This is a genomic window from Streptomyces sp. NPDC046881, from assembly GCF_040645015.1.
In the GTDB taxonomy this organism is placed as follows: Bacteria; Actinomycetota; Actinomycetes; order Streptomycetales; family Streptomycetaceae; genus Streptomyces.
On sequence record NZ_JBEYXJ010000006.1, the window covers coordinates 1 to 113,796 of the forward strand.

Annotated in this window: 96 protein-coding genes, 3 tRNA genes and 4 pseudogenes (1 of these 103 only partly in view); 45 read left to right on the plus strand and 58 right to left on the minus strand. The window is 72.4% G+C overall.

The window, feature by feature from the left end:
- Positions 1-133: 133 nt before the first annotated feature.
- Entirely contained in the window at positions 134-1,096 is a 963-nt protein-coding gene (locus ABZ923_RS05015) for a nucleoside hydrolase (RefSeq protein ID WP_361466940.1), read from the minus strand.
- Positions 1,097-1,395: 299 nt separating this feature from the next.
- On the opposite strand from ABZ923_RS05015, the gene ABZ923_RS05020 reads away from it, so the two are divergent.
- Positions 1,396-2,196 (plus strand): hypothetical protein, encoded by an 801-nt coding sequence (locus ABZ923_RS05020; RefSeq protein ID WP_361466943.1) that lies wholly within the window; start codon positions 1,396-1,398, stop codon positions 2,194-2,196.
- Between the two features lie 3 nt (positions 2,197-2,199).
- On the opposite strand, the gene ABZ923_RS05025 is transcribed toward ABZ923_RS05020, so the two are convergent.
- The 3 genes from ABZ923_RS05025 to ABZ923_RS05035 form a co-directional block, all read right to left on the minus strand.
- A complete protein-coding gene (locus ABZ923_RS05025) occupies positions 2,200-3,543 on the minus strand; it encodes a helix-turn-helix transcriptional regulator (protein ID WP_361466946.1) in 1,344 nt (447 codons plus the stop codon).
- Positions 3,544-3,780: 237 nt separating this feature from the next.
- Positions 3,781-4,041, minus strand: coding sequence for a DUF397 domain-containing protein (locus ABZ923_RS05030; protein WP_361466949.1), 261 nt, complete (start codon positions 4,039-4,041; stop codon positions 3,781-3,783).
- Positions 4,001-4,849 (minus strand): helix-turn-helix transcriptional regulator, encoded by an 849-nt coding sequence (locus ABZ923_RS05035; RefSeq protein WP_361466952.1) that lies wholly within the window; start codon positions 4,847-4,849, stop codon positions 4,001-4,003. The genes ABZ923_RS05030 and ABZ923_RS05035 overlap by 41 nt, the downstream gene beginning before the upstream one ends.
- 223 nt (positions 4,850-5,072) lie before the next feature.
- On the opposite strand from ABZ923_RS05035, the gene ABZ923_RS05040 reads away from it, so the two are divergent.
- A complete protein-coding gene (locus tag ABZ923_RS05040; RefSeq protein ID WP_361466955.1) occupies positions 5,073-7,046 on the plus strand; it encodes an Ig-like domain repeat protein in 1,974 nt (657 codons plus the stop codon).
- 3 nt (positions 7,047-7,049) lie between these two features.
- On the opposite strand, the pseudogene ABZ923_RS05045 reads toward ABZ923_RS05040, so the two are convergent.
- The 3 genes and pseudogenes from ABZ923_RS05045 to ABZ923_RS05055 form a co-directional block, all read right to left on the minus strand.
- Positions 7,050-7,469, minus strand: a pseudogene (locus tag ABZ923_RS05045) (hypothetical protein); the annotation flags it as partial.
- A gap of 945 nt (positions 7,470-8,414) precedes the next feature.
- A pseudogene (locus tag ABZ923_RS05050) lies at positions 8,415-9,020 on the minus strand (hypothetical protein); the annotation flags it as partial.
- Positions 9,021-9,582: 562 nt separating this feature from the next.
- Positions 9,583-10,746 (minus strand): PP2C family protein-serine/threonine phosphatase, encoded by a 1,164-nt coding sequence (locus ABZ923_RS05055; RefSeq protein ID WP_361467197.1) that lies wholly within the window; start codon positions 10,744-10,746, stop codon positions 9,583-9,585.
- Positions 10,747-10,932: 186 nt separating this feature from the next.
- Between ABZ923_RS05055 and ABZ923_RS05060 the strand changes: the two genes are divergently transcribed.
- Both ABZ923_RS05060 and ABZ923_RS05065 read left to right on the plus strand, forming a co-directional pair.
- Positions 10,933-11,454, plus strand: coding sequence for a hypothetical protein (locus tag ABZ923_RS05060; protein WP_361466958.1), 522 nt, complete (start codon positions 10,933-10,935; stop codon positions 11,452-11,454).
- Between the two features lie 223 nt (positions 11,455-11,677).
- Positions 11,678-12,601: a hypothetical protein gene (locus ABZ923_RS05065; protein ID WP_361466961.1), complete on the plus strand. Its 924-nt coding sequence runs from the start codon at positions 11,678-11,680 to the stop codon at positions 12,599-12,601.
- On the opposite strand, the gene ABZ923_RS05070 is transcribed toward ABZ923_RS05065, so the two are convergent.
- Positions 12,501-13,847 carry a PLP-dependent aminotransferase family protein gene (locus ABZ923_RS05070; protein ID WP_361466964.1) on the minus strand — a complete coding sequence of 449 codons (1,347 nt, stop codon included), beginning with the start codon at positions 13,845-13,847 and terminating at the stop codon, positions 12,501-12,503. The genes ABZ923_RS05065 and ABZ923_RS05070 overlap by 101 nt on opposite strands.
- A gap of 87 nt (positions 13,848-13,934) precedes the next feature.
- On the opposite strand from ABZ923_RS05070, the gene ABZ923_RS05075 reads away from it, so the two are divergent.
- The 5 genes from ABZ923_RS05075 (at position 13,935) to metG (ending at position 21,381) form a co-directional block, all read left to right on the plus strand.
- Positions 13,935-14,717, plus strand: coding sequence for an alpha/beta fold hydrolase (locus ABZ923_RS05075; protein WP_361466966.1), 783 nt, complete (start codon positions 13,935-13,937; stop codon positions 14,715-14,717).
- 16 nt (positions 14,718-14,733) lie between these two features.
- Entirely contained in the window at positions 14,734-15,690 is a 957-nt protein-coding gene (locus tag ABZ923_RS05080; RefSeq protein ID WP_361466969.1) for an endonuclease/exonuclease/phosphatase family protein, read from the plus strand.
- 33 nt (positions 15,691-15,723) lie between these two features.
- Entirely contained in the window at positions 15,724-17,667 is a 1,944-nt protein-coding gene (locus ABZ923_RS05085; RefSeq protein ID WP_361466972.1) for an FUSC family protein, read from the plus strand.
- A gap of 89 nt (positions 17,668-17,756) precedes the next feature.
- Positions 17,757-19,559, plus strand: a complete 1,803-nt coding sequence (locus tag ABZ923_RS05090; RefSeq protein ID WP_361466975.1) for a VWA domain-containing protein — start codon at positions 17,757-17,759, stop codon at positions 19,557-19,559.
- Positions 19,560-19,665: 106 nt separating this feature from the next.
- On the plus strand, positions 19,666-21,381 hold the full coding sequence (gene metG / locus ABZ923_RS05095) for a methionine--tRNA ligase (protein WP_361466978.1): 1,716 nt from the start codon (positions 19,666-19,668) through the stop codon (positions 21,379-21,381).
- 102 nt (positions 21,382-21,483) lie between these two features.
- Here metG and ABZ923_RS05100 read toward each other — a convergent pair whose 3' ends face one another.
- Positions 21,484-22,827, minus strand: coding sequence for a polysaccharide lyase family 1 protein (locus ABZ923_RS05100; protein WP_361466981.1), 1,344 nt, complete (start codon positions 22,825-22,827; stop codon positions 21,484-21,486).
- A 147-nt stretch (positions 22,828-22,974) separates the two neighbouring features.
- On the opposite strand from ABZ923_RS05100, the gene ABZ923_RS05105 reads away from it, so the two are divergent.
- Positions 22,975-23,667: a hypothetical protein gene (locus ABZ923_RS05105; RefSeq protein WP_361466984.1), complete on the plus strand. Its 693-nt coding sequence runs from the start codon at positions 22,975-22,977 to the stop codon at positions 23,665-23,667.
- A gap of 6 nt (positions 23,668-23,673) precedes the next feature.
- Here the strand turns inward: ABZ923_RS05105 and ABZ923_RS05110 are convergent, their stop codons facing one another.
- Together ABZ923_RS05110 and aspS are read right to left on the minus strand one after the other, a co-directional pair.
- Positions 23,674-24,567 carry an intradiol ring-cleavage dioxygenase gene (locus tag ABZ923_RS05110; protein WP_361466987.1) on the minus strand — a complete coding sequence of 298 codons (894 nt, stop codon included), beginning with the start codon at positions 24,565-24,567 and terminating at the stop codon, positions 23,674-23,676.
- Between the two features lie 119 nt (positions 24,568-24,686).
- On the minus strand, positions 24,687-26,450 hold the full coding sequence (gene aspS, locus ABZ923_RS05115) for an aspartate--tRNA ligase (protein ID WP_361466990.1): 1,764 nt from the start codon (positions 26,448-26,450) through the stop codon (positions 24,687-24,689).
- Between the two features lie 175 nt (positions 26,451-26,625).
- Between aspS and ABZ923_RS05120 the strand changes: the two genes are divergently transcribed.
- Complete coding sequence (locus ABZ923_RS05120) at positions 26,626-28,776, plus strand: SpoIIE family protein phosphatase (protein WP_361466993.1); 2,151 nt, start codon at positions 26,626-26,628, stop codon at positions 28,774-28,776.
- Here ABZ923_RS05120 and ABZ923_RS05125 read toward each other — a convergent pair.
- On the minus strand, positions 28,728-29,792 hold the full coding sequence (locus tag ABZ923_RS05125; RefSeq protein WP_361466996.1) for an AI-2E family transporter: 1,065 nt from the start codon (positions 29,790-29,792) through the stop codon (positions 28,728-28,730). The two genes, ABZ923_RS05120 and ABZ923_RS05125, sit on opposite strands and share 49 nt — an antisense overlap.
- Before the next feature lie 136 nt (positions 29,793-29,928).
- Here ABZ923_RS05125 and ABZ923_RS05130 point away from each other — a divergent pair, with 136 nt between their 5' ends.
- Entirely contained in the window at positions 29,929-30,354 is a 426-nt protein-coding gene (locus ABZ923_RS05130) for an SRPBCC family protein (RefSeq protein WP_361466999.1), read from the plus strand.
- A 56-nt stretch (positions 30,355-30,410) separates the two neighbouring features.
- Here ABZ923_RS05130 and ABZ923_RS05135 read toward each other — a convergent pair whose 3' ends face one another.
- The 3 genes from ABZ923_RS05135 to ABZ923_RS05145 all read right to left on the minus strand — a co-directional run bounded on the left by ABZ923_RS05135 (position 30,411) and on the right by ABZ923_RS05145 (position 32,436).
- Positions 30,411-31,382, minus strand: coding sequence for a pirin family protein (locus ABZ923_RS05135; protein ID WP_361467002.1), 972 nt, complete (start codon positions 31,380-31,382; stop codon positions 30,411-30,413).
- A 111-nt stretch (positions 31,383-31,493) separates the two neighbouring features.
- Positions 31,494-31,967, minus strand: a complete 474-nt coding sequence (locus tag ABZ923_RS05140; protein WP_030344218.1) for an SseB family protein — start codon at positions 31,965-31,967, stop codon at positions 31,494-31,496.
- 40 nt (positions 31,968-32,007) lie between these two features.
- A complete protein-coding gene (locus tag ABZ923_RS05145; RefSeq protein ID WP_361467006.1) occupies positions 32,008-32,436 on the minus strand; it encodes a calmodulin-binding protein in 429 nt (142 codons plus the stop codon).
- Between the two features lie 263 nt (positions 32,437-32,699).
- Here ABZ923_RS05145 and ABZ923_RS05150 point away from each other — a divergent pair, with 263 nt between their 5' ends.
- The 3 genes from ABZ923_RS05150 (at position 32,700) to ABZ923_RS05160 (ending at position 36,240) form a co-directional block, all read left to right on the plus strand.
- The gene (locus tag ABZ923_RS05150; RefSeq protein WP_361467009.1) at positions 32,700-34,526 is read left to right on the plus strand and encodes an acyl-CoA dehydrogenase; all 1,827 of its coding nucleotides are present in this window, start codon (positions 32,700-32,702) and stop codon (positions 34,524-34,526) included.
- A 94-nt stretch (positions 34,527-34,620) separates the two neighbouring features.
- The gene (locus ABZ923_RS05155; RefSeq protein WP_361467012.1) at positions 34,621-35,928 is read left to right on the plus strand and encodes a M18 family aminopeptidase; all 1,308 of its coding nucleotides are present in this window, start codon (positions 34,621-34,623) and stop codon (positions 35,926-35,928) included.
- Positions 35,929-35,994: 66 nt separating this feature from the next.
- Complete coding sequence (locus ABZ923_RS05160; protein WP_208033310.1) at positions 35,995-36,240, plus strand: DUF6458 family protein; 246 nt, start codon at positions 35,995-35,997, stop codon at positions 36,238-36,240.
- Here the strand turns inward: ABZ923_RS05160 and ABZ923_RS05165 are convergent.
- Complete coding sequence (locus ABZ923_RS05165; RefSeq protein ID WP_361467016.1) at positions 36,228-38,099, minus strand: NHL domain-containing thioredoxin family protein; 1,872 nt, start codon at positions 38,097-38,099, stop codon at positions 36,228-36,230. The genes ABZ923_RS05160 and ABZ923_RS05165 overlap by 13 nt on opposite strands.
- A gap of 101 nt (positions 38,100-38,200) precedes the next feature.
- Positions 38,201-38,587, minus strand: coding sequence for a cupin domain-containing protein (locus ABZ923_RS05170; protein ID WP_361467019.1), 387 nt, complete (start codon positions 38,585-38,587; stop codon positions 38,201-38,203).
- A 51-nt stretch (positions 38,588-38,638) separates the two neighbouring features.
- Between ABZ923_RS05170 and ABZ923_RS05175 the strand changes: the two genes are divergently transcribed.
- On the plus strand, positions 38,639-39,637 hold the full coding sequence (locus ABZ923_RS05175) for a helix-turn-helix domain-containing protein (protein ID WP_361467022.1): 999 nt from the start codon (positions 38,639-38,641) through the stop codon (positions 39,635-39,637).
- A 94-nt stretch (positions 39,638-39,731) separates the two neighbouring features.
- Positions 39,732-40,226 carry an LURP-one-related family protein gene (locus ABZ923_RS05180; protein ID WP_361467025.1) on the plus strand — a complete coding sequence of 165 codons (495 nt, stop codon included), beginning with the start codon at positions 39,732-39,734 and terminating at the stop codon, positions 40,224-40,226.
- Positions 40,227-40,233: 7 nt separating this feature from the next.
- On the opposite strand, the gene ABZ923_RS05185 is transcribed toward ABZ923_RS05180, so the two are convergent.
- The gene (locus ABZ923_RS05185; RefSeq protein ID WP_361467027.1) at positions 40,234-41,034 is read right to left on the minus strand and encodes a carbon-nitrogen family hydrolase; all 801 of its coding nucleotides are present in this window, start codon (positions 41,032-41,034) and stop codon (positions 40,234-40,236) included.
- 183 nt (positions 41,035-41,217) lie between these two features.
- Here ABZ923_RS05185 and ABZ923_RS05190 point away from each other — a divergent pair, with 183 nt between their 5' ends.
- Positions 41,218-42,042, plus strand: a complete 825-nt coding sequence (locus ABZ923_RS05190) for a maleylpyruvate isomerase family mycothiol-dependent enzyme (RefSeq protein WP_361467030.1) — start codon at positions 41,218-41,220, stop codon at positions 42,040-42,042.
- Positions 42,043-42,066: 24 nt separating this feature from the next.
- Here the strand turns inward: ABZ923_RS05190 and ABZ923_RS05195 are convergent, their stop codons facing one another.
- On the minus strand, positions 42,067-43,374 hold the full coding sequence (locus ABZ923_RS05195) for an MFS transporter (protein WP_361467033.1): 1,308 nt from the start codon (positions 43,372-43,374) through the stop codon (positions 42,067-42,069).
- Positions 43,371-44,045 (minus strand): GntR family transcriptional regulator, encoded by a 675-nt coding sequence (locus ABZ923_RS05200; protein WP_361467036.1) that lies wholly within the window; start codon positions 44,043-44,045, stop codon positions 43,371-43,373. Before ABZ923_RS05200 ends, ABZ923_RS05195 begins: the two co-directional genes overlap by 4 nt.
- Before the next feature lie 190 nt (positions 44,046-44,235).
- Here ABZ923_RS05200 and ABZ923_RS05205 point away from each other — a divergent pair, with 190 nt between their 5' ends.
- Complete coding sequence (locus tag ABZ923_RS05205) at positions 44,236-45,138, plus strand: D-alanyl-D-alanine carboxypeptidase (RefSeq protein ID WP_361467038.1); 903 nt, start codon at positions 44,236-44,238, stop codon at positions 45,136-45,138.
- A gap of 192 nt (positions 45,139-45,330) precedes the next feature.
- Positions 45,331-46,308, plus strand: a complete 978-nt coding sequence (locus ABZ923_RS05210) for a Bro-N domain-containing protein (RefSeq protein ID WP_361467040.1) — start codon at positions 45,331-45,333, stop codon at positions 46,306-46,308.
- Between the two features lie 76 nt (positions 46,309-46,384).
- On the opposite strand, the gene ABZ923_RS05215 is transcribed toward ABZ923_RS05210, so the two are convergent.
- The 3 genes from ABZ923_RS05215 to pdhA (ABZ923_RS05225) are packed head-to-tail and all read right to left on the minus strand — an operon-like array spanning position 46,385 to position 50,016.
- Positions 46,385-47,788 carry a dihydrolipoamide acetyltransferase family protein gene (locus ABZ923_RS05215; protein WP_361467043.1) on the minus strand — a complete coding sequence of 468 codons (1,404 nt, stop codon included), beginning with the start codon at positions 47,786-47,788 and terminating at the stop codon, positions 46,385-46,387.
- Between the two features lie 10 nt (positions 47,789-47,798).
- On the minus strand, positions 47,799-48,776 hold the full coding sequence (locus ABZ923_RS05220; RefSeq protein ID WP_361467045.1) for an alpha-ketoacid dehydrogenase subunit beta: 978 nt from the start codon (positions 48,774-48,776) through the stop codon (positions 47,799-47,801).
- Between the two features lies 1 nt (position 48,777).
- Positions 48,778-50,016, minus strand: a complete 1,239-nt coding sequence (pdhA, locus tag ABZ923_RS05225; protein WP_361467047.1) for a pyruvate dehydrogenase (acetyl-transferring) E1 component subunit alpha — start codon at positions 50,014-50,016, stop codon at positions 48,778-48,780.
- A gap of 490 nt (positions 50,017-50,506) precedes the next feature.
- Between pdhA (ABZ923_RS05225) and ABZ923_RS05230 the strand changes: the two genes are divergently transcribed.
- Positions 50,507-51,553 (plus strand): phosphotransferase, encoded by a 1,047-nt coding sequence (locus tag ABZ923_RS05230; RefSeq protein WP_361467049.1) that lies wholly within the window; start codon positions 50,507-50,509, stop codon positions 51,551-51,553.
- Between the two features lie 51 nt (positions 51,554-51,604).
- Here the strand turns inward: ABZ923_RS05230 and ABZ923_RS05235 are convergent, their stop codons facing one another.
- Positions 51,605-53,236 (minus strand): protein kinase, encoded by a 1,632-nt coding sequence (locus tag ABZ923_RS05235; RefSeq protein ID WP_361467052.1) that lies wholly within the window; start codon positions 53,234-53,236, stop codon positions 51,605-51,607.
- A gap of 340 nt (positions 53,237-53,576) precedes the next feature.
- On the opposite strand from ABZ923_RS05235, the gene ABZ923_RS05240 reads away from it, so the two are divergent.
- A complete protein-coding gene (locus ABZ923_RS05240) occupies positions 53,577-55,226 on the plus strand; it encodes a protein kinase (protein WP_361467055.1) in 1,650 nt (549 codons plus the stop codon).
- 145 nt (positions 55,227-55,371) lie between these two features.
- Here ABZ923_RS05240 and ABZ923_RS05245 read toward each other — a convergent pair whose 3' ends face one another.
- Positions 55,372-55,917, minus strand: coding sequence for a bacterial proteasome activator family protein (locus tag ABZ923_RS05245; RefSeq protein ID WP_030344256.1), 546 nt, complete (start codon positions 55,915-55,917; stop codon positions 55,372-55,374).
- Between the two features lie 175 nt (positions 55,918-56,092).
- Here ABZ923_RS05245 and ABZ923_RS05250 point away from each other — a divergent pair, with 175 nt between their 5' ends.
- The gene (locus tag ABZ923_RS05250) at positions 56,093-56,833 is read left to right on the plus strand and encodes a hypothetical protein (RefSeq protein WP_361467058.1); all 741 of its coding nucleotides are present in this window, start codon (positions 56,093-56,095) and stop codon (positions 56,831-56,833) included.
- Positions 56,834-56,843: 10 nt separating this feature from the next.
- On the opposite strand, the gene ABZ923_RS05255 is transcribed toward ABZ923_RS05250, so the two are convergent.
- From ABZ923_RS05255 to pdhA (ABZ923_RS05285), 7 genes and pseudogenes are all read right to left on the minus strand, one after another.
- Entirely contained in the window at positions 56,844-57,824 is a 981-nt protein-coding gene (locus ABZ923_RS05255; protein WP_361467061.1) for an NAD(P)H-quinone oxidoreductase, read from the minus strand.
- Between the two features lie 28 nt (positions 57,825-57,852).
- Entirely contained in the window at positions 57,853-58,950 is a 1,098-nt protein-coding gene (locus ABZ923_RS05260) for a potassium channel family protein (RefSeq protein WP_361467063.1), read from the minus strand.
- Positions 58,947-60,608: pseudogene (locus ABZ923_RS05265) on the minus strand (molybdopterin-binding protein); the annotation flags it as partial. The pseudogene ABZ923_RS05265 and the gene ABZ923_RS05260, both read right to left, overlap by 4 nt.
- Positions 60,609-60,775: 167 nt before the next feature.
- A pseudogene (locus tag ABZ923_RS05270) lies at positions 60,776-61,234 on the minus strand (molybdenum cofactor guanylyltransferase); the annotation flags it as partial.
- Positions 61,235-61,335: 101 nt separating this feature from the next.
- Complete coding sequence (locus tag ABZ923_RS05275; RefSeq protein ID WP_361467065.1) at positions 61,336-62,682, minus strand: dihydrolipoamide acetyltransferase family protein; 1,347 nt, start codon at positions 62,680-62,682, stop codon at positions 61,336-61,338.
- Complete coding sequence (locus ABZ923_RS05280; protein ID WP_361467066.1) at positions 62,682-63,686, minus strand: alpha-ketoacid dehydrogenase subunit beta; 1,005 nt, start codon at positions 63,684-63,686, stop codon at positions 62,682-62,684. Before ABZ923_RS05280 ends, ABZ923_RS05275 begins: the two co-directional genes overlap by 1 nt.
- The gene (gene pdhA / locus ABZ923_RS05285; protein ID WP_361467069.1) at positions 63,683-64,837 is read right to left on the minus strand and encodes a pyruvate dehydrogenase (acetyl-transferring) E1 component subunit alpha; all 1,155 of its coding nucleotides are present in this window, start codon (positions 64,835-64,837) and stop codon (positions 63,683-63,685) included. Before pdhA (ABZ923_RS05285) ends, ABZ923_RS05280 begins: the two co-directional genes overlap by 4 nt.
- Positions 64,838-65,027: 190 nt before the next feature.
- Here pdhA (ABZ923_RS05285) and ABZ923_RS05290 point away from each other — a divergent pair, with 190 nt between their 5' ends.
- Positions 65,028-65,510 carry an Lrp/AsnC family transcriptional regulator gene (locus ABZ923_RS05290; protein ID WP_361467199.1) on the plus strand — a complete coding sequence of 161 codons (483 nt, stop codon included), beginning with the start codon at positions 65,028-65,030 and terminating at the stop codon, positions 65,508-65,510.
- Between the two features lie 17 nt (positions 65,511-65,527).
- Here ABZ923_RS05290 and ABZ923_RS05295 read toward each other — a convergent pair whose 3' ends face one another.
- The gene (locus ABZ923_RS05295) at positions 65,528-66,115 is read right to left on the minus strand and encodes a TetR/AcrR family transcriptional regulator (protein ID WP_361467071.1); all 588 of its coding nucleotides are present in this window, start codon (positions 66,113-66,115) and stop codon (positions 65,528-65,530) included.
- On the minus strand, positions 66,112-67,626 hold the full coding sequence (locus tag ABZ923_RS05300) for a 3-hydroxyacyl-CoA dehydrogenase (protein ID WP_361467074.1): 1,515 nt from the start codon (positions 67,624-67,626) through the stop codon (positions 66,112-66,114). The genes ABZ923_RS05295 and ABZ923_RS05300 overlap by 4 nt, the downstream gene beginning before the upstream one ends.
- Positions 67,627-67,785: 159 nt before the next feature.
- Here ABZ923_RS05300 and paaN point away from each other — a divergent pair, with 159 nt between their 5' ends.
- Positions 67,786-69,477, plus strand: coding sequence for a phenylacetic acid degradation protein PaaN (gene paaN, locus ABZ923_RS05305; protein WP_361467077.1), 1,692 nt, complete (start codon positions 67,786-67,788; stop codon positions 69,475-69,477).
- A gap of 78 nt (positions 69,478-69,555) precedes the next feature.
- Here paaN and ABZ923_RS05310 read toward each other — a convergent pair whose 3' ends face one another.
- Genes ABZ923_RS05310 through ABZ923_RS05320 form a run of 3 tightly spaced genes read right to left on the minus strand, consistent with a single transcriptional unit; the run spans position 69,556 to position 72,271 of the window.
- Entirely contained in the window at positions 69,556-70,308 is a 753-nt protein-coding gene (locus ABZ923_RS05310; protein ID WP_361467080.1) for a TrmH family RNA methyltransferase, read from the minus strand.
- A complete protein-coding gene (locus ABZ923_RS05315; RefSeq protein WP_361467083.1) occupies positions 70,305-71,516 on the minus strand; it encodes an HTTM domain-containing protein in 1,212 nt (403 codons plus the stop codon). The genes ABZ923_RS05310 and ABZ923_RS05315 overlap by 4 nt, the downstream gene beginning before the upstream one ends.
- Complete coding sequence (locus tag ABZ923_RS05320) at positions 71,513-72,271, minus strand: DUF5819 family protein (protein WP_361467202.1); 759 nt, start codon at positions 72,269-72,271, stop codon at positions 71,513-71,515. Before ABZ923_RS05320 ends, ABZ923_RS05315 begins: the two co-directional genes overlap by 4 nt.
- Before the next feature lie 447 nt (positions 72,272-72,718).
- Here ABZ923_RS05320 and paaA point away from each other — a divergent pair, with 447 nt between their 5' ends.
- From paaA to ABZ923_RS05350, 6 genes are all read left to right on the plus strand, one after another.
- On the plus strand, positions 72,719-73,714 hold the full coding sequence (gene paaA, locus ABZ923_RS05325; protein ID WP_361467085.1) for a 1,2-phenylacetyl-CoA epoxidase subunit PaaA: 996 nt from the start codon (positions 72,719-72,721) through the stop codon (positions 73,712-73,714).
- Entirely contained in the window at positions 73,711-73,998 is a 288-nt protein-coding gene (gene paaB / locus ABZ923_RS05330; RefSeq protein ID WP_030640248.1) for a 1,2-phenylacetyl-CoA epoxidase subunit PaaB, read from the plus strand. Before paaA ends, paaB begins: the two co-directional genes overlap by 4 nt.
- Positions 73,995-74,726, plus strand: coding sequence for a 1,2-phenylacetyl-CoA epoxidase subunit PaaC (paaC, locus tag ABZ923_RS05335; protein ID WP_361467088.1), 732 nt, complete (start codon positions 73,995-73,997; stop codon positions 74,724-74,726). The genes paaB and paaC overlap by 4 nt, the downstream gene beginning before the upstream one ends.
- Positions 74,720-75,256, plus strand: coding sequence for a 1,2-phenylacetyl-CoA epoxidase subunit PaaD (paaD, locus tag ABZ923_RS05340; protein WP_361467091.1), 537 nt, complete (start codon positions 74,720-74,722; stop codon positions 75,254-75,256). The genes paaC and paaD overlap by 7 nt, the downstream gene beginning before the upstream one ends.
- Complete coding sequence (locus tag ABZ923_RS05345; RefSeq protein WP_361467094.1) at positions 75,256-76,320, plus strand: 2Fe-2S iron-sulfur cluster-binding protein; 1,065 nt, start codon at positions 75,256-75,258, stop codon at positions 76,318-76,320. The genes paaD and ABZ923_RS05345 overlap by 1 nt, the downstream gene beginning before the upstream one ends.
- 168 nt (positions 76,321-76,488) lie before the next feature.
- The gene (locus tag ABZ923_RS05350) at positions 76,489-77,631 is read left to right on the plus strand and encodes an acyl-CoA dehydrogenase family protein (protein WP_361467096.1); all 1,143 of its coding nucleotides are present in this window, start codon (positions 76,489-76,491) and stop codon (positions 77,629-77,631) included.
- Between the two features lie 38 nt (positions 77,632-77,669).
- Here ABZ923_RS05350 and ABZ923_RS05355 read toward each other — a convergent pair whose 3' ends face one another.
- The 4 genes from ABZ923_RS05355 to ABZ923_RS05370 form a co-directional block, all read right to left on the minus strand.
- Positions 77,670-77,999, minus strand: a complete 330-nt coding sequence (locus ABZ923_RS05355; RefSeq protein WP_361467205.1) for a rhodanese-like domain-containing protein — start codon at positions 77,997-77,999, stop codon at positions 77,670-77,672.
- A gap of 49 nt (positions 78,000-78,048) precedes the next feature.
- Positions 78,049-78,861 carry a hypothetical protein gene (locus tag ABZ923_RS05360; protein ID WP_361467099.1) on the minus strand — a complete coding sequence of 271 codons (813 nt, stop codon included), beginning with the start codon at positions 78,859-78,861 and terminating at the stop codon, positions 78,049-78,051.
- Between the two features lie 85 nt (positions 78,862-78,946).
- Positions 78,947-80,377, minus strand: coding sequence for a DUF2252 domain-containing protein (locus ABZ923_RS05365; RefSeq protein ID WP_361467102.1), 1,431 nt, complete (start codon positions 80,375-80,377; stop codon positions 78,947-78,949).
- 351 nt (positions 80,378-80,728) lie between these two features.
- A tRNA-Leu gene (locus ABZ923_RS05370) sits at positions 80,729-80,812 on the minus strand.
- A gap of 416 nt (positions 80,813-81,228) precedes the next feature.
- Here ABZ923_RS05370 and ABZ923_RS05375 point away from each other — a divergent pair.
- The 6 genes from ABZ923_RS05375 (at position 81,229) to pknB (ending at position 89,474) form a co-directional block, all read left to right on the plus strand.
- A complete protein-coding gene (locus ABZ923_RS05375; RefSeq protein ID WP_361467105.1) occupies positions 81,229-82,083 on the plus strand; it encodes a DUF3662 and FHA domain-containing protein in 855 nt (284 codons plus the stop codon).
- Between the two features lie 10 nt (positions 82,084-82,093).
- A complete protein-coding gene (locus ABZ923_RS05380; protein ID WP_361467108.1) occupies positions 82,094-82,621 on the plus strand; it encodes an FHA domain-containing protein in 528 nt (175 codons plus the stop codon).
- 140 nt (positions 82,622-82,761) lie between these two features.
- Complete coding sequence (locus ABZ923_RS05385; protein WP_361467207.1) at positions 82,762-84,330, plus strand: Stp1/IreP family PP2C-type Ser/Thr phosphatase; 1,569 nt, start codon at positions 82,762-82,764, stop codon at positions 84,328-84,330.
- Between the two features lie 27 nt (positions 84,331-84,357).
- Entirely contained in the window at positions 84,358-85,800 is a 1,443-nt protein-coding gene (locus ABZ923_RS05390; protein WP_361467111.1) for an FtsW/RodA/SpoVE family cell cycle protein, read from the plus strand.
- Positions 85,797-87,284: a penicillin-binding protein 2 gene (locus ABZ923_RS05395; protein WP_361467114.1), complete on the plus strand. Its 1,488-nt coding sequence runs from the start codon at positions 85,797-85,799 to the stop codon at positions 87,282-87,284. Before ABZ923_RS05390 ends, ABZ923_RS05395 begins: the two co-directional genes overlap by 4 nt.
- Positions 87,285-87,479: 195 nt before the next feature.
- Positions 87,480-89,474, plus strand: a complete 1,995-nt coding sequence (gene pknB, locus ABZ923_RS05400) for a Stk1 family PASTA domain-containing Ser/Thr kinase (RefSeq protein ID WP_361467116.1) — start codon at positions 87,480-87,482, stop codon at positions 89,472-89,474.
- A 60-nt stretch (positions 89,475-89,534) separates the two neighbouring features.
- On the opposite strand, the gene ABZ923_RS05405 is transcribed toward pknB, so the two are convergent.
- From ABZ923_RS05405 to ABZ923_RS05430, 6 genes are all read right to left on the minus strand, one after another.
- On the minus strand, positions 89,535-90,293 hold the full coding sequence (locus tag ABZ923_RS05405; RefSeq protein WP_361467119.1) for a class E sortase: 759 nt from the start codon (positions 90,291-90,293) through the stop codon (positions 89,535-89,537).
- A gap of 28 nt (positions 90,294-90,321) precedes the next feature.
- Positions 90,322-91,398 carry a class E sortase gene (locus ABZ923_RS05410; RefSeq protein WP_361467121.1) on the minus strand — a complete coding sequence of 359 codons (1,077 nt, stop codon included), beginning with the start codon at positions 91,396-91,398 and terminating at the stop codon, positions 90,322-90,324.
- Positions 91,395-92,033 (minus strand): aminodeoxychorismate/anthranilate synthase component II, encoded by a 639-nt coding sequence (locus ABZ923_RS05415; protein WP_059250063.1) that lies wholly within the window; start codon positions 92,031-92,033, stop codon positions 91,395-91,397. Before ABZ923_RS05415 ends, ABZ923_RS05410 begins: the two co-directional genes overlap by 4 nt.
- On the minus strand, positions 92,030-92,191 hold the full coding sequence (locus ABZ923_RS05420) for a hypothetical protein (protein WP_030344318.1): 162 nt from the start codon (positions 92,189-92,191) through the stop codon (positions 92,030-92,032). The genes ABZ923_RS05415 and ABZ923_RS05420 overlap by 4 nt, the downstream gene beginning before the upstream one ends.
- A gap of 63 nt (positions 92,192-92,254) precedes the next feature.
- A complete protein-coding gene (locus tag ABZ923_RS05425) occupies positions 92,255-92,947 on the minus strand; it encodes a class E sortase (protein ID WP_361467124.1) in 693 nt (230 codons plus the stop codon).
- Between the two features lie 21 nt (positions 92,948-92,968).
- A complete protein-coding gene (locus tag ABZ923_RS05430; protein ID WP_361467127.1) occupies positions 92,969-93,757 on the minus strand; it encodes a DUF881 domain-containing protein in 789 nt (262 codons plus the stop codon).
- Positions 93,758-93,909: 152 nt separating this feature from the next.
- On the opposite strand from ABZ923_RS05430, the gene crgA reads away from it, so the two are divergent.
- The gene (crgA, locus tag ABZ923_RS05435) at positions 93,910-94,164 is read left to right on the plus strand and encodes a cell division protein CrgA (RefSeq protein ID WP_053711550.1); all 255 of its coding nucleotides are present in this window, start codon (positions 93,910-93,912) and stop codon (positions 94,162-94,164) included.
- 289 nt (positions 94,165-94,453) lie between these two features.
- Here crgA and ABZ923_RS05440 read toward each other — a convergent pair whose 3' ends face one another.
- Entirely contained in the window at positions 94,454-95,341 is an 888-nt protein-coding gene (locus tag ABZ923_RS05440; RefSeq protein ID WP_361467130.1) for a rhomboid family intramembrane serine protease, read from the minus strand.
- Between the two features lie 102 nt (positions 95,342-95,443).
- Positions 95,444-95,974 carry a peptidylprolyl isomerase gene (locus ABZ923_RS05445; protein WP_361467132.1) on the minus strand — a complete coding sequence of 177 codons (531 nt, stop codon included), beginning with the start codon at positions 95,972-95,974 and terminating at the stop codon, positions 95,444-95,446.
- A 269-nt stretch (positions 95,975-96,243) separates the two neighbouring features.
- Here ABZ923_RS05445 and ABZ923_RS05450 point away from each other — a divergent pair, with 269 nt between their 5' ends.
- A complete protein-coding gene (locus ABZ923_RS05450; RefSeq protein WP_361467134.1) occupies positions 96,244-96,945 on the plus strand; it encodes a DUF5324 family protein in 702 nt (233 codons plus the stop codon).
- Positions 96,946-97,054: 109 nt separating this feature from the next.
- Here the strand turns inward: ABZ923_RS05450 and ABZ923_RS05455 are convergent.
- Positions 97,055-97,127: transfer RNA gene (locus ABZ923_RS05455), tRNA-Ala, on the minus strand.
- 182 nt (positions 97,128-97,309) lie between these two features.
- On the opposite strand from ABZ923_RS05455, the gene ABZ923_RS05460 reads away from it, so the two are divergent.
- Both ABZ923_RS05460 and ABZ923_RS05465 read left to right on the plus strand, forming a co-directional pair.
- The gene (locus tag ABZ923_RS05460) at positions 97,310-97,858 is read left to right on the plus strand and encodes a DNA-binding protein (RefSeq protein ID WP_030982183.1); all 549 of its coding nucleotides are present in this window, start codon (positions 97,310-97,312) and stop codon (positions 97,856-97,858) included.
- 142 nt (positions 97,859-98,000) lie between these two features.
- Positions 98,001-99,602, plus strand: a complete 1,602-nt coding sequence (locus tag ABZ923_RS05465) for a serine/threonine-protein kinase (protein WP_361467137.1) — start codon at positions 98,001-98,003, stop codon at positions 99,600-99,602.
- Here ABZ923_RS05465 and ABZ923_RS05470 read toward each other — a convergent pair.
- On the minus strand, positions 99,566-100,918 hold the full coding sequence (locus ABZ923_RS05470; protein WP_361467139.1) for a hypothetical protein: 1,353 nt from the start codon (positions 100,916-100,918) through the stop codon (positions 99,566-99,568). The genes ABZ923_RS05465 and ABZ923_RS05470 overlap by 37 nt on opposite strands.
- A 229-nt stretch (positions 100,919-101,147) precedes the next feature.
- Positions 101,148-101,276 (minus strand): DLW-39 family protein, encoded by a 129-nt coding sequence (locus tag ABZ923_RS05475; protein WP_003999697.1) that lies wholly within the window; start codon positions 101,274-101,276, stop codon positions 101,148-101,150.
- A 349-nt stretch (positions 101,277-101,625) separates the two neighbouring features.
- On the opposite strand from ABZ923_RS05475, the gene ABZ923_RS05480 reads away from it, so the two are divergent.
- Positions 101,626-101,967 carry a DUF6344 domain-containing protein gene (locus ABZ923_RS05480; RefSeq protein ID WP_361467142.1) on the plus strand — a complete coding sequence of 114 codons (342 nt, stop codon included), beginning with the start codon at positions 101,626-101,628 and terminating at the stop codon, positions 101,965-101,967.
- A gap of 173 nt (positions 101,968-102,140) precedes the next feature.
- Positions 102,141-102,917: a glycosyltransferase family 2 protein gene (locus tag ABZ923_RS05485; protein WP_361467144.1), complete on the plus strand. Its 777-nt coding sequence runs from the start codon at positions 102,141-102,143 to the stop codon at positions 102,915-102,917.
- On the opposite strand, the gene ABZ923_RS05490 is transcribed toward ABZ923_RS05485, so the two are convergent.
- The gene (locus tag ABZ923_RS05490; protein WP_361467146.1) at positions 102,907-103,125 is read right to left on the minus strand and encodes a ferredoxin; all 219 of its coding nucleotides are present in this window, start codon (positions 103,123-103,125) and stop codon (positions 102,907-102,909) included. The genes ABZ923_RS05485 and ABZ923_RS05490 overlap by 11 nt on opposite strands.
- 79 nt (positions 103,126-103,204) lie before the next feature.
- Complete coding sequence (locus ABZ923_RS05495) at positions 103,205-103,678, minus strand: hypothetical protein (RefSeq protein ID WP_361467147.1); 474 nt, start codon at positions 103,676-103,678, stop codon at positions 103,205-103,207.
- A gap of 487 nt (positions 103,679-104,165) precedes the next feature.
- On the opposite strand from ABZ923_RS05495, the gene ABZ923_RS05500 reads away from it, so the two are divergent.
- Positions 104,166-108,203: an AAA family ATPase gene (locus tag ABZ923_RS05500; protein ID WP_361467150.1), complete on the plus strand. Its 4,038-nt coding sequence runs from the start codon at positions 104,166-104,168 to the stop codon at positions 108,201-108,203.
- A gap of 111 nt (positions 108,204-108,314) precedes the next feature.
- Complete coding sequence (locus tag ABZ923_RS05505) at positions 108,315-108,464, plus strand: excalibur calcium-binding domain-containing protein (protein ID WP_361467152.1); 150 nt, start codon at positions 108,315-108,317, stop codon at positions 108,462-108,464.
- A gap of 57 nt (positions 108,465-108,521) precedes the next feature.
- Here the strand turns inward: ABZ923_RS05505 and ABZ923_RS05510 are convergent.
- The 4 genes from ABZ923_RS05510 to gyrB all read right to left on the minus strand — a co-directional run.
- Positions 108,522-108,595 (minus strand) — tRNA-Ile (locus tag ABZ923_RS05510).
- Positions 108,596-108,706: 111 nt separating this feature from the next.
- Positions 108,707-109,441: a DUF3566 domain-containing protein gene (locus tag ABZ923_RS05515; protein ID WP_361467154.1), complete on the minus strand. Its 735-nt coding sequence runs from the start codon at positions 109,439-109,441 to the stop codon at positions 108,707-108,709.
- Between the two features lie 18 nt (positions 109,442-109,459).
- Entirely contained in the window at positions 109,460-112,054 is a 2,595-nt protein-coding gene (gyrA, locus tag ABZ923_RS05520) for a DNA gyrase subunit A (protein ID WP_361467156.1), read from the minus strand.
- A gap of 42 nt (positions 112,055-112,096) precedes the next feature.
- Positions 112,097-113,796, minus strand: partial view of a DNA topoisomerase (ATP-hydrolyzing) subunit B gene (gyrB, locus tag ABZ923_RS05525; RefSeq protein WP_361467158.1) — the 3' portion only. 370 nt of this gene lie beyond the right edge of the window; only the last 1,700 of its 2,070 coding nucleotides appear in the window; its start codon lies off the right edge, out of view; the stop codon is at positions 112,097-112,099.

Consider the following 113,796-nt stretch of genomic DNA (forward strand, 5'->3'; position numbering starts at 1 on the left):
TCGTCCAGCCGCTTCCGCCCCTGCAACGACTCGGGCAGCAGCGGCCGGACGAACTCCCACTCGGCATCGGACAGTTCATGGCGACGTATCACGACACCATGATCCACCAACGCTGATCATTTGAAGACACCGCCTAGCGGGCGACCGTCTCCAGGTACAGCTTCACGTACCGGGCCGCGTCCACCTCCAGGGCCACGTCGATCAGGGCCCGTTCGCGGCCGCCCTCGTGGATCTCGGACTCGCCGAGGCGGGGCCGGCGGTCGACGACGGTCTGGCCGCGGGTCGGGCCGGGGGCGAGGGAGACCTCGACCGGGAGCAGGCGGGTGGTGATGCCCGCCGGGTCGGCGACCGCGCACACCGCGCCGGCGTCGCCGAGCCCGCCCGCCTCCTCGGCCTCCGGGGGCTCGCCCTGGTGGGCCGGCCGGTGGGCGAGCAGCTCGCCGGCCAGGCGGGTGCCGGGCTCGGCGCTGGTGCGCAGCCGGTGCACCTCGGCGCTGTCCACGACGACCTGCCGGAACACGTCCAGGCCGTACATGGTGATCGGCACCCCGGCGGTGAGCAGGATCGCCGCGGCCTCCGGGTCGTGCCAGACGTTGAACTCCGCGACCGCGGTGGCGTTGCCGGTGGCCACCGCGCCGCCCATGAACACGATCCGCTCGATGTTCCGGGTCACCTCCGGGTGGGTGCGCAGCAGCAGGGCGATGTTCGTCAGCGGCGCGGTCGGGACGAGGGTGACCGGGCGCGGGGAGGCGAGGATCTCGCGGTGCAGCAGGGTGACGGCGTCGACGGCCACCGCCGTCCGGGCGGGCGCGGGCAGCCCCAGGTCGCCCATGCCGTCGGCGCCGTGCACGGGGGCGGAGCGGGCGGGCTCCAGCAGCGGGCGCTCGGCGCCGCGCGCCACCGGGATGTCGGGGGCGCCCGCCTGTTCCAGCACGGTGAGGGTGTTGCGGACCACCCCGTCCACGTCGGTGTTCCCGGCCACGCAGGTCACCGCCCGCAGGTCGAGTCCCGGGTGGCGCACGGCGAACAGCAGGGCCAGGGCGTCGTCGACCCCGGTGTCGCAGTCGATGATCACGGGGATGGGCTGACCGGTCACGGCGGACTCCTTCCGTTGTGCCGACGATAGATCAGGCCGGGCCGCCGTGACCGGGTCGCGGGCGGCGGTCGTCCGGTGGTGGTGGGGGCCGCCTCCCGGGTGCGGGTCCGTGCCGGCCGGTCGCGCGGCTCCCCGCGGCCCTCGGGCGGGCGGACTGCGGCTCGGCCGGGAGGCGCGGGCGTTCCCCGGGAAGGCCCGGCGCCCTCACCCGTACGGCGCGGAGCGCTGGTGGGCCGCCCGGGCCGGTGGTGCCGTGAGATCAGGCACCCCGCCGGCCGCACGCAGCCCAGGAGGCACCGATGTCCCCCGCGATACGCGCGATCTACGACCGCATGCCCCGTGGCGTCGCCCTCTCCCTGCTCGCCGCCGGTCTGCTCACCGCCGGCGGCTGCGCGGCGCTCACCCTGAAGTACCCCGAGAGCGCCCCGTACCCGCTGCCCACGGTGGACCGGCCGAGCCGGTCGGCGAAGGCGTCCCCACGGGCCGACGGGTCCACGCTCAGCGACGAGCAGGCGCAGGCCGCGCTGATCAACCAGACCGATCTGGGCGCCCCCTGGACGGCCACGAGCGGCGCGGCCACCTGGCGGGACGGGCTGCTGAAGACGCACACCGCGGTCGCGGAGTGCCAGGGGCTGCTGGACGCGCTGTACAGCGACGAACTCCTCGGCGCCCCGGCCCGGATCGCCGTCGGCCTGGACGACGCCGACACCGACGCCCAGCTCCGCTACCAGATCGCCGCCCGCCGCCCGGCCGACGTCGACGCCGTGCTCGCCTGGCTGCGGACGCTGCCGGCGCGGTGCGCGCGGTTCACGGCCACCACGGAACTGGGGCTGGTGGAGGACGTCCGGGTCGTGGACGCCCCGCTGCCGGAGGTCGGGGACGCCCGCCAGGGCCTGCGCGTCACCCTCGCCACGACGACACCGGACGACCAGGAGTACCTGCTCACCATGGACGTGGCCGCCGTCCGGGTCGGCGAGGACGCCTTCGCCCTCACCAACGCGGGGCTCGGCGACGTGCCGAACGAAGCGACGCAGACCGCCGTGCAGATCGGCGCGCTGCGCCTGGCGGACATCCGCAGGCAGGGGCGGGCGCAGGTCTGAGGGTCACAGCGGGGGCTGGGCCGGGGCCGGGCCCAGGGTGGTGGTGCCGGGTGCGGTGCGGTGGCCCAGGCCGGTGCGGTAGGCGTCCAGGGCGGCCTCGATGCGGCCGGTGCGGCGCAGCAGGTCGCCCAGCAGCCGGCACAGGTCGGCGAGGTCGCCGGCGGCACCCGCGCGTTCCAGCAGGCTCAGGGCGCGGACGTAGTGCTCCTCCGCGGCCTCGGTGTCCCGGGCGTCCTCGGCGATGATGCCGAGCAGGCGGTGCGCGGCGGCGGCGTGCACGGCGCCGCGTTCGGAGGAGAAGTCGCCGAGGACGCCCTGGAGGAGTACGGCGGCCTCCTCGGAGCTGCCCCGGCGGTGCAGCACGTCGGCGAGTTCGACGGCGGCCTGGCTGCGGTACAGGGCGGCCCTGGTCTCCGACAGCATGGTGTACGCCTGCCGCAACTCGGCCTCGGCACGGTCGAGTTCGCCGTCCTGGGCGTAGACGTAGCCGCGCATCCAGTGGCAGTTGGCCAGTTCCGTGCGCAGGCACAGCTGCCGGTACAGCTCGGCCGCCTTGGCCAGGGAGGCGTCGGCCTCGGCGACCCGGCCCTCGGCGAGCAGGGTCCGGGCGACCGAGCGGTGCATCCGGGCGATCAGCGCGGGGTCGCCGGCCCGCGGGGCGAGCGCGAGGGCGAACTCGGCGGCCTGGGCGGCGCGGGCGTGGGCGCCCATGTCCATGTAGGGGCCGATGACGCTGGCGTAGAGCAGCAGCAGCGCGTCGGGGTCGTGCAGTCCGCCGCGGTTCAGCTCGTCGAGGGTGGACTCCAGGAGGTAGACCGCGTAGCGCAGCTCGCCGGCCAGGTAGTGGGCGACGGCCCGGCCGCGGACGGCGGGGACACGCGCCGGCAGGGTCTCGCCGGCCAGCCGCTCCTCGGCCTGCTCGAAGTACTCGCGCGCCTCGGTCAGGTCCCCGGTCTGCAGGGCGCACTCGCCGAGTCCGAGCAGTGCGGCGGCCTGTTCGCGGTCGAGTCCGTGGGCCTCCGCCTCGGCGCGCAGCACGGCGTACCGGGCGGCGGCCTCCTCGGCCCGCCCGTCGGCGAGGACGCGCTGGGCCTCGGTGAGCCGCAGCCGCAGACCGGTGGCGAGGTGGGCGGGCCGGCCGACGGCCAGCTCCTCGAAGGCGACGCCGAGCCGGTCCGCGATGTGCCGTAACGCCTCGTCGGAGGCGCGGGCCCGGCCGGCCTCCAGGGTGGAGATGTAGGCGGGCGTGTACGCCGGTTCCGCCAACTGGCGTTGTGTCAGTCCCCGTTGGGCGCGCAACCGCTGCACCCGCCGCCCGATGACCTCCGGCTCGTCCCGTTCCGCCATGCCTCGCGTGCCCCCCAACTCGCCCGACCACCCTTGCCGTTGACCCGGGCAGCCCCTAGGTTAAACGGCGGATTAAGCATGCTTAACAGGCCGCTGTTGTGTTGCGAGGTCACCGTGCCCGGACGTCCATCCGCACCCTACGCACGCCCCACCGCACGGAGGGCCGTAACCGCCGCGGTGATCGCCGCGGCGGCCCTCCTCCTGGCAGCGAACGCCGGCCCGGCGAGGGCGGAAGGCCTACAGAGCCCGCACGAAGGCGGCCCAGGCCCGAGGGTCCACAGCGAGGTGTCCCGAGTCGGGCTTCTTTGAGTCACGGACGGCGACGAGGGTGGGGAGATCGGCGACTTCTACGCACTCGCCGCCGGTGTTTCCGCTGTGGCTGGACTTGCGCCACGCCGCGTGGCCGACGACAGCGCACTCGACGCAATCGCCGCCGTTGGTGCCGCTGTACGAGGACTTACGCCACTGAGCGAGGGCCAGATCCACGTTGCTCTGCATAGCGTTCCTCCATCACGCGCGCGATCAGGTCGGCCGAGGCCTCTGGCGAGAGGGCGGTGGCCTGCAAGCGAGCGTAACCGACCGAACGCTCCCTGATTACTCGCGGATTGGCGGTCATGTGCCCCTGGTCGTAGCTCTCGCAGTAGAAGAGGTCCGGGTGGTCCTCGAAACGCAGCACGTTGAACGACCCCATCATTCCGGTGTGTGCGCCCACGGAATGTGGCAGTACCTGGATGTGCACCCACGGGTTGCCCCGGAAGCTCAACAGGTGACCGAGTTGATCACGCATCACGTCCCGGTCGCCGACCATCTGATGCAGCACTGACTCGTCCATGACGACCCACAGCACCGGCGGCTCATCCCGTCGCATGATGCGCTGCCGTTCCATGCGGGCGGCGACCATCTCCTCGACCTCGTCCGGACGGTCCACGCACAGCAGGGCCGCCGCATACGCCTTCGTTTGCAGCAGCCCGTACACGACCTGGCACTGATACGTGGAGATGTACGTAGCCTTCGACTCCATGTCGGCATACGGCTGGAACCACGTCGGCAACTGGCTCCGCAGGACCAGCCCGACCAACCTGGAGAAGAAGCCGTCCGTCATCAGCGCCGCGTCCACCCGCTCGGCGAACTCCCGCGTCGGCACCTTCAGCGTGGTCTCGATCTGGCCGATCAGCGAGCCCGTGCAGAAGACGATCGCGCCGAGTTCCTTCTGCGTGAGCCCCGCTTCCTCCCGTTTCCTCCGCAACTCGGAGCCGAAGTAGTCCAACGGAGACGCGCTGGGGTCGAGCGGACGGATGTTGACCATGAAGAGAGACACCCCCTGCGATCGATCTGTTGCAGAGCGTAACGACCCGCTCTCACGGTTGTCCCGGAATTCACGAAACCCGGTGGCACCGCTGTCAGGGGCATGACCTACTCTTTGCACACTCGCCGCACGAGGCACACACGGCTCATGCACAGGGGGCTCACGTTCGCCGTGCCCTGCGGCTCCCCATGTCTTTCCTTCGTTCCGGGGGGTTCGAATCAGCGTGCGCAAGCGCTCTCTCACGGCCGCCACCACCCTGGCGGTCCTCTTCAGCTCCGCGGCCCTCGCCGCGGCCCCGGCATTCGCCGACTCCGCCCAGCCCCTGCCGGTGCGGCAGACCGGTGACATCGTCGTGGACTCCGTCCACCGGCAGGTCTTCGTCAGCGACCCGCTGAACGGCAAGATCGTCGTCACCGACTACGCCGGCAAGGTCGTCAAGCAGCTCGACACCCGCCTGTCCGGCGTCCAGGGCCTGGAGCTCTCGGCCGACTCCGGCACGCTCTACGCGGCCGTGCAGGACCTCGACGCGATCGCCGTCATCGACACCGCCACCGACACCGAGACCACCCGGTACGAGGTCGGCGACAAGCCGCTCAGCGTGGCCGTCGCGGGCGGCAGGCTGTGGTTCGGCTACGGCGGCGCCACCGCGGGCAACATCGGCTCGGTCGACCTGACCGCCGAGGACCACACGGTCACGCTCGGCCAGGACGCCGGCTGGTACTCCGCGCCGGTGCTGGACGCCGCGCCCGGCTCGACGACGCTCGTCGCGGGCGCGGTCGGGCAGAGCCCGGTGGAACTCGCCTCGTACGACGTCTCGTCGGGCACCGCCACGAAGGTGGCGAGCACCCGCGAGGCGGGCAGCAACCTCGGCGACCTCCAGGTGACCCCCGACGGCAAGGACGTCGTGGTGGCCAGCGGTGCGCCGTACTACCAGCAGGTGTTCCGGACCTCCGACCTCAACGAGGACGGCAAGTACGTCACGGACGCGTACCCCAACTCGGTGGCGATCGCCCCCGACGGCACGATCGCGGCCGGCATCGACGGCTCCTACGACCCGGACGTCTACATCTTCAAGCCCGGCGCCGGCGAGCCGGTCCGCACGTACGACTTCCCGAACACCGGCACCTCCTCGGGCTCCGACCTGCTGGCCCGTGGCGGGCTGGCCTGGGCCGCCGACGGCTCCCGGCTGTTCGCGGTGACCAGCAACAGCCAGGGTGTGTTCTCGCTGCGCGTGCTCAACGCGCCCACCAGGGCGGTCAGCACCGTCACCGTGGACGCGCCGGCCACCGCCACCCGCGCCAAGAAGCTCACCGTGAAGGGCAAGGTCGCCTCCAAGGTGGCCGTCCCGGCCGGCACCAAGCTGACCGTGACCCGTACCGACCTGGAGTCGCCGAAGGGCAAGCCGCTGGCCGCGGCGGTCACCAAGGCCGACGGCACGTTCTCCTTCACCGACACCCCGCCGGCCGGCGGCAAGGTGAAGTACACGGTGGCCTACGCGGGCGACGCCGACCACGCGGCGGCCTCCGGCTCGGACTCCGTCGAGGTGTCCCGCGCCAAGGCGACGCTGACGATCAACAACAACGGCAAGGTGTACTCGTACGGCAAGGACGTCAAGTTCACCGCGCACCTCGGCAGGACGTACAGCAACCGCACGGTGGAGATCTGGGCCGACCCGTTCGGTGCCGACAAGCCGAACAAGCGGGTGAAGACCGGGAAGGTCAACTCCGACGGGAACCTGTCGGTCACCCTGGACCTGAAGCGGGACACCAAGGTCACCGCGAAGTTCGCGGGCGACTCGCGCTACAAGCCGGCGTCGGCGGCCAGCACGGTCGGGGCGAAGGTCAGCATCTCCACGTCGCTGTCCAACCACTACAAGGCGAAGTCGGCGTGGGGACACACGTACTACTTCTTCCACAAGAACAAGAACCCGCTGGTCACGACCAAGATGCCGTGGTACCCGGACCGGGCGCAGAAGTTCGAGTTCGAGGTGTACTACCAGGGCCGCTGGTACCCGGGCGACCCGTCGTACTTCAAGCTGGGCTCCGACGGGGTCTCGCGGGTCAGCATCACCGGCAACCACAGCCAGGACGTCGGCTGGCGGTTCCGGATCCGCTCGTCGTACATCAACGCCTCCTCGGGTGACACCGTGAACTCCACGACGCACGGCGCCTGGAAGTACTTCACCTTCACCCAGTAGCCGCTAGGGGGTGGCCTGGAGCTGGCGCAGCTGCCGCTGGACGTTCTCCAGCGCGCCGCGCCGGCGGCCCGGCACCCTCAGTCGCAACTCCGCGAGCGCGGGCCCGAGTTCACGGGCCCGCGCCGTGTCCTTGATCCGGGTCCACTGGTGGTGCGCCCGGTCCACGGCCGCCTCGACGGCGGGCGCGTCCCCCGCCTGCCCGGCGGCCAGCCGCGTCTGCGCCACACCCAGCCAGGACCGGCAACTGCGCACCGCGTCCCCCGCGAGCATCGCCAGATCGGCCCGCACCTCGCTCCAGTGCAGCGCCTGCTCCGACGCCGCCCCGTACACCCGCACGGCCTCCGCCTCCCACCGCGCCGCAATCCCCTCGGCATCCGCGTGCCGCCCTTCCTGCACGGCAGCACTGATACCGGCATGGGGATCATCGGGGCCGACGTCACCGGGCCGGGGGGCGGGGGCGGCATCGCCGGGCCGGGGGGCGGGGGCGGCATCGCCGGGCCGGGAGGCGGGGGCGGCATCGCCGGGCCGGGGGACCGAGGGGGCTTCGCCCGGGCGGGGGCCGGAGGTTTCTCCGGCAGGAAGGACCGGGGTGGCTTCGCCGATCCCGCCGGAGGCGAGTTCCGCTTCACCGGTTCCGCCGGTTCCGCCGGAGGCGGGTTGCGGGACGGGGCCGCCCGGACGGACCCCTGAGCCAGCGGCCCCGGACCCGCCCGACACGGGCAGCGGGCTGCCGCCTCCTGCCTCCGCTCTACCGGCCGGGCAGCCCGGAACGGACCCGCCCGGCACCCGCGCCGGAGCGTCCACGGGCTCGGAGACCGCCCCGCCCGACAGTGCCTCCCGCACACCGACGCCTGCCGGCGCACCAGGCAGAGGCGCGCTCTCACCGGACCCGGCGGAAGGCCCGCCGTATGCGGGAACCGACCCGCCCGACAGCTCCTGCACACCCACAGCTGCCGGCGCACCCGGCACAAGCCCACTGTCACCAGCCCCGGCGGAGAGCCCGCCGTATGCGGAGACGGACCCGCCCGACGGCTCCCGCAAACCGACACCTGCCGGCGCACCAGGCACAGGCGCGCTCTCACCGGACCCGGCGGAAGGCCCGCCGTATGCGGGAACCGACCCGCCCGACAGCTCCTGCACACCCACAGCTGCCGGCGCACCCGGCACATGACCGCTGTCACCAGCCCCGGCGGTGGGCCCGCCGTACGAGAGCCCCGGCGCGAGTCCTTCGGTGACGGGCGGCCGCACCGGGCCCCCGGCCACGGGCCCCGGCGCGGTTCCCGGTGGGAAGCCGGTCGCCGCGGCCCCCCGCACGAAGCCGCCGATCGGGCCCCCCGGCACGTAACCCCCCGCGTCGGCCAGCAGCAGGCTGCCCCGCGCCTCCTCCGCGACGCGGGCCACCGCCTGCTCGTGCAGGACGCCCAGCGGGGGGCGGTGGCCGCTGCGCAGGAGCGTGGCGACCGTCTTCATGTACGCCGGCTCGGCCAGGCCCCGCCGTCCGCCGGCCGGGGCGACACGGCCGTAGACGGCGGTGTTCCGGCCGGAGTCGAGGCCGCGCTCGGTGATGTGGCGCCAGGCCTCCGCGTCGGCGTGCAGGTCGACGACGAGCGCGGTGTCCGTCGCGGAGCGCAGGCGCAGCTCCTCGCGGATCCAGTGCCAGGGCAGCGCGGTGTAGCGGAGGGTGGCCGGTGTGGTGCGGGCCAGGGCCAGGTGGGGCTGGTGCTGGCGCCGGTCCAGGTGCAGCTGGCCGGTGACGTACACGGTGAGCGGCCCGGGGGAGGCCGCGGCGGCCCGCAGCCGGGTGAGGACGGCCTGCGGTTCCAGCGGGTCGGCGAGTTCGATGACGTTCGCGGTGTCGGTGCCGGACAGCACGGAGGGAGCGACGGCGGCCAGTACCGGCAGGACTCCGGCCGCGTCCACCAGGCGCCCCCGGCCCAGCGGCGAGGCCGCGAGCAGCAGCACGGTTCCGGGCATCGTGCCTCCCCCATGTCACCCTGCGGACCCCGTGAACCTCCGGACCCGAGGCCCCCGTGGATCCGCTCTCCAGCCAGCACCGTAACCGCTGCTGCTGCAAACCGGCGCCTCAGTACCGCAAACGCCCCGGTACGCCCACTTCACCCACCACCCCTCACAACTCCCCCCACCCGCCCCGCCCCTGACACCGCCGCACCCCGTGCGCCGGCGCACAACACACCCCGACATCACCCGAACCGCGCCCCCAGCCAAGCCTCGCGGCCCACGCACGCCCCATGCCCCTCTCACCTCAGCCCGCCCCCAGCACCCGACCCGCCCCAGCCCGCCTCACCGCCTACAGCGCCCCCCGGCACCCGGCCATCCCCTCCGCCTGCGGCGCACACCGCACGCCGGCCGCCTCCACCCGGCTCACCCCCGCCCCCCGCCGATCCCCCGCACCCCAGCCCGCCCGACCGCCGCCGCCGACACGCGCCCCGTGCCCGGCGCACAACGGACCGGCCGCTCCCTCTCCCCCTCATCCCGGCCGCCCCGCCCGGCGCACGCCGCACGCCCGCGCTCCTTCTCACCCCGTCCCGCCCCCAGCACCCAGCTCGCCCCCGTCCCCCGCCGGACCCTCCGCCGCCCTCCGTACCGCGAAGATCGTCGTGTCGTCCTCCAGGTGGCCGCCGCTGTGCCGGAGCACCCCGTCGCGGACCCGGCGGACCAGGCGGCGCGGATCCGTGCGGGCGGGGTCGGCGCGGACGGCGCGGGCGACCTCGTCGGCGAGGGGGAAGAACGCGCCGGGGCGGTCGCGGGCCTCGGTCACCCCGTCGGTGACGAGGAGCAGCGTCTCGTCGGCGGCCACCGGCACCCGGTGCACGGGCGGCAGGCCGCCCCCGAGGTCGGCGAGGCCGAGCGGCAGCCCGTCGCCGCAGGGCAGCTCGCGCACCCCGTGCGGGCCGACGGCGAGCGGCGGCTCGTGGCCGAAGTTCACCACGTCGATCACGCCGGGGTCGTCCCGGGGGAAGGCGATGAGAACGGCCGTGGCGAAGCGGTCGCCGTCGGTCCCGCCGAGCGCCGCACGGTGCGAGCGGTGCCGCAGCATCCGGGTCTCCAGCCGCTCGGCGACGGTCGTGAGGTCCTCCTCGTGGTAGCCGGCCTCCCGGAAGGTGCCGAGCAGCGCGGCGGCGGCCTCCACCGCGCCCAGCCCCTTGCCCTGCACGTCACCGACGAGCACCCGCGTGCCGTGCGGGCCGGGCTGGATGTCGTAGAAGTCGCCGCCGACCCGGGCGTCGACGTCGGCGGCCAGGTACACCCCGGCGTGGTCCAAGCCCGCCCACCCGGACGGCAGCGGGCGCAGCACGGTGCGCCGGGTGGTCTCGGCGATGTCCTGGATGTGCACCAGCTGCCGTTCCTGCCGCACGCGCACGACGGCGGCCAGCGTGGCGAGGGCGCCGCCGAGGGCGACCAGCAGGAAGTCGCCGAACCCGGCCTGGTACTCGGCGGGCCAGGCACTGTCCACGACGACGTACGTGACCAGCGCGGCCACGCTGTAGGCGGCCGTCGTCCACACCCCGCACATCGCGGCGGCGGAGCCCGGGACCAGGACGATCCAGGTGATGATCCGGAAGTGCTCGCCGGTGTTGAGGTCCAGCAGGACGACGGCGACGAGCAGCAGCAGGGGCGGCAGCCACCCGATGCTCCGCCCCCGGATCTCCAGCAGCGGCCTGCGCCGCCCGTACTCCATCTCGGTCACGGCGGGCAGCCCTCCCAGTCCTTCACTTCCTTCAGCGAAGCATGGGGGAGAACCGCACGCATCCGGGCACTCGTCACCCTCCTGGCCGAGTTGCCAGGCCGTGTCCCCCGGTGTGACCTGGAGACGTGCCCCGCACGCGGGGGCGGATTTCGGGGGCGAGGAGTAAGGAGTGCTCTCATGGCTCAAGCGGCACCCGTGCCCGGCGGAACGTCCCGGCCCGGCCGCACGCCCGAGATGGAGCGCCGGTCGTCCGACGTGGTCGCGCGCCCGCCCGACGTCTTCGACGCGCGGACCCACGCCCTCGGCCGGGTGGCCGTCCCGGTCGTCCTGGGTCTGGTCTACGGCTACTGGGTCGCGGCCAACAACCGTGACGGCGGTCCCGTCACCGGCTGGAACGTGCTGCTCGGCTTCGTCACCGCGCTGGTGTTCGCGGTGGTGTGCGCTGCCCTGCTGACGCTGGGCCCGCGGCTGCCGCGGGAGGTGCACGCGCTGTCGTGGTCGGCGTTCGTGGGCTGCGCGTACGGCTTCCTCTACAGCCAGACCGGCAGCCTGTTCTCCACCCAGGGTTCCGGCCAGGGCCCCCACGACGACGTGGTGCGCTCGGTGCTGATGGGCCTGCTGTGGGCGGCGATCACGTTCATCGTGTTCTTCTACCGCTACTACGTCCGCGAGGACGCCTCCGGCCGCCGGGTCCGCTGAGCCGGCCCGAGGGTGTACGCGTGGGCCCCGGCTGCCCGGCCGGGGCCCACGCGTTCCCCTGTTCTTCCCCTGTCCCTTCGGCCTGCACCACGAGTGGTGCACATCGGCCACTTCTTCCTCCCCAGCACCAGGAAACACCCGTTCGGGTGATCCCTCCACCGGAGAGCCCCCGAACGCAGTCCCCCCGCTCGCGCACCGGCCCCGGCGGCCCTTGCCTGGAAGCGTGCCCCCACGCCTCAGGAGCGCCCTGTCGGCCGTACTGATCACCCTGTCCTGCCTCCTCGTGCCCTTCGGCACGCTGGCGGCCTGGGCGGCGTACGGGCTCGCCGACACGGGCCGGTACGTCACCACGATGGCGCCGCTCGCCACCGACCCGGCCGTGCGGGAGGCCGTCGTGGACACCCTCGGTGACGGCATCCTGCGGGTGGTGGACGAGCGCCTGGACGTCCGTCCGGTCCGCGGCTCGGTGCGCCCGTTCGTGCACGACGCGGTCCGCTCCTTCACCCACACCCGGGCCTTCCGGATGGCCTGGGACACCGGCAACCAGGTCACCCACGACGCCGTGCTGCACGCCCTGCGCACGGACGACGAACGCGCCGTCACCGTCGACCTGGCGCCCGTCACCGCCCAGGTCAAACGCCAGCTCACCCGGGACCACGTGCCGCTCGCCGCACGGATCCCGGTGGAGCACACCGCGGTCGCCGTGCTCCCGGCGGACCGGCTGGCCACGCTCCGGAAGGGGTACCACGTGCTCGAAGTCGCCGGTTTCTGGCTGCCGGTCGCGGCCGTCGCCTTCGCCGCCGGCGGGATCGCGCTCGCCGTGCGCCGCCGCCGGGCGGTCGTCGCCACCGCCCTGGGCACGGCCCTGGGCGGCGCCCTGCTCGTCCTCGCCCTCCACGTCGGCCGCGGCCTGACCCTGGCCGACCTGCCGGCCGGCGTCTCCCACCCGGCCGCGGGCGCCGTCTACGACGCCCTGACCGGCACCCTGCGCTCGGCCGCCTGGCTGCTGCTGGGCCTGGGCCTGGCGGTGGCCGTCACCGCCTGGCTCACCCGGTATCTGCGGCTGCCCCGTCCCGCGCGACGCCGGCGAGGGTCTCCAGCGCCCGCGCCAGCTGCGGCTCCGGGGCCGACCCGAGCCCGAGCCTGACCGCGTCCGGGGTGCGGCTGGGGTCGACGCAGAAGGCCGTACCCGGGGTGACCGCGATGCCGTGCGCGCGGGCGGCGGCCGTGAAGGTGTCCGCCCGCCACGGCGCGGGCAGCTCCCACCAGGCGAAGTAGGCGGCCGGGTCGGACCGTACGGCGAACCCGGCGAGCTTCCCGGCGACCAGCCGTTGGCGCCGCCGCGCGTCCTGCCGCTTGGCGGCCACCAGCCGGTCCACGGTGCCGTCGCCGAGCCACCGCACGGCCGCCTCCAGCGCGAACGCGCCCGCGCTCCACCCGCCGGACCGCACCGCCCGCGCCACCGCCTCGACGCGGTCCCGCGGGACGACGGTGAAGCCGACGGTGAGACCGGGCGCGACCCGCTTGGAGAGGCTGTCGACGAGGTGCACCAGGCCGGGCGCGAGCGCGGCGAGCGGAGGTGTGCCGCCGGGGTCCAGGAAGGCCCAGATCCGGTCCTCGACCACCGGTATCCCCAGCCTGTGGACACAGTCGGCGAGCTGCCGCAGCCGCCCGGTGCTCGTCGTCAGCGAGGTCGGGTTGTGCAGGGCCGGCTGGAGGTAGAGCGCGGACAGCGGCGCGCCCCGGTGGGCGTCGGCCACCGCCTGCGGCACGGGCCCCTCCGCGTCCGTGGCGAGCGGCACCAGGACCAGGCCGAGACGCGCCGCGATCTCCTTGACCAGCGGATACGTCAGCGGTTCCACCCCGACCCGGCCGCCGGGCCGGACCAGGGCGGCGAGGGTGGCGGCGATCGCCTGCCGGGCGTTGCCGGTGAACAGGATGCGTTCCGGGGCGGCCGGCAGCCCGCTGCGGGCGAGCAGGGCGGAGACCGCCGCCCGGGCCGCGGGGGTGCCCGCGGCGGCGGCCGGCCGCAGCGCCTCGCCGAGCGCGTCCGGCCGCAGCAGCGGGGCCAGCGCGGGGGCCATCAGCTCCGACTGGCCGGGCACGGCGGGGTAGTTCAGCTCCAGATTGACGAGCGGGGCGCCGGCCGCCTCGGTCAGGGCGATCCCCGGCTGCCCGTCCGGCGGGGTGGCCCGCACGAACGTGCCCCGCCCGACCTCGCCCACCACCAGGCCCCGGCGCACGAGTTCGGCGTACACCCGGCCGGCGGTCGAGGGCGCGATGCCGTGCCGGCGCGCGAACGCCCGCTGCGGTGGCAGCCGTTGGCCGGGCCGGAGCCGTCCGCCGGTGATGTCGGCCGCGATCCGGTCGGCGATGCGCCGGTAGTCGTCCACAAGTCCCCCTGTTCTCCGGTGCGTTGGATTGCACCGAGGGCAAAGATTTTATTGCACCGAGCCATGGGGCGCCCTAGGGTCGTTGTCATGCCCCCCTTCCTCGCATTCGAGGACAAAGACCCCGGACTCTCCTCCCGGGTTCCCCTCGTCCTCGTCCACGGACACCCCTTCGACCGCACGATGTGGCAGCCCCAGCTGGCGGAGCTCGCCGCCGGCCGCCGGGTGATCGCCCCCGACCTGCGCGGCTACGGCGCCTCCCCGGTCACCCCCGGCACGGTCCCGCTCTCCCGCCACGCCCGCGACCTCGCGGACCTCCTGGACCACCTGGGCGTGGACACCTTCGCCCTGGCCGGCCTGTCCATGGGCGGCCAGATCGCCATGGAGTGCTACGACCGCTTCGGCGACCGGATCCGCGGCCTGGTCCTCGCCGACACCTTCCCCACCGCCGAGACCCCCGAGGGCCGGCTGGGCCGCGCCGCCATGGCCGAGAGGCTGCTCGCCGAGGGCATGCGCGGCTACGCCGACGAGGTGCTGGAGAAGATGGTCGCCCCCTACGCCGACCCCGAGGTCAAGGCGCACGTGCACCGCATGATGACCGCCACCTCCCCCGAGGGCGCCGCCGCCGCCCTGCGCGGCCGGGCCGAACGCCCCGACTACCGCGACCTGTTGACCCGGGTGACCGTGCCCGCCCTCGTCGTGGTCGGCGCCGACGACACCTACACCCCCGTCTCCGACGCCGAGGCGATGCACGCGGCCCTCCCCGACTCCGCCCTGCACGTCGTCGAGGGCGCCGCCCACCTGCCCAACCTGGAGCGCCCCGAGGAGTTCAACCGGGCCCTGGCGGCCTTCCTGGCGCGGCTGGACGGCTGACCGTAGGCTCGCTCCCGTGACCCAGCACCCCGGACGCAGGCGCGCCGCCTGGTGTGCCGGGCTGCTGCTCACCGCGGTGAGCGTGGTCGTCGGCTGCCGGATCGCCGACACCGACGGCGTCACCCCCGTACCCCAGCTGCTCGCCTTCCTGCCCTGGCTGCTCGCCCCGGCCGCCGCCGCCCTGCTGTGTGCCCTGCTGGCCCGCTGGTGGCCGGGCCTGGTGTGGGCCGTCGCCGTCCTCGGCCTGCTCGCCTGGTACCTGGAGCCGTACGGCAAGTCCGGCGAGCCCGACGGCCCGCCGCTCGCCCGGCTCCGGGTGCTGACCGCGAACGTCGACTTCGGCCGCGGCACCCCCGCCCTGGTCCCGGTCCTGCGGGACCGGCACCCCGACGTGGTCTTCGTACAGGAATGCGCGTCCGGCTGCCGGGCCGCCCTGGAACGCGACCTCGCGTCGTCGTACCCGCACCGCCGGGCCGTCGGGGGAGACGGCTCCAAGGGCTCCCTCGTCCTGAGCCGCTTCCCGCTGACCCCGGCCGCGGGCGTCCCCGGCACGATGGGCATGCCCGGCGCCGTGGCCGACGTACGCGGCCACCCCGTACGCCTCCAGCTCGCCCACCCCGTGCCCCCGCTGCCGGACCGGGCCGGCCTGTGGCGCCGCGAACTCGGCCGGCTGCGCGCCTTCGCCGCCGCCGACCCCCGCACCCCCACCATCCTCGCCGGCGACTTCAACGCCTCCCAGGACCACGCGGCTTTCCGGCACATCCTCGACGCCGGCCTGGCCGACGCGGCCCGCCTGACCGGCCACGACCGCACCCCGAGCTGGCCCGCCCGCACCGCCTCCGTCGTCGGCGTCCAGATCGACCACGTGCTGGTCTCCCCGGACTTCACCGCGGCCGGCACCCGCTTCCTTCGCGTGTCCGGCACCGACCACCGCGCCCTCGTCGTGGACCTCGTCCTGCACCGGCGGACCTGAACCCGGATGGATCAAAGCGGCCATAATGGGCGCATGTCCAGAGAGTTCCCGATCGGCCTCACCCCTCCCGACTGGCTGGTCCGGACCCTCACACCCCAGCAGGCACCCGTCAACCGGGCCGCCGTGGCCCGCGCCGCCGTCGGCATGGCCCTCCCCCTGGCCCTCGGCCTCGCCGCCGGCCGCCCCGCCTACGGCGCCCTCGCCTCCATGGGCGCCCTGTCCGGCGTCATCGGCGACACCGCCGACGCCTACCGCATGCGCATCCTCAACATCGCCGTCCCCCAGCTCTTCGGCGCGGTCGGCGTCACCCTGGGCACGCTGGCGTACGGCCACGGCTGGTACGCGGTCGCCGCGGTCACCGGGGTCGCGCTGGTCTCCGGCATGATCTCGACGATCGGCGCGGTGGCCTCCGTCTCCGGACTGCTGCTCCTGCTGAACTGCGTGGTCGGCGCGGGCCTCCCGCTGCCCTCCCCCTGGTGGCTGGCCCCCGCCCTGATGACCGGCGGCGGCCTCCTGGTCCTCCTCCTGGCCCTGCTGGCCTGGCCACTGCGCGCGGGCGTCCCCGAACGGGCGGCGGTCGCCGCCACCTACCGCACGGTCGCCACCCTCCTCGCCACCGCCGGCACGGACCGCACCGAGGAGTACGAGGAGGCCCGCCGCGCCGTCACCCAGTCCCTGAACGAGGCCTACGACCTGATCCTCGCCCGGCGCGCCCGCCACCACGGCCGCAGCCCGGAACTCACCCGGCTGCTCGCCCAGTTGAACGCCATCACCCCGGTGATCGAGGCGGCCCCCGCGGCCCACCTGGCCGCCCGCCCGCTGCCCCCGCAGATCCCGCAGGCGCTCCGCCACCTGGCGAGGGCCGTCGCCGCGGACGACACCCCCGTACCGCCCCTGCGCCTGCCCCTCCCCACCACCGAGACCGCCCGGGCGGTGGACCACGCCCTGCGGCACACCGCCGAGGTCGTCACCGCGCCCGACGTCGACCCCCGCGGCATCGACGACCGCCTGGGCCGGCCGGCCGCCCTCGGCATCCGCACCGCCCGCGCCGCCCGCAACGTCGTGCTGTCCGCCAACTCCTGGCGCTACGGCGTACGCCTCGCGGTCTGCATCGGCATCGCCCAGGCCCTGGTCTCCCTGATCCCCGTCCCGCGCTCCTACTGGGTCGCCCTGACCATCACCTTCGTCCTCAAGCCCGACTTCGGCTCGGTCTTCTCCCGCGCCCTGCTGCGCGCGCTCGGCACGGTGGCCGGCCTGGTGCTCGCGGCGGTGGTCCTGGCCGAGGTCCCGCTGGGCTGGTGGGACGTGCCGGTCCTCTTCCTGCTGGCCCCCCTCGTCCCGGCCCTCACCCCGCGGGGCTACGGCTACCAGACGGCCGCCATCACCCCGGTGATCCTCCTCCTCTCCGACATCCTCAACCACCAGGGCACCGCCCTGCTGCTGCCCCGGCTGAACGACTCCCTCATCGGCTGCGCGATCGCCCTGACCGCCGGCTACCTCTTCTGGCCGGAGAGCTGGCGCACCCGGGTGGGCGACCGCCTGGCCGACGCGGTGGCCGACACCGCGGCCTACGTGGAGGCCGCGTTCCACCCCGGGACCGCGCCCGCCGCCCGGGCCCGCATGCGCCGGCGGCTCTACCGCGACCTGTCCGTCGTCCGCACCGAGTTCCAGCGGGCCCTGACCGAGCCCCCGCCGACCGGCCGGCGCGCCGCGGCCTGGTGGCCGCTGGTCGTCGCCGTCGAGCGGATCGTGGACGCCACGACGGCGGCCCGCGTCCGCGTCCGGCACGGGGCCGCGCCGCCGTCCTCCGGTGAGCTGGCCCAGGTGACCCTGCAGCTGCGGGAGCTGTCCGAAGGCGTCCGGAACGCGGAGACGCTGACCGCGGTGCGCACCGACCTCACCGGGCCCGCGGGCAGCGTCCTCGAACCCCTCCGCCAGGAGGTGGCCGCGGCCCGCGCCCTCACATCGCCGCACTGACGCGGTCCGGCCGCACGAGGCCGCTAACCTTACGTGTCCGTCCTGGCCAGGGATCGACGGGCTACAACCTCACGTGAAGGGTTGCGCACATGGGCATTCTCACTCTCCTGCGGAACGCATTCGGCCGTTCCCGCAAGTCACGAGCCACCGCCCCGGAGGGTGCGAACCCCGTCCCGGACCCCCGCCAGTCCCCTTCGGAGGAGCCCCCCACCGGGGAACACGACCTGGTGACAGCGGCCTTCGACAACATCAAGGTCCCCCACCAGCAGCCTCCGACGGAGCCCGAGACGAAGGCCCAGGAGGCCGAGGAGCCGACTCCGGCTGGGGCCGAGGCGAAGGCCCAGGAGCCCGAGGAGCCGACTCCGGCTGGGGCCGAGGCAGATATTGAGGAGAAGGTCGAGGAGACCGTCTCGACGAAGGCCGAGGAGCCGACTCCGGCCGAGGCCGAGGCGAAGGCTCCGGAGAAGACCGAGGAGCCTGCCAAGGCCAAGGCCGAGGATGAGCCCGAGCAGCCGACTCCGGCCGGGGCCGAGGCAGAGGTTGAGGAGAAGGTCGAGGAGACCGTCTCGACGAAGGCCGAGGAGCCGACTCCGGCCGAGGTCGAGGCTGAGGTTCAGGGGAAGCCCGAGGAGGAGCCCGAGCAGCCCGTCGAGGCGCAGGCCAGCGTGGCGGCCGAGGAGACCCCGCCACCGGCGGCGGCCGACGAGAAGCCCGAGCCCCAGCCGACGGAGGCCCCGGCCGACGAGAAGCCGACCGAGCCGGTGACGGCGGAGGCGACGGAGCCGGAGCCGGTCCCCGCGAAGGAAGCCGAGCCGGAGGCAGCCGAGCCGGAGGCTGAAGCTGTGGCCGCCGGGCCGGAGGCCGAGGCTGAGGCGAACGAGCAGAAGGCCGAGGCTGAGGCCGCCGGGCCGAAGGCTGAAGCTGTCGCCGCCGAGCCGGAGGCTGAGGCGAAGGCGGACGAGCCGGAGGCTGACGCGGAGGCGGAGCCTGTCGAGGCGACGACGGAGCCGCAGGCCGCCGACGGCGAGGACACCCCACAGGGGCCACCCGCAGCCGGCAACGCAACCCGCACGGGTGGTGCGGGTGGGAACACGGACGCCGAAGGCGAAGCCGAGGCGGACCCGAACCCGCAGGCGCCGCAGGCAACCGCGGACCCGAACCCGCAGGCGCCGCAGGCAACCGCGGACCCGCGCCCGGAGTCGCCGCAGGCGACCCCCACCGCCAAGCCCGCCACCCCCCTCGCCAAGGTCAAGGCCCACGCCCCCGCCCTGGCCACCGCCTACAAGGCCGCCGCGGCCACGCTGAAGAAGACGAACCTCACCGGCACCCGAGCGAAGCTCTACCTCGTGCTGGACCGCTCCGCGAGCATGCGCCCGTACTACAAGGACGGCTCCGCCCAGGCCCTCGCCGACCAGACCCTCGCCCTCGCCGCCCACCTCGACCCCGAGGCCACGGTCCACGTCGTCTTCTTCTCGACGGAGGTCGACGGCACCACCGACCTCACCCTCACCCCCGACCACGAGACCAAGATCGACGACGTGCACGCCGGCCTCGGCCGCATGGGCCGTACCAGCTACCACGCCGCCGTGGACGCCGTACTCACCCACCACCGGAAGACGGCCGACCCCACCACCCCCGCCCTTGTCGTCTTCCAGACCGACGGCGCCCCGGACGCGAAGACCCCGGCCACCCAGGCCCTCACGGAGGCCGCCGAGACCGCCCCCTCCGTGTTCTTCTCCTTCGTCGCCTTCGGTGACCACGACAACAAGGCCTTCGACTACCTCCGCAAGCTGAAGACCCCCAACACGTCCTTCTTCCACGCGGGCCCCACCCCCCGCGAGCTCACGGACGGCCAGCTGTACGAGGGCGTACTGGCGACCTGGCGCCCGTGACCCCGCGCCGCCCGCTTCTCAGCCCGTAGAACGGGAAGCGGGCGGCATACACACGTCGGCTACGATTTCAAGGTTCGTACACGTAGCGACCTGGGAGCAGCCCGCGATGGCTCGACACCTCATCACCAGCGCCCTTCCCTACATCAACGGGATCAAGCACCTGGGCAACATGGTGGGGTCCATGCTCCCGGCGGACGTGTACTCCCGGTACCTCCGCCAGCGTGGCCACGACGTCCTGTACATCTGCGCGACGGACGAGCACGGCACCCCCGCCGAGCTGGCCGCCAAGGAGCAGGGCCTCCCGGTGGCCGAGTTCTGCGCGCAGGCGCACGACGCGCAGAAGGCGGTCTACGACGGCTTCGCGCTCGCGTTCGACTACTTCGGCCGCAGCTCCAGCCCGGAGAACCGCGAGATCACCCAGCACTTCGCCCGCAAGCTGAACGAGAACGGCTTCATCGAGGAGCGGGCGATCCGCCAGGTGTACAGCCCGGCCGACGGCCGCTTCCTGCCGGACCGCTACGTCGAGGGCACCTGCCCGCACTGCGGCTACGACAAGGCCCGCGGCGACCAGTGCGAGAACTGCACCCGCGTGCTGGACCCGACCGACCTGATCAAACCGCGCTCGGCGATCTCCGGCTCCACGGACCTGGAGGTCCGCGAGACCAAGCACCTCTTCCTGCTCCAGTCCAAGCTGCAGCACGAGGTCGAGCAGTGGGTCGCCCGGCACGAGGCGGACTGGCCGCAGCTCGCCTCCTCCATCGCCCGCAAGTGGCTGAACGAGGGCCTGCACGACCGGGCGATCACCCGTGACCTGGACTGGGGCGTCCCGGTCCCGGCGGACACCTGGCCGGAGCTGGCGGCCGAGGGCAAGGTCTTCTACGTCTGGTTCGACGCCCCGATCGAGTACATCGGCGCGACGAAGGAGTGGGCCGACCAGGACCCGGAGAACCGCGACTGGAAGTCCTGGTGGTACGAGGCGGACGACACCGTCCGCTACACCGAGTTCATGGCCAAGGACAACGTCCCCTTCCACACGGTGATGTTCCCGGCCACCGAGCTGGGCGTGCGCGAGCCGTGGAAGAAGGTCGACTACGTCAAGGCGTTCAACTGGCTGACGTACTACGGCGGCAAGTTCTCCACCTCGCAGAAGCGGGGCGTCTTCACCGACCAGGCGCTGGACATCCTGCCCGCCGACTACTGGCGCTACTTCCTGATCGCCAACGCCCCCGAGTCGGACGACTCGTCCTTCACCTGGGAGCACTTCACCGCCACGGTGAACAAGGACCTGGCCGACACGCTCGGCAACTTCGTCAACCGCGTGCTGTCCTTCTCCCGCAAGCGGTTCGGCGACGAGGTCCCGGCCGGCGGCGAGCCCGGCGAGGCCGAGGCGCGGCTCGGCGAGGAGATCGCCCGCCTGCTCGCCGAGTACGAGGAGCACATGGAGGCCCTCCAGTTCCGCAAGGCGGCCGCGGCCCTGCGCGCCCTGTGGTCGGCCGGCAACTCCTACCTGGAGGAGAAGGCCCCCTGGCTGGAGATCAAGACCGACAAGGAAAGCGCAGCCCTCACCCTGCGCACGGCGATGAACCTGATCCACCTGTACGCGGTGGTCTCCGAGCCGTTCATCCCGACGGCGGCCAAGACGATGCGCGAGGCGTTCTCCCTGACGGACGACACCGCCGTCTGGGTGAGCCAGGACGAGGCGAAGGCCCTGGCGTCGGTGCCGGCCGGCACCCCGTTCACGGTCCCGCCGGTCCTCTTCGCCAAGCTCACGGACGAGGACCTGGCGGCCTACAAGGACCGCTTCGGCGGCGAGGCCGCCTGACCGCCCCGCGCGTGCCGCGCTGAAGCCCGACGAGGGCGCCGAGCCGGGTGCTCGGCGCCCTTTCGCGTCCCCGACGGGCCCGAGGGCCTCGGGGGCGGGGGCTTACTTCAGCACGCCGGCGCCGGTCGTGTTCGCCAGTGCCGCCGGCAGGTTCTTCGCCGAGGTCTCCAGGCCCGCGGTGAGGGTCGGCGTCCAGTTGACCGTGGTCTTGATCTTCTTCGAGTTCGCGGCGTTGTACGCGGCGACCAGGTCGGTGACCGTGCCGTTGACCAGGTTGCCGCTGCCCGCGACGGAGCCGGTGCCGTCACCGCTCAGCAGCTTGGCGACCTTGCCGCCGGAGGGCACCGTCCAGTAGTTGGCCTGCGCGACGACCTGGGCCTTGGCGCGGGAGTTGATGCTGTACAGGGGCGCGTACCCGTCGACGGTCGTCGTGTCGTACACGTTGTTGTAGAGGTGGACCTGGCCGATGCGGGTCAGCGGGGCGCGTTGGACGATGCCCTTCCACACGTTGTGGTGGATGGAGACCCGCAGCCTGCCGGTGCTGTCCGTGTCGCTGGAGCCGATCAGCATCGTCTTGTCGTGGTCGGTGAACTGGTTGCGCTCGACGGTCACCAGGTCGGAGCCTTTGGTGATGTCCAGGGCGCCGTCGTGGATCTGGTACTCGCGGCCGAAGTAGTTCGGGTTGGCCCGGTCGAAGTGGGGCGCGTCGGTGAACGTGTTGTGGTCCGCCCAGACGTGGGTCGCGCCGCGCAGGGTGACCGAGTCGTAGTTCGAGTTCCAGTTGCCGTCGTCGCCGTCGGTCGGGTCCCACTGCGGGAAGCAGTCCTCGGTGGCGGAGAAGGCCAGGTTGCGGACGATGACGTTGTCCACGTTCTGGATCTGGAACATGCCGCCGGTGATCCCGGCGTTGCTGCCCGGCACGCCCACGATCGAGGTGTTGGCCGGCACCTTGAAGACGATGTTCTTCGCCTGCTCGGCCTGGGCGGCGGCGCGGGCCTTCTCCTGGGTGCCGGAGGGCAGCTTGGAGCGGCCGTAGGTGGCGGGGTCGTAGGCCTTGAGGTAGGCGGAGAGCGAGTAGCCGGTGCCGGAGGCGTGGTCCGCGCAGGTCAGCTTCTTGCCGCTGTCGTCGGTGTTGGCGTCGATCGTGCCCTTGATCTTGATGATGCGGGGCGTGGTGTCCGAGGCCGAGCCCAGCGCCTTCACGAGCTGGGCGCGGGTGGAGACGGTGAAGGTGTGCGCGGAGTCGGCCTTCGCGCCGCCGCTGGTCCCCGTGCCGGAGGAGGCCCAGCCGTCCTTGGCGGCGAGGGTCTGGTGGTACAGGTCGACGGCGTCGGCGTTCGCGTTCATCACGAACACCCCGGCGCCGGCACCCGCGGCCACGACGGCGGCGGACACGGCGGGGGTGCGCCGCTTGCGGAGGGACCGGCGGTGGGAGGGAGCTGCCACGGAGGAGTCCTTAGGGGTCTGCCGAACGGGCCTTACGCCCCCTCAGTGGCCGCCCGGCGGACGGACGTTGCCGTCGGCCGCGAGAATTTTCCGCACGGCCCGGTCAGGCGTCGCCCGCGTGCGGCGGGAAGCCGGAAAAATCCTCCCGTGGACATCCCCGAACCCCATCGCCGGCTCCTCGCGGACGTCGTCGCGGCGGGCGGCCCCTACGGTCTGGTCCTGGCCGGCGGCTACGCCCTCCAGGCGCACGGACTGCTCGGCCGGCCGCACGCCAACCTCGACTTCGCCACCCAGAGCGCGCAGGCCATGGCGGACATCGCCGCGGCCGTCGGCGCGGTCCTGGAGACACGGGGACGGCAGGTGCGCCCCGGCGCCGTCACCGCGCTCACCGCACAGCTGACGGTCACGGACCCGCCGACCGGTGACCCGTGCGTGCTCGCCCTGCACAAGGAGGTGTTCTGGCAGCCGCCGGAGCTGACCGCGTACGGTCCGGCGCTGTCCCTGGAGGACGCCGTCGGTACGAAGGTGCGCGCCCTGTACGACCGGGGTGCGGCCGCCGACCTCGTCGACGCGCGGGCGGCGGCGGCCCGCTTCCCCCTGCCGTACCTGGAGGAGCTGGGCCGCCGGCACGCCCACGACGTCTTCGACCTGCCCACCCTGCAGTCCCGGCTGACCGGCACCGACTTCTACGCCGACGCCGACTTCCGCCGCCTCGGACTGGACGAGGAACGGACCGCCGCCCTGCGCGCCTGGGCCCAGCACTGGTCCGACGACATCGCCGAGCGGCTGCTGGAGGAGGGCGCGTCCCCGGACGCCGAGACCGACGAGCAGGGCGACTGAGCCGGGTCAGCTCCCGTCGTGCGTCTCGTCCGGGGCCACGCCCAGGGTGAGGTGGGCCCGGACCCCGCGCGCGATGTGCCTGCGGTCGTACGTCAGGTACAGCAGGCCGCCCGCGGGCCCGTTGTCCGGGTAGATGGTGTCCTCGTCGAGCGTGGTGCGGGTGGTGGTGTTGGTGGAGTACGGCTCGACGTCCTCCGTGAGCAGCACCGCCTTCTCGTCGAAGAACAGCTGCCCGGTGTGGCAGGTGTGCCCGCCCTCGTACCCGGCGTCCGTCCAGGCGCCGTCGACGTGCACCTTGACGTGGATGTGCACGCAGCGGCCCTGGTACCAGCCGGGGAAGACGGTCCGGAAGGTGACGTACCCGCGCTTGTCGGTGCGCCAGGTGCCGCGCAGGTAGCGGCTGTCGTCGGTGGGCTCCTGGTGGCCGCCGCCACCGCCCCCGGGACCGCCGGAGGGGGGCGCGCCCGTGGGCGTACCGGTCGGGGTTCCGGTCGGGGCGCCCGTCGGGGCCGGGCCACCGCCGCCGCCTCCGCCGCTGCCCGACGCCTCGTATCCGGAGTAGACGCCCACCGCGTTGCAGTGCCAGATGTCGACGGCCGCGTCCCGCAGCGGCTTGCAGGTCTCCGCGTCGATCACCTTCAGGGTGAGCGTCAGCGGGACGCCGGCCTGGTCCTCGGTGACGTCCTGCCGGATCTTGTCGGCGTCGATGTAGTAGGGGCCCTCCATGGTCTCGGAGGTCAGCGTGTAGCAGACGTCCGCGGAGGTGTCGTCGTCGGCGGACGCGTCGACGGCCAGGGCGCCGCCCAGGCCCACGGCCACGGCGGTGGCACCGCCCGCCATGAGCACGGCACGACGGGACGGCGCGCGGTCTCCGCGACCGGGTTCAGGGGTCTCGTTCATGAGCCGGGACCGTAGGGACGCAACCTGTCACCGGGCCCGGAGACGGCTGTGCGCGCCGATCGTCAAGAGCGAGTCAGGACAGATCGGCGCGCACGGCCGGGACCTACCGGGTCACCTGCCTACTTGGGCTGCGGCTTCCTGATGGTCAGGTGCAGCTCGCGCAGGCGGGACTCGTCCAGCTCGGTCGGAGCGCCCATCATCAGGTCCTGGGCGTTGCCGTTGAGCGGGAAGGCGATCGTCTCGCGGATGTTGGGCTCGTCCGCGAGGAGCATGACGATGCGGTCCACGCCCGGGGCGATGCCGCCGTGCGGCGGGGCGCCGAAGCGGAACGCGCGGAGCATGCCCGCGAACTTCTCCTCGACGGTCTCCCGGTCGTAGCCCGCGATCTCGAAGGCCTTGAGCATGATCTCCGGCTCGTGGTTCCGGATCGCGCCGGAGGACAGCTCGACGCCGTTGCAGACGATGTCGTACTGCCAGCCCAGGATGTCCAGCGGGTCCTGGGTCTGAAGAGCCTCCAGGCCGCCCTGCGGCATCGAGAAGGGGTTGTGCGAGAAGTCGATCGCGCCGGTCTCCTCGTCCTTCTCGTACATCGGGAAGTCGACGATCCAGCAGAAGCGGAAGACGCCCTCCTCGAAGTGGCCGGCGCGCTTGGCCGCCTCGACGCGGACCGCGCCCATGATCTTCGAGACCTCGTCGTACTCGCCCGCACCGAAGAAGACGGCGTGGCCGGGGGCCAGGGAGAGGCGCTTGGTCAGCTCCGCGACGTTCGCCTCGGTGAGGAACTTCGCGATCGGGCCGGACAGCGAGCCGTCCTCGGCCACGCGCACCCAGGCCAGGCCCTTGGCGCCCTGCTCGACGGCGTACTCACCGAGCTGGTCGAAGAACTTGCGGGGCTGGCCGGAGACGTCCGGCACCGGCAGCGCGCGCACGTGCTTGCCCGCGAACGCCTTGAACTCCGAGCCCTCGAAGACGTCGGTGATGTCCACCAGCTCCAGCTTGGCGCGCAGGTCCGGCTTGTCCGAGCCGTACTTCGCCATCGCCTCGCGGAACGGGATGCGCGGGAACGGGGAGGTGACGTGACGGCCGCCGCCGAACTCCTCGAACAGCTCCGTCATGAGCTTCTCGATCGGCTGGAAGACGTCCTCCTGCTCGACGAAGCTCATCTCGACGTCGAGCTGGTAGAACTCGCCCGGCGAGCGGTCGGCGCGGGCGTCCTCGTCGCGGAAGCAGGGCGCGATCTGGAAGTAGCGGTCGAAGCCGGAGATCATCAGCAGCTGCTTGAACTGCTGCGGGGCCTGCGGCAGGGCGTAGAACTTGCCCGGGTGCACCCGGGAGGGGACCACGTAGTCGCGGGCGCCCTCGGGGGAGGTGGCGGACAGGATCGGCGTGGCCATCTCGTTGAAGCCCATCGCCGCCATCTTCTGGCGCATGGCCGAGATGACCGCCGTACGCAGCATGATGTTGCGGTGCATGCGCTCGCGGCGCAGGTCCAGGAAGCGGTACTCCAGGCGCCGCTCCTCGTTGACCCCGTCCTCCGTGTTGATGGTGAAGGGCAGGGGCTGGGCCGCGCCGAGCAGCTCGACCTCGGCGACCTCGACCTCGATCTCGCCGGTGGGCAGGTCGGGGTTCACGTTCTCGGTTCCACGTGAAACAACGCGGCCGTCGACGCGGACCGTGGACTCCTTGGAGATCTTGTCCAGGGCCTCGTACGCGGGGGTGCCGGGGCGGGCGACCAGCTGCGTGATGCCGTAGTGGTCGCGCAGATCGATGAAGAGGATGCCGCCCAGGTCGCGCCGATTGTGCAGCCAGCCACTCAGCCGGACGTCGGTGCCGACGTCAGAGGCGCGGAGCTGGCCGCAGGTGTGGGACCTGTACCGATGCATCGTCGTTCATCGTCCTTCGTGGTGGGGTTTCTCCTGCCGGCTCTGCGGACCGGCGGGAACGGGCACGGGGCCCGGACCCATCAAGGGTACCGGGCACCCCCAGCCCGGCTCCCCACCATTACCGCTCACCCGCCTACGGTGGCAGCCTTCGGTCACCTCTCCCTAAAGTGGGGCAATGCGTACAGGCGAGCCCCTGCCGTCCGTCGAGGACGCCCTCGCCGCCCTCGCGACCGGGCTCTGGCACTGGGACACGGCCACCGGCCTGGTCACCGTGGACGCGGAGGCGGCGCGGCTGCTCGGGCTGCCCGCCGAGCCGGCCACCCTCACCGAGGCCCAGACCCGGGCCCGGTTCCACCCGGTCGACTGGAACGAGATCACCGGCGTGGTGCGGCTGGCGGTCGCCGAGGGCACCCTCGCCGAGGTGCGCATCCGGATCATGGACGGCGACGGCGACATCCTGCGGGTCGTCCGCAGCCGCTCCAAGCCCTCGTACGACCCCGAGCGGCACGCCTACGAGCTGATCGGCACCCTCCAGGAGGTGACCGAGCCGACCCCGGGCACGGCGGCCGGCCGCAGCGCGGTCACCGGCGACTGGCGGCGCTCCCGGGAGGCGTTCCTGCTGGACGCCGGCCGGGCGCTGGCGGAGGCCCGGTCCACCGCCGAGGTGCTGCGGGTGGCCGGCGGCCTGTCGATGCCGGGGTTCTCCCCGGACGGGCTCGTGGTGTTCGGGGTGGAGGGCGACCGGCTGACGATCATCGGCCAGCACGGGCACCACCCCGGCGACATGGGCCCCTTCTCGGAGATACCGCTGGCCACCGCCTATCCGGCCACCGACGTCGTCCGCACGGGCCGCGCGGTGTACCTGTCCTCCCCTGAGGAGTACAAGGAGCGCTACCCGGTGACCTGGCCGCTCGCCCAGCACTTCGGGCGCCGCTCGTGGGCGTTCCTGCCGCTGACGGTCGCCGGGCGCACGATGGGCGCCTGGCTGGCCGCCTTCACCCACCCCGTCGCCTTCACCCCGGACGAGCGCGCGGTCCTCACCACGGTCGCCCGGATGCTCGCCCAGGCGCTGTCCCGGGCCGGCGCCGCCGAGACCGAGCGCGAACTGACCGAGGGCCTGCAGCGCAGCATGCTGCCGTCGCTGGGCCCCGAGATCCCGGGGCTGCGGGTGGCCGCCCGGTACATCCCGACCGGCGGCGGCCTCCAGGTCGGCGGCGACTGGTACGACATGATCCCGCTGCCCTCCGGACGGGTCGCCCTGGTCATCGGGGACGTCCAGGGCCACGACGTGCGCGCGGCCGGCCTGATGGGCCAGCTGCGGATCGCGCTGCGCGCCTACGCCGCCGAGGGGCACCGCCCGGACGCCGTGCTCACCCGCGCCTCCCGCTTCCTGCACGGCATCACCCAGGCCACCGGCGACGACCCGGGGGCCGACCTCCGCTTCGCGACCTGCCTGTACGCCGAGGCCGACCCGCCGACCGGCCGGCTGGAGATCGCCCGCGCCGGGCATCCGCACCCGGTGATCCGGATGGCGGACGGCACGGTGATGATGCGGCCGACGACGGGCGGACCGCCGCTCGGCGTCGACCCGGACGCCGACTACCCGACGACCCGGTTCACCCTCGAACCCGGCGAGACGCTGATGCTGTGCACCGACGGCCTGATCGAGACCGGCGGGCACGACCTGGAGAGCGGCTGGCGCAGGCTGCGCGCGATCCTGGAGGACCACGCGGGCGACCTGGAGTCCATGGCCGACGCCCTGGTGCAGGGGGTGCACGGGCCGTCCTCGCACCACACCACCGGCCCGCTGGCCGACCGCCGCGAGGACGACATCGCGCTGCTGCTGCTGTGCCGGCCGGGAGAGGGCTGCGGCTGCGGCGACACCGTGGTGCTCCGGCCGCAGGTGCGGCGCTCGCTGCTGTCGGTGGCGCAGGACGAGCCGGAGCGGATCGCCGAGGCCCGCCAGCAGCTGCGCGAGCTGCTGCACGACTGGGCGTCGGCCGACCAGCTGGACTCGGCGGTGCTGCTGGTCTCCGAGATGATCACCAACGTGCTGGTGCACACGGACACCGACGCGCTGCTGCTCGCCGAGGTCACCGGCGAAGGGGTCGGACGGCGGCTGCGCGTGGAGGTCTTCGACACCGGCGACGACCTGCCGCACAAGCGCCGCCCCGGCGAACTGGCCTCCTCCGGCCGCGGTCTGATGCTGATCGAACTCCTCGCGGACGCGTGGGGGGTGGACCCCCGGGGCGAGGGCAAGAGCATCTGGTTCGAGCTCTACGAGCCGGGCTGCTCGGGAGCCGAGGCGCCGGACGGGGTGGCGTAACGCTCCCTCAGCTCCTGGACGACCGCGAAGGCCGCCGCGGTCAGCGGGACCGCGAGCAGCATGCCGAGGATGCCCGCGACGGAGGCGCCCGCGGTGATCGCCAGCATCACCACGGCCGGGTGCATCTGCACGGTCCGGCTCTGGATCACCGGTTGCAGGACGTGCCCCTCCAGCACCTGCACCGCGAGCACCACCCCGAGCACCCACAGCGCGATCACGAAGCCCCGGTCGGCGAGGGCGACCAGCACGGCCACCGCGCCGGAGATGAAGGCGCCGAGATAGGGGATGTAGGCGCCGACGAAGACGAGCGCGCCGAGCCCCACCGCGCCGGGCACCCGGAGCACCAGCAGGCCCACGGTGATGCACACGGCGTCGATGAGGGCGATGAGGGTCGTCCCGCGCATGAACCCCTCCACCGCGGCGAACGCCCGCCGGGCGATGGCCTCCAGGGTGTCGGCACGGTCGCCGGGCCCGACCGAGCGCAGGGCGGTCACGGCCCGGTGGGAGTCGCGCAGGAAGAAGAAGACCAGCAGCAGCGCGAGCACGGCCATGGCGAGGGACTCGGCGACCACGCTGACACCGCTGATGACATTGGAAGCGGCCGTCGCGCCGAACTTGCGCAGCAGTTCGCGTGCGTTGCCGGCGAGGTCGTCCAGACCGGTCCCGGCGGCCCCGAAGTGCCGCGCGAGGCCCTTGGCGGCGGTCCGCAGCGAGGAGACGATCTGGTCGCCGGTGTCGACGAGCGCGGCGACGATGATGTACACGGCACCGCCGACGACGGCCACGACGGCGACACAGGTGAGCCCGGCCGCCACCGACGCCTGCACCCCCGCGCGCACCAGCCGCCGGTGCAGCGGCCCCAGCAGCGCGGTGCCCAGCAGGGCGAGCAGCACCGGCGTGACGGCCGTGCGCAACTCCCCGCACAGCAGCACCCCGAGCCACCCCACCCCGGCCCCGAGCAGCACCACGGCGCACCAGGCGGCGAACCGGCGAACGGGAACGGGCAGGAGCTGCACGCCTCCAGCAGATCACGGCGCACGACGGCGGTCCTGCCGCGCGAGTCCGGCCGGGTGATGTGCGGGGGGACCGGGCCGCGGCGCAGACTGGAAGGAGGCGACGGGCCCGTCACCGGGCCAGGAGGCGAGGTTCGCGATGAGCAGGCTCGAAGAGCACATAGACATCGACGCCCCCGCGCAGAAGGTCTGGGACCTGCTGCACGACGTCGACTCCTACCCGACGTTCATCGACGGCGTCCAGCGGGCCCGGGGGAGCGGGGGCAACCGCACGCGTCTCGACGTGCAGGCCGGCAGTGTCCGGCGGGAGTTCGAGGCCGTCCTCGACGACCGCACGGGCGACCAGGTCATCGCCTGGCGGACCCAGGGCAGCCCCGAGCTGAAGGGCACCCTGTCCGTGCGGTCGGTGGACCAGGGGCACAGCCAGGTGCAGGTGCGGCTGGAGTACGAACCGGGCGCCGTCCACGAGGCCTTCGGCGGCCCGAAGGGCATGGCCCAGGTCCACCGCATCGAGAACACGGTCCGCGGCGACCTGCAGCACTTCAAGAGCCTGGCCGAGGGATAGGCCCCGCCCGGGCGTCCGGACGGGGCCTGCCCCTCGGCTGCGGTACGCGGGCGGACCTACAGGCCGCCCTCGGACATCCCGTGCACCGCCGGGATCGTGCCGAGCCGGCCCTTCTGGAAGTCCTCGAAGGCCTGCATCAGCTCGTCCTTGGTGTTCATGACGAACGGGCCGTAGTGGACCATCGGCTCCCGGATGGGCCGGCCGCCGAGGAGCACGACCTCCAGGTCCGGGGTGTTCCCGTCCTGCTTCTCGTCCGCGCGGACGGTCAGCGAGGAGCCGGCGCCGAAGACGGCCGTCTGGCCCGTGCGGACCGGGCGGCGCTGCGTACCGACGCTGCCGCGGCCGGCGAGGACGTACGCGAGCCCGTTGAAGTCCTCCCGCCACGGCAGGGTGACCTCCGCGCCCGGGGCGAGGGTCGCGTGGATCATCGTGATCGGCGTGTGCGTGATGCCGGGGCCCTGGTGGCCGTCCAGCTCGCCGGCGATGACCCGCAGCAGCGCGCCGCCGTCGGGCGAGGTGAGCAGCTGCACGTTGCCGCCGCGGATGTCCTGGTAACGCGGGGCCATCATCTTGTCCTTGGCGGGGAGGTTCACCCACAGCTGGAGCCCGTGGAAGAGGCCCCCGGACATGACGAGGGACTCCGGCGGCGCCTCGATGTGCAGCAGGCCCGCGCCCGCCGTCATCCACTGGGTGTCGCCGTTGGTGATGGTGCCGCCACCGCCGTTGGAGTCCTGGTGGTCGAAGACGCCGTCGATGATGTAGGTGACGGTCTCGAAGCCGCGGTGCGGGTGCCAGGGGGTGCCCTTGGGCTCGCCCGGCGCGTACTCCACCTCGCCCATCTGGTCCATCATGATGAACGGGTCGAGGTGGCGGTAGTTGATCCCCGCGAACGCCCGGCGCACCGGGAAGCCCTCGCCCTCGAAACCGCTGGGAGCGGTCGTGACGGTGAGCACGGGACGTGCCACGGCGTCGGCGGGAGCGGTCACACGGGGCAGCGTCAACGGGTTCTCGACGGTCACTGCAGGCATTGGTGGGTACCTCCTTGGTACGCCCACTTTAGTTGAGCGTTGAACTTCTTGTCACCCGGAACAGAAAAAGCCCGGAGGGCATTCCCTCCGGGCTCGCGGCGCACGGGGCGCCTAGCCGTACATGCGGCGCATCGCGAAGTCGACCATCTGTTCGACCGCCTTCGCGTCGAAGACCATCCGGTGCTCGCCCTCCATGTCCAGGACGAAGCCGTAGCCGGTCGGCAGCAGGTCGATCACCTCGGCGCCGGTGATGACGAAGTACTTGGACTCCTTGCCCGCGTACCGGCGCAGCTCCTTCAGCGAGGTGAACATCGGGATCACCGGCTGCTGGGTGTTGTGCAGGGCGAGGAAGCCGGGGGTGTCGCCGCGGGGGCAGTAGACCTTCGAGGTCGCGAAGATCTGCTGGAAGTCCTCGGCGGACATCTGGCCGGTGGTGAAGGCGCGCACCGCGTCCGCGAGCGAGGGCGGGGACGGCTCGGGGTACAGCGGCGGCTGCTGCCCGTATCCGCCGGCCATCGGCTGCTGCGGCGGGGCGTACTGCTGCTGGGCAGCGCCCCCGTCCATGGGCTGGCCGTATCCATACATGGAGAGAAGCGTACCGAGCCCGCCCCGCCGCCCGAACGGCCTACGGGGCCGGAACCTCACGGATCAGCCGGGAGGTCCAGGGGCACCAGACGAGCCCGGGCAGGAAGGCGCCTCCCGCCTCGTCCAGATGGTCCTCGACGTAGGGCAGGCTGGCGTCGCAGACCTCGATGCCGTAGTCGAAGAACTGCACGGTGTCCGGGTTGTAGTGGAAGGACCACCTCGGGTTGTAGTCGGCCTGACGCTTGACGATCCGCCCGAGGAGGTGGGGCCGCTCGTCCGTCTCACCGCTGATGAGGTCCCGGGCGTGCTTGATCGTGGCCGGGTCGTCGATCCGGACGATCGCCCGCTCATGGGTGATGTCGGTGAACTCGAAGTAGGCCGAGTCCGCCGCCTGGGAGGGCTGTGCCAGCCCGACGGTGAGCATCGCCGCCGCCGCCAGTCCGCCCAGCCTGGACGGGAGTCGTCGCATGAGTGCCTCCGCACACGAGAAGGGGTCGGCCAGTCACCGAACGTAGCGAATAAGTTACGTGACGTACCCTAAACGGAGGCATGGATTCACCCGGACGGCCGAGGCGCACCGGGTCGTTCACGGCGCACTTGAGACGCGTCACAGATGTCCGGATCGGGGTTGCGTCTTATTACCGACGGGTAGCATCATCGTAGCTACTTGTTGGTACGTGAACTAGGTGCGAGGAGTCAGTGCCTCGCCGATCCCTCAACGGAGCCGTCGCCATGGGGCACTACAAGTCGAATCTCCGCGACATCGAGTTCAACCTCTTCGAAGTACTGGGGCGCGACAAGGTGTACGGCACCGGCCCGTTCGAGGAGATGGACGTCGAGACCGCCAAGAGCGTCCTGGAGGAGCTGACCCGCCTCTCCGAGAACGAGCTGGCCGAGTCCTTCGCCGACGCCGACCGCAACCCGCCGGTCTTCGACCCGGAGACCAACACCGCGCCCATCCCGGCGTCCTTCAAGAAGAGCTACCAGGCCTTCATGGACTCCGAGTACTGGCGGCTCGGCCTGCCCGAGGAGATCGGCGGCACCACCTCGCCGCGCTCCCTCATCTGGGCCTACGCCGAGCTGATCCTGGGCGCCAACCCGGCCGTGTGGATGTACTCCTCGGGCCCGGCCTTCGCCGGCATCCTCTTCGAGGAGGGCAACGAGGTCCAGAAGCACATAGCCAAGATCGCCACCGAGAAGCAGTGGGGCTCCACCATGGTGCTCACCGAGCCGGACGCCGGCTCGGACGTGGGCGCCGGCCGCACCAAGGCCGTGCAGCAGGAGGACGGCTCCTGGCACATCGAGGGCGTGAAGCGCTTCATCACCTCCGGTGAGCACGACATGTCGGAGAACATCCTCCACTACGTGCTCGCGCGTCCCGAGGGCGCCGGCCCCGGCACCAAGGGCCTGTCCCTCTTCCTCGTCCCGAAGTACCTCTTCGACTTCGAGACCGGCGAGCTGGGCGAGCGCAACGGCGTCTACGCCACCAACGTCGAGCACAAGATGGGCCTGAAGGCCTCCAACACGTGCGAGATGACCTTCGGCGACAAGCACCCCGCCAAGGGCTGGCTGATCGGCGACAAGCACGACGGCATCCGCCAGATGTTCCGCATCATCGAGTTCGCCCGCATGATGGTCGGCACGAAGGCGATCTCCACGCTCTCCACCGGCTACCTGAACGCGCTGGAGTACGCCAAGGAGCGCGTGCAGGGCCCGGACCTGGCCAACTTCATGGACAAGACCGCGCCCAAGGTCACCATCACCCACCACCCCGACGTGCGCCGCTCGCTGATCACGCAGAAGGCGTACGCGGAGGGCATGCGCGCCCTCGTCCTCTACACCGCCTCCATCCAGGACGCCATCCAGCTCAAGGAGGCGAACGGCGAGGACGCCTCCGCCGAGGAGGCACTGAACGACCTGCTCCTGCCCATCGTCAAGGGCTACGGCTCGGAGAAGGGCTACGAGCAGCTCGCCCAGTCGCTGCAGACCTTCGGCGGCTCCGGCTTCCTGCAGGAGTACCCGATCGAGCAGTACATCCGGGACTCCAAGATCGACACCCTGTACGAGGGCACCACGGCGATCCAGGGCCAGGACTTCTTCTTCCGGAAGATCGTCCGCAACCAGGGCGCCGCGCTGAACTCCCTCGCCGAGGACATCAAGAAGTTCCTGGCGCTCGGCACCGGCGGCGAGGAGCTGGCCGGCGCCCGCGAGCACCTGGCCAAGGCGGCCGTGGAGCTGGAGGCGATCGTCGGCCTGATGCTGACCGACCTCGCCGCCACCGAGCAGGACACCAAGAACATCTACAAGGTCGGCCTGAACACCACCCGCCTCCTCATGGCCTCCGGTGACGTCGTCGTCGGCTACCTGCTCCTCAAGGGCGCCGCGATCGCCGCCGAGAAGCTGCCCACCGCCTCGGCGAAGGACAAGGCGTTCTACACCGGCAAGATCGCCGCGGCGAAGTTCTTCGCGGCGAACGTCCTGCCGGGCGTCACCCTCGCCCGCAAGGTCGCCGGCAGCGTCGACCTGGACCTGATGGAGCTGGACGAGGCCGCGTTCTAAACGGCCCCGACGTTCCGGACGTCCCCGCCGATTCCTCGCACGGGCCCGCTCTCTTTCCGGGAGCGGGCCCGTGCACGTCGTTAAGGTGAATCCCATGAGCGCACCAGCCCGCTTCGACCGCGGCCACACCGACGACCTGATGTCCTTCCTGGCGGCGAGCCCGTCGCCGTACCACGCCGTGGCGAACACCGCCGAGCGGCTGGAGAAGGCAGGCTTCCGGCAGGTCGCGGAGACGGACGCCTGGGACACCGTGGCCGCCGGCCCCGGCGGCCGGTACGTGCTGCGCGGCGGCGCGATCGTGGCCTGGTACGTGCCCGAGGGTGCCGAGCCGCACACCCCCTTCCACATCATCGGCGCGCACACCGACTCCCCGAGCCTGCGGGTCAAGCCGCGCCCGGACACCGGGACGCAGGGCTGGCGCCAGGTCGCCGTGGAGATCTACGGCGGCCCGCTGCTCAACTCCTGGCTCGACCGGGACCTGGGCCTGGCCGGCCGGCTGTCGCTGCGCGACGGCTCCTCCGTCCTGGTCAACGTGGACCGGCCGCTGCTGCGGGTGCCGCAGCTCGCCATCCACCTGGACCGTTCGGTCAGCGCCGAGGGGCTCAAGCTGGACAAGCAGCGGCACCTGCAGCCGGTGTGGGGCCTCGGCGACGACGTGCTGGACGGCGACCTCATCGCCTTCCTGGAGCAGGAGGCCGGCCTGGCGGCGGGCTCGGTGGCCGGCTGGGACCTGATGACGCATCCGGTGGAGCCGCCGGCCTACCTCGGCCGGGACCGGGAGCTGGTCGCCGGCCCGCGCATGGACAACCTGCTGTCCGTGCACGCCGGTGCCGCCGCCCTCACCGCCGTCGCGTCCTCCGGCGCCCCGCTCGGCCGCATCCCGGTGCTGGCCGCCTTCGACCACGAGGAGAACGGCTCCCAGTCGGACACCGGCGCGGACGGCCCGCTGCTCGGCTCGGTGCTGGAGCGCTCGGTGCTGGCCCGGGGCGGGTCGTACGAGGACCGGGCGCGCGCCTTCGCCGGCTCGGTCTGTCTGTCCTCCGACACGGGCCACGCCGTGCACCCCAACTACGCCGAGCGGCACGACCCGACGCACCACCCGCGGGTCAACGGCGGTCCGCTCCTCAAGGTCAACGTCAACAACCGCTACGCCACGGACGGTTCGGGGCGCGCGGTGTTCGCCGCGGCCTGCGAGAAGGCGAACGTCCCCTTCCAGAGCTTCGTCTCCAACAACTCCATGCCGTGCGGCACCACCATCGGACCGATCACCGCGGCCCGGCACGGCATCCGCACGGTGGACATCGGCGTGGCGATCCTCTCCATGCACAGCGTGCGTGAACTGTGCGGCGCCGACGACCCGTTCTTGCTCGCGAATGCCCTGACAGCCTTCTTGGAGGGCTAGTCGGGACCTCGCCGGGTACCCGCACGGCACCGGAGATTCCGGAACCGGAAGGGGAGGCGAGGTCTCATGGGTCTCGGCGGATGCATCATCCTCATCGCCGTGGGGGCCATTCTGACGTTCGCGACCGACTGGCACATGCAGGGCGTCAACCTCACTGTCGTCGGCCTGATCCTGATGGCCGTCGGCCTGATCGGGGTGGCGACGTTCAGTGGCATCGCGCGCCGCCGCCGCGTGGTCGTACCGCCGACGACACCGGTGGTGGAGGACGAACGCCACCGCGTCGACGGCTACTCCGACGGCTACGGCGTCTGAGGCGCCGCCTCCTGCTCGTCCAGACCCGCCAGGACGAGCGGCAGGCGGTCCGCCCCGCCCTTCGTCAGGCGGAGCGGAACACCCCAGTCCTGCTGGTGGACGTGGCAGGCGGGGTGCACGTCGGCGCCCCCGGCGGAGCCGCTGTCGGACGCGGTGTCGTCGCAGCTGGCGGCCATCGCGGAGACGTGCAGGACGCCCTGCGTGACGGCCGGGTTCAGCTCCAGCTCGCGGGACAGCTCCGTGTCCGCTCCCTCGCCCTCGAGCAGCAGCTCGGGCGGGGTCGAGGAGACCAGCAGGCGGGTCGAGGGGCCGTACCGCGTGTCCAGCTTCTGGCCCGCGGGGGCCCGGAAGACCACGTCGAGGCGGAGCCGGCCGGGCGCGACCTCGGTCGCGGCGCGCCGGGTGCGGTGGGCGACCGGCTCCACCCGCACCGCCTCCTCCGGCAGCCGCAGCCGGGTCAGCCGGTGCCGGGCCGACTCCACGACCACGATGTCCTCGCCGGCGAGCACGGCGTCGCTGGGCTCGCGCAGATCGGTGGCGAGGGTGGTGAGCTCGCCGGTCACCGGGTCGTAGCGGCGCAGGGCGTGGTTGTAGGTGTCGGCGACCGCCACCGAGCCGTCCGGCAGGGCGGTGACGCCCAGCGGGTGCTGGAGGAGGGCCTGACCGGCGGCGCCGTCCCGGTGGCCGAAGTCGAAAAGGCCGGTGCCGACGGCGGTGTGGACGTGTCCGCCGCGGTCCACCCAGCGCAGCGCGCTGGTCTCGGAGTCGGCGAGCCAGAGCCGCTCCCCGTCGGGGGAGACCGCGAGGCCGGAGGGCTGGGCGAACCAGGCCTCGTCGGCCGGGCCGTCGACGAGTCCCTCGTTGGCGTTGCCGGCGGTGACGGAGACGGTGCCGTCCGCGGGGTCGTACGCCCACAGCTGGTGGATGCCGGCCATGGCGATCCACACCTTCCCGTTCCACCACGCCACGTCCCACGGTGAGGACAGGTTGACCTCGCGCCCGGGGCCGGAGGTGGCGTCGCCCCGCATCCACTGCCATCCGGTGCCGGCCAGGGTGGTGGTCCGGCCGCTTACCGGGTCGAAGCGCCGGAGGGCGTGGTTGACCGTGTCGGCGACGGCCACGGAGCCGTCCGGCAGCAGCGCCAGGCCCTGCGGCTGGTTGAACCGCGAACGGACCCAGGTGCTGTCGGTCAGGCCGCGGCTGCCCTGGCCGATCCGCCGCACGACCGTCTCCCCGTCCGCCTCCAGCTCCACCAGCTGGTGCCGGGTGGTGTCGCTGACCAGGAAGGTGCCGGACGGCAGCAGCAGGGCCTTGCCGGGGAAGCGCAGCGTCGTCGGCTCGGGCTCCGGCGGTACGTACGGCCCGTCGCCCCGGCGCAGGGTGCCCTTGGCCTCGTGCTCGGCCTCCAGCTCGGTCACCAGCCGCTCGATGGCGTGCACATGCCCCTCACCCGCGTGCTGGGCGACGACGTACCCCTCGGGGTCGATCACCACCAGCGTCGGCCAGGCGCGCACCGCGTACTGCTTCCAGGTGGCCAGCTCCGGGTCGTCCAGGACCGGGTGCTCCACGCCGTAGCGCTCCACGGCGTCCACGACGGCCCGGTGCTCGGCCTCGTGCACGAACTTCGGCGAGTGCACCCCGATCACCACGAGCGTGTCCCGGTGCTTGGCCTCCAGCTCGCGCAGCTCGTCCAGGACGTGCAGGCAGTTGATGCAGCAGAAGGTCCAGAAGTCCAGGACGACGATGCGCCCTCGCAGGTCGGCGAGGGTGTACTGCCGGCCTCCCGTGTTCAGCCAGCCACCCTTGCCGATCAGCTCGGGGGCCCGGACCCGGGCGCGTCGGCGTGCGGAGTCGGTCATGGCTCCAAGGGTGCCACCCGGCCCCGGCAGCGGTGGGGGCCTGTGGACAACTCCCCCGTCAGTCCTGGCGGACGACGCCCCTGCCGGATTCCGGCGGACGGTCAGCCCAGTGCGTGGCCCGTGGTGGCGTCCACGTGGTCGGGGACGTCCTCGTGCCGGTCGCCGACGCTGAGCGTCCCGGTGGGTTCGAAGACCAGGATCTCGGTGGGCACGGGCGCGTACGGCTTGTGCTCGACCCCGCGCGGGACGGTGAACACCGACCCCTTGGGCAGCACCACGGTGCGCTCGCCGGCCGGCTCGCGCAGGCCGATGTGCAGTTCGCCGGCGAGGACCAGGAAGAACTCGTCGGTGTGCGCGTGCGCGTGCCAGAGATGTTCGCCCTGCACCTTGGCCACGCGCACGTCGTAGTCGTTGACGGCGGTGACGATGCGGGGGCTCCACTGCTCGGTGAAGGAGGCGAGGGCCGCGTCCAGGGAGATCGGTTCCATGGGTTCATCGTCGAGGGTGCCCCCGCGGTCGGCGAGTGCTAGAAATCGCACATGCCGCAACGATCCTCTCACCGTGTCGTGCTGGTGGTCGACGACAACTCCAATCCCTTCGAGATGAGCTGTGCCATCGAGATCTTCGGTCTCGCGCGACCCGAACTGGGGCGGCGGCTCTACGACTTCCGACTGTGCGCGGCCGAGCCGGAGACCCGGATGCGGGACGGTTTCTTCACGCTCACCGGGGTCGCCGGTCTGGAGGCCGCCGAGTCCGCCGACACGCTGATCGTGCCGAACCGGCCCGACACCCACGTCCCCCGTTCGGAGCGCGTCCTGGACGTGGTCCGGCGGGCCCACGCGCGGGGCGCCCGGCTCGTCGGCTTCTGCTCGGGCGCGTTCACCCTGGCGGAGGCCGGGCTGCTGGACGGGCGCCGGGCGGCCTGCCACTGGATGTGGGCGGACGCCTTCCGGGCCCGCTTCCCGCGGGTGCGCCTGGAGGCGGACGTGCTCTTCGTGGACGACGGCGACATCCTCACCGCCTCCGGCAGCGCCTCCGCGCTCGACCTGGGCCTGCACCTGGTGCGCCGGGACCACGGCGTGGAGATCGCCAACCACGTCTCCCGGCGGCTCGTCTTCGCCGCCCACCGCGACGGCGGACAACGGCAGTTCGTGGAGCGGCCGGTGCCCGCGGTGCCCGACGAGTCGCTCGGCCCGCTGCTGGCCTGGGCGCAGGAGCGGCTGAACGAGCCGCTGACCGTCGCCGGCCTCGCCGCCCGCGCGGCCGTCTCCCCCGCCACCCTGCACCGCCGCTTCCGCAACCAGCTGGGCACGACTCCGCTGGCCTGGCTCACCGGGGAACGCGTGGCTCTGGCGTGCCGGCTGATCGAGCGGGGCGAGGAACGGCTGGACGTCGTGGCGGCGCGCAGCGGCCTGGGCACGGCGGCCAATCTGCGGGCCCGGCTGCGGCGGGAGACGGGGCTGAGCCCGTCGGCGTACCGCAAGCGCTTCGGCGCGGGATCCGCGCAGGCGACGGCGGCCGGCGGCAGCGGCCCGTGAGCGCACCCGCCGGTCCGGGGCGTCCGCCACCCCCCGCGGGACGGAATGCGGCGAATCCGGGACGATCGACCGGTGCCGGGGAAGCATGACCCGTATGAGATTCCTCGTACGCGACCGGATCCTCGGCATCGGTGACGACTGGTGGATCGAGGACGAACACGGCCGGAAGGTCTACCTCGTCGACGGCAAGGCGATGCGGCTGCGCGACACCTTCGAGCTGAAGGACGCCCAGGGCCGGGTACTGATCGACATCCACCAGAAGATGCTCGCCCTGCGCGACACCATGGTGATCGAGCAGGACGGCGAACCCCTGGCCCGGATCAGGCGCAAGCGGCTGTCCCTGCTGCGCAACCACTACCGCGTCTCACTGGTGGACGGCACCGAACTGGACGTCAGCGGGAAGATCCTGGACCGCGAGTTCGCCGTGGAGTACGACGGCGAACTGCTCGCGGTGATCTCCCGCCGCTGGCTGAGCGTCCGCGACACCTACGGCGTGGACGTCGTACGGGACGACGCCGACCCGGCGCTGCTCATCGCGGTCGCCGTGTGCGTGATCCACCTGGCCGAGAAGGAGGACGAGGAGGACTGACCGTGGACTAGCTCGGGCGCCGGGGCGGTTCCAGGCCCACCACCCGGTCCTTGAGCGCCGGGAACTGTTCGCGGGTCGCGGCCACCTTCGCCGGGTCCAGGTCGACCGTGAGGACCTCCTCCCCGGAGCCGGCCTCGGCGAGCACCTCGCCCCACGGATCCACCACGATCGAGTGACCCGCCTGCGGAACTCCGGCGTGGGTCCCGGCCGTTCCACAGGCGAGCACGAACGCCTGGTTCTCCACCGCCCGCGCCTGAGCCAGCAGCGTCCAGTGCGCGCGTCGCCGCTCGGGCCAGCCTGCCGGGATCACCAGCGTCTCGGCGCCGGCGTCGACGAGTCCGCGGAAGAGTTCGGGGAAACGGAGGTCGTAGCAGGTGGCCACGCCGAGCGTGGTGCCGGGCAGCCGGACCGTCACCAGGTCACGGCCCGCGCCCATCAGCACCGCCTCGCCCTTGTCGAAGCCGAAGCGGTGGATCTTGCGGTAGGCCGCGGCGAGTTCACCGGAGGGGGAGAAGACGAGGGACGTGTTGTAGAGGGGGCCGTCCGGGTCGCGTTCGGGGATGGAGCCGGCGTGCAGCCACACGCCCGCGTCGCTCGCCGCCTTGGCCATCGTCTCGTACGTCGGCCCTTCGAGCGGCTCGGCCTCCCGGCCGAACTCCTCGTAGGCGAAGGCTCCGGTGGTCCACAGCTCGGGCAGAACGACGAGGTCGGCCCCGCTCTGTTCCCGCACCAGCGCGGCCGCGCGCCGCCGCCGGGAGCCGACCGGTTCGTCCTCGTCCACGGCGATCTGGATCAGCGAGGCGCGCACACTACCACCGTCCTGGCATTCGAGTCGTCCACACAGGCCTACGATCGTCACACGAAAGCACTGCCGGGGTGCCTTTCAGCAGCGTAACTTAGCCTCTCAAGACACCCGCCGAAGTGCAGCCGCCGCCCGCTGGCAATGCCGCCACAACCTGCCCGTGTACCGACCGCCGAGGGGTCCCGTTCCGTGAGTCTGCATCCCACCCTCCAGCCCTACGCCGACGCCTGGACCCACTCCATCGAAGCGATATCCGAGATGGTGCAGTCGCTCGCCGAGGGCGAGTGGAACCGGCGGACACCCTGCCCCGGCTGGTCCGTGCGGGACATCGTGTCCCACGTCATCGGCCTGGACTGCGAGCTGCTGGGCGACCCGCGCCCCATCCACGCCCTGCCGCGCGATCTGTTCCACGTCACCACCGAGCACCAGCGCTACATGGAGATGCAGGTCGACGTCCGCCGTCATCACACGGCGCCGGAGATGACGGCCGAGCTGGAGTACACGGTCATCCGCCGCAACCGCCAGCTGCGCAACGAGTCCCGGGACCCCGCCACCCTGGTGCGCGGCCCGCTCGGCACCGAGGTCACCCTGGAAAAGGCCTACCGCACCCGGGCGTTCGACGTGTGGGTGCACGAGCAGGACCTGCGCGCCGCCCTCGGCCGCCCCGGCAACCTGGACTCGCCGGGCGCGTACGTCACCCGGGACGTGCTGCTGGAGGTGCTGCCCAAGGTCGTCGCGCACGACGCGAACGCCCCGCGCAGCTCGGCGGTCGTGTTCGACGTGCACGGTCCCGTGGAGTTCCTGCGCACGGTCCGCGTCGACATCCAGGGCCGCGGCACCGTGGAGACCGCCCCCGCCCTCGGCCCCGCGGCCGCGCTCACCCTCGACTGGGAGACCTACGTCCGCCTGGCCTGCGGCCGGGTGAGCCCGGAGGCGGTGGCGGACCGGGTGAAGACGGAGGGCGACCAGGACCTGGCGGCGGCGATCCTGCGCCACTTCGCCGTGACCCCGTGAGACGGAGCCGCCGGCACGGGCCCCCTAGGCAGGGACGTGCACCGTCTCCACCCGGCTGGCCACCAGCCGCTCCCGCTCGCGCCGGGCCGCCCGCCCCCGCAGCCGCAGGATCTGGCTGATCCCGAGCGCCTGGAGCACGAACACGGCGCTGAACGCCACGGTGTAGTCGTCGCCGGTCGCGTCCAGCAGCACGCCGATCGCGAACAGGGTCGTCATGGAGGCGATGAAGCCCCCCATGTTGGTGATGCCGGACGCCGTGCCCTGCCGCTCGGGCGGGTTGGCCGGCCGGGCGAAGTCGAAGCCGATCATCGACGCCGGCCCGCACGCGCCGAGCACCGCGCACAGCACCAGCAGCAACCACATCGGCGCGTGGTCACCGGGGTAGGCCAGCGTCACCGCCCACAGCAGCGCGGTGGCGCCGACCGTGCCCAGCACCAGCGGCAGCCGGGCCGCGTGGTGCCGGGCGATGACCTGGCCGTAGACGAGGCCGATCACCATGTTGGACAGCACGACGAGGGTGAGCAGCTCACCGGCCGTGGCGCGGCTGAGGCCCTGCGCCTCGACGAGGAACGGCAGGCCCCACAGCAGCAGGAACACCATCGCCGGGAACTGGGTGGTGAAGTGCACCCACAGGCCCAGGCGGGTGCCCGGCTCCCGCCAGGACGCGGCGATCTGCCGGCGGACGTAGGCCGCGCCCTGGTGCGGGGACGGCTCCGGCTCCTGGCCCTGGGGGTGGTCCTTCAGGAACATCAGGGTCAGGACCAGGACGACCGCGCCGGCCAGCGCGCTGCCCGCGAACGCCGGCGTCCAGCCGAGGCCGTGCAGCAGCCGGGCCAGGACCAGCGTGGAGACCAGGTTGCCCGCCATGCCGACCAGGCCGGCGAGCTGCGCGACCAGCGGCCCGCGCCGGGCCGGGAACCAGCGGCTGCCGAGCCGCAGCACGCTGATGAACGTCATCGCGTCGCCGCAGCCCAGCAGCGCCCGGGAGGCGAGCGCGGTGCCGTACGAGGGGGAGAAGGCGAAGCCCAGCTGCCCGGCGGTGAAGAGGACCGCCCCGATGCTCAGCACCTTCTTGGTGCCGAGGCGGTCGACCAGCAGGCCGACGGGTATCTGCATGCCCGCGTAGACCAGCAGCTGGAGGATGGAGAACGTGGACAGGGCGGAGGCGTTGACGTGGAAGCGGTCGGCCGCGTCGAGACCGGCCACGCCCAGGGACGTCCGGAAGATGACGGCGACGAAGTAGACGGCCACACCTATGGACCACACGGCGACGGCCCGGCGTCCGCCCGGCGGGTCCCCCGGAAGGGTGGCGTTGCGCACCGGAGCGCTCATCGGACCTCACCCCGCGCGAGGTGGGAGAACCAGCCCACGTGCCGGTGCACGACGCCGACGGCCGCCTCCGCGTCCCCCGCGCGCAGCGCGTCCAGGATCTCCTCGTGCTCGGCGAGCGTCTTGGCGATCCGGTCGGGGTGGGAGTGCATGACGGCGACGCCCATCCGCAGCTGGCGGTCGCGCAGCTGGTCGTAGAGCCGGGAGAGGATCTCGTTGCCCCCGCTGCGCACGATCTCGGCGTGGAAGCAGCGGTCGGTGACCGCTGCGGCGGCCAGATCGCCGGCGGCGGCCTGCGCCTTCTGCTGCTCCAGCAGCTCGGCCAGTCGCTCCAGCAGGGCCGGCGGCGCGGGTACGGCCTTGCGGGCCGCGTGCTCCTCGACCAGCAGCCGGGTCTCCACCACGTCCGCGATCTCCTGCGCGGAGACCGGCAGGACGAGGGCGCCCTTCTTCGGGTACAGCCGGATGAGGCCCTCGACCTCCAGCCGCAGCAGCGCCTCCCGGACGGGTGTGCGCGAGACCCCGACGGCCTCGGCCAGCTCACCCTCCGTGAGCAGCGTGCCGCCCTCGTAGCGGCGGTCGAGGACACCCTGCTTGACGTGGGCGTACACGCGGTCGGCGGCGGGGGGCGGCTTGAGGGACTGCGGGGCGGGCTGCGCGACGGCCGTGTTCATGCCCACAGCATAGATACAACACGTACGCAAGGGACAGCACCGTCCATCATGCGGACGTGACGCAGCCACCCCGGAGCGACCGCACAACCTTCTGTGCTAGTTACGTGTCACACCCATGCGGCCCCCTTCCGTTGCCAGCTCAACCAGGCCGCACTCCAGGGGCATTTCACGACATTCGAGGTACATCACTTTGATTACCGGCATCCAGGGCATCCGCCTCCGCCGAGCCGCCGCCGTCGCCGTCACCTCCGGCGCGCTGCTCGCCACCGGTGCCCTCACCGCTGCGCCCGCGCAGGCCGTCACCGCGCCCTCCATCGTGGCCAAGGGCGGCTACCTCATGAACAACGCGAACGGCTCGACGCTGTTCGACAAGAAGAAGGACACGCGGCTCGCCACCGGCTCCACCACCAAGATCATGACCGCGAAGGTCGTGCTCGCGCAGTCGAACCTGAACCTCGACTCCAAGGTCACGATCAAGAAGATCTACAGCGACTACGTCGTCAAGAACAACGCCTCCCAGGCGCACCTGATCGTCGGCGACAAGGTGTCCGTCCGTCAGCTGCTCTACGGGCTGATGCTGCCGTCCGGCTGCGACGCCGCCTACGCCCTCGCCGACAAGTACGGCTCCGGCTCCACCACCTCGGCGCGGGTGAAGTCCTTCATCGGCAAGATGAACACCGCCGCCAAGAACCTGGGGCTGAACAACACCCACTTCGACTCGTTCGACGGCATCGGCAACGGCAACAACTACTCGACGCCGCGCGACCTGACGAAGATCGCCAGCAGCGCGATGAAGAACTCCACGTTCCGCACGGTCGTCAAGACGAAGTCGTACACCGCGAAGACGATCACCAAGACGGGCAGCACCCGCACGATGAACCCGTGGAAGAACACCAACGGGCTCCTCAGCAGCTACAGCGGCACCATCGGCGTGAAGACCGGCTCCGGCCCGGAGGCGAAGTACTGCCTGGTGTTCGCCGCCACCCGGAACGGCAAGACGGTCATCGGCACCGTCCTCGCGTCCACCTCCATCTCCCAGCGCGAGACGGACGCGAAGAAGCTGCTCAACTACGGCTTCGCCAAGCTGGGCTGACGCCCCGGACACCGGAATTCCCCTGGGAAGGGCCCCTCGCACACCTGCGACGGGCCCTTCCCCCTTGGGACCACACAACAGGGCTGTGGCGCAGCGGAATTGCCATACATCCCACGCAATCGTGAATATCCACCTTTTCCGCTGGCATATTCCCTTTCATCCGCTCTACGTTCCGCGGCGGAGGTGGTTCCCATGAACGAACCCAAGAAGCGGTCCGAACCCGTCGGGCAGCACAACGCGATCGACGTCAGCGACTTCGTGTACGCGGCCACCGGAGCCCGCGTCCGCCGGCTGACCATGCCGGACGGAAGCCACTGGTTCCCGGCTGTGGATGTCTGCAAGGAACTCGGGCACACCAACCCGCAGAAGGCACTCTCCGACCATGTGCCGACAGACCACCGAGAGTCTCTCGAGACCCTAACTGGAGGTTACGGTCTCAGCATTCCCGCAGGTAGGGAGTGGCGTCGAGACCTGAACGTCATCTCTCTGCAGGGTCTCATCCTGCTCGTCAACGCCTGCACGAAGCCCGCCTGCGCCCCCTTCAAACTGTGGGTCGCCGAAGTCATCGAGACCGTACAGCGGGAGGGTTCCTACTCTCTCGAAGAGGCCGAGGTGCAGCCGACCGAACCGGGCGCGCCCATCGCGTACGCCATGCCCGAGCAGGTCGCGGAGGCCATCGTCCGGCTGGAGGCGCACAACCTCCAGCTGGACGAGGAGCTGGCGAACGGGCAGCGCGAGTCGATCGCGTTGCAGAAGGAGATGCTGACCGTCCAGCGGGAGACGCTGGCGACCCAGAAGGCCACCCTCGCCGTGCAGCAGGCTCTGGTCCGGGCGCTGGAGCGCATCGCGGACCGGTTCGACACGCTCGTCCTCGCGCGTCCGGTGCCCGGCGGTCAGCCCGCCGCACCGCCCACCACGGAGTCCGTGCTGGCCGACTGGCGGCAGCGGTTGTCCGTGACCGAGGACGTGTGGACGGTGGCCGTGGTCATCGCCCCGATCCTCGTCGAGAAGGGTGAGCTGCGCGAGCGGCTCGAGGTCATCGCGGCCCGTACGGGGATGTCGGTGCACCGCGTCAACGAGTGCCTGCGCCTGCTGCGCAAGCACGCCTGCATCCGCTCGCAGGGCGGGGCGGACGACGGAGCGCCGGTGTACGTGCTCAACCGGGACTGACAAGAGAGGGGGCGGTCGCAAGACGAAGTTGCGGCCGCCCCCTTCGGTCTCAGACGTTACCCGTCGAGACGGGCCTTCATGCCCAGGTGATCAGCCTTTTCGGCTGTTCCAGGATCGCCGCGACGTCCGCCAGCACCTTGGAGCCCAGCTCGCCGTCGACCAGGCGGTGGTCGAAGCTCAGGGCCAGGGTGGTGACCTGGCGCGGCTTCACCTTGCCCTTGTGCACCCACGGCTGGAGCTTGATCGCGCCGACCGCGAGGATCGCCGACTCGCCCGGGTTGAGGATCGGGGTGCCCGTGTCGACGCCGAAGACGCCGACGTTGGTGATGGTCACCGTGCCGCCCTGCATCGCCGCCGGGGACGTCTTGCCCTCGCGGGCCGTCGTCACCAGCTCGCCCAGCGCCTGAGCCAGCTGCGGGAGCGTCTTGGCGTGCGCGTCCTTGATGTTCGGGACGATCAGGCCGCGCGGGGTGGCCGCCGCGATGCCCAGGTTGACGTAGTGCTTGACCACGATCTCCTGGCTCGCCTCGTCCCAGGACGCGTTGATCTCCGGGTTGCGCTTGATGGCGACCAGCAGGGCCTTGGCGATCAGCAGGAGCGGGTTGATCCGCAGCCCCTGCATCTCCTTGTCCTGCTTCAGCTCCTCGACCAGCTTCAGCGTGCGGGTCACGTCCACCGTCACGAACTCGGTGACGTGCGGCGCGGTGAACGCCGAGCCGACCATCGCCTGCGCGGTGGCCTTGCGGACGCCCTTGACCGGGATGCGGGTCTCGCGCGCGGTGTCGTACGACGCCACGGGCGCCGGGACCGCGGCGGTGGCCGGGGCCGCGGGGGCCGCCGTGACCGGGGCCGCCTGCTCGGCCGTCCGGGGCGTGGCCGCCGCGTGGACGTCCTCGCGGGTGATGATGCCGTCCGGGCCGGACGGGATGATCGCGCCCAGGTCGACACCCAGGTCCTTGGCCAGCTTGCGCACCGGGGGCTTGGCCAGCGGGCGCGGCTTCTCGTCGACCGTGCCGCCGTGGCCGTTCAGCTCCGCCTGGATCGCCTGCGCCGGCACGCCGGCCTCGGGACCCTTGCGGGGGCGGCGCCTGGTGGAGGAGGTCGCCACGCCGTAGCCGACGAGGACCGGCTGGCGGCCCTCCGGCTTCGGCTCCTCCTTCGCCGGGGCGGGTGCCGCCGCGGGCTGCTCGGCGGGGGCCTCCGGGGCGGCACCGCCGGCCCCGGCCACCGCCACCGCGATGATGGACGTGCCGACGTCCACCGTGGTGCCCTCGGGGAAGTGCAGTTCGCGGACCACACCGTCGTAGGGGATGGGCAGTTCGACGGCCGCCTTCGCCGTCTCCACCTCGCAGACCACCTGGCCGTCCGTCACCGTGTCGCCCGGCTGGACGTACCACTTGAGGATCTCGGCCTCGGTGAGTCCCTCGCCCACGTCGGGCATCTTGAACTCGCGTACGGACGCTTCCGTCATCGTCGTCACGACCCTCTCCTCAGTACGCCAGCGAGCGGTCGACGGCGTCGAGCACACGGTCCAGGTCCGGCAGGTACTCCTCTTCCAGGCGCGCCGGCGGGTACGGGGCGTGGTAGCCGCCGACCCGCAGGACCGGTGCCTCCAGGTGGTAGAAGCAGCGCTCGGTGATCCGGGCGGCGATCTCCGCGCCGGAGCCGAAGAACACCGGGGCCTCGTGCACCACGACCAGGCGGCGGGTCTTCTCCACCGAGGCCTGGACGGAGTCGAAGTCGAGGGGGCTGACCGAGCGCAGGTCCAGGACCTCCAGGGACTTGCCCTCCTCGGCCGCCGCGTCCGCGGCCTCCTGGCACAGCTTCACCATCGGGCCGTAGGCCGCCAGGGTGAGGTCCGTGCCCTCGCGGACCACGCGCGCCTTGTGCAGCGGGTGGGGGATCGCCTCGGGGTCGACCTCGGCCTTGTCCCAGTAGCGCCGCTTCGGCTCGAAGTAGATCACCGGGTCGTCACTCTGGATGGCCTGCTGCATCATCCAGTAGGCGTCGGAGGAGTTCGACGGCGAGACGACCTTCAGGCCCGCCACGTGGGCGAACAGCGCTTCCGGCGACTCCGAGTGGTGCTCGACCGCGCCGATGCCGCCACCGTAGGGGATGCGGACGACGACCGGCAGCTTGACCTTGCCCAGCGAGCGGGCGTGCATCTTGGCGAGCTGGGTGACGATCTGGTCGTAGGCCGGGAAGACGAAGCCGTCGAACTGGATCTCCACCACCGGGCGGTAGCCGCGCAGGGCCAGGCCGATCGCGGTGCCGACGATGCCGGACTCGGCGAGCGGGGTGTCGATGACCCGGCTCTCGCCGAAGTCCTTCTGCAGGCCGTCGGTCACCCGGAACACACCGCCGAGCTTTCCGACGTCCTCGCCCATGACCAGCACCTTGGGGTCGGTGTCCAGGGCACGGCGCAGCGACTCGTTGATGGCCTTGGCCATCGCCATCTTCTCGGCCATCTCAGTGACCCCCTTCATCGGCGAACGACGCCTGGTAGGCGGCGAACTGGGCGCGCTCCTCGTCGACGAGCGCGTGCCCGTCCGCGTACGCGTTCTCGAAGATGGCGAAGTGGTCCGGGTCGGGCATGGCGCGGACCGCTTCGCGCACTCGCCTGCCCAACGCCTCGGACTCGCTCTCGAGTTCCGCGAAGAATCCCTCGTCCGCGTGGTTCGAGGCCTCCAGATACCGGCGGAGGCGCAGGATCGGGTCCTTCGCCTCCCAGGCCAGCCGCTCCTCGTCGCCCCGGTAGCGGGTGGGGTCGTCGGAGGTGGTGTGGGCGCCCATGCGGTAGGTGAACGCCTCCACCAGGGTGGGGCCCTCGCCGTTGCGGGCGCGCTCCAGCGCCCACTTGGTCACCGCGAGGCAGGCCAGTACGTCGTTTCCGTCGACACGGACGCCCGGGAAGCCGTAGCCCTGCGCGCGCTGGTAGAGCGGGACGCGGGTCTGGCGCTCGGTCGGCTCGGAGATCGCCCACTGGTTGTTCTGGCAGAAGAACACCACCGGGGCGTTGTAGACCGCGGCGAAGGTGAACGATTCGGCGACGTCGCCCTGGCTGGAGGCGCCGTCGCCGAAGTAGGCGATGACCGCCGAGTCCGCGCCGTCCTTGGCCACGCCCATCGCGTAGCCGGTGGCGTGCAGCGTCTGGGAGCCGATGACGATCGTGTACAGGTGGAAGTTGTTGCTGTTCGGGTCCCAGCCGCCGTTGTTCACGCCGCGGAACATGCCGAGCAGGTTGGTCGGGTCCACCCCGCGGCACCAGGCGACGCCGTGCTCGCGGTAGGTCGGGAAGACGTAGTCGTCCTCGCGGGTGGCCCGGCCGGAGCCGATCTGGGCGGCCTCCTGGCCCAGCAGGGAGGCCCACAGGCCCAGCTCGCCCTGGCGCTGCAGGGCGGTGGCCTCGGCGTCGAAGCGGCGGGTGAGCACCATGTCGCGGTACAGGCCGCGGAGGTCTTCGGGGGTGATGCCGGCGACGTAGGAGTCGTACTCGGCGTTCTCGACCCGCTCGCCCTCGGGCGTCAGGAGCTGCACGAGTTCCGGGTCGGTGCTCTTCTTGGCGGTGCTGCGGGTGGTACGGGTGGTGCGCTTGGTGCCGGTGGCTCCGGTCGTACCGGCGGTCGTGCCGGTCTTGCTGCCGGTGGTGCCGGCCTTGCCTGCGGCGCTGCGTCGCGGCTTGCGCGCGGCACTGCTCTCCACGGTCACGTGTGCTCCTCCGTCGTTCCGGCCCCCGGGGTTGCCGGTAGGCCAGTGCGGCTCACCTGTTTCGACCACCGGGCACGGGGTGGGTGCCACTCGGCCGGGAACAGGCGTGACAGGTAGCCCCGGCGAGCGCCCTGCAACCATCACGTTACCCAGTGCCCCACATTTCTGTGAAACCCCGTTTGACCTGCGATTTTGCTTGGATTTCCAAGTAAATCGAGGTGGTGTGAAAGCGCGCTGGTCACAGCCTTGCGCCAGTCCGAAGCACCCGCACGTTATCCCGCGCACCCAGGTCACGGGAAGGGTTTCATGTGAGACCGACCTCGTAGGCGAAGAGGGAAAAGTCAGGTCATTTCCGATCAGTGACCTCGGGGCCGCCGGGCACCGCGCGCGTGCGGGCGGAAAAGCCCTCGCGTGACCGAAAGCGACCGTCGGCGACTGCCTGTGACAAGCCCCAGCTCACAGGGGCTGCGCGTGCCCTACCATCTGGCGCGTGCCGCGCTCATGTGTACCACCCCCCGTATCGCATGCGCCCCCTCTGGGCGCCCTGCTCCGCCTGTACGCCGCGGGAACCGCCCTCACCTGTGAGCCGGTCGAGCAGGGCCTCCTCAACCGCGGCTACCGGCTGTGCACCACCCGCGGCCGCTACTTCCTCAAGCACCACTTCGATCCGGACACCGCCGACCCGGCCGCCATCGAACGCCGGCACCGTGCCACCCAGCGCCTGGCCGACCTCGGCGTCCCGGTCGCCCCGCCGCTCGCGGACCGCGAGGGCCGCACGGTCGCCGTCATCGGCGGCCACGCCTACGCCCTGCACCCCTGGATCGACGGCAGGCACCGCCACGGCGGTCAGCTCACCCGCGGGGAGAGCGCCCGTCTGGGGGCGCTCCTGGGCGCCGTACACGCCTGCCTGGAGCGGGTGATGCCCCCCAAGGGACGCACCCGGCCGGCGGCCGGCCCGCACCCCGTGGAGAGCGCCGACCCGGCCGACACCTTCGCCCTCATCGACGACCTGCTCGCCCACGTGCGCCGGCACCGGCCCGCCGACGCCTTCGACGAACTCGCCCGGCACCGGCTGCTGGAGCGCCGCGCGCTCCTGGAACAGCACGCGGACCGGCGCCCGCCGCGCGGCGGTTCGGTGGGGTGGGTGCACGGCGACTTCCACCCGTTCAACCTGCTCTACAAGGACGACGACGCACCCGCGGCCATCGTGGACTGGGACCGGCTCGGCGTGCAGCCGCGCGCGGAGGAGGCGGTACGCGCCGCCGTGATCTTCTTCGTGCGGCCGGGCGGGACGCTGGACCTGCCGAAAGTGCGTGCCTACGCGCGCGCGTACCGGCGCGCGGCCGGCGCCTCGCCCTCGGAGCTGCCGGCGGCCGTGCACCGGGTGTGGTGGGAACGGCTGAACGACTTCTGGATGCTGCGCTGGCACTACGAACGCGGCGACACGCGCGCGGACTGCCAGTTCCCGGCCGCGTCGGCGCTCGCCGTGTGGTGGACGCGCGAGTACGACGCGGTGTGCGACGCGTTCGTGCGGTGAACGGCCGGCGTCACCTCAGGGTGACGCCGGTCCGGTCGCCGTAGCCGAGCTTCAGCCGGTGGTCTCGCCGGTGCTGCCGTCGGTCGTGGTGCCCACGGTGGTGCCGGCGTCGCCGGTGCCCGCGTCCGTGCCGCCCACGGTCGTACCGGCGTCCGTGCCGCCGTCGGAGGTGCCCGCGTCGGTGCCGCCGTCCGTCGGGTCCGTGGGCTGCGACGGCGGGGTCTCCGGGTCCGACGGCTCGCTGCTCGGCGTCGAACTGGCCGACTGCGACGGGGTGTACGACGGCGTGGACGCCGGCGGCCAGCCGGAGCCCGAACCGGAGCCCGAGTCCGAGCCGTTCTCCGTGGAGGGGTTCGAGGGCTCGTCGGTGTTGTCGTCGGACGGCGTCGGAGAGGGCGACTTCTCCTTGGTGTCCTTGGAGTGCGTCGTCTTCGGCTTGGTGTCGGGGCCGTTGCCGCCGTCGCCGTTCGCGCCCTTCATCGCCAGCGCGACGCCCGCCGCGATCGCGATGACCGCGAGGACGGCGAGGATCCACAGCTTGCCGCGGCCGCTGCCCTTGTTGCCGTGCCCCTCGAAGCCGCCGTCGTCGCCGTTGCCGTAGCCCGTGGGCAGGATCGGCTGCGGGATCTGCGCGGTGCCGCCGCCGTCCCCGGGGTGCGGCATGACGGTCGTCCCGGCGAAACCGGCCGCCGGGGTGTGCCGGCCGTCGTGCGTCTCCACCGGGCCGGTGTTCCAGGTGCCGGTGTGGCCGCCCTGGTCGTACAGCATCTGCAGGCCGTACTGGACCAGGCCGCGCATCTCCTCGGCGGTCTGGAACCGGTCGTCGGGGTCCTTGGCGAGGGAGCGCATGACCAGGCCGTCCAGCTCCGGCGGGCAGCCCTCGGAGACCTCCGACGGCGGGGTCGGGATGTCCTGGACGTGCTGGTAGACCACCGACAGCGGGGTCTCGCCGGTGAACGGGGGCCGCAGGGAGAGCAGTTCGTACAGCAGGCAGCCGGTCGCGTACAGGTCGGAGCGGTGGTCGACGGCCTTGCCGAGCGCCTGCTCCGGGGAGAGGTACTGCGGGGTGCCCATGACCATGCCGGTCTGCGTCATCGTCGTGGACGCGCCGTGCAGGGCGCGGGCGATGCCGAAGTCCATCACCTTGACGGCGCCGCTGTGGGTGATGATGACATTCGCCGGCTTGATGTCACGGTGGACGATGCCATGCTGATGCGAGTAGGCGAGCGCCTCCAGCACCCCGGAGACGATGATCAGGGCCTGCTCGGGGCCCGGCGCCTCGGCGTTCAGCAACAGGTCGCGGATGGTGCGGCCCTCGACCAGCTCCATGACGATGTACGGCACGGACTGGCCGCCCACGACGTCCTCGCCGGAGTCGTACACGGCGACGATCGCGTGGTGGTTGAGGCCGGCGACCGACTGTGCCTCGCGGGTGAAACGGGCCTTGGAGACGGGGTCCTCGGCCAGGTCCGCCCGCAGCAGCTTGACCGCGACCGTACGGCCCAGGCGGACGTCCTCGGCCGCGAACACCTCGGCCATGCCGCCCCGGCCCAGCCGGTGCGTGAGCCGGTACCGGCCGTCGCCGACGAGCCCTCCGTTGCCCCACATCTCCGGCGCGTCTGACATGCCGCCGCCAGTCGCCTCGGGGTCGGACGGGCCCTGAGAGCGCTGCGTCTGTGCCATCAGTCCTCGCCGTCGTTTCTGCCCGCGGTGCGCGCGGTGTTGTTACGGTCTCCGTCGGCCACGCTACAGCCTCCGCGGGGGCCACCGGTTCGGAACGGAAACCGGAACCGACCCGAGACAGACCGGTCATGAAACCTCTAGCACGCGCTGTCGTGCAAATTCTGTGCGCCCGTCGTACGGCCCCTGTAACGCTTGCGCGACGCTTCTTGCGCGTACGGTCACGGAACGGGCACCGCGCTTGACGTGTCGGTGCCCTGGGGCAGACTTGGCCGGGAATGACACATTCGATCAAGGCCTGTTCGCCGGCTGGCGCCGGGCGGCCGGTGGGGGACGCGGAGAGATGAGCCAGGACGGCGCACAGGGCCGGTACGCGGGGCAGGCCCTGGCCGGGGGCCGCTACCAGCTGCGCGACTTGCTGGGCGAGGGCGGTATGGCCTCGGTCCACCTGGCGTACGACGCGGTGCTGGACCGCCAGGTCGCCATCAAGACGCTCCACACCGAGCTGGGCCGGGAGCAGGCCTTCCGTGAGCGCTTCCGCCGCGAGGCGCAGGCCGTGGCCAAGCTCACGCACACCAACATCGTCTCCGTCTTCGACACGGGCGAGGACGCGCTGAACGGCATGACGACGCCGTACATCGTCATGGAGTACGTCGAGGGCCGGCCGCTGGGCTCGGTCCTGGAGCAGGACATCCGGCAGTTCGGCGCGATGCCCGCCGACCAGGCGCTGAAGGTCACCGCCGACGTGCTCGCGGCCCTGGAGATCAGCCACGAGATGGGGCTGGTCCACCGCGACATCAAGCCGGGCAACGTGATGGTGACCAAGCGTGGCGTGGTCAAGGTGATGGACTTCGGCATCGCCCGCGCCATGCAGTCCGGCGTCACCTCCATGACCCAGACCGGCATGGTCGTCGGCACCCCTCAGTACCTCTCGCCCGAGCAGGCCCTCGGCCGCGGGGTGGACGCCCGCTCCGACCTGTACTCGGTCGGCATCATGCTGTTCCAGCTGGTGACCGGGCGCCTGCCGTTCGACGCGGACTCGCCGCTGGCGATCGCGTACGCGCATGTGCAGGAGGAGCCGGTGGCGCCCTCCTCGGTCAACCGCGCGCTGCCGCCCGCGGTGGACGCGCTGGTCGCCCGCGCCCTGAAGAAGAACCCGAACGAGCGCTTCCCGACCGCCGAGGCGATGCGTGCCGAGTGCCTGCGGGTCGCGGCCTCCTTCCAGGCGGCCCCGCCGAGCATCGTGCCGGGCGCCGGTCCGAGCCAGAGCGGCTCGGGCGTCGGCTCCGCGGTGTTCCCGCCGGTCGACCGGACGGCCCCGGCGCCGCAGGGCCAGGTCCAGATGCCGTACCAGCCGGCTCCCGCCCCCACCCCGGCGCCGAACCCGTACGGCCACCCGACGCCCCCGGCCCCGTCCTACGGCTACCCGCAGCAGGGCGGCTACCAGACGCCCCCGGTGGGCTACGGCCCGCAGGCCGGCGCGCCCACCCCGCCGCCGTACACGGTCGCGCCGCAGACCCGGCCCGCCGGTGCACCCGGCGGCCGGAAGAAGCGGCCGGTGGTCGTGGCCTCGGTCACGGTCGCGGTCATCGTGGTGGTCGGGGTGGTCGTCGCGCTGACGGTGAAGAACGCCAGCGAGGACATCAAGGCCAACACCGGCGGAACGAGGGCCTCGGCCTCCGCCTCCCACCGGGCGGGCTACCGCGGACCGGACACCAGCCGGCGGATCGACGAGAGCAAGTGCACCGACCCGCAGGAGTCGTGGAAGGACCCGAACAAGATCGAGCTGCCCGACTTCCGCTACAAGGACATCGACTCCGTGAAGGCGTGTCTGCAGGCCGCGGGCTGGAAGTCGGACATCAAGCACCAGGACGAAAACACCTGGGGCGAAGGGACCGTGCTGAACCAGTTCCCCGCCCAGGACTCCGATGTCGACCCCGACGACCTGGACAGCATCGAGCTGAGCGTGTCCACGGGCAACCCGCCGCAGTGATCCGCGCCGGGGTGTAGGCCCGGGCCGTTGGTCCGGCCCGGTGGTACGGGCCGGTGGTACGGGCCGGTGGTACGGGCATGAGTCGGGCCCGGCGGTCGTCCGCCGGGCCCTTCGTGTGTCGTCGGCCGTGTCGTCGGCCGGTGGCCTACAGGTACGGGCCGCCCGAGCGGCCGCCCGCGTGGTGGTCGTCGCCGCCCTCGTGGCCGGTCATACCCGGCGGGAGCGCGCGGCGCATCTGCTCCAACTGGGCCCGCGCGGCCATCTGCTGGGCGAACAGCGTGGTCTGGATCCCGTGGAAGAGGCCCTCCAGCCAGCCCACCAACTGCGCCTGCGCGATCCGCAGTTCCGCGTCGGTCGGGGTGGCGTCGTCGGTGAACGGCAGGGAGAGCCGCTCCAGTTCCTCGACCAGCTCGGGGGCCAGGCCGTCCTCCAGCTCCTTCACCGAGCTGGCGTGGATCTCCTTCAGCCGCACCCGGCTGGCCTCATCGAGGGGAGCGACGCGCACCTCCTCCAGCAGCTGCTTGATCATGCTGCCGATCCGCATGACCTTGGCCGGCTGTTCCACCTGCTCCGTCACCGGGGTCTCACGGGAGTCATCGTCCCCACCGCCGCCGCCGAGTGCCATCCCGTCCTGGCCCACGACGAGGATCTGGGGGTTCTCCGGCGACCGTTCGTTCCTCGGCATCTCCATGCCGCCATTCTCTCGCACGCCAACACCTCATCACCGTCCTGCCCCCTTGTGGGGCTGATCCACCGTTTAGACCCGACGGAGCAATCCAGAATGCCCCCTTCGCCATGGAATGTGAGGCTGGTTCCCGTCGGTTTTCCATCGGTCACGACAACCTGGGCTCCGGGAGGTCACCGACGTGACTCCACGCCTGCGACTCACGCTCCGCTGGCTACGGCCGCTGGCCGTCCTCACGGCGGCCGCACTGCCGGCGTACGGCACCGCCGTCGCGTACGGCGGTACGCCCGTCCACGCCGCGGAGCAGGACTCCGCCCGCCCCTTCGCGACGGGGCACCGCGACGAGCAGCGGCTCACGGGTGCCGCCGGCCGCGGGACCCCGCGGTACACCGCTGCGGACCGCGGACACCCCGAGCAGGGACCGCCGGGCCGCGACGGCCCGGCCCGGGCGCAGGCCACCCCGGCCCCCTCCGCGCACCAGGACGCGCCCGCCGCCGTCCCCCTGCCGTCCGACTCCGCCTCGGCGTCGGTCCGCCCGTACCGCCCGCTCGCCTCCGTCGCGCCGTCCCGGGCGGGCAGCCGGGCCGGTGAGGGGCGGATGCGGCCGGGCCGGCCGGACGGGCCCGCGATCGAGGTGGAGGGCGACGACGACCCCCCGCTCGCCACCCCCGTCGCGCAGCCGGAAGGGCAGGAGGAACCGGAAGAGGCGGAGACCGCACACATACCGGGCGCCTCCTCGTCACCGCAGGAGGCGGACTCCGCCCCGCCCGGGCGTCCGACGCTGCCCGCCCAGCAGGCGGCCCAGCAGGGCGAGGCACCCACGGAGCCGGTCCTGCGGCTCCTGCCCCTGGGCAGCGGCCTGGTCCTCATCGGACTCGGCCTGGGCCTGGCCCTGCTGGGCCTCAGACTGCGCCGGAGCTGACCGGCCCCCGCTACGGCACGACCAGCAGCACCTTGCCGATGTGGCCGCTCTCCTCCACCAGCCGGTGTGCCTCGGCCGCCTCCGGCATCGGCACCTCGCGGTCCACGACCGGGCGGACGTGCCCGGCGGCGAGCAGGGGCCACACATGCTCGCGCACGGCGGCGACGATGGCCGCCTTCTCCTCCAGCGGACGGGCGCGCAGCGAGGTCGCGCTGATCGCGGCCCGCTTGCCGAGCAGCGTGCCGATGTTGAGCTCGGCCTTCACCCCGCCCTGCATGCCGATGATCGCGAGGCGCCCGTTGACGGCGAGGGCCTGGACGTTGCGGTCCAGGTACTTGGCGCCCATGTTGTCGAGGATGACGTCGGCTCCCGCGCCGCCGGTGGCCTGCCGGATCTCGACGACGAAGTCCTGCTCGCGGTAGTTGATGAGCACGTCCGCGCCCAGCTCGGCGCAGCGGTCCAGCTTCTCCTTGGTGCCGGCGGTCACCGCGACCTTGGCGCCGACCGCCTTGGCCAGCTGGATCGCCATGGTGCCGATGCCGCTGGAGCCGCCGTGCACCAGCAGCGTCTCGCCCGGTCGCAGGTGGGCGATCATGAAGACGTTGGACCAGACGGTGCTGACGACCTCGGGCAGTGCCGCCGCCCGGGTCAGGTCGACGCCCTCGGGAACGGGCAGCAGCTGGCCGGCCGGTACGGCGACCTTCTCGGCGTAGCCGCCGCCCGCGAGGAGCGCGCACACCGGGTCGCCGACGGCCCAGCCGGAGACGCCGGGCCCGAGTGCGGCGATCGTGCCGGAGCACTCCAGGCCGGGGTAGGGGGAGGCGCCGGGCGGCGGTTCGTAGAAGCCCTGACGCTGCAGGATGTCGGCGCGGTTGACGGCGCTGGCCACCACCTCGACCAGCACCTCGCCCTCGCCGGGCACCGGATCGGGGACCTCGCCCCACACCAGCGCCTCGGGATCACCAGGTTCGGGAATCGTGATCGCATGCATGCCGGTGACGCTACTCCCGGAGGGTCGCTCACCCGCCGGGCAGGGGTCGGGTGTCGGGGGTGACCTGGGCGCCGGGGGTGGCGCGGACGATGGTGATGAGCCGGTCCGTCAGCTGGAGGGTGCCGACGGACGGATCGTCGTAGCCGAGCACCCGGTGGCCGCGGACGACGCTCACCACCAGGTCGTCCGTCTCCCGCGGCGTCTTGCCCACCTCGCCGCGGACGACCGGCCGCTCGACGATGTCCAGCCCGCTGCCCTGCTGGATGAGGTCCTCCATGACCATGCCGGCGGCGGGGCTGAGCACGGACAGGCCGAGCAGCCGGCCGGCCGCGCCGGAACTGGTGATCACGGCGTCGGCGCCGGACTGCTTGAGCAGCGGGGCGTTCTCCTCCTCGCGCACCGCGGCCACGATCTTGGCGGTGCGGTTGAGCTGGCGGGCGGTCAGGGTCACCAGGACGGAGGTGTCGTCGCGCTGCGGGGCGACGATGATCTGCCGGGCCTTGTGCACCTCGGCCCGTTTGAGCACGTCACTGCGGGTGGCGTCACCTATGACGCCGACGTAGCCCTCGGCGTTCGCCGCGTCGATCACCTTGGAGCTGGGGTCGACCACGACCACCTGCTCTTTCTTCAGACCGGTCGCGCAGACGGTCTGGATGGCCGACCGCCCCTTCGTGCCGAAGCCGATGACGACGGTGTGATCGCGCAAGGCGGACCTCCAGCGGTTCAGGCGCCATTCCTCACGGGTGCGTTCGGTGAGCACCTCCAGCGTGGTGCCGACCAGGATGATCAGGAACAGCACGCGCAGGGGCGTGATGACGAAGATGTTGGCGAGCCGGGCGCCGTCGCTGACCGGGGTGATGTCGCCGTATCCGGTGGTGGAGAGGGTGACGGTCGCGTAGTAGAACGCGTCGAGCAGGTCGACCGGGCCGTCGGAGTTGTCGTGGTAGCCGTCGCGGTCGGCGTAGACGACGAACGCGGTGGCGACCAGCACCACCAGGGCCATGATCAGCCGCTTGACGACCTGGCGGATCGGGCGCTCCACCACTTTCCTCGGGAGTTGCACCCGGTGGGTCACCAGATGCTCGTCCGCGTGGCGGGCGATGGCGTCGTGGCCCGGAAGTTTCACGTGAAACACACCCCGATCCCGGCGGTCGCCCACGGCAGGTCCAGCAGTTCCGTCTCCTCGCCCTGCCGGGCCCCGCCCGGCGGTACGACGGCCAGCGCGTCGGCGGCGGCGATGCCCCGGAGCATGGCCGGCCCGTTGTAGTGCAGCGGCACCGCAAGGTCGCCGCGCAGCACCACGGGGATGAGCCGGGTGTCGTGCGGGTGCCCGTGCGCCGCCTCCCGGAGCGGGAGGCTGTACGGCTCGGGCGCGGGGTGGGCGGCGAGGGTCCGCAGCAGCGGTTCGGCGAGGGTGAGCAGCCCGGAGACGGCCGCGAGCGGGTTGCCGGGCAGGCCGACGAGGTGCTGCTGGTCCTTGGTGCGGGCCAGCAGCATGGGGTGGCCGGGGCGCACCTTGACGCCGTCGACGAGGAGTTCGGCGCCGACGCGTTCCAGGACCGGGTGGACGTGGTCGACCGGTCCGGACGCGGTGCCGCCCGTGGTGACGATCAGGTCGGCCCCGGAGCGGGTGACGGCCTTCTGGAGCGCCCGGGCGTCGTCACCGATCCGGCGTACGGCGACGACGTCGGCTCCGAGCGCGCGCAGCCACGGCGGCAGCATGGGGCCGAGGGCGTCCCTGATCAGCCCGTCGTGCGGCAGTCCCTCGGTCAGCAACTCGTCGCCGAGGACGAGGACTTCGGCGCGGGGCCGGGGCACCACGGTGACCGTGTCGTAGCCGGCCGCCGCGGCCAGGCCCAGGACGGCGGGGGTGACCAGGGTGCCGACGGGCAGCAGCTGGTCGCCGTTGCGGCACTCCTGGCCGCGCGGGCGGATGTCCTGGCCGTGGAGCATCTCGCGGGTGGTGTGCAGACGGCCCTGGGCGTCGATCCGGCCGTGCTCGGTGCGCAGGACGGCGGTGGTGTCGGCGGGGATGCGGGCGCCGGTGGCGATGCGGACCGCCTCGCCGTCGGTGAGCGGCTCCGGCTGCCCGTGCCCGGCGAGCACACCCTCCTCCCGCACCTGCCAGGGGCCGGGTCCGGCGACCGCCCAGCCGTCCATCGCGGAGGTGTCGAAGGAGGGCAGGTCGGTGAGCGCGTCGAGCGGAGCGGCCAGGGCCAGTCCGAGGGCGTCGCCGAGCGGCACGGAGACGGGGGTGCGGCGGGCGCGGGAGCGCGCGGCGCGGGCGGCGATCTCCCGGGCCCGGGGCCAGGGGGTGGCCCGGTGCCGCTCGGCGGACCGGTCTTTGGGCGTCTGCGCGGCCGGGCCGGCCGCCCGGCCCGTGCCGTCGTCCGGGCCGTCGTCCCGGGGCTTGCCGTGGGCGTCCCTCACGAGCGCCAGCGCCTCCTCGACATCGAGGTCGTCGGTGTCTTCGGCGGGCGCCTCGGCCCGGGTGCCGGGGGCGGTCATCCGGCGTCCGGGGCGCTCGGGCCCCCGGTGCTCCCGTCCGGCTCCCCGTCGCTTTCCTCCGCCCAGCGCAGCGCCAGCGCGGCGGCCCTGCGGGCAGCCTCGGCGACGGCCTCGGGGCCGCCCTTGCCCTGGGCCGCGGCATAGCCGACGAGGAAGGTGGTCAGCGGGGCCGCGGGGCGGGCCACGCCGTGTGCGGCGTCCCGGGCCAGGTCGAGCAGGACGCCGGTGTCGACGTCGAGATCGATGCCCAGCTCGTCCTTGACTGCGGAGATCCATTCATCCAACACGTGCCCATGCTCCCTGATCCGTGCCCTGGCGTCGGCGATGTCGTCCCAGGTGTCGCAGTCGAAGGACGCGAGCGGGTCCGGGACGCGGGTGAGGCGGAGGGCGCCGGTCAGCCGGCGCAGGGGAAGCCCGGTGAGGCCGTCGTGCGCGGCGGCGAGGGCGGTCAGCTCGCGGCGCAGGGCGGCGGTGCGGTAGGCGGCCACGAGCGGCTGGTCGCGGCCGTCGGCGTCGGTGAGCAGCGCGCCGTCGGCGCCGGTGTCCTGAAGGGCGGTCAGCAGGCGCCGGAGCGTGGCCGGTCCGAGGAAGGGCAGGTCGGCGGAGAGGACGACGGTGTGCGCGGCGGTGGTGAGGCGCAGCCCGGCCGCGAGCGCGGCCACCGGTCCGCCGCCGGGCGGCTCCTCGCGCGCCCAGCGCACCGGGCGGGCGGTGGGCCGGGGCGCGGCCACGACGACGGTCGTCCGGGCGTCCGCGCAGGCCGCGAGCACCCGGTCGAGCAGCGCGCGGCCCCCGACCCGGACGGCGGGCTTGTCGGCCCCGCCGAGCCGGCGGGCGGCACCGCCGGCCAGCACGACGGCGTCGTACGGCGCGGCGGGCCCGGCGGGGGCGTGGTCGGTCACCCCCCGAGTATGTCCTGCCCGGTCCTCCTTCCGGACCCGGCGTAGGTCACACCGTGGGCATGCTCGTCCCGCACCGCGCGCCGGTCTCCCTCAGGGGTGCTTCACAGGGTGCGCAGCAGCACCGCCGGCTGTTCCACGCAGTCCGCCACGTACCGCAGGAAGCCGCCCGCCGTGCCGCCGTCGCACACCCGGTGGTCGAAGGTGAGCGAGAGCTGGACGACCTGGCGGACGGCCAGCTCGCCCTCGTGCACCCACGGCTTGGGGACGATGCGGCCGACGCCGAGCATGGCCGCCTCGGGGTGGTTGATGATCGGGGTGGAGCCGTCGACGCCGAAGACGCCGTAGTTGTTCAGCGTGAAGGTCCCGCCGGTGAGTTCCCCGGGCGTGAGCGTGCCCGCGCGGGCGGCCTCGGTGAGCCGGGCGAACTCGGCGGTCAGGGACTCGGCGTCGCGCGTGTGGGCGTCCCGGACGACCGGCACGACCAGGCCGCGTTCGGTCTGGGCGGCGAACCCGAGGTGGACGTGGTCGAGCCGGACGATCTCGCGGGCCTCGGTGTCGACGGTGGAGTTCAGCTCGGGGAACCGGGCCAGGGCCGCCGTGCAGATGCGGGCGAGCAGCGCGAGCAGGGAGATCTTCTGCCCGCCTGCCGCGTTCATCGCCGTCCGCGCGCGCATGAGTTCGGTCGCGTCGGCGTCGACCCAGCAGGTCGCGTCCGGGATCTCCCGGCGGCTGCGGGAGAGCTTGTCGGCGACCGCACCGCGTACGCCCTTGAGCGGGACCCGCGCGCCGGCCTCGGCCCGGGGTGCCGCCGCAGGGGCCGCCTGGACGGCCGGTGCCTCGGCCGTACCGGTCTTCGCGGTCCCGGCCCGCAGCGCGTTCTCGACGTCCGCGCGCAGGATGAGTCCGTCCGGTCCGGAGCCGGCCAGCTGCCGCAGGTCGACGCCGTTGTCCCGGGCGAGCTTGCGCACGAGGGGGGAGATCACGGGGACCGGTCCCTCGGCGGGCGCGGAGGCGGGCGCGGGCACCGGTGCCGTCGCCGGTGCGGTCACGCGCGCGCGGGGTGCCGCCGAAGCGGCCTTGGCCTGCTGCGCCTGCCCGTTGGCGCCGGCCGTGCCCGCCCGTACCCGGCGCCGGCGGGCCGCCGGGGCCTGGGTGCCGTAGCCCACCAGGACGTTGCCGGAGCCCTCGGGCTCCGCCGCCGGTGCGCCGACGGCGACCGTCAGCAGCGGGGCGCCGACGGGCAGTTCGGTGCCCTCCTCGCCGAAGCGTGCGGTGACCACACCGCCGTAGGGGCAGGGCACCTCGACCATCGCCTTGGCCGTCTCCACCTCGACCACCGGCTGGTCGACGGCGACCACGTCGCCGACCTTGACCAGCCAGCGGACGATCTCCGCCTCGGTGAGTCCCTCGCCGAGGTCGGGAAGCTTGAACTCCAGCACCTGAGCCATCAGCCCTCGGCCTCCCACTGCAGCCGGGCCACGGCGTCGAGGATGCGGTCGACGCCGGGCAGGTGGTGCCGCTCCAGCATGGGCGGCGGGTAGGGGATGTCGAAGCCGGCCACGCGCAGCACCGGCGCCTCCAGGTGGTGGAAGCAGCGCTCGGTGATGCGGGCCGCGATCTCGCCGCCCGGTCCGCCGAAGCCGGTGGACTCGTGGACGACGACGGCCCGGCCGGTACGCCGGACGGCCGCGCAGACCGTCTCGTCGTCGAACGGCACCAGGGAGCGCAGGTCGACGACCTCCAGGTCCCAGCCCTCGGCCCGGGCGGCCTCGGCGGCCTCCAGGCAGACCGGCAGCGAGGGGCCGTAGGTGACGAGCGTGGCGGTGCTGCCGGGCCGGCGCACCACCGCGCGGCCGATGGGCTCGACGTCGGTGGGCTGCTCGGGGTTCCAGGTGTCCTTCGACCAGTACAGCCGCTTCGGTTCCAGGAAGACGACCGGGTCGTCCGAGGCGATGGCCTGGCGCAGCAGTCCGTAGGCGTCGGCGACGGTGGCCGGGGTCACGACGTGCAGCCCCGGCGTCGCCATGTAGTAGGCCTCGGAGGAGTCGCTGTGGTGCTCGACACCGCCGATGCCGCCCCCGTAGGGGATGCGGACGGTGATCGGCAGGGGCATCCGGCCGCGCGTGCGGTTGCGCATCCGGGAGACATGACTGATCAGCTGTTCGAACGCCGGGTAGGCGAAGGCGTCGAACTGCATCTCCACCACCGGCCGCAGGCCGTACATGGCCATGCCGACGGCGGTGCCGAGGATGCCGGCCTCGGCGAGCGGGGTGTCGGTGCAGCGGTCCTCGCCGAACTCCTTGGCGAGGCCGTCGGTGACGCGGAAGACCCCGCCGAGGGTGCCGACGTCCTCACCCATGACGTGCACGGTGGGGTCGGCGGCCATCGCGTCGCGCATCGCGCGCGTGAGGGCCTGCGCCATGGTGGCGGGCTTGACGGCGACGGTGGTCATCGGGTGCCGCCTTCCTGCTCGCCGTGCTGCTCCTGCTCGGCCTCCAGCTCGGCCCGCAACAGGGCCCGCTGCTCGCGCAGTTGCGCCGTGGTCTCGGCGTAGACGTGGTCGAAGAGGTCCATGGGGTCGAGTTCGGGGTCCTGGTTCATGCGCTCCCGCAGTGCGGCGGCCATCGTCTCGGCGTCCTGCCGCACGGCCTCGATGCCGGCCTCGTCGAGCAGTCCACGCGTGGTCATCTCGCGTTCCAGCAGCTGGACCGGGTCGTGGGCACGCCAGGCCGCGACCTCGGCGTCCTCGCGGTAGCGGGTGGCGTCGTCGGCGTTGGTGTGGGCCTCGATGCGGTACGTCACCGCCTCCACCAGGGTCGGGCCGCCGCCCGCACGGGCGTGCCGTACGGCGTCGCTCAGGACCTCGTGCACGGCCACGGCGTCGTTGCCGTCGACCAGCCGGCCCGGCATGCCGTACCCGACGGCCTTGTGGGCCAGGGAGGGCGCGGCGGTCTGCTTGGCGAGCGGGACGGAGATGGCGAAGCCGTTGTTCTGCACCAGGAAGACGACCGGCGCCTGCCAGACGGCGGCGAAGTTCAGCGCCTCGTGGAAGTCGCCCTCGCTGGTCCCGCCGTCGCCCACCATGGCGAGCGCGACCACGTCGTCGCCCTTGAGGCGGGCGGCGTGGGCGAGGCCGACGGCGTGCGGCAGCTGGGTGGCGAGCGGGGTGCTGAGCGGGGCCACCCGGTGGGCGTAGGGGTCGTAGCCGGTGTGCCAGTCGCCGCGCAGCAGGGTGAGCGCCTCGGCGGGGTCCACGCCCCGGGCGACGACGGCGAGCGTGTCGCGGTAGCTGGGGAAGAGCCAGTCGCGCTCCTCCAGGGCCAGGGCGGCGGCGACCTCGCAGGCCTCCTGGCCGGTGCTGGACGGGTAGACGGCGAGCCGGCCCTGCTTGGTCAGGGCGGTGGCCTGCGTGTTGTAGCGGCGGCCGCGCACCAGCTGCGCGTACAGCCGGCTCAGCAGGCCGGGGTCGGCCTTGCCGGCCGCCTCCGTGCCGAGGACGCGGTAGGGCTCGGCGTCGGGCAGCAGCGGCGCGGGGTCCATACGGGGCTGCCAGGCGGGCGGCGGCGAAGGCCGGTACGCGCCCCGCTGCTCCAGAACCGTCATGACGGCACCTCCTCGTGGGAGCGGCTACGGGAGGCGTGTCGGCTGTGACTCGCCTCACCAACCGATTGTTCGGTCGCCGACACATTTTGGCTACAGGCACCTCAAGGCTGTGGACAAACGGTTCTCCACAGCCTGGAATGAACGCAGGGCGTCCACGGCGAGGAAGCGGGGGGACATGGGACCTGAACAAATGGCCGACGGGCCGCAGGACGGCGCCGCGCTGCCGCCGCGCCCGCTGGACGCCATCGATCAGGACATCCTGCGGATCCTCCAGGCGGACGGCCGCGCCTCGATACGGTCGGTCGCCGAACGCGTCCACGTCTCGCGCGCCAACGCCTACGCGCGCATCAACCGGCTCGTCGAGGACGGGGTGATCCGGGGCTTCAGCGCGCGCGTGGACCACGAGCGGGCCGGCCACGGCACATCGGCGTACATCACGCTGAAGATCGTCCAGAACACCTGGCGCACGGTCCGCGAACAGCTCAGGCAGCTGCCCGGCGCCTCCCACATCGCGCTGGTCGGCGGCGACTTCGATGTGCTGCTGCTGGTGCACACGCCCGACAACAGGGCGCTGCGCGAGCTGGTGCTGACCCGGCTCCAGGCGATTCCGGAGGTGCTGAGCACCCGGACGCTGCTGGTGTTCGAGGAGGAGGACCTGGAGCCGGAGACCTGAGGGCCGGACGGCCGGGGTCAGTCGTGGCGCAGCCCGGAGAAGACCAGCCGGACCACAGCCTCGGCCACCTCCCGGTCGCTCGCGCCCCGCACGTCCGGCCGGTACCACTCCACGATGGAGTTGATCATGCCGAAGACCAGCCGGGTGGCCAGCCTGACCTCCACGTCCCCGCGCACGTCCCCGTCGGCCGCCGCCGCCTTCAGCAGCTCGGCGACCCGGTGGTCGAAGTCGCGGCGCCGCTCCAGCGCCCACCGCTCGGTCTCGGTGTTGCCCCGCACGCGCAGCAGCAGCGTCACATAGGGCAGCTCGGCTATGAGCACCTCGACCATGCGGCGCACGACGTGCTCCAGCCGGTCGGCGGGCCGCCCCGCGCGCGCGTGCTCCTCGTCCAGGATGGCGAAGAGCCCGTCCAGGGCGCGGCTGACGGCCCGCCGGAGCAGCTCCTCCTTGCCGCTGACGTGGTGGTAGATCGACGACTTGGAGATGCCGGCCGCCTTGGACAGGTGCTCCATGGAGGTGCCGTCGTAGCCGCGCTCGTTGAAGACCCGCACGGCGACGGAGAGCAGCGTCTCGGGGGTGTAGGTGTCGCGCCGGGCCGTGGTCATGAGGTGCCCTCCTGCTTGCCGGCGGCGTGCCCGTGGCGGTACAGCGCGAGCGAGGGCGCGCACCGCCCGGAGGGGTCCCGCAGGTTCAGCTCCTCCAGCAGGTCGTGCGCCCAGAGCCGGCCGAGCCTGCGGTTCCACTCGAAGGGGCCCAGGGGGTAGTTGACGCCGAGGCGCATCGCGGTGTCGACGTCCTCCTCGGTGGCCACGCCCTTGGCGACGGCGTCGTACGCGAGGTCGACGATCCGGGCGACCGTGCGGGCGACGATCATGCCGGGGACGTCGCCGATGACGCTGACCTTCTTGCCCAGTGCCTGGAAGAGGCCGACGGCCTCGGCGACGGTCCGGGCGGGGGTGTCCTGGGCGGCGGACAGGGCGATGCGGGTGGCCTCGCGGTAGTCCAGTGCGAGGTCGAAGTAGACGACGTCGTCGAACTCCACGGAGGTCTGGCCGTCGGCGAGGACGAGCTGGCCGCCACTGGGCAGCACCAGCCGGGTGCCGTCGTCCTCGCCCTCCTCGCGCACCGTGATGCCCGCCTCGCGGATCATCGTGAGCAGTTCGGCGGCCGGACCCAGGTCGCCCTCGGCGATGATGTAGGCGGGCGGCTGCTCCCGGTCGGCGGTGTGCGGTTCGGGCCGCTCGGCGCCGTCCCGGTAGTCGTACCAGCCGCGCCCGGTCTTGCGGCCGAGCCGGCCGGACTCCACCAGCCGGCGCTGGGCCAGGGAGGGGGTGAAGCGCACGTCGTGGAAGAAGGACTGCCACACCGAGTGGGTCACGGACTCGTTGACGTCCTGACCGATCAGGTCGGTCAGCTCGAAGGCACCCATCCTGAAGCCGCCCGACTCGCGCAGGACCGCGTCGATGGTGGCGGGGTCGGCCGCCTGGGACTCGTAGACGGCGAAGGCCTCGGCGTAGAAGGGCCGGGCGATGCGGTTGACGATGAACCCGGGGGTGTCGGCGCAGGCCACCGGGGTCTTGCCCCAGGCGCGGGCGGTCTCGTACGCGCGCGTGGCCGACGTGACGTCGGTGGCGAACCCGGAGACCACCTCGACCAGCGGCAGCAGCGGCGCCGGGTTGAAGAAGTGCAGGCCGACGAAGCGGCCCGGGTGGCGCAGCGCACCGCCGATCGCCGTCACCGACAGCGAGGAGGTGTTGGTGGCGAGCAGGCAGTCGTCGGCGACGATCTCCTCCAGCTCGCCGAAGAGCCGCTGCTTGACGTCCAGCCGCTCCAGGACGGCCTCCACGACCAGGGCGCAGTCGGCCAGCTCCGCGAGGCTGTCGGCGGGCTTGAGGCGGGCGCGGGCCGCGTCCCGGTCGGTGCCGGTGAGCCGGCCCTTCTCCGCCAGCCGGTCGAGCCGGGCGCCGATCGCTTCGGCCGCGTCCCGGGCCCGCCCGGGTGCGGCGTCGTACAGCCGTACGGGGTGGCCGGCGACCAGCGCGACCTGGGCGATTCCCTGGCCCATGGTGCCGGTGCCGACCACGGCCACGGGGCTGCTGAGGTCGAGTGCTGTCATGTGCGCGATCCTCCCGCACGGGGTTTTCCACAGATGCGGCGGACCCCCTTGAACCGACCGATCGTTCGGTTACTCTAGCTCTGACCGTCCCATCCCGCTGCTCTTTCCGCCAGGTCCCGAGCTCGACGAAGAGTTCTCCAGACGAGGAGTTGGTCCCGCATGGCCGCCGAACTGACCGCCCACGAGCTGATCGAGAAGCACCGGCCCACGCTCGACCAGGCCCTGGAAGCGATCCGCACGCGCGCGTACTGGTCCCCGCACCCCGAGCACCCCAAGGCGTACGGCGAGAACGGCAGCCTGGACGCGGCGGCGGGCAAGGCCGCCTTCGACGCCCTGCTGGGCACCCGCCTGGACCTGGGCCAGCCCGGCACGGACGACTGGGTGGGCGGCGAGGTATCGCCGTACGGCATCGAGCTGGGCGTGACGTACCCGCACGCGGACATCGACGTGCTGCTGCCGGCCATGCAGGCCGGGCAGCGGGCCTGGCGGGACGCCGGGCCGGAGGTCCGCGCGGTGGTCTGTCTGGAGATCCTCAAGCGGATCGGCGACCGGACGCACGAGTTCGCGCACGCCGTCATGCACACCAGCGGCCAGGCCTTCATGATGGCGTTCCAGGCCGGCGGCCCGCACGCCCAGGACCGCGGCCTGGAGGCGGTGGCGTACGCGTACGCGGAGCAGGTCCGCACCCCCGAGGCGGCCGAGTGGACCAAGCCCCAGGGCAAGCGCGACCCGCTGGTGCTGACCAAGGCCTTCACGCCGGTCCCGCGCGGGATCGGCCTGGTCATCGGCTGCAACACCTTCCCGACCTGGAACGGCTACCCGGGCCTGTTCGCCTCCCTGGCCACCGGCAACGCGGTCCTGGTCAAGCCGCACCCGCGCGCGGTGCTGCCGCTCGCGCTCACCGTCCAGGTCGCCCGGGACGTGCTGGCCGGGGCGGGCTTCGACCCGAACCTGGTCGCGCTGGCCGCCGAGCGCCCCGGCGAGGGCATCGCCAAGACCCTCGCCACCCGCCCCGAGATCAAGGTCATCGACTACACCGGGTCGACGTCCTTCGGCGACTGGCTGGAGGCCAACGCCCGCCAGGCCCAGGTCTACACGGAGAAGGCCGGCGTCAACACGGTGATCGTGCACTCCACGGACGACTACAAGGGCATGCTGTCCAACCTGGCGTTCTCGCTGTCCCTGTACAGCGGCCAGATGTGCACCACCCCGCAGAACCTGCTCATCCCCCGCGACGGCATCACCACCGACCAGGGCCCCAAGACCTTCGACGAGGTCACCGCCGACCTCGCCCGCGCGGTCGACGGCCTGCTCGGCGACGACGCGCGCGCGAACGCCCTGCTCGGCGCCATCGTCAACCCGGACGTCAAGGCCCGCCTGGAGGCCGCGGCCGGTCTCGGCGAGGTCGCCCTCGCCTCCCGTGAGATCGCCAATCCGGAGTTCCCGGGCGCGGTGGTCCGCACGCCCGTCATCGTCAAGCTGGACGGCGCCAAGCCGGACGACGAGGCCGCCTACATGAGCGAGTGCTTCGGCCCCGTCTCCTTCGCCGTCGCCGTCGACTCGCTGACCGACGCGGTGGAGCTGCTGCGCCGCACGGTCCGGGAGAAGGGCGCGATGACGGTCGGCGCGTACACCACGGACGCCGAGGCCGAGGAGGCGATCCAGGAGGTGTGCCTGGAGGAGGCCGCCCAGCTGTCGCTCAACCTGACGGGCGGGGTCTACGTGAACCAGACGGCCGCCTTCTCCGACTTCCACGGCTCGGGCGGCAACCCGGCGGCGAACGCGGCCCTGTGCGACGGCGCCTTCGTGGCGAACCGCTTCCGGGTCGTCGAGGTCCGCCGGGAGGCCTAAGGGCCTGTCGTTGGGATCATGCCGGGCTCGCGGGCCCTGGCACCGCGCCCTGATCCGGCCTGATCCAAACGAAAGACCCTAGACCGAGAAGGCGGCGCCGGTCGCACTCCAGTGGTACAGCGTCATCGCCACGCTGGTGGCGAGGTTGTAGCTGGAGACCTGGGGGCGCATCGGAAGGCGCAGCAGGTGGTCGGCTCGGGCGCGCAGTTCCGGTGACAGGCCGGTGCGTTCCGAGCCGAAGGCCAGCACGGCGTCGTCGGGCAGCTTGGTGGCGCGGATGTCCTCGCCCTCCGGGTCGAGGGCGAACAGCGGGCCGGCGGGCAGCTCGTCGACGCCGAGCCGCTCGACGGCGGTCGCGAAGTGCAGGCCCGCGCCGCCCCGCAGCACCGTGGGATGCCAGGGGTCGAGGGTGCCCGTGGTGACCACGCCGGTCGCCCCGAAGCCGGCGGCCAGCCGGATCACGGCGCCCGCGTTGCCGAGGTTGCGGGGGTTGTCCAGGACCACGACGGGCGCGGTGCGGGGCGTACGGGCGAGCGAGCGCAGGTTGGCCTCGCGGGAGGGCCGTACCGCGAGCGCGGCCACCCCGGTCGGATGGGGGCGCGGGACGAGCGAGGCGTAGGCCGGCTCGGGCACCTCCGCCAGGAGGGCCTCCAGGGCGTCGCGCACGTCCCCGGCCAGGTCCTCGGCGAGGGCGAGCGCGGCCTGCCGGTCGGTGGTGACCGCGACCGGCACCTCGGCCCCGAAGCGCAGCGCGTGCTTCAGCGCGTGGAAGCCGTCGAGCAGCACGGCGGTGTCCGCGTGCGCGCGCCAGCGGCTCAGCGGATCGCTCATGCCGTGAACCCTACGCGGTCCGCCGCGCTCTCCTCGGGCGAGCGCGGGCCGGGTACCGTACGGCCGGCCCGCCGGACGAGCCGCCCCCGCGCGCGTGCGGCCAGGTCGCCCAGCCGGCGCAGGAAGGACGTCGGCAGGAACACCGCGTCCGCGGTGATCATCGCCAGCGAGAAGAACGGCAGGCCGAGGACGACCGCGATCACCGCGTGCTCGGTCATCATCAGCACCAGCAGCACGTTTTTGGCCCGCCGGTTGAGCAGCGTGAACGGGAAGGCGATCTGCACCATGACCGTCCCGTAGGTCACGATCATCATGATCGTGCCGCTGGACGACATCAGGTCGGCCAGGGCGGGCCAGGGCGAGAAGTAGTCCAGGTGGAGCGGGTAGTAGACGGCGGTGCCGTCCTGCCAGCGCGAGCCCTGGATCTTGTACCAGCCGGCCGTGGCGTAGATCAGGCAGGCCTCCGCCATGATCACGGCCAGCGCGCCGTTGTGGAGCACGTTGGCGACGACGTCGAGCAGGATCCGCGGCTGCTCCCAGGCCGCCCGGCGGCCGACGGCCCACCACAGGCCGAGCCCGGCCCAGGCCGTCCACAGCAGCGCCGGGACCAGCCAGCCGTTGTCGAACCGCCCGGTCAGCGTCGCCGTACCGAGTGCCGCGCCCAGCACCGCCCACAGCACCGGGCCCACCCGGTCGGCCGGCACCCGCTCCCCGCGCGCGGGGGCCGCCTCGCCCTGGGCCGCGCGCCGCGCGTCCAGGGACCACACCTGCCCGCAGCGGGTGAACACCAGGTAGAAGGCCATCAGGTGCAGCACGTTGTCGCCGCCGTCGCCGACGAACACGCTGCGGTTCTGCAGCGACAGCACGCCCACCATGAACAGCAGGGACGCGGTCCGGGTGCGCCAGCCCAGCAGCAGGGCCGCGCTCGCGAGGATGGCCAGGGTGTAGCAGCACTCGAACCAGAGCCGCCCGTCGGACCACAGCAGCGCCGAGAAGGCGTGGTTGTCGGCGGTCAGCTGCTTGGCGAGGTTCCAGCCCCACGGTCCGGAGGGGCCGTACAGCTCCCGACGGTGCGGGAACTCGCGCAGCAGGAACAGCAGCCAGGTCCCGGCGAAGCCGATCCGGACCACGGCGCTCTGGTACGGCCCGAGGGCCGCCTCGGTGACCCGGGCGACACCACGCGACAGCGTCAGCGAGAGTCGGTTCACCGCACACCTCCCGCGGCCTCGTCGGACGTCAGGGACCACCAGGGCAGCAGGCGGTAGGCGGGCTTGTCGGACACCCGCTCACGGCTCCACGGCGGCGGCTGCACATTGGTGGTGCTGGAACGGACCTGCACGCGCTGGATCACGCCCTCCCGGCTCGTCGGATCGTCCCGGTACAGGCGCATCACCACGATCCGCCGCAGGTACTGCTCGGACAGGGAGCCGCGCGGGCCGACGGGACGGTTGTCGGTGCCGTGCGTGGCGGCGAAGAAGTCCCAGGCCCGGCGTAGCTCGTTCTGCTGGGTGTGGCTGGGCACCGGGTTGCCGTCGATGGCGGCGCCGTCCTGCGCGGACAGGTCGGTCCAGCCGGTGGTGCGCAGCCCGCCGTCCCGCATCCGTACCTCCGCGCGAACCTGTACGGCGATGTTCTGCTGCAGCGGGTTCGGGGCGAACAGCTTCCAGTTCTGCTCGAACTCCGGGTACACCCACTCCTCTATCGCCTTGCCGTGCTGCTTCGTCACCGTGTTGGCGGGGGCGAGGCTGAGGAACACCATCAGCAGGTGCACACAGGCGGCCACGGCGACCACCGCGAGCGCTACCGCGGCCCCGATCTGGTAGCGGGGGGAGAGGGCGGCGACGCCGGTGCGGGGCGCGGGTGCGGGGGGCTCGGGCGGTTCCGCGGGCTCTTCCGGGAGACGCGTCCCGGCCGGCCCGTCCGGGCCCTGTGGGCCCCGCGGATCCTCGTCGTACGCGTCCATTCCGTCCCGTCCCCCGTTTCGGCTCATGCGGTCAGCCCGGTGTGCTGCCCGGTGTACTGCTCGGTCGTGCGGCCCGGCCGTCCGGCCCGGCGGTACGGCCGGGCGGACGCGCGGCGCCGTCACAGGCGCCGCATGCGGCACGAGCGCCACGTCCCGGCGCCCGCACGGAACGGTACTCAGCCCCGGGCACCGGGCGCAGCCCCGGGTACGGGCCGAACCACGGTGGTCCTCGCCACGCGGCGGGTGTACGGGGGCGTCCCACGAGGCCCGACCGCACCGCGGCAGACCCCTCCGGCGCCTTGTCCACAGGCGGGGCGAGCAGTTTTCCACAGCGGTTGACACCCCGCCGGGCCCGGCACACCATGGAACACGCACGGACCGAACGATCGGTCGGGACGCTTTCACTCGGACAGAGTTCACCGCAGAGCCCGAGGTCAGGGGGACCGCATGGCCACAGCAGCCGCGCAGCGCACGGCACCGGACACCGTCGACACGGCGGCCTACCAGCACGCCTTCGACGCGGCCGTGGCCGCCGACGAACGCATCGAACCGCGCGACTGGATGCCCGACGCCTACCGCGCGACCCTGGTCCGGCAGATCGCCCAGCACGCGCACTCCGAGATCATCGGCATGCAGCCGGAGGCCAACTGGATCACCCGCGCGCCCTCGCTGCGCCGCAAGGCGATCCTGATGGCCAAGGTCCAGGACGAGGCCGGCCACGGCCTGTACCTCTACAGCGCGGCCGAGACCCTCGGCACCAGCCGCGACGAGCTGCTCGACAAGCTGCACGCCGGCCGCCAGAAGTACTCCTCGATCTTCAACTACCCCACCCTGACCTGGGCCGACGTCGGCGCGATCGGCTGGCTGGTGGACGGCGCCGCGATCACCAACCAGGTCCCGCTGTGCCGCTGCTCCTACGGCCCGTACGCCCGGGCGATGGTGCGGATCTGCAAGGAGGAGTCCTTCCACCAGCGCCAGGGGTACGAACTGCTGCTGGCCCTCAGCAAGGGCACCCCGGAGCAGCACGCCATGGCCCAGGACGCGGTGGACCGCTGGTGGTGGCCGTCACTGATGATGTTCGGCCCGCCCGACGACGCGTCCCAGCACTCCGCGCAGTCGATGGAGTGGAAGATTAAGCGCCACTCCAACGACGAGCTGCGCCAGCGCTTCGTGGACATCTGCGTCCCGCAGGCCGAGTCCCTGGGCCTCACCCTGCCCGACCCGGAGCTGCGGTGGAACGAGGAGCGGGGGCACTACGACTTCGGTCCGATCGACTGGACGGAGTTCTGGGAGGTCCTCAAGGGCAACGGCCCCTGCAACGAGCAGCGGATCACCCAGCGCAGGCGCGCCCACGAGGAGGGCGCCTGGGTACGGGAAGCAGCCGCGGCCTACGCGGCCAAGCACGCCGGCGACACCGGTGAGACGGGAGCGACGCGAGCATGAGCACCACCGACTGGCCCCTGTGGGAGGTCTTCGTGCGCTCCAGGCGCGGCCTCTCCCACACCCACGCCGGCAGCCTGCACGCGCCCGACGCCGAGCTGGCCCTGCGCAACGCCCGCGACCTGTACACCCGGCGCGGCGAGGGCGTCTCCATCTGGGTCGTCCCGGCCGCCGCGATCACCGCGTCCTCACCGGACGAGAAGGACCCGTTCTTCGAGCCGGCCGCCGACAAGCCCTACCGGCACCCGACCTTCTACGACATCCCGGAAGGGGTGAAGCACCTGTGACCGCCACGGGCCCCGCCACCGTCCCGGTGACCGCCGCGCTCGCCCTCGGCGACGACGCCCTGGTGCTCTCCCACCGCCTGGGGGAGTGGGCCGGGCACGCCCCCGTCCTGGAGGAGGAGGTCGCCCTCGCCAACATCGCCCTGGACCTGCTCGGCCAGGCCCGGGTGCTGCTGTCGATGGCCGGCGACGAGGACGAGCTGGCCTACCTGCGGGAGGAGCGCGCCTTCCGCAACCTCCAGCTGGTCGAGCAGCCGAACGGCGACTTCGCACACACCATCGCCCGCCAGCTGTACTTCTCCGCCTACCAGCACCTCCTCTACGCCGAACTCGCCGCCGGGGACGGCCCGTTCGCTCCGCTGGCCGCGAAGGCGGTGAAGGAGGTCGCCTACCACCGCGACCACGCCGAGCAGTGGACGCTGCGGCTCGGCGACGGCACCGAGACCAGCCACGAGCGGATGCGGCGGGCCTGCGACGCGCTGTGGCGGTTCACCGGGGAGATGTTCCAGCCGGTGGAGGGCCTCGACGCCGACTGGGCCGGCCTGGAGCAGCGCTGGCTGGAGTCCGTCACCGACGTGCTCGGCCGGGCCGGCCTCGCCCTCCCCGAGGGCCCGCGCACCGGCGCCTGGTCGGCGGGCGCCGGCCGGCAGGGCCTGCACACCGAGCCGTTCGGCCGGATGCTCGCCGAGATGCAGCACCTGCACCGCAGCCACCCGGGGGCGTCGTGGTGACCGCCACCACCGCCCTGGAAGCGGAGCTGCTGGAGCTGGCCGGCGCGGTCCCCGACCCCGAACTGCCCGTGCTCACCCTGCGGGAGCTGGGCGTGCTGCGCGCGGTGCACCTCCGGGGCAGTGACGCGGTGCAGGTCGACCTGACCCCGACCTACACCGGCTGCCCGGCCCTGGAGGCGATGAGCGTCGACATCGAGCGGGTGCTGCGCGCCCACGGCATGCGCGAGGTCACCGTCCGCACGGTGCTCTCCCCCGCCTGGTCGACGGACGACATCACCCCCGAAGGGCGCGAGAAGCTCCGGGAGTTCGGCATCGCTCCCCCGCGCGTGCGCCACGACGGCGGCCCGGTGCCGCTGTCCCTGGGCCCCACCCGCACCCACGACACCGCCACCGCCACCGAGCCGGTCCGCTGCCCGCACTGCGGGTCGGCCGACACCGAGCTGCTGAGCCGGTTCTCCTCCACCGCGTGCAAGGCGCTGCGCCGCTGTCTGTCCTGCCGTGAACCGTTCGACCACTTCAAGGAGTTGTGATGGCCCGCTTCCACCCGCTCCCGGTGGCCGCGGTCGACCGGCTCACCGACGACTCCGTCGCCCTCACCCTCACCGTCCCGCCCGAGCTGCGCGAGGAGTACCGGCACGCACCCGGCCAGCACCTCGCACTGCGCCGCCGGGTCGACGGCATGGAGATCCGGCGCACCTACTCGATCTGCTCCCCCGCCCCCGATCCGGCCGGCGAGGGCCCGAGCAGCCTGCGGGTGGGGGTCCGGCTGGTCGACGGCGGGGCCTTCTCGACGTACGCGCTCAAGGAGATCGCCGTCGGGGACGAGCTGGAGGTGATGACCCCGGCGGGCCGCTTCACGCTGGACCCGGCGCCGGGTCTGTACGCGGCGATCGTCGGCGGCAGCGGCATCACCCCGGTGCTGTCCATCGTCGCCACGCTGCTGGCGCGCGAACCCGAAGCCCGGTTCTGCCTGGTACGCAGCGACCGTACGGCGGCCTCGACGATGTTCCTGGAGGAGGTCGCCGACCTGAAGGACCGCTACCCCGAGCGGCTGCAGCTGGTGACCGTGCTCTCCCGGGAGGAACAGCAGGCGGGACTGCCGTCCGGCCGGCTCGACCGGGAGCGGCTCACGGGGCTGCTGCCCGCGCTGCTGCCGGTGGAGCGGGTGGCGGGCTGGTTCCTGTGCGGGCCGTACGGGCTGGTGCAGGGCGCGGAGCAGGCGCTGCGCGGGCTGGGCGTGGCGCGGGGCCGGATCCACGAGGAGATCTTCCACGTGGACGCGGGGTCGGCTCCGGCGGCCATGGTCGCGGCACCCGCGCACAGCACCGTCACCGCACGGCTCGACGGTCGCGGCGGCAGCTGGCCGGTGCGGGAGGGCGAGTCGTTGCTGGACGCGGTGCTGCGCAACCGGCCCGACGCGCCCTACGCCTGCAAGGGCGGGGTGTGCGGGACCTGCCGGGCCTTCCTGGTCGCGGGCGAGGTGCGCATGGACCGCAACTTCGCGCTGGAGACGGAGGAGACGGAGGCCGGATATGTGCTGGCCTGCCAGTCGCATCCGCTGACGGAAAGGGTGGAGCTGGACTTCGACCGCTGACGCGTCCGCCCGCGTCCGCCCGCGTCCGTCCCCATCCGTTCGCGTCGGTTCGCGTCCGTTCCCTTCTCCTAGCACCTGTTCTATCTTGACGCTCCGTCAGTTCCACGCGGCCGCGTCCGGACGACCGGACGCGCTGCCGGAAGACCGGACCCGCCAGGAGGACAGGCCGTGGACTTCACCTTCACCGAGGAGCAGCGGGCGGCGGCCGAGGCGGCGCGGGGGGTGTTCGCCGGGGTCGCGCCGGACGCGGTGCCCAGTCCGGCGCTGACCACCGGCGCCGTGGCCGAGGGCTTCGACCGGGCGCTGTGGTCCCGGCTCGCCGACGCCGACCTGCTGAGTCTGCTGCTGGCCGAGGAGCACGGCGGCGCGGGCCTGGACGCGATCGCGCTGTGCCTGGTGCTGCGCGAGGCCGGCCGGGTGCTCGCCCGGGTGCCCCTGCTGGAACACAGCGCCGCCGCCGCGGCCGTGCAGGCCTACGGCGGTCCCGGACTGGCGGACCGGCTGGCGGACCGGGCCGGCCGGGGCGAGCTGGTGCTGACCGTCGCGGCCCAGGGCCGTACCGGCCACGACCCGGCCGAGCAGGCCGTCACCGCGCGGCGGGAGGGGCCGGCGTGGCTCCTGGACGGGGTGCAGACGGCGGTGCCGTGGGCGTACGACGCGGACTTGATCGTCGTACCGGCCCACGTCGAGGGCGCGGCGGGCGACCGGACCGTGCTGGCGCTGGTGCCGCGGGAGGCGGCGGGGCTGGTGCTCGCCGAGCAGGTCTCCACCAGCGGTGAGCGGCTGGCCGAGCTGCGGCTGCGGTCGGTACGGGTGGAGCCGGGCGAGGTGATCGAGGCCGACGGCGCCTGGGAGTGGCTGCACGCGCTGCTGGTGACGGGCACGTGCGCGCTGGCGCTCGGGCTGGGCGAGCAGGTGCTGCGGATGACCGGTGAGTACACCGGCAAACGGGAGCAGTTCGGGTACCCGATCGCGACGTTCCAGGCGGTGGCCGTGCAGGCCGCGGACCGGTACATCGACCTGCGCGCCATGGAGGCCACCCTGTGGCAGGCCGCGTGGCGGATCTCCTCGGGGGCACCGGGTGCGCTGCCCGTCGCCGGGGACCTCGCCGTGGCGAAGATCTGGGCGGCGGAGGGGGTGCGGCGGGTGGTGCAGACGGCACAGCACCTGCACGGCGGGTTCGGCGCCGACACCGACTATCCGCTGCACCGCTACCACGCCTGGGCCAAGCACCTGGAGCTGGCGCTCGGCCCGGCGGCGGCGTACGAGGAACGGCTCGGCGACCTGCTGGCCGCGCATCCCCTCGCCTGACACCCCCGCCACTCGGCTGCCGGGGGCCGTCAGGGCGGCTACAGGACGAAGCCCGGCTTGCCCTCGTCGGTGACGACCGGGCGGCCGGTGGTCTGCCAGTGCTGCATGCCGCCGTCGACGTTGACCGCGTCGATGCCCTGCTGGACCAGGTACATCGTGACCTGGGCGGAGCGGCCGCCCGAGCGGCAGATGACGTGGACACGGCCGTCCTGCGGGGCGGCCTCGGTCAGCTCGCCGTAGCGGGCCACGAACTCGCTGATGGGAATGTGCAGGGCTCCCTCGGCGTGGCCCGCCTGCCACTCGTCGTCCTCGCGGACGTCCAGCAGGAAGTCGCCGTCCTTGAGGTCCGCGATCTGGACCGTGGGCACACCAGCTCCGAAATTCATGGCTCCGACGCTACCCGAAGCCCGGGGCGGGTCAGTCCCGCCCGGACAGGGAGGCCAGTTCCGCCTCCCGCTGGGCGATGTCCGCGCGCAGCCGGCCGGCGATCTCGTCGAGCAGCCCGTCGGGGTCGTCCGGGGCGAGCCGGAGCATGCCGGCGATCGCGCCCTCCTCCAGTTCCCGGGCCACGAGGGTGAGCAGTTCCTTGCGCTGGGCGAGCCATTCGAGGCGGGCGTACAGCTCCTCGGCGGGGCTCGGGCGGCGCTCGGGCGGTACCGGCCCGGCCGCCCACTCTTCGGCCAGCTCCCCGAGCAGGGCCTCGTCACCGCGGGCGTAGGCGGCGTTGACCCGGCTGAGGAACTCCTCCCGCCGCTTCTGCTCCGCTTCCTCCTGGGCCAGGTCGGGGTGGGCCTTGCGGGCCAGCTCGCGGTAGAGCCTGCGGGCCTCCTCGCTGGGGCGTACCCGCTGCGGGGGCCGTACCGGCTGGTCCGTGAGCATGGCGACGGCCTCCGGGAACAGGCCGTCACCGTCCATCCAGCCGTGCAGCAGGTCCTCCACGCCGGGCATCGGCAGCACCCGGGCGCGGGCCTCCTGCGCACGGCGGATGTCCTCGGGGTCACCCGTGCGGGCGGCCTTCGCCTCGGCGATCTCGGCGTCCAGCTCCTCGATGCGGGCGTAGAGCGGGCCGAGGCGCTGTTCGTGCAGGCGGGCGAAGTTCTCGACCTCTACGCGGAAGGTCTCCACGGCGATCTCGTACTCGATCAACGCCTGCTCGGCGGCCCGCACGGCCTGTTCCAGCCGCTCCTCGGGGCGGGGGGCCTGGGACTGGTCGGCTTCCGGGGTCGTCACCCGCCCAGCGTAGCCGCTGCCCCCGCCCGGACCGGGGTGCGGTTCCCGGCTCCCGGTAAACCCTCACCACACCCCGGGAACCCCTTCACACCCCCGGCTCGGCCTCGATCCGTCCCGCCCGGATGCCCGCGATCAGGCGGGCGTGGTCCGCCTCCGTGCGGTCGGCGTAGGCGACGGCGAAGGCGCCGATCGCCTCGTCCAGCTCCTCGTTCTTGCCGCAGTACCCGGCGATCAGCCGCGGGTCGGCGCTGTGGGAGTGGGCGCGGGCCAGCAGGGCGCCGGTCATGCGGCCGTAGTCGTCGACCTGGTCGGCGGCGAGGGCGGCCGGGTCGACACTGCCCTTGCGGTTGCGGAACTGGCGCACCTGGTACGGACGCCCCTCCACGGTGGTCCAGCCGAGCAGGGTGTCGCTGACGACCTGCATCCGCTTCTGCCCGAGGACCACCCGGCGGCCCTCGTGCGGCACCGCGGGCGCCTCGAAACCGGCGGTGACCAGGTGCGGGAGGAGCGCGGAGGGGCGGGCCTCCTTCACCTGCAGGACCAGGGGCTCGCCGCGGTGGTCGAGCAGCAGGACGACGTAGGACCGGGTGCCGACGCTGCCGGTGCCGACCACGCGGAAGGCGACGTCGTGCACGGCGTGCCGGGCGAGCAGGGGGTGGCGGTCCTCGCCGAGCGTGTCGAGGTACGCCTCCAGGGACGCGGCGACCGCGGCGGCCTCGGCGTCCGGGATGCGGCGCAGCACCGGCGGGGCGGGCACGAACCGGCGTCCGCCGTCGGGCGCCGCCTCGGTCGACTTCGCGGCGAACCGGCCGCTGGTGTTGGCCCGGGCCTTCTCGGAGACCCGCTGGAGCGTGCCGAGCAGGTCGTGGGCGTCGGTGTGGGAGACGAGCTCCTCGTCCGCGATGGCGTTCCAGGCGTCGAGCACCGGCAGCTTGGCGAGCAGCCGCATGGTGCGGCGGTAGGCGCCGGCCGCGTCCTGGGCCGCGGCGCGGCAGACGTCCTCGTCGGCGCCCGCCTCCCGGCCGGCGAGCACCAGCGAGGCGGCGAGCCGCTTGAGGTCCCACTCCCAGGGGCCGTGCACGGTCTCGTCGAAGTCGTTGAGGTCGATGACGAGGTCGCCGCGGGCGTCGCCGTACAGGCCGAAGTTGGCGGCGTGCGCGTCACCGCAGATCTGGGTGCCGATCCGGGTCGTGGGGGTGCGGGCGAGGTCGTACGCCATGAGTCCGGCGGCGCCGCGCAGGAAGGCGAACGGGGTGGCCGCCATCCGGCCCACCCGCAGCGGGGTCAGCTCGGGGATGCGCCCGGCGTTGGACTCGGCCACCGCGCTCACCGCGTCGGGCCGGGCGGGGTCCGGGTCGAACGCGCCGTGGGCGGAGCGCGGCACGCTCGTCCGGAGCGCCTTGCCCTCCTCCTTCGGCGAGCCCTGCGGCGGCCACGGGGCGAACCCGCGCACCCGGGGCAGCCGGCGCACGCCCCCGTCCGCCGCGTCCGCCGCACCCGCACCGCTTCCGGTCACACCGACCGCCTCCCCGGACCAGCCGGACGCACGGGCGCCGGCACGAACATCAACTCGGGGAGACCGTACAACCGGTGACCGGAACGCGTCAGACCCCGCGGAGGACTCCGCCGACGTGGCGGCCGTGGCCGGCGCCGGAGACCGAGCCGCCGTCCAACATGAACATGACGCTCGCGCCCGGAGACCGCTCCCGCGCACGGCGGCAACAGCACATCCCCGCCCGTGAGATAGCTCACCGACGAGACCAACAGCGCCCGGCTGTGCGGCGTCTCACGCTTCGGAACACAACGAGAAACGGGCCCCCGCCGTGACTTCCGTCACCGGCAGAGACCCGTTTCATCGGTTTCTCTGTGCGCGAGGGGGGAGTTGAACCCCCACGCCCTTGCGGGCACTGGAACCTGAATCCAGCGCGTCTGCCTATTCCGCCACCCGCGCATTGGGTGTGTCTTCCGGTTCCGACCCTTTCGGGCTGGCCCCTTCCGACATGCAGAACATTAGCACGTCGTACGGGGTGGATTCACATCGCTTCCCGCCCGCCCCGCCCCGCCGCGCGGGACGGCGCTCGGACGGGCGTGCGTATCAGGGAGACGTGCTTCTCGTATCAACCTCGTACCGGTCCCGGTCATCTCCCCCGGAGGCGGACCGGGTCCACAGCCGGGTGCGGGACACTGGTTGTGGCCCGCCTCTACGATCCATGGCAGCAGGACACGCGCCAGGAGTTCCAAGGGGAGCCGCTGGGGGAACCGGCTGATTGGCGGGCGCGTAGATACGATCAGTAAGCAGTACCGGCAGTACCCGGCAAGGCAGCGGCACAGCAGGCAAGACGACGGCAGGGACGGAGGAGGTGCCCCATGGGAGTCCTGAAGAAGTTCGAGCAGCGTCTCGAAGGTCTGGTGAACGGCACCTTCGCCAAGGTCTTCAAGTCCGAGGTCCAGCCCGTGGAGATCGCCGGAGCGCTCCAGCGGGAGTGCGACAACAACGCCACGATCTGGAACCGCGACCGGACCGTCGTACCCAACGACTTCATCGTGGAGCTGAGCGCGCCGGACTACGAGCGCCTCAGCCCCTACTCCGGACAGCTCGGCGACGAGCTGGCCGGCATGGTGCGCGACTACGCCAAGCAGCAGCGCTACACCTTCATGGGTCCGATCAAGGTCAACCTGGAGAAGGCCGAGGACCTGGACACCGGCCTGTACCGGGTGCGCTCGCGCACCCTGGCCTCCTCCAGCAGTCAGCCGGCGGCGCCGCAGGCGCCCGCCGGACGCCCCGCGCCGAGCGCCCCGGGCGGTTACGGCTACCCGCCGGCCGCCCCCGCGGGCGCGCCCCCGATGCCGGCCGCGCCGCCGCCCGGCGCCCGCCCCGGCGGGTACGGCTACCCGCAGCCCGCCACCCAGCGGCCCGCCGCGGCCCCGATGAGCGGCGCGCGCACCCGCTACTGGATCGAGATCAACGGCACCCGCCACCAGATCTCCCGCCCGACGCTGGTGCTGGGCCGCAGCACCGACGCCGACGTGCGGATCGACGACCCCGGCGTCTCCCGCCGGCACTGCGAGATCCGGACCGGAACGCCCTCGACGATCCAGGATCTCGGCTCCACCAACGGCATCGTGGTGGACGGGCAGCACACCACCCGCGCTACGCTCCGCGACGGCTCGCGGATCGTCGTGGGCAGCACCACCGTTATCTATAGGCAAGCCGAAGGGTGAAGCGGGGGCAATGTCAGAGCTGACCCTCACGGTCATGCGGCTGGGTTTCCTGGCCGTACTGTGGCTGTTCGTGATCGTGGCCGTGCAGGTCATCCGGAGCGACCTGTTCGGTACGCGCGTCACCCAGCGCGGATCGCGTAGGGAGGCGGCCCGGCCGCAGCAGTCCGGCCGGCAGCAGACCCGGCAGCAGGCCGCTCCGCCGCCGCAGCGCGCCCAGCAGGGCGGCGGCCGCCGGGGCCGCAACGCCCCCTCCAAGCTGGTCGTGACCGAAGGCACACTGACCGGCACCACCGTCGCGCTGCAGGGCCAGACGATCACCCTGGGCCGGGCGCACGACTCCACGATCGTGCTGGACGACGACTACGCCTCCAGCCGCCATGCCAGGATCTACCCGGACCGCGACGGCCAGTGGATCATCGAGGATCTCGGCTCCACCAACGGCACCTACCTGGACCGGTCCCGGCTGACGACCCCCACGCCGATCCCGCTGGGCGCGCCGATCCGCATCGGCAAGACCGCAATCGAGCTGCGGAAGTAGTGCTACGTCATGAATAAGCGCGAGCGGAGCGAGCACGCAGCGGCAGGCCGCCACCCGGTCTCCGGCGCGCTCCCAACCGGAGGGTGGGCAGTGTGGCTCGACACGACCGGCTGTACCCGGAGCCGACGGGCGAGGTGCGCATGAGTCTGTCACTGCGCTTTGCCGCCGGATCGCACAAAGGCATGATCCGGGAGGGCAACGAGGACTCCGGTTACGCCGGTCCGCGCCTGCTCGCCATCGCCGACGGCATGGGCGGCCAGGCCGCGGGCGAGGTCGCCTCCTCCGAGGTGATCTCCACCCTGGTCACACTCGACGACGACGTGCCCGGCTCCGACATCCTCACCTCCCTCGGCGTGGCCGTGCAGCGCGCCAACGACCAGCTGCGCTCCATGGTCGAGGAGGACCCCCAGCTCGAAGGCATGGGCACCACCCTCACCGCGCTGCTGTGGACCGGCCAGCGCCTCGGCCTGGTGCACGTCGGCGACTCGCGCGCGTACCTGCTCCGCGACGGGGTGCTCACCCAGATCACCCAGGACCACACCTGGGTGCAGCGGCTGGTGGACGAGGGCCGGATCACCGAGGAAGAGGCCACCACCCACCCGCAGCGCTCCCTGCTGATGCGCGCCCTCGGCAGCGGCGACCACGTCGAACCCGACCTGTCGATCCGTGAGGTCCGGGCCGGCGACCGCTACCTGATCTGCTCCGACGGCCTGTCCGGCGTGGTCTCCCACCAGACGATGGAGGAGACCCTCGCCAGCTACCAGGGCCCGCAGGAGACCGTGCAGGAACTGATCCAGCTCGCGCTGCGCGGCGGCGGCCCCGACAACATCACCGTCATCGTCGCCGACGTGCTCGACCTGGACACCGGCGACACCCTCGCCGGCCAGCTGTCCGACCAGCCGGTCGTGGTCGGCGCCGTCGCCGAGAACCAGCACCACCTGCACGACAACGGCATCATGCAGACCCCGGCCGGCCGCGCCTCCCACCTGGGCCGCCAGGGCCAGGGGCACGGCGGCGGCGAGTTCGGCCCGCCCGGCTCCGGCGACACCACCGGTTACGTCCCGGCCGGCGGCTTCGGCGACTACGCCGAGGACGAGCTGACCAAGCCGCGCAAGCAGCGCAGATGGCTGAAGACCTCGCTCTACGGCGCCCTGGCCCTCGCCGTCGTCGGCGGCGGCCTGTACGGCGGCTACCGCTGGACGCAGACCCAGTACTACGTCGGCGCCAAGGACGAGCACGTCGCGCTGTACCGCGGGATCAGCCAGGACCTGGCCTGGGTGTCGCTGTCGAAGGTGGAGAAGGACCACCCCGAGATCGAACTCAAGTACCTGCCGCCGTACCAGCAGAAGCAGGTGAAGGCCACGATCGCGGAGGGCGGGCTGCAGGCGGCCCGGACCAAGGTCGAGGAGCTGGCCGTGCAGGCCTCCGCCTGCCGCAAGCAGGCCGAGCGCAAGGCCGCCGAGACCGAGAAGAACGCCCAGAAGGGCGCCGGGAAGACCGGCGGCACGAAGGGCACCACCACGCAGACCGCCTTCACCAAGGCCTCCCCGACCCCGAACCCGTCGGCCTCGAAGACGTCCCCGGCGTCCCCGACCTCGCCGGCGTCCCCTTCGAAGTCTCCGTCCACGACCCCGTCCGCGACCCCCAGCCCCGGCCCCACTCTCTCGGAGGACGAGCAGAAGGTCGTCTCGCTGTGCGGTAAGCAGTAGGCAAGCCGTGAGAGGCCCTGTCACACGATGAGCAGTACTACGAACCCGTCGACGCATCACACGTCCACGATCGGCGCCATCGGCGCGCCGAGCCGTCGCAACACCGAGCTGGCCCTGCTGGTCTTCGCCGTGGTCATCCCGGTGTTCGCCTACGCCAACGTGGGCCTCGCCCTCGACGGCCAGGTCCCCGCGGGCCTGCTGAGCTACGGCCTCGGGCTCGGTCTGCTGGCCGGCGTCGCCCACGTCGCCGTACGCAAGTTCGCGCCGTACGCGGACCCGCTGCTGCTGCCGCTGGCCACCCTGCTCAACGGGCTCGGCCTGGTGTGCATCTGGCGGCTGGACCAGTCCAAGCTGCTGCAGTCGCTGCCGAACTTCGTCACGGCCGCGCCCCGCCAGCTGCTGTACACGGCCCTGGGCATCGCCCTGTTCGTCGTGGTTCTGATCTTCCTGAAGGACCACCGCGTCCTGCAGCGCTACACGTACATCTCCATGTTCAGCGCGCTGGTCCTGCTGATCCTGCCGCTGGTACCGGGCCTCGGCGCCAACATCTACGGCGCGAAGATCTGGATCAACATCCCCGGTCTCGGCTCCCTGCAGCCCGGTGAGTTCGCGAAGATCGTCCTGGCCGTCTTCTTCGCCGGCTACCTGATGGTCAAGCGCGACGCCCTGGCCCTCGCCAGCCGCCGCTTCATGGGCCTGTACCTGCCGCGCGGCCGCGACCTCGGCCCGATCCTGGTCGTCTGGGCGATCTCGATCCTCATCCTGGTCTTCGAGACGGACCTCGGCACCTCGCTGCTGTTCTTCGGAATGTTCGTCATCATGCTGTACGTCGCCACCGAGCGGACCAGCTGGATCGTCTTCGGTCTGCTGATGTCCGCGGCGGGCGCGGTCGGCGTGGCCAGCATCGAGCCGCACGTGAAGAGCCGCGTCCAGTCCTGGCTCGACCCGATGCGCGAGTACACCCTCAGCCGCCAGGGCCAGGCCGGCCACTCCGAGCAGCTCCAGCAGGCGCTGTGGGCCTTCGGCTCCGGCGGCACCCTCGGCAGCGGCTGGGGCCAGGGCCACTCGGACCTGATCCGGTTCGCCGCCAACTCCGACTTCATCCTCGCCACCTTCGGCGAGGAGCTGGGCCTGGCCGGCATCATGGCGATCCTGCTGATCTACGGCCTGATCGTGGAACGCGGCGTGCGCACCGCCCTCGCCGCCCGCGACCCGTTCGGCAAGCTGCTCGCCGTCGGCCTGTCGGGCGCCTTCGCCCTCCAGGTCTTCGTGGTGGCCGGCGGTGTCATGGGCCTCATCCCGCTGACCGGTATGACCATGCCGTTCATGGCGTACGGCGGTTCCTCCGTGCTGGCGAACTGGGCCCTGATCGGCATCCTCATCCGCATCAGTGACACCGCGCGCCGCCCGGCGCCCGCCCCCGCCGCCAACCCCGACGCCGAGATGACCCAGGTGGTCCGCCCGTCATGAACAAGCCCCTGCGCCGGATCGCGATCTTCTGCGGCCTCCTCGTCCTCACCCTGCTGCTGCGGGACAACTACCTGCAGTACGTGCGGGCCGACAAGCTCAAGGACGACCCGAACAACCGCCGTGTCACCATCGCCCGCTACGCCACCCCGCGCGGCGACATCATCGTGTCGGGCGGCGACCCGATCACCGGCTCCACTCTGACCAGCAAGACCGGCCTGAACGACCTCAAGTACAAGCGCACCTACAAGAACGGCCCCATGTGGGCACCGGTCACCGGCTACGCCTCGCAGGCCTTCGGCGCCACCCAGCTGGAGTCCCTCGAGGACGGCATCCTCACCGGCAACGACGACCGGCTGTTCTTCCGCAAGACCCTCGACATGATCACCGGCAAGGAGCAGCAGGGCGGCAACGTCGTCACCACGCTGAACGCCGCCGCGCAGAAGGCCGCGTACGACGGCCTGAAGAAGCAGGGCGGCAAGGGCGCGGTCGTCGCGCTCGACCCCTCCACCGGCAAGATCCTGGCGCTGGCCTCCTACCCGTCGTACGACCCCTCGTCCTTCGCGGGCAACACCAACGACGACGCCGCGGCCTGGAAGAAGCTCCAGAAGAAATACAACCCCAACGACCCGATGCTGAACCGGGCGCTGCGCGAGACCTACCCGCCGGGCTCCACCTTCAAGGTGGTCACGGCCGCCGCGGCGCTGGAGAACGGCAAGTACACCTCGGCCGACGAGAAGACCGACTCGCCGCTGCCGTGGACCATGCCGGGCACCACGACCCAGCTGAAGAACGAGGGCAACATCCCGTGCGAGAACGCGACCATGCGGGTCGCGCTCCAGTACTCCTGCAACACCGTCTTCGGCAAGATCGGCTCCGACCTCGGCAACGACAAGATGCTCGAAGAGGCGAAGAAGTTCGGCTTCGACTCCGAGCAGTTCACCCCGGTCCGCTCCAGCTCCTCGGTGTTCTCCGACGACATGAACCAGTCGCAGACCGCGCTGTCCTCCATCGGCCAGTACAACACCGCCGCCACCCCGCTGCAGATGGCCATGGTCGCCTCCGCGGTCGCCAACGACGGCAAGCTGATGAAGCCGTACATGGTCGACTCGCTCCAGTCCTCCAACCTGGACCCGGTCGCCACGACCAAGCCGGAAGAGCTGAGCCGGCCGCTGTCGCCGAAGAACGCGCAGATACTGCAGGACATGATGAAGACGGTGGTCGAGAAGGGCACCGGCACGCGCGCGAAGATCGACGGCGTCACGGTCGGCGGCAAGACCGGTACCGCCCAGCACGGTGTCGAGAACAGCGAGAACCCGTACGCGTGGTTCATCTCCTACGCCAAGCTGCCCGACGGCAGCTCCCCGGTCGCCGTGGCCGTGGTGATCGAGGACGAGGGCGCCAACCGCGACGACATCTCCGGTGGCGGCCTGGCCGCGCCGATCGCGAAGAACGTCATGGAGGCGGTCATCGACTCCAAGAAGTGACCGCCACCGATCACCGGGAGTGAGGCCGCTCACATCCCCTTCACATCGCCGCACGTTGCGATACCGGTCCTGTATCGGGTTACGGGCTTGGCCAGGTCACACAGAGCGAGCCGGGTACGGTAGGCCCGGACGGCAGCCTCCGGCCGTGCACACGGGTGCGCGGCCGAGACCGACGGAGAGGGCTGGTAGGTAGCTATGGAAGAGCCGCGTCGCCTCGGCGGCCGGTACGAGCTGGGCCAGGTGCTCGGCCGCGGTGGCATGGCAGAGGTCTACCTCGCGCATGACACCCGCCTCGGCCGCACCGTGGCGGTGAAGACGCTGCGTGCGGACCTCGCACGCGACCCGTCCTTCCAGGCCCGGTTCCGCCGGGAGGCCCAGTCGGCCGCCTCGCTCAACCATCCCGCGATCGTCGCGGTCTACGACACGGGCGAGGACTACATCGACGGGGTCTCCATCCCGTACATCGTGATGGAGTACGTCGACGGATCCACGCTCCGCGAGCTGCTCCACTCCGGCCGCAAGCTGCTGCCCGAGCGCGCGATGGAGATGACCATCGGCATCCTCCAGGGCCTGGAGTACGCGCACCGCAACGGCATCGTCCACCGCGACATCAAGCCGGCCAACGTCATGCTGACCCGCAACGGCCAGGTCAAGGTGATGGACTTCGGCATCGCCCGGGCCATGGGCGACGCCGGCATGACCATGACCCAGACCGCGGCGGTCATCGGCACGGCCCAGTACCTCTCCCCGGAGCAGGCCAAGGGCGAGCAGGTCGACGCCCGCTCGGACCTGTATTCGACGGGCTGTCTGCTCTACGAACTGCTGACGGTACGGCCCCCCTTCGTGGGCGACTCCCCGGTGGCCGTGGCCTACCAGCACGTCCGGGAGGAACCCCAGCCCCCGTCGGTCTTCGACCCGGAGATCACGCCGGAGATGGACGCGATCGTCCTGAAGGCGCTGGTCAAGGACCCGAACTACCGCTACCAGTCGGCCGACGAGATGCGCGCCGACATCGAGGCGTGCCTGGACGGCCAGCCGGTCGCGGCCACCGCCGCGATGGGCGCGGTCGGCTACGGCGGCTACCCCGACGACCAGCAGACCACCGCCCTGCGCTCGGACGCCCCGGCCGGGGCGACCGCCATGCTCCCGCCGATGAACCCGGACGACGGCGGCTACGGCTACGACGACCGCCCGGACCGCCGCCGCCAGCAGAAGAAGTCCAACACCTCCACGATCCTGCTGGTGGTCGCGGGCCTGCTGGTCCTGGTCGGCGCGATCCTGATCGGCAAGTGGGCGTTCAGCGGCAAGGACGCGGCCGACGGCCGGGTGGCCGTGCCGTCGTTCGTGGGCCAGCCGGAGAAGACGGCCCGCAAGATGGCCCGGAACGTCGACCTGAAGGTCTCGGTCAGCAAGAAGGCCTGCGAGGACCAGGCCACCGGCAACGTCTGCTCCCAGAACCCGAATCAGGGCACGAAGGTCGACAAGAACAGCACCGTCACCCTGGTGGTGTCCACGGGCGCGCCCAAGGTTCAGGTGCCGGACGTGCTCGGCGCCCAGTTCGCCGACGCGGAGTCCCAGCTGAAGGCGAAGGGCTTCCAGGTCGACAAGAAGACCGAGGTCTCGGACCGCACGCCCGGTGTCGTCACCAACCAGGACCCGCCGGGTGGCACCAGCAAGGAGAAGGGCTCCACGATCACCCTCACGGTCGCCAAGCCCCAGGAGAAGGTGACCGTCCCCGACGTCACCGGCAAGTCCTGTGACGAGGCGAAGGCCGAACTCCAGGCCAAGGGCCTGGCACCGACCTGCAACGACACCCCGGTCACCGACCCCGCCCAGGACGGCAAGGTGCAGAACACCAACCCGGCCGCCGGTCAGCAGGTCGTCAAGAACACCAACGTGGTGATCAACGTCGGCAAGGCGCAGAACACCCAGGTGCAGGTGCCGGCCGTCCAGGGGCAGAAGCTCAAGGACGCCAGGAAGCTGATCGAACAGGCGGGCCTGGTGGTCGGCAACATCACCGGCTCGCAGGACGACAACGCCATCGTGTTCACGTCGGACCCCGGCCAGGGCAACACGGTCAACAAGGGCACGACGATCAACCTGGTCACCATCGGGGGCCAGGGCGGAAACGGCAACAACGGCGGCAACGACGGCGGCGGCGGCAACATCTTCGGCGGCGTCACCGGCTGACCCGTCCCGCACACACGTGGGCCCCTGCCGGGACATCCCGGCAGGGGCCCTCGCGCTTGCTCAGCGCAGCTCCGCCGGCGGCGTCCGCCTGCCGTCCACCTTCTCCACCCGGACCAGCTCCCCCCACACCACGTACCGGTAGCGGGAGGTGTAGACGGGCGTGCAGGTCGTCAGGGTGATGTAGCGGCCGGGCTTCTCCTTGCCGGACTCCTTGGGGACCGGTGAGAGGACCTTGACGTTGTACTTGGAGGTCTCGGGGAGGACCGCGTAGGCCTTGTAGACGTACCAGTCGTCCCGGGTCTCGAAGACGATCGGGTCGCCCTTCTCGATCCTGTCGATGTTGTGGAACTTCGCGCCGTGACCGTCCCGGTGGGCGGCGAGGGCGAAGTTGCCGTTCTTGCCGGTGGTGGGCAGCGCGGCCTTGACCGGGTCGGTGTAGTAGCCGGCCACACCGTCGTTGAGGACGTCCGTGCCGGTGCCCTTCTCGACCAGCACCTCGCCGTTCCCCATGGCCGGCACGTGCAGGAACCCGATGCCGTCCTTCGTGTCGAGCGCGCCGGGACCGGACTCCTGCTGCTGCGCCCAGTCCTCGCGCACCCTGTCGGCCTGCCGGTCGGCCTTGCGGTCCGCTATCACGTTCGTCCACCACAGCGAGTAGACGACGAACAGGCCGAGCAGCACGCCCGCCGTGATGAGGAGCTCCCCGAAGACGCTGACCGCCAGCGCGATCCGGCCGGGGCGCCGGCGGCGCGGGGCCGTATCCGGAACCGGTTCGGACGCGTCCGTGGTCTCGTCGGTCTCGTCGGCGGTCGCTGCCACAGTTCCTCTGCCCCTACTCGGTGAAGCCCTACTCGATGAGCGCGTCCGGCTTGCCCTTGCTGCGCGGGCGTTCCTGGACCATCTTGCCCCAGACGATCAGCCGGTACTTGCTGGTGAACTCCGGCGTGCAGGTGGTCAGGGTGATGTAGCGGCCGGGCCGGGTGAAACCGGAACCGGGCGGGACGGGATCGAGCACGCTGGTGTTGGACGGCGGGGTGACCGGCAGCATCGAGGTCACCTTGTACACGAAGTACGTGTCCTGCGTCTCGACCACGACCGCGTCACCGGCCTCCAGCCGGTTGATGTACCGGAACGGCTCGCCGTGCGTGTTGCGGTGCGCCGCGAGCCCGAAGTTGCCGGTCTTCGCCTCGGGCATCGCCGTCTTCAGCGGGGCCTCGCCGTAGTGCCCGACCATCCCCTTGTCGAGCACCTTCTTGTTGCTGATGCCCTCCGCGATCGGCGCCACCACGTCCAGCTTGGGGATGTGCAGTATCGCGAAGCCCTGCCCCGGCTCGAAGACACCCGGGTTCCGCTTGCCGCTGGCCCAGTCGTCCTGGAGCTGGTGCGTCTCGCTGCCGGCCTGCGCGTGCGCGCGCACGTTGGTCCACCACAGCTGGTAGGTGACGAACAGCAGCATCAGCACGCCGGTGGTGATGAACACCTCGCCGATCAGCCGGCTCACGACGGTGGCCGGGCCGGCCTTGCGCAGCCGGGCCTGGCGGCGGGCCTCCACCCGGGTCAGGGGCCGCTGCGGGTCCCGCTGCGTCGGGGCAGCCGTCGTCTCCCGGGCCCCGCCGTGCCGCCCGCCACGCCGCTTGGCGGCCTTTCTCCGGGCCGCACGGCCGCCCGGAGCGGCTGGGGAGGCAGCAGAGCCCCAAGAGGCCGCAGAGGCGCCCGTGGGCCCGTTCTCCGGGCCGAATCCCGCCGGGAGCCGGAGCGCCATCGTCTCCTCGTCGGCCGCGGGCAGGCCGTCCTCGGTCAGCCGGGGCATCGGCGCCGTCGCCGGATCCGGCCGGCGTCCCGCGTACGGCCGCGCACCGACGGAGGACTCGTACGGGCTGTCGCCGCCGTACAAGTCCTCGCGCTCGGGGCGCAGGGCGGTCACGCCGTGGCCCTGCCCACCACCGGGGCGAGCCCCGCCGACCTCGCCACGGCACCCTGGTCGCCGCACTCCGCCAGCCAGTTGGCCAGCATCCGGTGCCCGTGCTCGGTCAGCACCGACTCGGGGTGGAACTGCACGCCCTCGACCGGGAGTTCCCGGTGGCGCAGGCCCATGATGATCCCGTCGTGGGTGCGGGCGGTCACCTCCAGCTCGGCCGGGACCGTGGCGGGCTCGGCGGCCAGCGAGTGGTAGCGGGTCGCCGTGAAGGGCGAGGGAAGGCCGGCGAAGACCCCCTTGCCCTCGTGCTCGACCAGCGAGGTCTTGCCGTGCAGCAGCTCGGGCGCCCGGTCGACCACACCGCCGTACGCCACCTGCATCGACTGCATGCCGAGGCACACCCCGAACACCGGCACGCCGGTGGCCGCGCAGTGCCGGACCATGTCCACGCACACGCCCGCCTGCTCCGGCGTCCCGGGGCCGGGCGAGAGCAGCACGCCGTCGAAGCCGTCCTGGGCGTGCGAGGTCGACACCTCGTCGTTGCGCAGGACCTCGCACTCGGCACCCAGCTGGTACAGGTACTGGACGAGGTTGAAGACGAAGCTGTCGTAGTTGTCGACGACGAGAATCCGCGCACTCACTGGTTGTCCACCGTCACATCGTTGAAGGGCAGCAGCGGCTCGGCCCACGGGAAGACGTACTGGAACAGGACGTAGACCACGGCCAGGATCAGGAGGAGGGAGAGGAGCGCCTTCACCCACGCGTTGCCCGGCAGATGCCGCCAGATCCAGCCGTACATGCCGTCCCTTGCCGTCCCTTCCGTATCCCCTACGGCACCAGACCCACGCCGTACGTCACCAGACTAACGGCGCAGGGCCCCCGGTTCGCCTGCCTCCACCGGCTGGGTCGCATCGAGGTGCGCCCAGACGATCAGCCGGTGACTGTGCCCCCATTCCGGATCGCACGTGGTCAGGGTCAGATACCGGCCCGGACGCGGGTACCCGGACTTCCGGGGGACAGCGTCGATCACCCCGACGTCGGTCGGCACGGTTTTGTAGGGGCCTTTGTCGATCCGATACGTGAACCAGGCCGTTCCGTCGGTGAGCACGACCGCGTCGCCCGGCCGCAGCCGGGGGAAGTCCTCGAACGGGTCGCCGTACGTCCGCCGGTGCCCGGCGACGGCGAAGTTGCCCTGCCCGCCGAGGCGCGCGGTGCCCGCGTAGTGGCCGAGGCCCTTCTTCAGGGTGCCGGTCCCGGTGCCCTCCAGCACCGGCTTGCGCCAGGTGGAACCGAGCCGCGGGACGTACATGACGGCAAACGGTTCGCCGGGTGTGTACGGCTTCGACGCCTTCGCCGCCCCGGTCGCCCGCGGCGGCGCCGCGGTCCGCGGCCGGTCACCGGCCCGCGCCCACTCGGCGTGCAGCCGGTCGATCTGGTCGCTCATCGCGCTGTCGGCCCGTACGCCCGTCCAGAACAGCACGTAGCCGACGAAGAGCACGATCAGGGTGCCGACGGTGATGCACAGCTCGCTGACGGTTCTGACGATCACGCGCACCGGCGGCTCCCGGACGGACGTCTACCCCACTGGCTTCGCGTAGTGCAGATCCACTGTGCCGGAGTACCCCGGGAGAGTCACCGTCCCGTCGTCGGTGACTTTCCAGCCGAGGCCGTAGACGTTGACGTAGACCATGTAGGTCTGGATCGCCTTGCTCGCGGCGAGCGCCTGCTTCAGCCGGTCCGGGTCCCCGACCGCCGTGATCTTGTACGGCGGTGAGTAGACGCGGCCCTGGAGGATCAGGGTGTTGCCGACGCAGCGCACCGCGCTGGTGGAGATCAGCCGCTGGTCCATGACCTTGATGCCCCGGGCGCCGCCCTGCCACAGCGCGTTCACCACGGCCTGGAGGTCCTGCTGGTGGATGACCAGGTAGTCGGGCTGCGGCTCGGGGTAGCCGGGGAGCTTGGCGGTGGCGCCGGGCGGGGCGTCGTCGAGGGTGACGGTGACGGCCTTGCCGGTCAGCTTCCGGGTGCCCGCGCTCTTCTCCAGCCCGCCGAGCTTCTCGTCCTGGGCCCTGGTGCTGCCGTCGTCCCGCTCGGCGAGCGACTCCACGCTGTCCCGCAGGGTCGCGTTGGACTCGTCCAGCGCCTTGTTCTTGCGGCTGCGCTGCTGGATCAGGTCGGACAGCTTCAGCAGCGAGCCGTCCTGGCGGATGTCGGTGCCCTTGGCCGTGTCGAAGCTGGTGAAGAAGATCAGCCCGGCGAGGGCGAAGACGGCCGCCGTGAGCATCCGCACGGGCCGCAGACGCGGCCGGCGAACGGGGTCCGCACCCGTTGATCCCGTCCCGGGGGAGTCGGCAGAATTGCTCAACGTACCCTTATCTCCTTCGGCGCCGCGGAAGCACTACGCTAACGGACGCCCGGGGGAGCACACAGAGTCGTCATGTTGGCCCCTTGTACGCTGCCCCGAGCCCGACCCAGTTACCTGCGCGGCCACGCAGCGCATCGACAGGAGAGACCCTCGTGCCGAAGTCACGTATCCGCAAGAAGGCCGACTACACGCCGCCGCCCGCGAAGCAGGCGCAGGCCATCAAGCTCACCAACCGCGCCTGGGTCGCGCCCGTCATGCTGGCCATGTTCCTGATCGGCCTGGCCTGGATCGTGGTGTTCTACGTGACGGACGGCTCGCTGCCCATCGACAGCCTGGACAACTGGAACATCGTGGTGGGCTTCGGCTTCATCGCCGCCGGCTTCGGTGTCTCCACGCAGTGGAAGTAGCGCCCCCGGCACCTCGGGAAACAGCTCTGCCCAGGGCTATCCACTGAGTTATCCACAGCCGTTTTCCACATGGGGAAAAGAACGACGATCTGTGGATAACCCATCGGGTGTTGACGCCGGTGTGACTGGCCAAGTGGCCGTCAGACATCCGTTCGCCCCCTGCCTGACCTGCGGGAACACATCCGAGCGGCAGGGGGCACAGCTGTGTCCGCACGGTGTGCACAAGATCGGCCACAGCCTGTGGACAACGGTTCGGTAGCAGGGTGTTCCCCCGCTTCCCACCGGCCGCTCAGGTCAGCTGAGCGGTTCTGACCAGCACCAGCGCCAGCGACAGCGCCAGGACGACGGCACAGGTGCCGTACTGCACCAGCGACCGCCTCTCGCGCGGGGCGTGCACCATCGCGTACCCGGTGACGACACCGGCGACGAGCCCGCCGATGTGCGCCTCCCAGGAGATGTTCATGGACGGGTTGAAGGTGAAGATCAGGTTGATCACCAGCAGGGCGATGACCGGCCGCATGTCGTAGTTGAGCCGGCGCATCAGCACCGCGGTGGCGCCGAAGAGGCCGAAGATCGCGCCCGAGGCACCGAGCGAGGCGGTGGTCGGGGAGGCGAGCAGGTAGGTCAGCGCGCCGCCGGCCAGCCCGGAGGCGAAGTAGACCGCCAGGTAGCGGGCCCGGCCGAGGGCCGCTTCCAGGGGACCGCCGACCCACCACAGGCTCAGCATGTTGAAGCCGATGTGCCAGTACTGCTCGTGCGCGAACATCGACGACGCGAAGCGGTACCACTCGCCGCCGGCGACACCCGAGGTCGGCGTGAACGGCTTGGGCGGCCAGGCGCCGTAGAGCACCACGTCGTCCAGGAGGGAGCGGTCGGCCTGGATGGCGATGAACACCGCGAGGTTGATCCCGATCAGGATCTTGGTGAGCAGCCGGGGGTCGGCCGTGACCGTGCCCCCGGCGAGCGTGCGCGGCCGCGACGCCTGCGGCGCGTGCCCCGTACCGGAGCCGCCGCGGACGCAGTCCGGGCACTGGAAGCCGACCGAGGCGCTGACCATGCACTCGGGGCAGATGGGGCGCTCACAGCGGGTGCAGCGCACGCCGGTCTCGCGGTCCGGGTGCCGGTAGCACACGGGCACGCTCCGGGCGTCCTGCGCGCTCCCTGCGGCCTGGTCCATCAGTTCCCCTTGGTCGTCGTGCCCGTACCTGGTCGTACGGTGCTTACGGCACTATCCTGCACCGTTCATCCTTACGGACGAGCGGTGCGTTTGGTTCCCTTCTCAGGCCTCGCGCGTCTCGACGGCCACCGTCTCGATGACGACGTCGACGAGCGGCCGGTCGTTGCGGCCGGTCGGCACGTTCGCGATGGCGTCGACCACCTTCCGGCCGGCCGGGCCGGTGACCTCGCCGAAGATGGTCCGCTTGCCGTTGAGCCAGGTGCTCGGCGTGACCGTGATGAAGAACTGGGAGCCGTTGGTGCCCGGGCCGGCGTTGGCCATGGCCATCAGGTACGGGGTGTCGAAGGCCAGGTCGGGGTGGCACTCGTCCTCGAACCCGTAGCCGGGGCCGCCCAGGCCGTTCCCCAGCGGATCCCCGCCCTGGATCATGAACCCGCTGATGACGGAGTGGAAGACCGTGCCGTCGTAGAGCGGTCTTCTGCTCTTCTCGCCGGTGCCGGGGTGGGTCCACTCGCGCTCCCCGCGGGCCAGCTCGACGAAGTTTCTGACCGTGACGGGAGCGTGCAGCGCGAAGAGCCGCACCTCGATGTCCCCGAGGGTGGTCTTCAGGGTGGCATACAGCTGCTCGGCCACGGTCCGCCTTCCGTTGTAGTCCGCCGCCTTCGATCCTTCCACGGTCCCGCCCGCGCGTCGCCGGGCGGCCGGGACTTCCGCGGGGCGCGCGGCGCCGCGCGGCAATCCGTGGCAGTGTCGAGATGGGGTTCCTGTCGCCCCGAATCAGGCCGAAGCAAGCGATCGGCACCCATATGCCCGCCCGCGCATGCCGCACTCGCCCCCGGCAGGCATGATCCGTAAAAGGGTGGAAAGTCGAAATACCGTACGCCACCGAGGAGGAGGAACCCGTGACCCGCATCGACAGCGTGCGCGCCGCGACCGGCTCGGCGAAGGACAGCGTGCTGCACGCCGCGGAAGTGGTGGCGCCCTACACCGACACGGCCAAGGAGCGTGCCGCGTACTACGCGCAAGAGGCACGCGTACGGCTGGCGCCCGTGGTGTCGCAGGCCGCCGAACAGGCCCGCGTGCAGTACGACGCCCGGCTCGCCCCGCGCCTGGAGCAGGCCCGCGCCCATGTACCGCCGAAGGTGGACGTGGTCGCACACGAGGCCGCCGTCCGTACCCGCAAGGCCGCCCGGCAGGCCGCCGACTACTCACGTCCCAGGCTGGAGCAGGCCGTCGCCGCGACCGCTCCGGTACGCGACGAGGCCGCCGCGCGCGGCGCCGCCGCGCTGGCCGCGCTGCGCGGCCAGGTCTCGGCGAAGCAGATCCAGAAGCTGGCCCGGCGCAATGCCCGGCGGTCCCGGGCCGGCCGTGCCGTGAAGCTGGCGGCGGTGGTGACCGCCGTGGCGGGCGGCGCCTTCGCGGCCTGGAAGTGGTGGGACAAGCAGGCCAACCCGGACTGGCTGGTCGAACCGCCCGCGGCGACGGAGGTCCCCGACGGGGGCCGCCTCACCTCGGTCGACGGCACCGGCCCGGCGGGCCTGGATCCCGAGGTCGAGGCCAAGCAGGCCGAGGAGGACGCGGCCGACCGCGACGACGAGGCGTGAAGGACGTCCAGGCGTGAAGGACGCCAAGGCATGAGGACGGAAAACTGACGATTTATCGGAAAATGCCCTCCGGCACTGCGTTTTCGCAGGCCGGAGGGCATTTTCTGTGTGGAGCCTAGGGGAGTCGAACCCCTGACATCCGCCATGCAAAGACGGCGCTCTACCAACTGAGCTAAGGCCCCGGAAAGGAGCGCCCGGCCGGAGGAATCGCGTTCCGGCGGGTGCCGCAGACCAGAGTACCGGGTCACCCCCCGTATCCCGCAAAAAGATTGGGGGTCCCCGCGGATGACCACTCTCCGTAAGATGCTCGGCGTGGTTCGCTACAGCGAACCGCGGTTTTCAGGGGAAGCGATGGGGAGACGCAATGGACGCCGCACAGCAGGAAGCCACTGCGAGAGCGCGGGAGCTGCAGCGGAACTGGTACGGGGAGCCGTTGGGGGCGCTCTTCCGTAAGCTCATCGACGATCTCGGGCTGAACCAGGCCCGGCTCGCGGCGGTCCTGGGCCTGTCCGCTCCGATGCTCTCGCAGCTGATGAGCGGCCAGCGCGCGAAGATCGGCAATCCCGCGGTGGTCCAGCGGGTGCAGCTGCTGCAGGAACTGGCGTCCCAGGTCGCGGACGGCAGTGTCAGCGCCGCCGAGGCGACCGAGCGCATGGACGAGATCAAGAAGTCGCAGGGGGGCTCGGTGCTCAGCAACACCACGCACACCACGAACAGTTCGGGTGCGCCCACGGTCAAGCGCGTGGTCCGCGAGATCCAGTCGCTGCTCCGCTCGGTGGCCGCCGCCGGCGACATCATCGACGCCGCGGACACCCTCGCCCCGAGCCACCCCGAACTCGCCGAGTTCCTCCGTGTCTACGGCGCCGGCCGCACCTCGGACGCCGTCGCGCACTACCAGTCGCACCAGAACTGACCGGCCGGCCGGCACACCGGAGGGGGTCCGGTGCGCCGGCCGGGCCGTGGTGGGGCGGGTGCTCCCGTCGTGGGTAGGGAGCGCCCAGGGGGAACAAGGGGCGCGGGGGGTTCGTCGGGCTAGGGGAGGAGCGGCGGCTGCCATGGGTGAGGTGTTCGCCGGCCGGTACGAGCTGGCCGACCCGATCGGCCGGGGCGGGGTGGGCGCCGTGTGGCGCGCCTGGGACCATCGCCGCCGGCGGTACGTGGCCGCGAAGGTCCTCCAGCAACGCGATGCCCACTCCCTGCTCCGCTTCGTGCGCGAGCAGGCGCTGCGCATCGACCATCCGCACGTGCTCGCGCCGGCCAGCTGGGCCGCCGACGACGACAAGGTGCTGTTCACCATGGACCTGGTCGCCGGCGGCTCGCTGGTCCACCTGGTCGGCGACTACGGCCCGCTCCCGCCGGTGTTCGTGTGCACCCTGCTCGACCAGTTGCTGTCCGGGCTCGCCGCCGTGCACGCGGAGGACGTCGTCCACCGGGACATCAAGCCCGCCAACGTGCTCCTGGAGGCCACCGGTACGGGCCGGCCGCGGCTCCGGCTGTCCGACTTCGGCATCGCCATGCGGCTCGGGGAACCGCGGCTGACGGAGACCAACCTCGTGGTGGGCACGCCCGGTTACCTCGCGCCCGAGCAGATGCTGGGCGCCGAACCCGACTTCCCGGCCGACCTGTTCGCCGTCGGCCTGGTCGCCCTGTACCTCCTGGAGGGCGCCAAGCCCGACGCGAAGGCGCTGGTGCAGTACTTCCTGGAACACGGCACGCCCGGCCCGCCCAAGGGCATCCCGGAACCGCTCTGGCAGGTCGTCGCCTCGCTGCTCCAGCCGGACCCCGCGGACCGTTTCCGCACCGCCACGGGGGCGCGCAAGGCGCTCGCGGCCGCCGCGGAGCTCCTGCCGGAGCCGGGCCCGGACGACGAACTCATCGAGATCTTCGACCAACTCGGCCCGCTTCCCCCCGGGTTCGGGCCGCACGGTCCGCTCGGGCAGGCGTCCGGTGTGGCGTTGGACCTGGTCCCGGGCGAGCCGACGGAGCCGGCCAACGGCGAGGCCCGCGAATCAGCCCCGGGGACAGGGCTGTTCACGGGTCCCGGGGCGGGCCTGGGTCCCGGTGCGGGCAGGGATCCCGGGGTGGGCCTGGGGTCCGGGGCGGGCCCCGGTTTCGGCACGGGCCCGGGTCCCGGTAGAGGCCCCGGGTCCGGCACGGGTCCCGGCTCCGGGGCGGGCCTGGGTTCCGGGGCGGGCCTGGGTTCCGGGACAGGCAGGGATCCCGGGGCGGGCCTGGGTTCCAGTACGGGCCCCGGTCCCGGCACAGGCCCGGGCCCCGGTACAGCCCCGGGTTCCCGCACAGGCCCCGGTTCCGATGCGCCCACCTCCACCGGCTCCCTCTCCGACACCGGCAGCTTCCGGCTGCCGCCGCCCCGGTGGTCCCCGGCCCCCCGTCCGGACCCCGGCCCGCCCGCGCCCCTGGTGCCGGGCGGTGTGCCGGACCCCCGCGTCGACACCACCACGGCGGCGTACACCGCCCGCGACCCGCGGGTTACCCCTCCGCCCCCGCTCCCGGCGCCGCCCGTCCGGCGTGCACGGGGCCGTCGCGGGCGGCGCGCGGCCCGTCGTCCCGGGCCTCCGGCCAGGGCCGCGATCCCGATCCTGCTGCTGGCGCTCGCCTGCTACGCGGTGGGTTTCTGGGCGCTGACCCGGGTGTGAGCCCGCCGGGCCGCCACCGTCCACCCGCCGAGGAGGAGCAGCAGCGCGGTTCCCGTGCCGATCCCGCCGACGGCGACCAGCCGCATCGCCCGGTTCCCGGTCCCGTCCCCGGGGCCCGGGGCCGCCGCGGCCTCCCGCTCCTGCTCGGTGAGCGTGAAGACGTCGTCGGGCACGGGCCGGCCGGCGTATCCGGGCCCGGCGTGCGCCCGGCCGCCCACCCGCACCCGCAGGGTCACGTCGAACGGCCCCTGCCCGAACGTGCCGGCCAGTTGCGCGCTGAGGTGGACGACGAGGTAGTAGTCGCCGGCGAAGCGGACGGAGGTCACCGCGGCGGGCACGGCGTGGCGGTTGGCGTACTCCACCGGCGGGAGCGGGGCGAGGGCGGCGGACTTCGGGGCGCCGGTGTAGCCGAGGGAGGTGTCGTCGACGTAGCCGCGCACGGGGTTGTGGAGGGAGAGGTTCAGCGCGCCGCCGACATAGCCGTGGCCGGGGGCGCCGCCCAGGTCGGCGGAGGCGTGCAGCTGCTGGCCCCAGTCCAGCGGCACCTTGTAGAAGCGGGTCTCGCCGGGTGCGAGGGTGGTCCGCCAGACGCCCTGGCCGAGCGGGCGGGCGGTGGTGAAGCCGGTGCCGCCGGCGCGCTCGCGGGCGGCGCCGGTGAGGGGCTCCGGTGTGGCGGAGTCCCAGGTCTGCGGCGCGGTGGTGGGGCCGGCCCGGGTGAGGCCGGGTTCCGTGGCGGGCGCGATCTCCAGGTCCCACCGGCCGGCCCGGGCCGCGGCCCCGGAGCCCCCGGAGCCCCCGGAGCCCTCGGAGTCGAGCCGTTCGACGAGCACGTAGTAGGTCCCTCCGCCCTGGCACAGCGCCTTGCCGGTGTCGCGCTGGGCCAGGGCGGTGACCGGCCGGGGGCTGAGCCCGGCGCCGAAGCGGGCGGAGGCGTAGGAGCAGGGGGTGCCCTTGGCGTCCTGGAGCGAGACGCGGATGCCGTCGGTGGCGGAGACGGTGGTGCCCGCGGGCGGTACGGCGGTGACGGGGACGTACGCCGTCCCGGCGGCGGTGAGGTGGAGGCGGTAGTAGAGCCTGCCGTTGCGCGGCAGGGAGCTGCGGTAGGTGCGGCCGGGATCCAGCAGGGCGGCGTCCGCGGTGGGCCGCTGCACGCCGGTGACGCCGCGGGCGCCGGGCGCGAAGGAGTACGGCGCCGGCACCGGCGGCGCGGCGGCGGCCGGCGCACCGGCCGGCAGGGCGAGGGCCACGCACAGTGCCAGCAGCAGGATCAGGCCGCGCCGTCTCGTCCGTGCCGCCGTACCGCCTCGCGCCCCCACGCGCCACCACCCCCAGTCGTCGCACGGCCGCCCACGGACCGCAGGCCCCATCCTGCCCCGGCCGCCGCTGCGCCATCCGGGCAACGCCCGCGCCCGTCCGAAACCCGCCCGGCCCGTGCGGCGCCCTGTCCGACCGCTAGCCCACCCGCCGGGCGCCCGCAACCCGGGGGGAAACGCAAAACCCCGACCGCGCAGGCGGCCGGGGTCGGTTCAGATCGGGTATCGGGACTCACGAACCCGTGGGCACGGAGTCAGTCGCCTCCGTCCACAGATCCTGCTCGGCGCGATCCGCCTGGATCTGGCGGTACACGAGGAGCCCGCCGATGGCGGCCAGTGCGACCAGGAGCAGCTTCTTCACCGCGCGACCTCGTCTTTCCTTGACGTAGGGGACCTCTGGCGCCCGACTATACACACCGACCGAAACCGATCGGTGACCTGCGCCGTGGGCCAACTCCCGCCCCCCGAAGCGCAATAGGCCTGGTCGGAGGCGGTTCCGACCGGAGGGTGACGGCCCCTCCACGGACGGTTACTTTGCTCCCTCTTCGCTCACCCTCACCGCGTTTTGCGGGGTTTCCCTCCCTCTTGCACCCATCCGAGTGGTGTTCATCAGAACATCGCCGCGCCACGGGCGTCGGTCCACCACCTCGCGGCGCTCATACACATCATGAGGAAAGTACGCAAATCGCCCAACCCGAAAGTGAGGGGCCATGACCAAGAACAAGGTCATGAAGCTGTGGACCGCCATCGTCACCGCCTTCCTCGCGCTGTGCACGGCGCTCGGACTCGCCACCGCCGCCTCCGCGACCGCCGCCGCGGCCGGACCCCGGACCGAGAGCCCCCGCACCGGCACCGCGCAGCACACGAGCCCGACGATCCCGGCGACACACCACTGGGTCTGGTCCCAGGCCAGGGCCCTGCCCCCCACGATGAAACAGCGGATCCGGGCCGAGGCCCACGGCAAGACCCCCGGTTGCCGGCACCGTCCGCTCACCGACACCCAGGCCGAGACCACGTCCCAGGACCACCCAGCGGAGTCCCTCGACTGCTGATCCCTCCCCGCCGCAGTACCGCAACGTCTCGACCGCACGGCGACTTGCGTACGCACCAGTCGACACGGAAAGACCCCCGGCCGGGTTCGGCCGGGGGTCTCGCGCTGTTCCGGCCCCCGGTACGACATGCTCGAAGCACCTCGTAGACCACCGACGTACGACCCGGAAAGGTGGTGAGCGCTGCCGTGAACCGGCGCGTCACCGTAGTCACCGCTGTCCACGGCCCGTCCGCCCGGTTCCTGCCGGACGCGTACGCGTCCCTGTGCGCCCAGCGGCTGCCCGCCGGCTGGGAGTGGGACTGGGTCGTGCAGCAGGACGGCACGACCGGGGAGGTCCGCCCGCACGTCCCGGACGACGCCCGGGTGTCCTTCCGCCGGGGCCGGCCGGGCGGTCCCGGGGTCGCCCGGACGATCGCGCTGGCGCGCGCCGAGGGCGCCTACGTCAAGGTGCTGGACGCCGACGACCAGCTCACCCCGGGTGCGCTCGCCCGGGACGTGGCCGTCCTGGAGGCCGACCCGACGATCGGCTGGACGACGTCCCGCGTCCTGGACCTGCTGCCCGACGGCTCCACGGCCGGCTTCCCCGGCGACCCCGACGACGGCCCGATCGAGCGCGGCACCGTCCTCGACCGGTGGAGGCGGAACGACTTCCGCGCCCCGGTCCACCCGGCGAGCCTGTGCGTACGGCGGGAGCTGCTCACCGCCCTGGGCGGCTGGATGGCACTGCCCGCCTCGGAGGACACCGGTCTGCTGCTGGCGCTGGACGCGGTGAGCCGCGGCTGGTTCACGGCCGAGGCCGGTCTGCTGTACCGCAAGTGGGAGGGACAGGTCACGGGTCAGACGGCGCACGTCGACCCCGCCGAACGCGCGGCCCGCACGGCGGTCGCCGAGGCCCGGGCCCGGGCGCTGGCCGCCTTCGACTGGACCTATCCGCCCGCCCCTACCCGCTGAACGGCTCCTCCCCGGCGAGCAGGACCGCCTGCGAGGGGCACCTCTCGGCCGCCTCCCGGACCGCCTCCCGCACCGAGGGGTCCTCGGCCGCCTCCGCGGCGCCGGGCCGTACGACGCCGTACCCGTCCTCGAACGCGAACACGGCCGGCACCCGGTGCGCGCACTCGGCGGAGCCGTAGCACAGGGAGCGGTCGACGGAGACCTTCATGCGTCCTCCACGCGTGGCGGTGACCTCCAGGACGTCACTTCACTGCCCGTCCGCACCCCCGCCGAACCGGACCGCCGGGCTACCGCCGCCCGCCCGCGGCCGAAAGCCAGTGGGCCACCCGGCGGACCGTCGGCTCGTCGAGCCGCTCGGCGAGCGTGCGGACCGCCTCGCCGTCCTCGGGACCCAGGTCGTACAGGCCCGCCTTGCTCAGCCCGGCCATGAGCACCTGGTGGCGGCGGTCCGTCATGCGCTCGGCCAGCCGGGGCGGTTCCGGGGAACCGGTCGCGGGCCGCTCCGGCGCGGGGGCGGGGGGCGGGGCGGACGGGGCGTCGAAGAGGCGCCAGCCGCCGTCCTCGGGCCCCCAGAGGGCGACGGCCGCCTCGGCTCCGCGCGCCCGCACGGTCCGGGTCATGTCCCCGACGGCGTACAGCACCGGCTCCCGGTACGGGGACTCGGCGCCCACCGTCCAGGTGTCCCGGGCCGGCTCGTGGAACATCGCGACCCAGCGGGGCTCGCCGGGCGGCCGCGGGCACCGGGGACGCTGCTTCTCCATGGGACACCTCACCCCTTCGGAACGGACCGGCGGGGCGACCGTAACTGACACACCGTCAGATCACCAGGGTGCGGACGGAGGCGGTGCCGCGGTTCCCGCCCGTCCGGCACCGGTCCCTCCCCTCGTGGGGACCGGTGCCGGACGGTGCCGGGCCGTCGACCCGTGCCATGTCGGCGGTGCGGCACGGGTCGAAGTACGGGGCCGGACGGTGTCCGGGGCGCGCGCGGGCTCATCCGCCGGGCGCGGCAGGTGCTGAGCGATTTCGGCTGAGAACGTTCGGCGCCATGGGCTGTCTCTCCGAGCACCGGGCCGGTGGCCTGTCCGGACGGTGTGTGACGGGTCCGCTACCGGGTCCGGATCCTGCCATCTGGGGCCCCGCAGGAGGAGCTTCCGGTCTCCGGTCCGGTCCTTCCCCGCAGGTCAGCCGTATAAGGTGAGTTTTCCGGTCCGGACGTCCGACACGCGGAGGAAAGTAAGGGGTGGGACCTTGAGTTCCGACTCAGGGGCACGCACAGCCTTCGCCGAGCGCCTGGCGCTGCTGTACAAGGAGGCCGGAAACCCTCCCCTCAAGAGCGTCGCCGAGGCGGTTGTACGGCTGCAGCGGGTCGACGAGCGCGGCCGGCCGGTACGGGTGTCGGCGCAGCGGATCAGCGACTGGCGCCGGGCCCGGAACGTACCGGCCCAGTTCGCCGCCCTCGCCGCGGTCCTGCAGATCCTGATCCCGGAGGCACGGCGCCTGCGGCCCGCCCCGGTCTCCACCGGCCTGTACGACCTCGCCCACTGGCAGCGGCTGTGGGAACTGGCGCTGACCGGCCCCACCGGCGAGCGGCCCGCGCCGCCCGCGGAACGGAACCGGCGGCCACCGGCCCAGGCCCCGCCGGTCGCCGGCGGCGTGTGCCCGTACCGGGGGCTGGCCCCGTACCGCCGGGAGGACGCCCGGTGGTTCTTCGGCCGGGAACGCAGCACGAACGCCCTGGTCGCCCAGCTCCACGCGGCCGAGCGGTCGGGCGGCCTGGTGATGCTGGTCGGCGCCTCGGGGGCGGGCAAGTCGTCCCTGCTGAACGCCGGCCTGGTCCCCGCGGTCCGCAACGGCGCCCCGGACGGCCCGGCGGCTGACGGGGCGGTCCGGCCCCGGCGGGTCCTGCAGCTCGTCCCCGGTGCCGATCCGCTCGGCGAACTGGTCCGCCGCATCCCGGAACTGGCCGAGATCGCCGCCGTCGCCCGCCGGGCCGAGCGCAAGGCCTCGGAGAACCCGACGCTGCCCGGCAGCGGCGCCCCGCACCTCGTCCGGGCCGTACGCGAGGCGGTCGGGGTCTGGGCGGGCCACGACCAGGACCCGGACGCCCGGCCGGTCGTCATCGTGGACCAGTTCGAGGAGACGTTCACCCTCTGCGCCGACGAGGCGGACCGCCGTACGTTCATCCAGTTCCTGCACACCGCCTGCACCCCGCCCGCCGGCTCCGCCGGGCCCGCCCCCGTCCAGGTCGTCCTCGGCATCCGCGCCGACTTCTACGAGCAGTGCCTCGGCTATCCGGAACTCGCCGACGCGCTGCAGCACCGGCACATGGTGCTCGGCCCGCTGACCAGCACCGAGCTGCGCGAGGCGGTGACCGGCCCGGCCAAGGCGGTGGGACTGGAGCTGGAGCCGGGGCTCGCCGAACTGATCGTGCGCGAGGTGAGCGCCGACGGCCCGCGCGGCGCGCACGACGCGGGCGTGCTCCCGCTGCTGTCGCACGCGCTGCTGGCCACCTGGCAGCGCCGCAAGGCCGGGAAGCTGACGCTGGCCGGCTACCGCGCGGCGGGCGGCATCCAGGGCGCGGTCGCGGCGACCGCCGAGCGCGCCTGGTCCGGCCTGGACCCGGCGGCCCGTACCGCCGCCCGGCTGCTGCTGCTGCGACTGGTCCGGCTCGGCGAGGACACCCAGGCCACGCGGCGGCGCGGCACCCGGCGGCAGCTGGCGCAGGAGGCCGCGGACCCCGGCAAGACGGAGGAGTCGCTGGAGGCCCTGGTGCGGGCCCGGCTGGTGACCCTGGACGCCGACACCGTGGAGATCACCCACGAGGCGCTGCTGCACGCCTGGCCCCGGCTGCGGCACTGGATCGACGAGGGCCGCGGCGACCACCTGCTGCGCCAGCGGCTGGAGGAGGACGGCCGGGCCTGGGAGGACTCGGGCCGGGACAGCTCCCTGCTGTACCGGGGGTCCCGGCTGGAGCAGGCCCGCAACTGGGCCCGGTCGGCCGGGGACACCTACCTGACCCGCAGCGCGGTGGAGTTCCTGGCCGCCTCGGTACGGCTGCGCAAGCGCTCGGTGTGGCTGGGCCGCGCCGCGGTGGCGGCACTGGTGGCGCTGGCCGTGCTCGCCGCCGGCTCCGCGGTGATCGCCTCCAAGCAGCGCGACGACGCCGTGTTCGCGCAGGTGCTCGCCGAGGCCGACCGGGTGCAGCACACGGACCCGTCGCTGGCCGCCCAGCTCGACCTGGTCGCGCACCGGCTGCGCCCCGGGGACGAGGGCACCTACAGCCGCCTGATCTCCATCGTGAACGCGCCGCTGGCCACCCCGCTGTCCGGCCACACCGGCGCCGTCTACCTGACCTCGTTCAGCCCGGACGGCCGCACCCTGGCCACGGCCGGCTACGACCGCACGGTCCGGCTGTGGAACGTCACCGACCCCCACCGCCCGGCCCCGCTCGGCAAGCCGCTCACCGGTCACACCAGCTGGGTGAGCAGCGCCGTCTTCAGCCCCGACGGCCGCACGCTGGCCAGCGCAGGCGACGACGGCACCGTCCGGCTGTGGGACGTCACCGACCGCGCCCGCCCGGTGCCGCTCGGTACACCGCTCACCGGCCACACCGGCACCATCTACCTGGTCGCCTTCAGCCCCGACGGCCGCACCCTGGCCACGGCCGGCGAGGACCGCACCGTGCGGCTGTGGGACGTCACCGACCCCCACCGCCCGGCCCCGCCGGCCACGCTGCGCGGACACTCCGCCGCGGTGCGCTCCGTGGCGTTCAGCCCGGACGGGCGGACGCTCGCGACCGGCAGCGACGACGACACCGTCCGGCTGTGGGACGTCACCGCGCCACGCCGCCCGGCGACGGTCCGGACCCTGCGCGGGCACACCGACCTGGTGCACTCGGTGGCCTTCAGCCCCGACGGGCACACCCTGGCCAGCGGCAGCGCGGACGACACCATCCGGCTGTGGGACGTGACCGAACCCGCCCGCGCGGCGGCGGTCGGCGCGCCGCTGACCGGCCACACCGGCCCGATCTGGTCCGTGGCGTTCAGCCCCGACGGCGGCCGGCTGGCCGCCGCGAGCGCCGACAGCACGGCGAGCCTGTGGAACGTCGGCGACCCGGCCTCCCCGTCCCAGATCGGCGAGCCGCTCGCGGGCAGCAGCGGCGAGATGTACGCGCTGGGCTTCAGCCGGGACGGCCGTACCCTCGCCACCGGCAGCGGCGACGGCAAGGTGCGTCTGTGGTCGGTGCCGACCTCGGACATGCTCGGCCGCAGCGGGGCGTTCCGCCCGGACGGTCGCGTTCTGGCCACCGCCGCCCGGGACGGCAGGGTCCGGCTGTGGAACGTGGCCCGGCCCGGCCGGCCCGTCATGCTGGGAGCGCCGTTCATGCCCGCCGACGGCGGCCACCGTTCGATGACGTTCTCCCCCGACGGCCACACCCTCGCCCTGCTGAACGGCATGAGCAGGCTGTACCTGTGGGACGTCACCGACCCGTCCCACCCGGTGCGTGGCGCGTCCGTCGCCCTGCGGACCCGGTTCGCGGGCGGCACGCTGGCGTACAGCCCGGACGGGAAAGTGCTCGCCACGGCCTACGACGACCGCACCATCCAGCTGTGGGACGTCACCGACCCCGCCCGTGCCGTCCCGCTCGGCAAGCCGCTCGCCGGCCACCGCGGCTATGTCGAGGCCGTCGTCTTCAGCCCGGACGGCCGCACCCTGGCCAGCGGCAGCGCGGACCGCACCATCCGCCTGTGGAACGTCACCGACCCCGCCCGTGCCGTCCCGCTCGGCAAGCCGCTCCCGGCACACTCGGGCCCGGTCAACGCCCTCGACTACAGTCCCGACGGCCGCACCCTGGCCAGCGGCGGCGACGACGACATGGTCCGGCTGTGGAACGTCACGGATCCGGCCACCGCGAGCGCGCTGGGCGACCCGCTCTCCGGCCACACCGAGGCGGTCGCGTCCGTGACGTTCAGCGCCGACGGCCGCACCCTGGCCAGCGGCGGCAACGACAACACGGTCCGCCTGTGGAACGTCGCCGAGCCGGACTCGGCGACCCCGATCGGCCAGTCGATGAGCCCCAACGCCAAGACCGGCGCCTTCCTCTCCTTCAGCCCCAACAGCCATGTCCTCGGCGTCTCCAGCGGCAGCGACACCATCCGCCTGTGGAGCCTGGACGACGACGCGGCGATCCGGCACATCTGCTCGGTCACCCGGGGCGTCCTGACCCGGCACCGGTGGCAGGAGTACCTCTCCCGCCTCTCCTACGACCCCCCGTGCGGTCGATGATCGGCCAACATCCCTGATTCCCCCCGGACTTGGCCCCATGGAACCGACAACCTTGTTACCCTTGGCCATAGCCCGGTCGCTGGTGCATCCCCCGTCGCCAGCGGCCGGGTTTTGCTGTGCCATGCTCCGGCGCATGCTGATCATTCCCGGGCCTGCGCCGACGCCCGGGCCCACCACGACACCCCCGTCCTGCGCGGCGACCCCGGCTGCGGCCCCCACCTCGACCGCGACAACGACGGCATCGGCTGCGAGTGGGGCTGACCGCCCCCGAGCACACGAGAAGACCCCCGGTCCTGCTGGACCGGGGGTCTCGTGCTGTGGGGCTAACAGGATTTGAACCTGTGGCCTCATCCTTATCAGGGATGCGCTCTAACCAACTGAGCTATAGCCCCGCCGCGCTCTGCGGTGTGTGTCCCGCGCGCTGACTCCTGAAGATTAGCGCACGACCGCGCCAGTCCCAAAATCGGTTGTCGGGGACCGTCAGAACGCCGCTGGTCCGGCGGTCACTCGTCCTCCGCGAGGGTCAGCTCGATACCGCCGACGAAGCCCGCGGAGAGGTTGTAGATGAACGCGCCGAGGGTCGCCAGGGCCGTGGCCAGGACGACGTCGATGACCGCGATGATCGTCGTGAAGGTCAGCACGTGGGGGAGCGAGAGGAACGCCTGGAGGTCGAAGCCGTTCGCCTCGTTCGAACCGGTCGCCTCCGAGATCGTGCCGCCCACCGTCGAGAAGACGCCCATCGCGTCCATGACCATCCACAGCACCGCCGAGGCGACGATCGTGCAGATGCCGAACGCGATGGAGAGCAGGAAGCTGACCTTCATCACCGACCACGGGTCGGCCTTGGCCACCCGCAGCCGCGCCTTGCGGGTCCGCGGCGCCGTCCGCACACCCGTACGCGGCTTGCGCACCGCACCCGCGGGAGCCGCCGGATAGGCCTGCGGCGGATGGTAGGGCCCGTCGGGCTGCTCCGAGCGCCGCTCGCCGGGCAGCGGCGACGCCGGCCGCGCCTCACCGGCCGCGCCCGGACCTCGGGTGTCCGTCACAGTTCCCCCCTGGGACTCCTGCTGGGATTCCTGCGTGCCGGAGGACTCCGCCACGGAAGCCTTCACCGGCTTCAGGTTGGTCGTGTGCGGATCGCTCGCGCTCCCCGCACGCGCGGCGGAGCCACGGCCGCCGCCGTCCGTTTCCGTACCCGTGGAGGTACCGGCCGATCCGGCGCCCGTGGCTCCGCTCACGATGACTCACTCCTCGTGCTACTCGGCCGAGGGTGCCTCACCCTCGTCCGTGCCGGCGGTCGCGGCACCCTCGGCGGTCTCGTCCACGGCCACATCACCGTCGACTTCCTCCGCCTCGCGCCCGGCCTCGGCGTTACGTGCGATACCGACCACGGCATCGCGCTTGCCCAGGTTGATCAGTTGGACGCCCATGGTGTCACGGCCCGTCTCCCTGACCTCGCTGACTCGCGTACGAATCACACCGCCGGAGAGGGTGATCGCGAGGATCTCGTCGTTCTCCTCGACAATCAGCGCGCCGACGAGCGAACCACGGTCCTCCACGATCTTGGCGGCCTTGATGCCGAGGCCGCCGCGACCCTGGACGCGGTACTCGTCGACGGCGGTCCGCTTCGCGTACCCACCGTCGGTGGCAGTGAACACGAACGTACCCGGTCGAACAACATTCATCGAGAGAAGCTCGTCGCCCTCCCGGAAACTCATCCCCTTGACACCGGAGGTGGCACGGCCCATCGGGCGCAGGGAGTCGTCCGAGGCGGTGAACCGGATCGACTGCGCCTTCCTGCTGACCAGCAGCAGGTCGTCGTCGGCCGAGACCAGCTCGGCGCCGATCAGCTCGTCGTCCGTACCGTCCTCGCGCTCACGCAGGTTGATCGCGATGACACCGCCGGAGCGGGGCGAATCGTAATCCTTCAGTGGCGTCTTCTTGACCAGACCGGACTTGGTGGCCAGCACCAGGTACGGCGCCGCCTCGTAGTCCCGGATGGCCAGGATCTCGGCGATCGCCTCGTCCGGCTGGAAGGCGAGCAGGTTCGCCACGTGCTGACCGCGCGCGTCCCGGCCGGCCTCGGGCAGCTCGTACGCCTTCGCCCGGTACACCCGGCCCTTGTTCGTGAAGAACAGCAGCCAGTGGTGCGTGGTGGAGACGAAGAAGTGGTCGACGATGTCGTCTTCCTTCAGCTTCGTCCCGCGCACGCCCTTGCCGCCGCGCTTCTGCGCCCGGTAGTCGTCCGTCTTCGTCCGCTTGACGTAACCGCCGCGCGTGACGGTGACGACGATGTCCTCCTCGGCGATCAGGTCCTCGATGGACATGTCGCCCTCGTACGGGATCAGCTTGGTCTGGCGGTCGTCGCCGTACTTCTCGACGATCGCGGCCAGCTCCTCGCTGACGATCCCGCGCTGGCGGACCGGCGAGGCGAGGATCTCGTTGTACTCGTTGATCTTCGCCTGGAGTTCGTCGTGCTCCTGGACGATCTTCTGCCGCTCCAGGGCCGCCAGGCGGCGCAGCTGCATCTCCAGGATCGCGTTGGCCTGGATCTCGTCGATCTCCAGCAGCTCCATCAGGCCCGTGCGCGCCACGTCGACGGTCTCACTGCGCCGGATCAGCGCGATGACCTCGTCGATGGCGTCCAGGGCCTTCAGCAGGCCGCGCAGGATGTGCGCCCGCTCCTCGGCCTTGCGCAGCCGGAACTTCGTCCGCCGGACGACGACCTCGATCTGGTGCGTCACCCAGTGGCGGATGAACGCGTCCAGGGACAGCGTGCGCGGCACACCGTCGACCAGCGCCAGCATGTTGGCGCCGAAGTTCGTCTGCAGGTCGGTGTGCTTGTACAGGTTGTTCAGCACGACCTTGGCGACCGCGTCCCGCTTCAGGACGATCACCAGACGCTGGCCGGTACGGGACGACGTCTCGTCGCGGACGTCCGCGATCCCGCCGATCTTGCCGTCCTTCACCAGGTCGGCGATCTTCTGCGCCAGGTTGTCCGGGTTCACCTGGTACGGCAGCTCGGTCACCACCAGGCACTGCCGGCCCTGGATCTCCTCGACCTCGACCACCGCGCGCATCGTGATGGAGCCGCGCCCGGTGCGGTACGCCTCCTCGATGCCCTTGCGGCCCACCACCAGGGCGCCGGTCGGGAAGTCGGGGCCCTTGATGCGCTCCATGAGCGCGTCCAGCAGCTCCTCGTGGGAGACCTCGGGGTTCTCCAGGTACCACTGGGCGCCGGCCGCGACCTCGCGCAGGTTGTGCGGCGGGATGTTGGTGGCCATGCCGACCGCGATACCGGCCGAGCCGTTGATCAGCAGGTTCGGGAAGCGGGCCGGCAGGACGGTCGGCTCCTGGGAGCGGCCGTCGTAGTTGTCCGTGAAGTCGACGGTCTCCTCGTCGATGTCCCGGACCATCTCCATCGACAGCGGCGCCATCTTGCACTCGGTGTAGCGCATGGCCGCCGCCGGGTCGTTGCCCGGCGAGCCGAAGTTGCCGTTGGAGTCGACCAGCGGCATCCGCATCGACCACGGCTGCGCGAGGCGCACCAGGGCGTCGTAGATGGAGGAGTCGCCGTGCGGGTGGTAGTTGCCCATGACGTCGCCGACGACACGGGCGCACTTGTAGAAACCGCGCTCGGGGCGGTAGCCGCCGTCGTACATCGCGTACAGCACGCGGCGGTGGACGGGCTTGAGACCGTCACGGACGTCCGGCAGCGCACGGGACACGATGACGGACATCGCGTAGTCCAGGTACGAGCGCTGCATCTCCGTCTCGAGCCCGACGGGCTCGACACGCATCGCGAGCTCGCCGCCCTCGTCAGGCGTCACGGGGGTGTTCTCGTCGGCCATTGCTGGTGAAGATCCTTCCTGGTGCGGTCAGCTGAGACCGACTCAGATGTCGAGGAAGCGGACGTCCTTGGCATTGCGCTGGATGAACTGGCGCCGGGCCTCGACGTCCTCGCCCATCAGCACCGAGAACAGGTCGTCGGCCTGGGCGGCGTCGTCCAGCGTGACCTGGCCGAGGACCCGGTGCTCCTGGTCCATCGTGGTCACGCGCAGCTCCTCGGCGTTCATCTCGCCGAGGCCCTTGAAGCGCTGGATCGAGTCCTCGCGGACACGCTTGCCGCGCTGCCGGCCCATCTCGATCAGCGCGTCGCGCTCACGGTCCGAGTAGGCGTACTCCACGTCGTCCCGGCCCCACTTGATCTTGTACAGCGGGGGGCGGGAGAGGTACACGTGCCCGGCCTCGACCAGCGGCCGCATGAAGCGGAACAGGAAGGTCAGCAGCAGGGTGCTGATGTGCTGGCCGTCGACGTCGGCGTCCGCCATCAGGATGATCTTGTGATAGCGGAGCTTCTCGATGTCGAAGTCCTCGTGCACACCCGTGCCGAAGGCCGAGATCAGCGCCTGGATCTCCTGGTTCTGCAGGATCTTGTCGATCCTGGCCTTCTCCACGTTCAGGATCTTGCCGCGGATCGGGAGGATCGCCTGGTACTGCGGGTTCCGGCCGGACTTGGCCGAACCGCCGGCGGAGTCACCCTCGACGATGAAGATCTCGCACTTGGCCGGGTCGTTGGACTGGCAGTCGGCCAGCTTGCCCGGCAGTGACGCCGACTCCAGCAGACCCTTGCGACGGGTCAGGTCACGGGCCTTGCGGGCCGCCACGCGCGCGGTGGCCGCCTGGATGCCCTTGCGGATGATGTCCGCGGCCTCGACCGGGTTGCGGTCCAGCCAGTCGTTGAGGTGCTCGTAGACCGCCTTCTGCACGAAGGTCTTGGCCTCCGTGTTGCCCAGCTTGGTCTTCGTCTGGCCCTCGAACTGAGGCTCGCTCAGCTTGACCGAGATGATCGCGGTCAGACCCTCACGGATGTCGTCACCGGTGAGGTTGTCGTCCTTCTCCCGCAGCAGCTTCTTGTCGCGCGCGTACTTGTTGATGAGCGACGTCAGCGCGGCCCGGAAGCCCTCTTCGTGCGTACCGCCCTCGTGCGTGTGGATGATGTTCGCGAAGGAGTACACGCCCTCGGTGTAGCCGCTGTTCCACTGCATGGCGACCTCGAGGGACAGGCTCTTGTCCTTGTCCTCGGCCTCCAGCGAGACGACCGTGGGGTGCACCGCCTCTCCCTTGCGGGAGTTGAGGTACTTCACGAAGTCGACGATGCCGCCCTCGTAGTGGTACGTGACGGTCTTGACCTCGGCCTTCTCGTCCGCACCCGCCTCGTCCGCACCGCTCGTGGCCTTCGCCGACTCGCGCTCGTCGGTGAGCCGGATCGTCAGGCCCTTGTTGAGGAACGCCATCTCCTGGAAGCGCCGCGACAGCGTCTCGAAGGAGTACTCGGTGGTCTCGAAGATCTCCGGGTCGGCCCAGAAGGTGACCGACGTGCCGGTCTCCTCGGTCGCCTCGTGCTTGACCAGCGGGGCCGTCGGGACGCCCATCTTGTAGTCCTGCGTCCAGCGGTGGCCGTCGGTCTTCACCTCGACGGCGACCTTCGTGGACAGCGCGTTCACGACGGACACACCGACACCGTGCAGACCGCCGGAGACGGCGTACCCGCCGCCGCCGAACTTGCCGCCCGCGTGCAGCACGGTCAGCA

Excerpts from the sequence above, each read along its gene's own strand:
- ABZ923_RS05245 (WP_030344256.1), bottom strand. The coding sequence starts at position 55,917 with ATGGAGATGCCGAGGAACGAACGGTCGCCGGAGAACCCCCAGATCCTC.
- ABZ923_RS05180 (WP_361467025.1), top strand. The coding sequence starts at position 39,732 with ATGAGATTCCTCGTACGCGACCGGATCCTCGGCATCGGTGACGACTGG.
- ABZ923_RS05110 (WP_361466987.1), bottom strand. The coding sequence starts at position 24,567 with ATGAACGAGACCCCTGAACCCGGTCGCGGAGACCGCGCGCCGTCCCGT.
- ABZ923_RS05020 (WP_361466943.1), top strand. The coding sequence starts at position 1,396 with ATGTCCCCCGCGATACGCGCGATCTACGACCGCATGCCCCGTGGCGTC.
- metG (WP_361466978.1), top strand. The coding sequence starts at position 19,666 with ATGGCTCGACACCTCATCACCAGCGCCCTTCCCTACATCAACGGGATC.
- ABZ923_RS05165 (WP_361467016.1), bottom strand. The coding sequence starts at position 38,099 with ATGACCGACTCCGCACGCCGACGCGCCCGGGTCCGGGCCCCCGAGCTG.
- ABZ923_RS05035 (WP_361466952.1), bottom strand. The coding sequence starts at position 4,849 with ATGGTCAACATCCGTCCGCTCGACCCCAGCGCGTCTCCGTTGGACTAC.
- ABZ923_RS05290 (WP_361467199.1), top strand. The coding sequence starts at position 65,028 with ATGGCCGACGGGCCGCAGGACGGCGCCGCGCTGCCGCCGCGCCCGCTG.
- ABZ923_RS05300 (WP_361467074.1), bottom strand. The coding sequence starts at position 67,626 with ATGACAGCACTCGACCTCAGCAGCCCCGTGGCCGTGGTCGGCACCGGC.
- ABZ923_RS05210 (WP_361467040.1), top strand. The coding sequence starts at position 45,331 with ATGAACGAACCCAAGAAGCGGTCCGAACCCGTCGGGCAGCACAACGCG.
- ABZ923_RS05235 (WP_361467052.1), bottom strand. The coding sequence starts at position 53,236 with ATGGCACAGACGCAGCGCTCTCAGGGCCCGTCCGACCCCGAGGCGACT.
- ABZ923_RS05160 (WP_208033310.1), top strand. The coding sequence starts at position 35,995 with ATGGGTCTCGGCGGATGCATCATCCTCATCGCCGTGGGGGCCATTCTG.
- ABZ923_RS05240 (WP_361467055.1), top strand. The coding sequence starts at position 53,577 with ATGAGCCAGGACGGCGCACAGGGCCGGTACGCGGGGCAGGCCCTGGCC.
- ABZ923_RS05075 (WP_361466966.1), top strand. The coding sequence starts at position 13,935 with ATGCCCCCCTTCCTCGCATTCGAGGACAAAGACCCCGGACTCTCCTCC.
- ABZ923_RS05440 (WP_361467130.1), bottom strand. The coding sequence starts at position 95,341 with ATGGACCAGGCCGCAGGGAGCGCGCAGGACGCCCGGAGCGTGCCCGTG.
- ABZ923_RS05495 (WP_361467147.1), bottom strand. The coding sequence starts at position 103,678 with ATGGAGAAGCAGCGTCCCCGGTGCCCGCGGCCGCCCGGCGAGCCCCGC.
- ABZ923_RS05025 (WP_361466946.1), bottom strand. The coding sequence starts at position 3,543 with ATGGCGGAACGGGACGAGCCGGAGGTCATCGGGCGGCGGGTGCAGCGG.
- ABZ923_RS05465 (WP_361467137.1), top strand. The coding sequence starts at position 98,001 with ATGGGTGAGGTGTTCGCCGGCCGGTACGAGCTGGCCGACCCGATCGGC.
- ABZ923_RS05275 (WP_361467065.1), bottom strand. The coding sequence starts at position 62,682 with ATGGCTCAGGTGCTGGAGTTCAAGCTTCCCGACCTCGGCGAGGGACTC.
- ABZ923_RS05150 (WP_361467009.1), top strand. The coding sequence starts at position 32,700 with ATGGGGCACTACAAGTCGAATCTCCGCGACATCGAGTTCAACCTCTTC.
- ABZ923_RS05170 (WP_361467019.1), bottom strand. The coding sequence starts at position 38,587 with ATGGAACCGATCTCCCTGGACGCGGCCCTCGCCTCCTTCACCGAGCAG.
- ABZ923_RS05140 (WP_030344218.1), bottom strand. The coding sequence starts at position 31,967 with ATGTATGGATACGGCCAGCCCATGGACGGGGGCGCTGCCCAGCAGCAG.
- paaA (WP_361467085.1), top strand. The coding sequence starts at position 72,719 with ATGGCCACAGCAGCCGCGCAGCGCACGGCACCGGACACCGTCGACACG.
- gyrA (WP_361467156.1), bottom strand. The coding sequence starts at position 112,054 with ATGGCCGACGAGAACACCCCCGTGACGCCTGACGAGGGCGGCGAGCTC.
- ABZ923_RS05090 (WP_361466975.1), top strand. The coding sequence starts at position 17,757 with ATGGGCATTCTCACTCTCCTGCGGAACGCATTCGGCCGTTCCCGCAAG.
- ABZ923_RS05295 (WP_361467071.1), bottom strand. The coding sequence starts at position 66,115 with ATGACCACGGCCCGGCGCGACACCTACACCCCCGAGACGCTGCTCTCC.
- ABZ923_RS05060 (WP_361466958.1), top strand. The coding sequence starts at position 10,933 with ATGGCTCAAGCGGCACCCGTGCCCGGCGGAACGTCCCGGCCCGGCCGC.
- ABZ923_RS05220 (WP_361467045.1), bottom strand. The coding sequence starts at position 48,776 with ATGGCCGAGAAGATGGCGATGGCCAAGGCCATCAACGAGTCGCTGCGC.
- ABZ923_RS05200 (WP_361467036.1), bottom strand. The coding sequence starts at position 44,045 with ATGAACACGGCCGTCGCGCAGCCCGCCCCGCAGTCCCTCAAGCCGCCC.
- ABZ923_RS05120 (WP_361466993.1), top strand. The coding sequence starts at position 26,626 with ATGCGTACAGGCGAGCCCCTGCCGTCCGTCGAGGACGCCCTCGCCGCC.
- ABZ923_RS05385 (WP_361467207.1), top strand. The coding sequence starts at position 82,762 with ATGAGTCTGTCACTGCGCTTTGCCGCCGGATCGCACAAAGGCATGATC.
- ABZ923_RS05085 (WP_361466972.1), top strand. The coding sequence starts at position 15,724 with ATGTCCAGAGAGTTCCCGATCGGCCTCACCCCTCCCGACTGGCTGGTC.
- ABZ923_RS05130 (WP_361466999.1), top strand. The coding sequence starts at position 29,929 with ATGAGCAGGCTCGAAGAGCACATAGACATCGACGCCCCCGCGCAGAAG.
- ABZ923_RS05175 (WP_361467022.1), top strand. The coding sequence starts at position 38,639 with ATGCCGCAACGATCCTCTCACCGTGTCGTGCTGGTGGTCGACGACAAC.
- ABZ923_RS05490 (WP_361467146.1), bottom strand. The coding sequence starts at position 103,125 with ATGAAGGTCTCCGTCGACCGCTCCCTGTGCTACGGCTCCGCCGAGTGC.
- aspS (WP_361466990.1), bottom strand. The coding sequence starts at position 26,450 with ATGCATCGGTACAGGTCCCACACCTGCGGCCAGCTCCGCGCCTCTGAC.
- ABZ923_RS05390 (WP_361467111.1), top strand. The coding sequence starts at position 84,358 with ATGAGCAGTACTACGAACCCGTCGACGCATCACACGTCCACGATCGGC.
- ABZ923_RS05280 (WP_361467066.1), bottom strand. The coding sequence starts at position 63,686 with ATGACCACCGTCGCCGTCAAGCCCGCCACCATGGCGCAGGCCCTCACG.
- ABZ923_RS05395 (WP_361467114.1), top strand. The coding sequence starts at position 85,797 with ATGAACAAGCCCCTGCGCCGGATCGCGATCTTCTGCGGCCTCCTCGTC.
- pdhA (WP_361467069.1), bottom strand. The coding sequence starts at position 64,837 with ATGACGGTTCTGGAGCAGCGGGGCGCGTACCGGCCTTCGCCGCCGCCC.
- ABZ923_RS05380 (WP_361467108.1), top strand. The coding sequence starts at position 82,094 with ATGTCAGAGCTGACCCTCACGGTCATGCGGCTGGGTTTCCTGGCCGTA.
- ABZ923_RS05420 (WP_030344318.1), bottom strand. The coding sequence starts at position 92,191 with ATGTACGGCTGGATCTGGCGGCATCTGCCGGGCAACGCGTGGGTGAAG.
- ABZ923_RS05255 (WP_361467061.1), bottom strand. The coding sequence starts at position 57,824 with ATGCATGCGATCACGATTCCCGAACCTGGTGATCCCGAGGCGCTGGTG.
- ABZ923_RS05030 (WP_361466949.1), bottom strand. The coding sequence starts at position 4,041 with ATGCAGAGCAACGTGGATCTGGCCCTCGCTCAGTGGCGTAAGTCCTCG.
- ABZ923_RS05345 (WP_361467094.1), top strand. The coding sequence starts at position 75,256 with ATGGCCCGCTTCCACCCGCTCCCGGTGGCCGCGGTCGACCGGCTCACC.
- ABZ923_RS05460 (WP_030982183.1), top strand. The coding sequence starts at position 97,310 with ATGGACGCCGCACAGCAGGAAGCCACTGCGAGAGCGCGGGAGCTGCAG.
- ABZ923_RS05480 (WP_361467142.1), top strand. The coding sequence starts at position 101,626 with ATGACCAAGAACAAGGTCATGAAGCTGTGGACCGCCATCGTCACCGCC.
- ABZ923_RS05135 (WP_361467002.1), bottom strand. The coding sequence starts at position 31,382 with ATGCCTGCAGTGACCGTCGAGAACCCGTTGACGCTGCCCCGTGTGACC.
- ABZ923_RS05145 (WP_361467006.1), bottom strand. The coding sequence starts at position 32,436 with ATGCGACGACTCCCGTCCAGGCTGGGCGGACTGGCGGCGGCGGCGATG.
- ABZ923_RS05310 (WP_361467080.1), bottom strand. The coding sequence starts at position 70,308 with ATGAGCGATCCGCTGAGCCGCTGGCGCGCGCACGCGGACACCGCCGTG.
- pknB (WP_361467116.1), top strand. The coding sequence starts at position 87,480 with ATGGAAGAGCCGCGTCGCCTCGGCGGCCGGTACGAGCTGGGCCAGGTG.
- paaB (WP_030640248.1), top strand. The coding sequence starts at position 73,711 with ATGAGCACCACCGACTGGCCCCTGTGGGAGGTCTTCGTGCGCTCCAGG.
- ABZ923_RS05055 (WP_361467197.1), bottom strand. The coding sequence starts at position 10,746 with ATGGAGTACGGGCGGCGCAGGCCGCTGCTGGAGATCCGGGGGCGGAGC.
- ABZ923_RS05195 (WP_361467033.1), bottom strand. The coding sequence starts at position 43,374 with ATGAGCGCTCCGGTGCGCAACGCCACCCTTCCGGGGGACCCGCCGGGC.
- paaN (WP_361467077.1), top strand. The coding sequence starts at position 67,786 with ATGGCCGCCGAACTGACCGCCCACGAGCTGATCGAGAAGCACCGGCCC.
- ABZ923_RS05375 (WP_361467105.1), top strand. The coding sequence starts at position 81,229 with ATGGGAGTCCTGAAGAAGTTCGAGCAGCGTCTCGAAGGTCTGGTGAAC.
- ABZ923_RS05155 (WP_361467012.1), top strand. The coding sequence starts at position 34,621 with ATGAGCGCACCAGCCCGCTTCGACCGCGGCCACACCGACGACCTGATG.
- ABZ923_RS05320 (WP_361467202.1), bottom strand. The coding sequence starts at position 72,271 with ATGGACGCGTACGACGAGGATCCGCGGGGCCCACAGGGCCCGGACGGG.